Here is a 113668-nt window from a genome sequence, read left to right as displayed (position 1 = left end):
CCACCAAACAGTGACACAGGCCACTTTGCAGACTTCACACTGCATGTAAATGCGCCAGAACGTGTGATGTCGGGCACAAATTATTGTTTACCTCTAGCGCACACCGCGTTCACATGTCATTATTCTCGGGTAGCAAAAACGGCCGGGTGATTAACCGGCCTTTAACTTCGACACACCACGGGGTTAACGGCACGTGAACCGAGGCAGGGCCCAGGGCCCCGACCCGACACCGTGACCGACACAAGCTTGAACGCGGTTCCCTATCGGAACCTCATCTGGTGTGCACTCACGTCCCGCGTTGTACCAACTGTTAAGGAGAATGAATCATGGATTGGCGCCACGAAGCTGTCTGCCGCGACGAAGACCCGGAGCTGTTCTTCCCGGTCGGTAACTCCGGCCCCGCCCTCACCCAGATCGCGAAGGCGAAGGTCGTCTGCAACCGCTGCCCCGTCACCTCCATGTGCCTGAAGTGGGCCCTGGAGACCGGCCAGGACGCCGGCGTCTGGGGCGGCATGTCCGAGGACGAGCGCCGCGCCCTCAAGCGCCGCAACAACCGCGGCCGCAACCGCTCCCGCGTCGCCGCCTAGTCACCCCGGCGAGCAACCCGAATTTTCCGCGGCGCACCCCTGACGCTAGAGTTGGTGGGAGTCGAAGAAGTTCAATCCCACCTAGGAGAATCACATGAGCAAGCGTGGTCGCAAGCGTAAGGACCGCCGCAAGAAGGGCGCCAACCACGGTAAGCGCCCCAACTCCTAAACACTAGGACACGGCGACGAGACCGCCCACCGGCCCAGCAACTGCTGGCCGGTGGGCGGTCTTCTTTGGTAGGGCTGTCGCCCCGCCGGATCAGCTCCGGATCAGCCCCGTCGGGTCACCCGGATCTCCATGGTGATGCGCTGCCGGAGGGTGGCGGGCGCGGACTGCGCGGTGCAGCACTTGCGTACCAGGGCACGGATCTCGCGTTCGGACTGCAGGCGGGCGAAGCAGGCCGGGCACTCGGAGATCTGGCGGATGAGCTCGCGGGCCTGTTCCTCGGTGGTGTCCTCGTCGAAGAGGGCGCAGAGGTTGGCGTGGACCTCGTCGCAGTTTCCGCGGCAGTCGCTGGGGTCCCGGGGGTCCGCGTTCATTTCTCGCCCGCTTTCGTGTCGGTCGCTTCGGTCATGTCAGGGTGGTCGAGGCCGATGCCCTGTTCGTGCGCTACATCCTTCAACGCCTGCCGCAGCTGTTTTCTTCCCCGGTGGAGCCGACTCATGACGGTGCCGAGCGGGGTGCCCATGATCTCGGCGATCTCCTTGTAGGCCAGGCCCTCGACGTCGGCGTAGTAGACGACCATGCGGTAGTCCTCGGACAGTTCGTTCATGGCGTCGGCGATCTTGCCGTCGGGCATGTTCTTCAGGGCCTTGACCTCGGCGGACTCCAGGCCCGTCGAGTCGTGGGAGCTGGTGGTATAGAGCTGGTGGTCGGAGACGTCCTCGGCAGAGGACTGGTGCGGCTGGCGCTGCTTCTTCCGGTAGGTGTTGATGTAGGTGTTGGTCATGATCCGGTAGAGCCACGCCTTGAGGTTGGTGCCCTCCTTGAAGGATCCGAAGGCCTTGTACGCCTTGAGGAACGTCTCCTGGACGAGGTCCTCGGCGTCCGAGGGGTTGCGGGTCATCCGCAGCGCGCCGCCGTAGAGCTGGTCGAGCAGGGGCAGGGCCTCCTCCTCGAAGCGGGTGGTGAGCTCGGTGTCCGTCATGGGGCCCATTCTAGGGCAGGCGGTCATAATGGTTTCCATGGCCAAGAGGAAGTCCCCCGCCGCGCCGACCGCCGCCGTCCGCGTGCTTGTCGACGCCGCCGTCCCCCACCACCTGCACACCTTCACCGCCGGCACGTCCCACTTCGGCGAGCACGCCGCCGCGGCCCTCGACGTGGATCCGGGCCTGATCCTCAAGACCCTGGTGGTCGACCTCGGCTCCGGCCTCGGCGTGTGCTGCGTGCCGGTGACCAGCTCCCTGTCGCTGAAGAAGGCGGCCGCGGCCTTCGGCGTCCCGCGTCTGGGCATGGCCGACCCGGCCCGCGCCCAACGCTCCTCCGGGTACGTCACCGGCGGGATCTCCCCCATCGGGCAGAAGAATCCGCTGCCCACCCTCATCGACTCCTCCGTCGCCGCCGCGGACACCGTCTATGTCTCCGGTGGGCGCCGCGGGCTCGACATCGCCCTGTCCCCTCGTGATCTGGCCGAGGTGACCGGGGCTCAGTTCTCCGCGATCAGCTCCGCGTAGTCGTTGCGCACGTTGCCCACGGCCCGGTCCACTGGGCGCACCGACCACGTCTGCAGGTAGTCCACCGGCGTCGGGTGCAGCAGTTCGGCGGCCTGCTCCGGGGTGCCGGTGGTCCACTGCCCGATCTCCTCGTCCGTGAGGATCCGCGGCAGCCGGTCGTGCAGCCACGCCATCGGCTCGACGGCCGCGGTGGTGACGATCGTCGACGACAACCTCCCCAGCCCCGTCGCCCACAACGCCGCCGCCCACATGATCTCCCCCGAGCTGACGAAGTAGGGCCGCTTGCCCGTGCCGTCGTCGTGCCATTCGTAGTAGCCGTCCATGGGGATGAGCCCGCGCTGGGCCCGGAAGGCGTCCCGGAAACTCGGCTTGGTGGCCACCGTCTCGCCGCGGGCGTTGAACAGCGGCGGGCCGGTCTCGTCCTTCTTCCAGTGCGGGAGCAGACCCCAGCGGGAGGGGGCGACGGTGGCCACGGCGGCGTCGACACGCACGACCGGCACCACCTGCGTCGGCGCCAGGTTGTACCGCGGCCCGGGCGTGCCCTCGGGGGCATGGACCTCGGTGACGCCGGGGAGTTCGCCGGCGCGGGCGAGGAGGGACTCACCAGTGGTGAACAGGACAAAACGACCGCACATGACCCTATTATGGACGACATGACCGACAACTGGCTCGCGCCCACAGCTCACGGACCGATCCGGTGGACCCAGCACATCCCCGGCTCCAAGTCGATCACCAACCGTGCCTACATTCTCGCCGCGCTGGCCGACTACCCCTCCGTCATCGAGGGCGCCCTGCACTCCCGCGACACCGCCCTCATGGCCGGAGCCCTGAGCACCCTCGGCGTGGGCATCCGCGACACCGACGGCGTCGTCCGCATCGACCCCGCACCACTCCACGGCGGCGAGGTGGAGTGCGGCCTCGCCGGCACCGTCATGCGCTTCGTCCCGCCCGTCGCCGCGCTCGCCTCCGGCACCGTCGTCTTCGACGGCGACCCGCAGGCCCGCACCCGCCCGATGTCGACGATTCTCGACGCCCTGCGCACCCTCGGCGTGCGTATCGACGGCGACCGGCTCCCCTTCACCGTCACCGCCGACGGCGCACCCGAAGGCGGCACCGTCGAGATCGACGCCTCCGCCTCCTCCCAGTTCGTCTCCGGCCTCCTGCTCGCCGCCCCCCGCTACACCAAAGGCGTGACCGTCCGGCACGTCGGCGGCAAACTGCCGAGCCTGCCGCACATCGAGATGACCGTCGCCATGCTCCGCCACGCCGGCGTCACTGTCGACCAGTCCGAGAACGAATGGACCGTCCACCCCGGCCCCATCCAGGGCCGGACCTGGCGCGTCGAACCCGACCTGTCCAACGCCACCCCCTTCCTCGCCGCCGCGGCCGTCACCGGCGGCGTGGTTCGCGTCCGCGACTGGCCCCTGGCCACCACCCAGCCCGGAGACGTCATCCGCGACATCCTCGAGCGCATGGGCTGTTCCGTGGAGATCATCTCCGCCACCCAGGGCCCCGGCCACGACCTCGAAGTCACCGGCCCGGAGGGCGGCCGCCTGGCGGGCATCTCGATCGACATGTCCGACATCGGTGAGCTCACCCCCACTGTCGCGGCACTCGCGGCGCTGGCCTCCTCCCCCTCCGAGCTCACCGGCATCGCCCACCTGCGCGGCCACGAGACCGACCGGCTGGCCGCCCTGTGCACCGAGATCAACCGCCTCGGCGGCACCTGCGAGGAGCTTCCCGACGGCCTCGCCATCACCCCCGCCCCGCTCCACGGCGGGTTGTGGCACTCCTACGCTGACCACCGCATGGCCACCGCCGGCGCCATCATCGGCCTGGCCGTCGAGGGCGTCGAGGTGGAGAACATCGCCACCACCGCCAAGACCCTCCCCGGGTTCGAGACCATGTGGGCGGACATGGTCCATGGGTAAGCGGAACTGGGACGAATCCGACGTCCGGGTCCGGCCTCCGAAGGGCACCCGGCCCCGGACCAAGGACCGCCCGGCGCATGACGACGCCGAATTCGGCATGGTCGTGACCAAGGACCGCGGCCGCTGGGGCGTGGTCCTCGACGGCCGGGATGACACCATCGTCACCATGCGCGCCCGCGAACTCGGCCGCACCCCCATCGAGGTCGGTGACCGCGTCGGCATCGTCGGCGACACCTCCGGCAAGAAGGACACCCTCGGGCGGATCGTCAAACTGGCGGAACGCACCTCCGTCCTACGCCGCACCGCCGACGACACCGACCCCTACGAACGCATCGTCGTCGCCAACGCCGACCAGCTGCTCATCGTCACCGCCGTCGCCGATCCCCCACCCCGGGCCGGCTTCGTCGAACGCGCCCTCATCGCCGCCTTCGTGGGCAACCTCCACCCCATCCTCTGCCTCACCAAATCCGACCTCGCCGACCCTACCGAGTTCGCCGCCGAATTCGCGGATCTCGACGTCACCGTCGTCACCGCCGGCATCGACGACCCCCTCGCCGACGTGGAGAAGCTCATCGCCGGCCACATCACCGCCCTCATCGGCCACTCCGGCGTCGGCAAATCCACCCTGGTCAACCGCCTCGTCCCCGACGCCGACCGCGAGACCGGCGAAGTCTCCGGCGTGGGCAAGGGCCGCCACACCTCCACCCAGTCCGTCGCCCTGCCCCTGCCCGCCGGCGGCTGGATCATCGACACCCCCGGCATCCGCTCCTTCGGCCTCGCCCACGTCGACGCCGACACCGTCATCGGCGTCTTCGACGACCTCGCCGACGCCACCGAGGACTGCCCCCGCGGCTGCACCCACCTCGGCCCGCCGGCCGACCCCGAGTGCGCCCTGGACAGCTTCCCCGAGGACTCCGCCGGTGGCCGCCGTGTGGCCGCCGTCCGCAAACTCCTCGAAGCGCTGCGCACCAACAACGACTGGGAGATGTGACGCGCGCGGAACCGCCGGCGCATCCCACCCGCCAGGGCGCCAGTGGCGCTTTCCACGCCAGTTATGCCGGTGAATCCGGGATTTCGGGGGACAACTGGTGCGCAATGAACCGTCCCCGGAAATTGGGGTAGCAGAAACTCCCCGGAATCCGTGATTCCGAGGAGTTCGTGCCACCCGAAGGGACACTCAGGAGGCTAGGCCAGCTGTGCGGCCTCCGCGGCGGCGACCTTCTTTCGCCATTCCGGGGTGCGGCCGGTGAAGTTGAGCAGGCCCTCCTTCAACGTGGGCCGGACCTGCTCGAGCAGCGGCAGGGCGGTGCGCAGACCGGAGCGCTCACCGGTCTCGGAGGCGCCGACCCAGAGCTTCTCGGCGACCTCGGGGTACTTGGTCCACACGGCGTTGGAGCGGACCTCGGGGGCGTTGTCCCGGTCGGCGGCGAGGTACTTGTTGGGCACCGACAGCTTGAGCAGGGTGCGCTGGACCTTGAGCAGCTGGGCGGGGAAGGAGTCGGTGTTGTAGGGCAGGTCGAACTCGCGGCAGATGGCCTCGACACGCGTGCCGATCTCGGCGAGGCGGTTGGACGGCATGTCCGGGTAGATGTGGTGCTCGATCTGGTAGTTGAGGTTGCCGGAGAGGATGGTGAGGATCTTGCCGCCTCGGAAGTTGGCGGAGCCGAGCATCTGGCGGAGGTACCACTCGTCGTGGGTCTCGTTCTTCCACTGTTCCTTGGTGAAGGTCTCGGCCTCGTCGGGGAAGTGACCGCAGAAGATGACGGCGTAGGCCCACACGGAGCGGACGAAGTTGGCGGTGGCGTTGGCGGAGACGGTGCTCATGAAGTTGGGGCCGGACAGGGCCGGGTAGAGCACGTAGTCGCGCAGGCCCTGGGTGCCGGCCTTGCGGACGGTCTCCCAGAACTTCGGGGCGGTCTCCTTCCAGGTGGTACGGCCGGCGGCGAGCTTGCCCAGCTCGACGTCGTAGAAGCCGACGGCCCACTGGAACAGGGACGCGAGGGTGGCGTTGATGAGCGGCTGGAAGGCGTGCATGGCGTTCCATTTGCGGTCGCGGGTGACGCGCAGGACGCCGTAGCCGACGTCGGTGTCCATGCCGAGGATGTTGGTGTACTTGTGGTGGGCGAAGTTGTGGGTGTGCATCCACTGGGAGGAGGGGCAGACGTTGTCCCATTCCCAGGTGGAGGAGTGGATTTCGGGGTCGTTCATCCAGTCCCACTGGCCGTGCATGACGTTGTGTCCGATCTCGAGGTTCTCGAGGATCTTGGACAGGGAGAGCAGGGCGACGCCGGCGATCCAGAAGGGGCGGCGGCCGGAGAAGAGGAGGGCTCCGCGGCCGGCGAACTCGATGTAGCGCTGGGTGCGGATGAGTCCCTTGATGTAGCGGACGTCCTTCTCGCCGAGGTCTGACTCGAACTCCTCCTTGATGGCGTCGAGGCGGCGGCCGATTTCGCGGATGTCCTCGTCGGTGAGGTGGGAGTATGCCTTGATGTTGTCGATTGCCATGGTGATTCTCCTTTGGGCCTTTAGGCGTCGATGACGACGTCGCCGGCGGCCACGCCGACGCAGGTGCGGATGCGGGAGCCGGGTTCCTTGGTGTCGCCGGTGCGCAGGTCGTGGACGTGGCCGTCGACAAGCTCCCGGACGCAGGTCTGGCAGATGCCCATGCGGCAGCCGAAGGGCATCTGGACGCCGGCCTGTTCGCCAGCCTCGAGGATGGTGGTGGCGCCGTCGGCGGTGGTTTCGACGTTGGCGCGGGCGAAGGTGATGGTCCCGCCCTTGGCGTCGGAGGCGCGGTCGAGGGTGAAGCGTTCGACGCGGATCTCCATGTCTTTGTCCTTGGCCCAGGTCTCCAGCTCGTCGAGCATGGTGGCGGGGCCGCAGGCGTAGACGACGCGGTCGGCGTAGTCGGGGACGAGCTCCTCGAGGACGGCGGGTGAGACGCGGCCCTGTTCGGAGGTGACCTGGATGTGGGCGTCGTAGTCGGCGAGGACGTCGCCGAAGATGACGTCGTCGGCGTTGCGGACGGAGTGGACGACCGTGATGTCGGTGCTCTGTCGCTTCTCCTCGAGGGAGCGCAGCATGGCGATGACGGGGGTGACGCCGGAGCCGGCGGTGACGAAGAGGATCTTCTCGGGCAGCGGGTCGGTGAGGTAGAAGTCGCCGGCGGGGGCGGCGAGGCGGACGTTGATGCCCGGCTTCGCGGTGCCGATGAGGTGGTTGGACAGCTTGCCCTTCTCCACGGCGCGGATGGTGATGGAGAACAGCCCGTCGCTGGTGTCGGGGGCGTTGGTGAGGGAATAGCTGCGCCAGGTGAAGCGGCCGTCGACACGCAGGCCGATGCCGATGTACTGGCCGGCCTGGAAGTCGACGGGCACACCCCAGCCGGGCCGGATGGTCAGGTGGATGGTGTCGTCGGGGAAGCGTTCGACGCTGACGATCTTGCCGCGGAGCTCCCGTCGGGACCACAGTGGGTTGACCAGCATGGTGTAGTCGTCGGGCAGCAGTGGCGTGGTGAAGCGCCGGAGTATGCCTCGGACGCTGGCCAGTCCATCGGGTGACGTGGGCATCGACCCCTCCTTTTGAATACAAATGTTACGTTGCCGTAGCCTACGGCAACGTAACTTCGATGTCCACCAACCGGGACGGCGCGTCAGAGCAGTTCGATGAGAAAGGGCAGTTCAGTCGGGTCATAGAAGGCCATGAAATTGTCCTGGGCGTCACCGACGGTCAGCTCAGCCCCCTCGTCGCCGAGATCCGCCTCGTCGACGACCTCGACGGCGGCGCGGGTGGCGGCCTCGGATTCCTCGATGTCGATGTGGATCGCGGCGAGGTCCTCCACCGAGACCTGCGGCGGGGTCAGCCGGACGACGCTCTCCCCCATGTCCGGCTCCGCGCTCACCACGGAGTCGTCCACGTCGACGGAGAGGACCACGCGACGGTGCGGGAAGGTCTCCTCGTCGCCGACGGCGAGCAGCCGCAGGGAGGCCTCGGCGGCGTCGAGGAAGGCGGCGTGGGCGATCTCCTCCTCATCGCCGGCGGTGTAGAACTCCACCAGCGCGGGCGTGACGGCGAAGCCCCAGCCGGAGCGGGCGGTGAGCGTGCCGGTCTCGTTGAGGCCGGCGAGCATGCCGAACGTGGCGGGCAGGTAGACGCGCACCTAGAACTCGCCCTCGATGTCGAAGATGGAGCAGATCTCGATGACCGCGCGGTCGAAGACCTGGTAGAGCACGCCGACGAGGCCGGCCTCGACGGCGGCTCGGACGTTGAGGATCGAGTCGTCGACCATGACGCAGTCGCTCATGGGCAGGTCGATGGCCGCGGCGGCACGCTCGAACGCGGCCTCCTCGGGCTTTTCGGTGCCGATCTCACCGGACAGCAGCACCGCGTCGACGATCCCGTGGTACTCCCACTCGCGGATCCCCTCCGCTCCGGCGCCGCCGGGGTCGTTCGACAGGATGGCGGTGGCCACCCCGTTCGCCCGGGCGGCGGCGAAGAGATCCTTCCACCGTCGCTGGTCTTCCTCGGTGCCGTCGAGGACACCCACATAATCGACAATCAGTCCACGCACTCGTTGCTCCCTCTATCGCCTTTGACGTGTCACAATAGTACCCAGCCCACCCCGCGTCTGCCCTGCCGACACCAGGAGCAGCACATGTTGACCCCTGTCCCCGGACTCACGCACCTCAAGGTGCTGGTTCCCCCGACCCCGCTTATCGACGTCACCCCTCCCCCACCCCGGCACAACACCCCGGCGGTGCAGCACCGCGCGTCCGGACTCGTCCGGATCGCCCTCGAGGTGACGTTCGGGATGCGACCGCCCACGCAACTGACCCGGCGCAGCTTCGCCGACCCGGTGCGCAAACACGTCAGCGCCCGGCTCCGCTCGGGTGCGGGAGCCGGGCGCGGGCCGGTTCGGATCGACACCCTGCACCTGCGCGAGGACGGGGAGATCTTCGGCACGGCCGTGGCCGCCGGCCACGCCCACGCCTTCGCCGCCCGGCTCGACGGGCAGCAGCTGGCCAGCTTCCGGGTGCTCTAGTCCCCTAGACGCTGGTGGTCTCCGGGGCCTCCTGCGGCTGGAACTGCTTGCGCAGCATGAACAGCTGACGGACGGTCTCCTCCTTGATGCCGTCCTTCATGCCGTTGAACATGTCGCCGCCCTCCTTCTGGTACTCCACCAGGGGGTCGCGCTGCGCCATGGCGCGCAGGCCGATGCCCTCCTTGAGGTAGTCCATCTCGTAGAGGTGCTCGCGCCACTTCGTGTCGATCACCGGCAGGATGACCATGCGCTCGATGTTGCGCATCTGGGCCTCGCCGCCGATGGCGGAGACGTTGGTCTCCAGCTCGTCGTACTGGGCCTGCGCGTCGGCGGTCAGGGCCTCGCGGAGCTGCTCGGCGGTGAGTTCGCCCGGGGCGCCGTACTCGGCGCCGTCGACAAGCTCCTGCCAGGTGAAGCTTGGACCGTACAGGGACTCCAGCGCGTTCCACAGCTCGTCGAGGTTCCAGTCCTCCACGAAGCCGACCGCGGTGGCGCCGTCGACGTAGGCGCCGACGGTCTCGTCGATCATGCGGCGGATGTTGTCGGCGATGTCCTTGGACTCGAGGATCTCGCGACGCTCGGCGTAGATGACCTTGCGCTGCTCGTTGAGCACCTCGTCGTACTTGAGCACGTTCTTGCGCATCTCGAAGTTCTGGTTCTCCACCTGGGACTGCGCACCCTTGATGGAGTTGGTGACCATCTTCGCCTCGATCGGCACATCGTCCGGGACGTTGAGACGGTTCATCATGTTCTCCATCGACTGGCCGACGAAGCGGACCATGAGATCATCGCGCATGGAGAGGTAGAACCGCGTGGCGCCCGGATCACCCTGACGGCCGGAACGACCGCGGAGCTGATTGTCGATGCGGCGGGACTCGTGCCGCTCCGTGCCCAGGACGTAGAGGCCACCGGCCTCCCGGACCTCATCACCCAGGCGGGCCGCCTTGTCCTTGACCTTCGGCAGCTCCTCGTCCCACGCGGCCTGGTAGGCCTCCTCGTCCTCGAAGGGGTCGAGGCCACGGGCACGCAGCTTGATGTCACAGATGACGTCCGGGTTGCCGCCGAGCACGATGTCGGTACCACGGCCGGCCATGTTGGTGGAGACGGTGACCGCGGCCGGCAGACCGGCCTGGGCGATGATCTCACCCTCCTGCTCGTGATGCTTGGCGTTGAGCACCTTGTGGGCGATGCCGCGCTTCTGCAGCAACTGCGAAAGGTACTCGGAACGCTCGACGGAGGTGGTGCCCACGAGGACGGGCTGCTTCTTGGCCACCCGCTCGGCGATGTCATCGGCGACGGCGGCGAACTTCGCCTCCTGCGTCTTGTACACGCGGTCGGTGAGGTCCTCGCGCTGGTTGGGACGGTTCGTCGGGATCGGGACGACGTCGAGCTTGTAGATCTGATGCAGCTCGGCGGCCTCGGTCTCGGCGGTACCGGTCATGCCGGCCAGCTTGTCGTAGAGGCGGAAGTAGTTCTGGAGGGTGACGGTGGCCAGGGTCTGGTTCTCGTTCTTGATCTCCACCCCCTCCTTCGCCTCGATGGCCTGGTGCATGCCCTCGTTGTAGCGACGGCCCGCGAGCACACGGCCGGTGAACGCGTCGACGATCATGACCTCACCGTTGCGGACGATGTAGTCCTTGTCCCGGTTGAACAGCTCCTTCGCCTTGAGGGAGTTGTTGAGGTAGCTCACCAGCTGGGAATGCTCCGGGGCGTAGAGGTTGTCGATGCCGAGCTGGTCCTCCACATAGCCCACACCCTCCTCGAGCACACCGATGGTGCGCTTGCGGTGGTCCACCTCGTAGTGGATGCCCTCCTTCATGCGCGGGGCGAGCTGGGCGAAGACGTTGTAGAACTGCGAGGAACCGTCGACCGGGCCGGAGATGATGAGCGGGGTACGGGCCTCGTCGATGAGGATGGAGTCCACCTCATCGACGATGGCGTAGTTGTGGCCACGCTGCACCAGGTCCCCCAGGGAGCGGGCCATGTTGTCGCGCAGGTAGTCGAAGCCCAGCTCGTTGTTCGTGCCGTAGGTGATGTCGGCGTTGTAGGCCGCGCGACGCTGGTCCGGGCGCATCTCGGAGAGGATGACGCCGACCTCGAGACCGAGGAAGCGGTGGACACGACCCATCATCTCGGCGTCACGGCGCGCGAGGTAGTCGTTGACCGTGACGATGTGCACGCCCTTGCCCTCGAGCGCGTTGAGGTAGGCGGCCAGCACGGAGGTCAGGGTCTTGCCCTCACCGGTCTTCATCTCGGCGACGTTGCCGAAGTGGAGCGCGGCGCCGCCCATGACCTGCACGTGGTAGTGCTTCTGCCCCAGCACGCGCCACGACGCCTCCCGCACGGTGGCGAAGGCCTCGAGCAGGATCGAGTCGAGGTCCTCACCGTCGGCCAGCCGGGCCTTGAACTCACCTGTCTTCGCCTTGAGCTCGGCGTCGGTGAGGGAGGTGTACTCGTCCTCCAGGGCAATGACATCGTCGGCGATCTTGCTCAGTCGCTTGACGGTGCGACCTTCGCCGGCCCTGAGCAGCTTGGACAGTCCAAACACGTGCAGTCGTCCTTCATCTGTAGGGGAAAATCTTCCACATCTATCTTCTGCGTCATTCTACGCACACGACGACACCGCCGTCCCCGTCGGCTGTGGGCCAGTCGGGACGGCGGTGATCGGGGGTTTTAACTACGTCGTGACTACTCGGTGTCCTCAGCGGCGAGGGAGATGAGACCGTAGTCGAACGCGTGGCGGCGGTACACCACCGACGGACGCTGGGTCTCCTCGTTGATGAAGAGGTAGAAGTCATGGCCGACCAGCTCCATCTCGGAGAGCGCGTCATCCACCGACATGGGGACGGCGGCGTGCTCCTTGGTGCGGACGACCTGACCCGGGACCTGCTCGTCGATCGAGTCGGCGTAGGGGTCGACGTCGTACTGGCTCTGAGCCTCGCGGGCCTTCTCGGCCTCCTGCACGATCTCGGCCGCCACGACACCGGCGCCCTGCGGCGCACGGTGGCCGGAACGGGCGATGGAACGACGGGCCTTGACCTTGCGCAGGGAGCGCTCCATCTTGGCCAGCGCAGTCTCGAGTGCGGCGTAGAAGCTGTCCTCCTTGGCCTCGGCGCGGGCGATGTGGCCCTTGCCGGTGGCGGTGATCTGGATGCGGTCCGACTCGGACTCGCGGCGCGGGTTCGGCTCGTGCTGAAGCTCCACGTGGAAGAAGGTCAACGTCGGGTCGAGGCGCTCGATCTTGGCGAGCTTGCCGTTGACGCGCTCGGCGAAGTGCTCCGGCACCTCGACGTTTCGACCCGTGATGGTGACCTGTGCTTCGGGGCTCAGGACGTCGGTGTTCTCAGCAGGTGATGTCATCTGCTTCCTCCCTAATTGGTGGGACAACTCGTACTCTCATAGTACATCTGGTCATAACCATCCAGCCACGAACCCCGATTCTTTTATGCGTGAGCGATCACGACTGCCCCGCACACCGTCACCCCCGCAGCGGTGAGGACTTCGGCGGCCGCAGCGAGGGTGGAACCGGTGGTGACGACGTCGTCGACGAGCAGCACCGGGCCCGTGGGCACGTGGCGCAGCTCGACGGAGCCGGCGAGGTTGCGACGCCGCGCCTCCGCGTCGAGGCCCACCTGGTCACGGACGGTGGAACGGTGCCGCAGGGCGGGAGTGACCGGCAGTCCGGCGGCACGGCACAGGTCGGTGACGTGGTCACCGCCGCGCAGGCGCGCGGAGCGCGCTCGGGTGGGGGCGGGGACGAGGGTGAGGGGCACGGGGGCGTCGATACGGTCGGGCAGCTCCCCGCGGGCCTGCAGATGCGTGACGGCGGCGGCGAGCACGGGCCCGATCAGACTGCGGACGGCGAGGTTGCCGCGTTCCTTCATGGCGAGGATGACGCCGCGGTGGGTGCCGGCGTAGGGGCCGAGCGACCACATCGGAACGTGGGTGTCCACGGGGGTGACCACGCGGACCGGCGGGCGGCGCAATCGCTCGCGGCACGGACCGCAGAGGACCTGCCCCGGGTCGCCGCAGCCGGCGCAGCGACGTGGCAGGAGCAGGTCCACGGCGTCAGTTGGCCACGATCGGGGCGGAGCGGACACCCTGCAGGCCGGCGACCTCGCGCCAGAAGACGGTGTCGGATCCGTCGGTGGGCAGCTGGAGGACGGCACGGGCGTCGGTGATGAACACCGTCGACGGGGAGGCCGCGACCGCGACCACCGGAGCGGTGACGTTGCCGCCGGGCAGCGAGGTGACGGCCGAGCCGTCCTGCTCGACCCGCCACACCGGGGTCTCCGGGGTGGAGGTGCCCACGATGATGGAGCCGTCGGGCTGCCAGTCGAGCGAGAGCGCGGTGCCCGCGAGCTGCGGGGCGAGCTCGACGACGTTGTCGATGCGCCGTTCGATGGGCCCGGAGCGGGTGACCACGCCGGTGAATACCCGGCCCTCGATGATCATGGCGACCCGGGTGCCGGTTCGGTGCAGGCGGAGGACGGAGATGTCGCCGCTGAGCCCCTCGAGGGCGGAGATGTCGACGTCGCTGCGGGAGAACTCGTCGGTGGCGCCGGAGTAGACGACGCGGACGACGGTGCGGCCGTCGATGACCACCCACTGGGAGTCCGGGTCGAGCTCGAAGGTGGGCCGGGAGATGGTCTCGGCGGTCAGCGCCTCCTCCATGGGGCCGTCGACGGTACCGGCGAGCAGCGCGAACTCGTCACCCTGCCGGCGCACGGCCGCGGCAGCCCCCTCCTGGGAGATGTCCACCGAGGTGAGATCACCGATGGAACCGAGATCCCCCTCGAGGGGTTCGACGGTGTTGGAGCCGACCCGGTGGACGATGCCGTCGGTGAGTGCGAACAGCGGCACATTCGACGTCGCGGAGACCGTCGGGTTGTACTCGGCGAAATCATCACTGGTCAGCTCACCGAAGCCTGGCGCCACGGGCGCCCCGTCCATCTGGACGGCGTAGGGCTCGGGGATGTTGGCCATGGCGAGAGTCCACACGAGCTGGGCGGCGAAGCGCAGACGGGCGTCCGGGTCGACGCCGGTGAAACCGGTGAAGTTGTAGATGCCGTCCGTCACCCCGGCGAAGGTCGCGTCCGCCGGGACCGGGTTGTTCACCGCCGGGGCGAGGGTCTGGGACGGGCCCTGCATGAGCAGGGAGATCAGCGCGGTGTCCAGGCCCTGGTGGTCGGAATGGATCCACCGGCGGTCACCGACGAGGACGGTGTCGGAGGGGTCGAGGAAGAACACGCGGTGCGGCTGGTACTGGTTACGCAGCTCAGTGCGCTCGAGGACGATGCCCGAGGGCAGCGAGGTGATCCGCCACTCGTCCTCGTCGTTGCGCTCCATGGTGATCGTCGCCTCGTAGGTGCCGTTCTCCGGGACGTAGGACCCGCCGGTGTTGATGCGGCCGATGACCGAGGCGCGGACGTCGAAGGCCCGGCGTTCGGCGGTGGAGCCGACCTGGGTGATCAGGTCGATGCGGTCGACCACCAGGGTCGACTGCCGGGGGTCCCAGCGGTCGGCGGTGCCGGGTGCGAGATAGGACCGCGCGGCGACGTAGTCCTGGGTGGGCCGGGCGGAGGCGGAGTAGAAGTCACGCAGCAGCAGGTCCGGCTCCCGGCCCGGCTGCGGGCCGAGGTTGGTCGGCTGCTCCACCGGCGGCTCGAAGGAGCGGATGGCCTGCGGCTCGGTGTTGGTGGGCAGGGTGGTACAGCCGGCGATGAGGGCGGCGGCCGCGGCTACGGCCGCCAGGGAACGGATCGGACGGAACCTGGTCATCATGTCGCATCGTCCTCGCTGGCAGTGCCGGCAGTGCTTGCAGTGTCGGCCGGCCGGGTCGGGGCGGCGGGAGCCACGAGCGCCAGGGGGCTCTCCTGCCAGGTGACGCCTGGCTCGCGGGGCAGGGTCATGCGGAACTGGGAGCCCACGCCCGGGGTGCCGGCGGCGTCGAGGACACCGCCGTGGAGGACCACGTCCTCGCGGGCGATAGCCAGGCCGAGACCGGTGCCGCCGGAGTGGCGTTTGCGGGAGGCGTCGGCGCGCCAGAAACGGTTGAACACCAGGTCCTCGTGGCCGGGTTTGAGGCCGACGCCATGGTCGGAGACCCGGATGGCCACGGCCTCCTCGGTGGCCGCGAGGTCGACGTCGACGGGGTTGCCCTCGGAGTGGTCGATGGCGTTGGCCAGGAGGTTACGCAGGACGCGTTCGATGCGGCGGGGGTCACCGGTCATGTAGACGGGCTCGTCGGGGGTGTGGAACCGGACCTCGACGTCGAGCTTCTCGGCGAGGTGGTCGACCTGTTCCCAGGCGGCGGTGATGCAGGCGCAGATGTCGATGCGGGCCTCGGCGAGGTCGGCCATGCCGGCGTCGTGGCGGGAGATCTCCAGCAGGTCGGCGAGCAGTTCCTCGAAACGGTCAAGTTCCCGGGTCATGAGCTCGGAGGCGCGGCGGGTGTGCGGTTCCAGGCTGTCGGGGTCGGAGGCGATCATGTCGGCGGCCATGCGCACGGTGGTCAGCGGGGTGCGCAGCTCGTGGGAGACGTCGGAGGTGAACTGGCGTTGGAGGTTGCCGTACTCCTCGAGCTGGTGGATCTGGCGGGAGAGTTTCTCCGCCATGTCGTTGAAGCTCAGCGCCAGTCGGGCCATCTCGTCCTCGCCGTCGACGACCATGCGTTCGCGCAGGTGGCCGGCGGCCAGGCGCTGGGCGATGCGGGAGGCGGAGCGGACGGGCGCGGTGACCTGCTGGGTGGCCAGCCAGGCGATACCGACTAGCAGGACCACGACGACGACGCCGGCGGCCGAGAGCAGGCCGCGGACCAGCGCCAGAGTGGACTCGTCGGACTCCATCGACAGGACCAGGTAGACCTGCAGCCCGGGGATGTCCGCCTCGGTGGGGGTGCCGATGACCAGGGCGTTATAGGTGGAGCCGTCCGCCCGGTCGATGGTGGCGAACTGGTAGGAGACCTGGTCCTCGCTGACGAAGCGGCGCAGCTTCTCCGGGATGCGGTAGCCCTCGGGCGAGGTGGTGAGCACGCCCTCCTGGTCGGCGACGACGAGGACGGGTTCATAGACGGCGGTGGTCTCCCCGGTCTGGACGCTGCGCTGGGTCAGCGCCGCGCGGGCGGAGTTGAGCCGCACCTGCACGGTGCTGGAGGAACCGGTGGCGTCGATCTGCTGCTCGACGGCAGTGCGCGCCCGGTCGATCTCCGAGGTGGCGATGTCGAGTTTGGAGTCGACGAGCCGGGAGGTGACCACCGAGATCAGCGCCATGCCGAGGATGGTCATGACCACGGCGGAGGCGACGAAGATCAGCCCGATGACACGTACCTGCAGGGAGGTCCGCCAGGTCTCGGAAATCCTCTCCCAGATGCGGCGCAGCCGCGTGGCAAGGGTGGACAGGATGGGCTACTCCCCCAGTCCCGTCTTGTAGCCCACGCCACGGACGGTGAGCACGATCTGCGGGTTCTCGGGATCCTTCTCGATCTTCGCGCGCAGGCGCTGCACGTGCACGTTGACCAGGCGGGTGTCGGAGGCGTGGCGGTAACCCCACACGGTCTCCAGGAGTTCCTCGCGGGTGTGCACCTGGCGGGGCTTGCGTGCCAGTTCGAGCAGGAGGTCGAACTCGAGCGGGGTCAGGGAGATCTCCTCGTCGCCGCGCTTGACGGTGTGCTCGGGCACGTCGATGGTGAGGTCACCGACCTCGAGGATCTCGGTGGGCACGTCGTCGGTGCGACGCAGGCGCGCCCGGATGCGGGCGACGAGCTCCTTCGGCTTGAAGGGCTTGGTGATGTAGTCGTCGGCGCCGGTCTCCAGGCCGAGAACGACGTCCACGGTGTCGGTCTTGGCGGTGAGCATGACGATCGGCACGGAGGACTCCTGCCGGATCGCCCGGCAGATGTCCACGCCGTTCATGCCGGGCAGCATGAGGTCGAGGAGGATGAGGTCGGGCTGGTGTTCCCGGAACGCCCCGACGGCCTCGGTGCCGTCCATGACGGGGATCGGTTCGAATCCCTCGGTCTCCAGGACGAGTCCGAGCATGTCGGAGATGGAGGGGTCGTCATCGACGACGAGAATCTTGGCAACCATGGCAGTCCTTAGAGCGTCGTGGAGCGTCGAGAAGTGATTTCTTGCAGGATAACGCCCGCATCGGCCGTGACCAGCCATCGACCCGCCCAGCCCTGCTCCGCCAGGCGCAGATAGGCGTCGTAGGTACGCTGCTGCAGCCCCGCGTCACGCTCGTAGCGGTCACGTTCGCGGGCGCTGTCCCGCTCCGCACGCATCCTCGCGCGTTGCGACGCCGTCTCCGGCGGCGTGTCCAGCAGCACCTGCAGGTCCGGACGGGGCAGACCCAGGCGCCCGAACTCCAGGTCATGGACCCAGTCCATCACCGCGTCATCATTCAGGCGGGCGGCGGAGTAGGCCGCGTTGGAGGCGACGTAGCGGTCGAGCAGGAGAATCTCGTCGGAGTCGACGTAACGTTCCACCTGCTCCTTCGCCCCGTGCCGGTCGAGCGCGAACAGGGTGGCCATGGCGTAGGCCGAGTCCGTCAGGTCCCCCATCCGGCCATGCAGCGCGTCGGCCGCCAGCTGGGCGTGGAGGGAGTCGTCGTAGCGGGGGAAGGAGAGGACGTCGGCCTCGACCTGCTCCCGGATCGCCGTCACGAGCGTGTTCTTGCCGGCACCGTCAATGCCTTCGATGGTGATGATCATGAACGGCTCAGGACAGCGCTTCCGTGAAGGCGTCGACGTCCTCGTCGTCCTCCACGGTCTCGAGCACACCGGCGGCGGCGGCGTTGAGTTCCTCATCGCCCTCGCCGATGAGTTCGCGGACATAAGGGTAGGAATCGGCGACATCACCGGCGGAGTAGGGCGCGCCGGCCCAGATCGCGGCCAGGGTGGCGGCGGCCAGTCCGTTGAGCCGCTCGGTCTCCGAGACCTTGTCCTGCTTGAGTACCAGCAGGCAGGCGTCACGCACGGCCTCGACGACCTCGGCCGAGCTGAGCTCGCCCAGTTCGTCCAGGAAGTCCACGTTGTCGTCTTCGGCGAAGATGGCGACGTCCCATGTGCTCATGGTCATCAGTCCTCTCATGTGTGATTAAGCATTCATATCAGTGGCTGTCAGAGTGTCGCATCGTATTAGCGGTCGTGCCTTACGACGCCGTCTGCTATGTTGTTACCGAGTTGTTACCAGGAAATCCAACGAAGGGACTTATCCGAGGTGAACACCGACAACCGCCGCGTCTACATCTTCATCACCATCGGCCTCATTGCCGCCGTGATCGTGGGTGTAGCCGTCTGGCGTGCGGGCACTCCGGTGACCCCTTCCGCCTCCGATACTGCCACGCAGACACCGGAAGTATCCACCGTCTCCGAGGCGTCGCGGACCAGCACCACCATCCGCCCCACCGAAGAGACCGACACCGAGCAGCAGGCGCAGGCAGTGGTCTCCCCAGAAGTGGACGATCCCTACCTCGCACCCAACGCCGTCGTCCGCGCCGCCCCGCAGACCATCGAGCCGACGGTGGCCTACCGCCCCGAGAACGTCACCCCGTACGTCGGCGGTGACACGCCGGCCACGTCCGAGCCGACCGAGCCCGGCTCCTCCGACGGCCAGCTGCCGCAGCGAGCTCCGGGCACCCCGGAGACCGAGACGGACCAGCCGACCGAGACGACCCCGGCCGAGCCCACCGGCCCGACCGAGCCGTCCGCGCCGTCCGAGCCCTCCGCGCCCACGGATCCGACCACCCCGCTGATCCCGGAGGAGACGGTGCTCCCCGGCCTCACCCCGGAGACCGCCGCCCCCGATGATCAGCCGACGGTGGCCTCCCTGCTCACCACCCCGGACGATGACACCAGTCCGGCCCCGACCCAGGAGGTCGAGGCACCCGCTGATACCCCGGCCGAGGCTGCGACGTCTCAGCCCGCGGAGCCGTCGGAGCCCCAGCGCGCCCAGGCCGGCCCGCTGCGCTTCTGGCCCTTCAGCTCCTGGCTGAGCTGACACCCGGTCTGACCATAGGAATCAGAACATCCCCTGCGCTGCAGCGCAGGGGATGTCCCCGTTTGCAGGGTCCGCCCAGGAACCCGGACGGTCAGGCGCAGGCGATGAACACTTCGGCGCTCTCGGCGGCGGTCGCGGTGACCGGACCGTCGGCGGCCGGGATCCAGGCGGCGTCGCCCGGGTTGAGTTCGATGTCGCCGACCATGACCTTGCCGGCGGTGCACAGGGCGATGGCGGGGCCGTCATGGTCGATGGTCCACGGTGCGGCGTCGGTGACCTCACGGCGGGTGAGACGGAACTCCGGCACGGGGACCGGGTACTCGCCGTCCTCGGGTTCGACGATGAGCTCGGACAGGGATGTGAAGTCGAGGACGCGGACGAGTTCGGGGACGTCGACGTACTTGGAGGTCAGGCCGCCGCGCAGGACGTTGTCGGAGTTGGCCATGACCTCGACACCCAGGCCGCGGACGTAGGCGTGGAGTTGGCCCGCGTCGAGGTAGATCGCCTCGCCGGGCTGGAGGGTGACGTGGTTGAGCAGGAGGGCGCCGAGGACGCCGATGTCCCCCGGGTAGCGGTCCTGGAGTTCGAGGACGGTGCGCAGGACGCCGGAGATCCAGTCGTCGCGGTCGAGGTGGTCGGCGGCGGCGGTGACCACGGCGTCGATGAGTTCGGTGCGGGCGGAGCCGGGGATGGTGATCCAGGTGGTGAACAGCCCGCGGAGGCTGTCGGCCTCGTTGGCCGGGTCGAGGATGGTGAGGTAGCGGTCGAGCTGGGGGCAGGAGAGGACGTCGAAGAGCTCCCGGGTCTGCTCGAGCGGGCGGAAGCCGGCCATGGCGTCGAACTCGGTGAGGGCGACGATGAGTTCGGGCTTGTGGCTGGGGTCCTTGTAGTTACGGTTGCCGGCGCCCAGGGGGATGCCCTGGTGGTCCTCGCGGGCGTAGCCCTCCTCGGCCTGCTCGGCCGACGGATGGGCCTGCAGGGACAGGGGCTCGGCGGCGGCGAGGAGCTTGAGCAGGAAGGGCAGGCCGTCGCCGTGCTCGGCGCGCACGCGGGGACCCAGGGCCGCGTCGGGGTCGGCGGCGATGATGTCGGTCAGGGGCGTGCCGTCGATGGTGGACGGGGCGCCGGGGTGGGCGCCGAACCACAGCTCGGCCTCGGGCCGGTCGGACGGCACCGGCAGGCCGCGCAGCTGCGGGATGAGCGTGCGCGATCCCCACGGGTAGGTCCGGAGCACTCCGGTCAGCTGCTGCATTAGTAGTCCTCCACTGGTGGATCCGGCAGATCGTAGGTCGCCGCGGCGAGTCCGCGGGTGATCAGTTTCAGGGCCCCGGTGGCCGGTCCGACCCCGGGTGTGTCGCAGGTGACGGCCAGGGCGTGCGGAATGGTGTCCGCGGCGTCGGGCCCTTCGGGCTCCTGCGCCCAGACAACGGTCTTCAACGGTAGCAGGGCGCCGGGGCCGTCCAGGAACGGGTCGTGGAAGATGTCGTCACGCGGCGGCGCAGCCGGGGCGGACATGGCGCCGGCGGCCAGCTCGTCCAGGTCGGCGGCGCCGGAGGGGATGCCCTTGAGGGTCCACAGGTCGGCGACGAGTTCGGCGACAGCGAAGCCGAGGCCCGGCCGGCCGGTGTGGGTCAACCGCGCCCCGTCGGCGAATTCGCGGAGCTGGCGGCCGGGGTTGACCATGGAGTCGCGTTCCGGGGAGAGCTGTTCGAGTTCCTCGTCGAGGACCTGGGCGATCTCCTCGAGCCGGGAGGTGACGAACTCGGTGTCCTCCTCCAGCAGGTCGAGGACGGTGCCGATCGAGGTGATGGCGCGCGCCGGTGAGGCGCCGAGGACGGTGGGCAGGGCGGGGATGGTGATGGTGGCGGCGGGGGCGTCGTCAAGAATCGGTCCGCGGGCGGGCCCGACGAGGACGGTGACGGCGCCGCGGCGGTCGGCGGTGATGAGCGCCTGGGAGACGTCGGGCGCGTCGGCCCGGTCGCCGACGACGATGACCACGTCGAGCGGGCCGACGTAGCCGGGGAGGGTGTCGGTGATCACCAGCGGCAGGCGGAGCGGGCTGCGCACGGCGTTGACGAAGCGCGCCGACGCATGCGCGACCTGGTCGGTGGCCAGCACGACGACGCTGCGGGGGTTCATCCCGTACAGCCCCGACAGCGCGTCGACGGCCCCGGCGACGGCGCGGACCTGCGCGCCCTCGTGGGCGACGTCGTAGAAGGCGACCGTCTCCCGGTCGTAGCCGGAACCGTCGTAGTAGCTGTCTGGGTTCATGCCCACAGGATACGTCCCTGGCCGTCAGGCCCGGATGACGCCGAGGATCTCCGCCACGAGTTCATCGACCTCGGCCCGGGTGGGTGCCTCGACGTTGAGGCGCAGCAACGGCTCGGTGTTGGAGGCGCGGACGTTGAACCACGCCTTCGTGTCCTTGAGTTCCACGGTGACGCCGTCGAGGTCGTCGACGGACTCGATGCGGTCGGCGAAGGCGTCGAGCACCGCCTGAGTGCTGGCGGCCTGGTCGGCGACGGTGGAGTTGATCTCGCCGGAGGCCTCGTAGCGGTTGTACTCGGCCATCATCTCGCTCAGCGGGCGGTCCTGGGCGCCGAGGGCGGCGAGGACGTGCATGGCGGCGAGGATGCCGGAGTCGGCGTTGAAGAACTCGGTGAAGTAGTAGTGCGCAGAGTGCTCGCCGCCGAAGACGGCGCCGGTCTCGGCCATGGTGGCCTTGATGAAGGAGTGGCCCACGCGGGTGCGCACGGCGGTGCCGCCGTTCTCCGCGATGACCTCCGGCACAGACTTGGAGGTGATGAGGTTGTGGATGATGGTGGCACCGGGGTGCTCCGCCAGGTACCGCTTGGCGACGATCGCGCAGATCGCCGAGGGGCTCACCGGGTCACCGTTCTCATCGATGACGAAGCAGCGGTCGGCGTCGCCGTCGAAGGCCAGGCCGATGTCCGCGCCCTGCTCCACGGTGAACTGCTGCAGGTCCACGAGGTTCTTCGGGTCCAGCGGGTTGGCCTCGTGGTTGGGGAAGGTGCCGTCGAGCTCGAAGTAGAGCGGGCGGATGTCCAGCGGCAGGCCGCGGAACACCTCGGGCACGGTGTGTCCGCCCATGCCGTTGGCGGCGTCGACGGCGACGACCAGCGGCCGGATGTCGCTCAGGTCGACGAGGTCACGGAGGTAGGCACCGTAGTCGGTGAGCACGTCGCGCTCGGTGACCGAACCCGGCTCGCCCTCGTAGGTGGGGACGCCGTCGACGAGCATGTCGATGATCTCCGCCAGGCCGGTCTGCTGGCCCACCGGGCGGGCCCCGGAGCGGCACAGCTTGATGCCGTTGTACTCGGCCGGGTTGTGGGAGGCGGTGAACATCGCGCCGGCGCAGTTCAGGGTGCCGGAGGCGAAGTAGAGCTCGTCGGTGGAGGTCAGTCCCAGCATGACCACGTCCACACCCTGGGAGATGACGCCCTGAGCGAAGGCGGCGGCCAGCTCAGGTGAGGAGGGGCGCATGTCATAGCCGACGGCCACGAGCGTCTCGCCCTCCCCGCGGAGGAGATGGCCGAAGGCTCCGCCGGTCTCACGGATGAAGTCGGCGTCGATGTCACGGCCGACGACACCACGGACGTCATAGGCCTTGATCACGGAGGTGACGGATTCACGGGTACGCATGAGGGGTCATATTACCCCCACGTCCGCCCCCTGGCGTGCGGCGCAGTGGATTCTCAGTAGTTGTTGGTCTCGTCCTCAGGAACGACGCGCAGGTGGGCGCGGCGGCGGCCCTTCTCCTCGGAGACCCGCTTGGTGCGGTAGACGGGATGGATGGAGGTGTCCGGGTCCGCCGGATCCTTCGCCTCGAGGCGGACCGGGGCGGGGCCGTCGGTGTCGACGAGCCCGCTGGTCACGCGACCGGCCTCGCGGACGGCCTCGGCCAGCGCGGTGAGATCGTCATCGTCGTCGATGTCGATGTGGTTGACCCGCAGCATCTCCCACCCGAGCGGGGCGGTGATCTTCTCGGCGTGATGCTCGCACAGGTCCCAGCTGTGCGGCTCGGCGGCCAGGGCCAGCGGGCCGACGACGGCGGTGGACTCCGCGTAGGCGTAGGTCATGGTGGCGACGGCAGGCTTGCCGCAGCCGGGGCGGGAACAACGTCGCAACTGGCTCACGAGAGGCAAGTCTAAACCCGTCGTTGAGATTTTGGAAGTGCCCCGCGCGTTGCCACCGGGATTCCCCTCCCCCACGCCCTAGGCTGATCCCCATGCACACCAGGACGTTCCGCGATCGCCGCGGCCGGGGAATCCGCGGCCCCGTGCTGCCCATGGCAGCACCCAGGTTCCGCAGTCGCCGGGAGTCCTTCGACGTCGCCGTCCTCGAGGCCTACGCCCCCATCCAGCACGGCTACTCCGAGCAGCTGGCCCACCTGGACCTGGCGGTGGACACCGTGCCGCGGATGCGGCTGCGCCCGGACATGATCCTGCCCGACGAGATCGTCGCCGACGGGCCGGTCCCCCTCGGCCGCGTCATCCCGGCGGGCGTGGACCCACAGGGCCGGCCCACCAGGGCCCGCCTGGTGATCTTCCGCATGCCCATCGAGCAGCGGGCCACGAATGTGAGAGAGCGGGAGGAACTGCTCACGACAGTCCTCACCGCTCTGGTGGCCAACTACCTCAACCTCGATCCACGGGATGTGGACCCGGATTCCAGTGGTGAGGATCTTTCCTTAGGTCAGGTCAGCCGATCTGACGCTTGAGGCGGCGGCGCTCACGATCGGAGAGCCCGCCCCAGATGCCGAAACGCTCATCGTGCTCGAGCGCGTACTCCAGGCAGTCATCGCGTACCGCGCAGGCCTGGCAAATGCGCTTGGCCTCGCGGGTGGAGCCGCCCTTCTCCGGGAAGAACGCCTCGGGATCGGTCTGGGCACACAGTGCCTGGTCCTGCCATTCCTGTTCGACGGCCCCGAAGAGCTCGTCCAGGCTCAACTCCATCGCAGACCCGGCAATCCCGCCCGTTCCGCCACGGAGAATGGCGTTGTTAGCCATGTCTTCCACGCCTCATCCCCTTCTCCGCATTGGATATGTTTCTTACACTGATGTGATTACACACCCAGTCACTAAATGTCGTCAACCTAACGGCGGGGGAATTTTGGCCGGATTCGCGTTTTCCCACGTCGGGAACACCGTGAGTCACACTAGTAACAACTCCGCATCGTTGGGGGTGAGCGACGGGGGCACTACATGTAGTGGTGGCCAGAATCCCTGGCAACAACTGCCAGCGTTACCGGCGTGTCGTCACGCATCCGAGGAGAAACGCACTCCGTTGTCCGGGATGCTCACGCCCGGCCACACACGCATACCGCCGAGCAGCTCACACCGCGCGCCGATGTTCGCGCCCTCACCGACGACACAGCCGGTGATCCGGGCGTTGGCACCGATCCGGGCGCCGGAGGCGATGATGGAGTCCTCGATGATCGCACCCGGCTCGATGGTCACCCCGTCGTGGACGACGGTGTCGTCGAGACGGCAGCCGGCCCCGATCTCGGAACCGCGGCCGATGGACGTACCGCCGACCAGGATGGCACCACCGGCGACGAACGCGGATTCGTCGATAAGCGATTCCCCGGTGCGCCCCTCGAGCAGCGGGGAATGCGCGATGCCGCGGACAAGATCGGAGGAACCGCGGACGAAGTCGTCCGGGCGGCCCATGTCACGCCAGTAGGCGTGGTCGACGTGGCCGTAGACGCGGGCACCGTCGGCGAGCAGGCCCGGGAAGGTCTCGCGCTCGACGGAGACGACGCGGCCGGCGGGGATGGCCTCGATGACCTCGCGGCGGAAGACGTAGCAGCCGGCGTTGATCTGGTCGGTGGGCGGATCCTCGGTCTTCTCCAGGAACTCCAGCACGCGACCGTCGGTGTCGGTGGGCACGCAGCCGAAGGCGCGCGGATCGGCGACGCGCACCAGGTGCATGGTCACGTCCGCGTTCTTCTCGTGGTGGGTGTCCAGGATGGCGGTGAGATCCGTGCCGGCGAGGACGTCGCCGTTGAAGACCATGACGGTGTCGTGCCGCAGCTTGTCGTAGACGTTGCGGATGCCGCCGCCGGTGCCCAGGGCCTCCTCCTCCACGACGTACTCGATTTCCAGGCCCATGTCGGAGCCGTCGCCGAAGTACTCCTCGAAGACCTCCGCACGGTAGGACGTGCCCAGCACGACGTGGGTGATCCCGGCCGCCTTGATGCGGGCGAGCAGGTGCTGTAGGAAGGGGTAGCCGGCCGTGAGCAGCATCGGCTTGGGGGTGTTCACCGTCAGCGGACGCAGGCGGGTGCCTCGGCCGCCGACCAGGATCACTGCATCAGTCTGTGCAGGGTTGGCCGTCATGGTCGGGTGTCCTTTCGTTTGAGTGCCTGCCCCACGGCGACCGCGCCGCGGGCCTTGAGCCCGGCTTTCAGGGCGAGCCGTACGGGAGCCTGCCACCAGCGCGGCAGCCGGTCCGACTGGAACCGGTACGCCGACTCGTGGTGGGCGGGCAGCATCGTCTCCGGGTGTTCGCCGGCGGCGTGGCCCTTGGCGTGGGTGATCACCGCGGCCGGGCAGTAGACGTTGACGTAGCCGGCGCGGTGGAAACGGTCGCCGAGATCGACGTCCTCCATGTACATGAAGTAGCGCTCGTCGAAACCGCCGACGGCGTCGAAGGCATCCCAGCGCACGAGCAGGCACGAACCGGACAGCCAGCCCGCGGTGCGCTCGTTGTCCATGTCCGCGTTGTCGCGGTAGGACCGCGACCACGGGTTGTCCGGGTAGATCGAGCCCAGCAGGGCGTGGCCGATACCGTTACCCAGGGTGGGCACCGAACGGGCGGAGGGGTAGATGGAGCCGTCCGGCTCCTCGATCCGCGGGCCCACGGCCGCCGCCACGGGCCAGCGGCGGGCGCAGGCGATGAGCTCGTCGATGGCCTCCGGCGTGAACACCACGTCCGGGTTGGAGATGAGGAAGAACTCCGGGTCGATCTCCCCGGCGTCCCTCAGCGGCTGCAGGTGGCGGGCGGCGACGTTGACGCCCGAGCCGTAGCCGAGGTTGCCGCCGGTGGGCAGGAACTGCACGTTGCCCCGCTCCGCGGCCGCGGCCTCGGGGACTCCGTCGGTGGATCCGTTGTCGGCGAGCACGACGACAGCACCCCGGCGGGTGGCCGCGGGGATGCTGTCCAGGAAGGCCGCCAGATGCGGTCCCGGGGAATAGGTCACCGTGACAACGGCGATAGGCAGGCTAGTCACAATGGGCACAGCTTACCGACGCCGCCCGCCAACGGCCGGGTACGCCACTCCGATGGCCTAAACTGCAGGGCGTGAACGACAAGTACCGCCACGTCCGCGACATCCAGGCCGCGCCGCCCGCCGCCCCCGCCACCCGTCAGGTGGGGCCGACGCCGGTCAAGGTCATCATCGCGGTGCTCTCGGTACTGGTCCTGGCGATCTCCTCCCTCGGTTACTTCTCCGTCGGCCGTCTCGGTTCCGAGGTCGCCTCCGCCGGCAACCTGGCCCTCGGCGGCGGCCAGGGCATGAAGGGCAAGGCACCGGACGGGGCGACCGACATCCTGCTGGTCGGCTCCGACTCGCGTACCGACGCCCAGGGCAACCGACTCTCCGACGAGGAACTCGAGCGCCTGCGCGCCGGCGTCGACGACGGTGAGGAGAACACCGACACCCTCATGGTCATCCGAGTACCCAACGACGGATCCTCCGCCACGGCCGTCTCCATCCCCCGCGACACCTACATCCATGACCCCGAATTCGGGAACATGAAGATCAACGGCGTCTTCTCCGCCCACAAATCCGCCAAGAAGGAGGAACTCGTCGCCGCCGGCGACGGCTCCGAGAAGGAGATCGAGGAGGAAGCCACCGGCGTCGGCCGACAGGGCCTCATCGAGGCCGTCACCGACCTCACCGGCATCGAGGTCGACCACTTCGCCGAGGTGGGCCTGCTCGGCTTCGTGCTGCTTACCGACGCCGTCGGCGGCGTCGACGTCTGCCTCAACGAGGCCGTCCAGGACGAATTCTCCGGCGCAGACTTCACCGCCGGCCAGCAGACCCTGAGCGGCGCCCAGGCGCTCGCCTTCGTCCGCCAGCGCCACGGCCTGCCCCGCGGCGACCTCGACCGCATCGTCCGCCAGCAGGCCTTCATGGCCTCCCTGGTCAACCAGGTCCTCGCCGCCGGCACCCTGACCAACCCCAACAAGCTCGCCGACATGTCCACCGCCGTCGAACGCTCCGTGGTCATCGACGAGAACTGGGACATCCTCTCCTTCGCCAACCAGCTGGCCAACCTCGCCGGCGGCAACGTCGTCTTCACCACCATCCCCGTCACCTCCATCGACGGCACCGGCGACTACGGAGAATCCATCGTCACCGTCGACCCCGACCAGGTCCACGCCTTCATGGATGACCTGCTCGCCCCGGAGACCACCGAGGCACCGGCCCCCTCTGAGGAGGGTGGCGAGGCCCCAGCCGCCGAAGTCGAAGTGCTGGTCCTCAACGCCGGCTACACCGCCGGCCTGGCCGGCAGCGTCGGCTCCTACCTCGAGGACAACGGCTACACCGTCACCGACGTCACCAACGCCCAGCCCGGCATCTACACCACCTCCCAGATCGTCGCCGCCGACGCCACCGACCCCGCCGCCGTGGCACTTGCCGAGGAACTCGGCGGCCTCCCCGTCACCCCCAACGACACCCTCGAACCCGGCACCATCATCGTGGTCACCCACGACGACTACGCCGGCCCCCAGGGCGACGCCCCCCTCGAGCCCTCCCCCACCGAGCAGGTGGGCACCCCCGGTGCCGACGTCGGAGAGGCAGAAGTCGCACCCGAGATCGATGCTGGCGGCGACGGGCCGCGGTGTGTGAACTAGACGGGCAACCCGGGTTCGGCTAGCCGATAGTCGGAAAATACCGTCCCAGATACTCGCGGAGTTCAGGATTGACCACGTGAATGAATGTTCCTCTAATGCCACGAGTGAGGAGAACCGCGTAAATGCTGGTGATGAACTCAGTCAGCATCTCAGTCGTGGTTTCTCTATTGCGCAGCTTGTTGTTCTGTTTTCCCTGCGTGTCGTGGTAGTTCGACTTATCGATATAAAGAGACTCAGTCAACGGATCAAACCGTAGATCTTCACCGATGATCACGCCTGCGTAGTTGAGGTCGTATCCCTGAACGGTGTGGATCGAACCCGCCTCGTTGATCGCATTCGCCGAAGTAACCCAGTCGACCTTCTTGGAGTTCCACGGCAGGCGTACGCCCTCGCCAAGGTCGATGTCGAAGTCAGGACCGTCGATCTTCCTGCTGACCCATTTCCAGGCGTATCCCGCCACGATTCGGGAAAGACCATGCTCTTCTTCCCTTGCATTGATGAGCTCGACGAGGGTCCTCGGAGAATCAACCAATCCAAGTTCGTATGAATCTCCGAAACTCAGTCGCTCGCGAGGAGGACGGTTGGAAAGAACGTCGTAGACGTACTGGATGTAGTCGTTTCCTCCAAGACTGCGCATTTGCGTGACGAGCGAGTAGGTCCGCGGTTTTTGGCCCCCGGCTCCGTCGAGAATTTCGGCGAACTCCTCTTTTGGGAGATCGTGGGGTCGTACCGACTGCTTTTGGTCGAACATGAGAATTACGTGCTTCGACTTCGTCCGAAGCCAGTCCAGCTGGGATGCGTCGGGTTTCTGACCACCGTACAACCGCGCGTTGATGTCCTTGAACTCTTTATTTCGACTGTGGACCTGAGCCGAGTACTGATTGAGTCGATGGGCCTCGTCAACAATGACGATGTCGAAGTCTTCGTCGCTGTTGGCCACATCCCAGGGAGACATGACCATGTCCGGATGCAGACCCGGGGTGTTCTTGAAGACGTTCCCGATCGACTTTCTCAATGCCTGCTGAGGGACCACCAGCGCGATCTTCAGGCCTTGGAACAGTTTCCTCGTGTCCTCTAGATAGAAGTCAGCGAACATGTTGTCACCGTCAACTTCCTCGACATCACGACCATCTCCAACGTCAGATATGAGCTTCATCAGATAGATGGCGACAACAGTCTTCCCGGTGCCGGGGTCACCGGTTACAAAAATAAGGTCCCCGGCGCCCAACTCGTCCGACAGATCCTGGGTGAGGCCCTCCATGATGTCGACGACTGCAATGCCCTGATCGTGGGTAAGGGCCTTGAACGGTGAAAGCTTGAACAGTTCGGAATTGACGATCTGCGGAATAGTGCGCTGAAAGACGCCTGCTTCCCGTAAATCATTGAAGATGTCGTCGAACATCTCCCGGTAAGAGTCTCGGTCGAAGTAGTCAGCATCAGTGACGCCGGTGTTCCGGTTGAGGACCTCCAGCGAACCGTCACCAGCGGCGTACTGGATGAGCCTGGACTCGAGATCGAGGCACACTGACTTGTTGAACCGTTCGTCGAGAACAACTCGAACCTGCCTCAACCTCTCACGCTTGTCTTCTTTCTCGATGTGCTGACGCATCCGCGAAGTGAAGCTGACCGTCTCTCCGAGATAAACGGCGCCCAGTCTGCCCTTCCCTGCCGGACCGTTGAGGACATACACCACCGGCCAATTGCTCAGCCGAGGAACATCCGGGAGTAGCCCAACTGATTCCCTGTCGAACAGATACTCCTTGATCTCATAGTTCGTCATATTTCTCCGATCGACCGAATGCTTTTTCCACTGGGTACTTGGATCTGGTGATCGCCAGCTTCTCCTGGATAAGATCTGCCGGATTCTCGTCAAGACGATCCGCGAGCAAGTAGGCGTAAGTCAGGACGTCCGCAAGCTCGAGACGAATATCCTCCGAGTTTGAAGGGGCACCCCATTGGAAGCACTCGAGAAGCTCCGCAGCTTCGATGCTGATGCTCTTCGCCAGATTCTCGGGGGTGTGAAACTGCCCCCAGTTACGCTCTCGAACGAATTCTCTGAGATTTTGACAAGCATCATTCTGATTCACCAGACGCCCCTTATTTCCGCTCGTCGTTCGAGCAGCAATGCTCTTCGTCGCATCTCTCACTGACGTGTGCGATGGCATCGATCTCTACTGAAGCCCCGTACGGCAGCTTCGACACTTCCAGGAATGTGCGGGCCGGCCGGGCCTCGGCGAAGTATTCGGAGAACTGCTCGTTGGCTTCCTCCCGCAGGGTGACGTCGGTGACATAGTAGGTGAGTTTTACCAGGTGTTTGAGCTCGCCACCCGCAGAGGCCAACCGCTCGGCCAAGCGTTCCAGCGCCGCTGCGAGTGCCTCCTTGCGGCCTCCCACGGGCTGGAAGTCCCTGTCCACCGACAGGGCTCCGGAGACGAAGATGAAGTCGCCGGCACGCTTCGCCAGCGAGTAGGGGTGGTCGGTGGTCGGCTGCAAATCAGGTCCCTTCAGTAGATTGATCTGACTCCATGATGGCTGAAGGCCGCGGAAACATCTCCCAGATGTCGCAGAAATCTGAGCACAGAGGCCTGGGTTGGGAAATTCGACATCAGATGAACCCCTTGAGGCCGCTGGCGCCCCGGAAATAAGGCCGTCATCTCCCCACTTTGATCAACGTATCCTCGGCGGATTCAACTGGTCGTCGCAACACCTCGATGACATGGAGGTGTGTGATGCTACGTCGTCAGGCGGATGCGGATCGAGCGGTGCGACAACCGATGCGCTCTCCGGGGCGCCCGCCCCCGCGACGGGAGGTCGAGCGGGCATTCTGGGTACAGATCGCTGATGGGCTTACGAGCGAGGATGCCGCGGTTGCTGTTGGTGTGTCAGCACCGGTGGGTACGCGGTGGTTTCGCCATGCTGGAGGTATGCCTCCACTAGATCTTGCTCCAGCTGCTGGCCGTTATCTCTGCTTTGCTGAGCGTGAAGAGATCGCGCTGTTACACGTTCAAAATGTCGGCGTCCGTGAGATCGCCCGACGACTCGGACGCGATCCCGGGACAGTCTCCCGGGAACTGCGGCGAAACGCCGCGACCCGTGCCGGGGAAGTGGAGTACCGGGCTTCCGTTGCGCAGTGGAAGGCCGAGTCTGCGGCCAAGCGGCCCAAACAAGCGAAACTGGTGACCAACACCGCGCTGCGTGACTATGTGCAACAACGCCTTGAGGGCAGCGTCAGTCTGCCGGACGGGACGGTAGTTCAGGGGCCCGATGCACCGCGCTGGAAGGGACGAAACAAGCCACACCGAGAGGACCGTCAATGGGTCACGGGTTGGAGCCCGGAACAAATCTCGCACCGGCTGAAAGTTGATTTCCCTGATGATGGTGCCATGAGGATCAGCCACGAAGCGATTTACCAGTCGCTGTTCATCCAGGGGCGCGGCGCACTCAAGCGCGAGCTCGTCACGTGTCTACGCACTGGTCGAGCGCTGCGGAAACCACGACGGCGTTCACGGAACAAGCCACAAGGCCATGTCACAGACGATGTCGTCATCTCCGAGCGTCCCGCCGAAGCGGCGGACCGCGCGGTGCCTGGACATTGGGAGGGGGATCTGATCATCGGCACACACCAGTCCGCGATCGGAACGCTCGTCGAGCGCAAGAGCCGCTCTGTGCTGCTGGTGCACCTGCCACGACTTGCAGGCTACGGGCAGCAGCCGCGAGTGAAAAACGGGCCGGCCTTGGCCGGCCACGGCGCGACCGCGATGGCTGATGCGCTCACCCGAGCAATCACGGATCTACCGCAGCAACTGCGTAAGACGTTGACCTGGGATCGAGGCAAGGAGTTGGCAGAGCATGCCAGATTCGCGTTCGAGACCGGCACCACGGTGTTTTTCGCTGATCCGCACTCGCCTTGGCAGCGGCCCACGAACGAAAACACCAATGGGCTGCTGCGACAGTACTTCCCCAAGGGCACCGACCTGTCGAGATGGGGTGCTGACGATCTCGCCGCGGTCGCGTACACGTTAAATAACCGGCCGAGGAAAGTGCTCAACTGGAAAACCCCAGCCGAGGTATTCACAGAGCAGCTACCATCGGCCCAAGAACCTGGTGTTGCGACCACCGATTGAATCCGCCCTCGATGCCGACATTGTCGATGCACCAAGCAGTGACTTCACCTTCACTCGGAGGAAGCAACCCGACCAGTTGGTTCCCTGGGGGAAGTTGGACCCATTGCGTAATTCCCCGCTCGGAGAGAGCATCGACACCACGCCCCCACCGCACCGGCTGATCGGTCGAAATGATGAGATCTTCTACGACCTGCCGTGCGGTTCTTGCCAGCCGGCCGGTGGCATTAGCCACGAGAGGAAATCTGGGTGGATTAGTCTGGATCTCTCCCATCTCCTCTGCAAGACGGGCCCGGGTAGCGGCCATCATAGGACTGTGAGCGGGCACGGCGACTTTGAGGCGGGCCACTTTCTGTGCGCCAGAATCCTGCGCATACTGGCTGACCAAGGCGAGGGACTCATCAGATCCTAAGACCGTAATCTGGAGGGGCGAATTGAGATTAGACAACCACGCCTCACCACCAGATTCCCGTACTTTATCAACAATCCGGAGTAGAACGGCCTCGTTGAGACCGGTCACCGCGATCATTCCGTACCCTGCTGGCGCCGCCGCAGCCATGCCACTGGAACGGATATCCACCATACGGACGGCATCGTCGAACCGAAGCACCCCTGCAGCAACTGCAGCGCTCCAAGCTCCTAGGGAGTGACCAGCGGCAAAGTCAGGTTCCACTCCTTTTGCATGCAGCTCTTGAGCAACGCCAGTCTGTAGCACCAGCAACGACAATTGAACGGCGCGTGTTCCTCGCAGAGCTTCCGGCGTATCCCAAGCCCAGCCGTCCTCATCGAGTAACTGTGAGGCTCGATTGATGTTGTGCGTAACCGGTGTTAAATGTTTCCAGCGTGCGAACATTCCAGGTTGCTGACCTCCTTGCCCTCCAAACAACCATGCATTGCTCATTTGGCTATGTCCTTCCACGGATCCTCAACCAGCAGAGGGCCAGATGCAGTCCGGACGACCATCGTTGGCTTGGGATGCATTCCTACCGCTCGACTGAGTTCAGCGAAGGCCACGGACCTGACCCCCTGGTGGTGGACACGCTGAAACCAGCATGTCGCTGGGGAAGTGAGGTACCTTTCCACCATGCCACGCAAGACCTACACCGAGCAGTTCAAGCGTGACGCAGTCTCTTTGTACGAGTCGACTCCCGGAGCAACGATCAACGCGATCGCCTCCGATCTCGGGGTCAACCGCAACTCGCTGCGCAGCTGGCTCGATGCCTTCGGCACCGGCACCAAAACCAACGCCAACGGCGAGAAAGTCGCCAGCCCCATCGCCGCGTCGGACTCCGCCACCGCTGCCTCAGGACTGTCGGACGCCGAGCGCATCCGCGTACTGGAACGCGAAAACGCCAAACTCCGCGAGGAACGAGAAATCCTTCGTAAGGCGGCCAAGTATTTCGCGGAAGAGACGAACTGTTGAACCGCTTCCGGTTCGTTGACGACCATCGAGACCTCTACGAGGTCAAGCGGTTATGTCAGGTCCTGAAAATCAATCGGTCCTCGTACTACGCCTGGAAATCAGCTGCCCCTGCCCGCCGGCAAAGCCTCGTCGATGACGCGGTGCTGGGAGCGCAGATCAAGACCACCTTCAACGCCGAGAACGGCTGCTACGGCGCGAAACGAGTGACTGCGGCGATCAACTCCGATCCCGTCAACGACCGGGGCAAGGGCGGCCGTCTCAATCACAAGCGCACCGCCCGGCTGATGCGACAGATGGGCCTTTTTGGTTTCACCAGGAAACGCCGGGTGAAAACGACGACGTCGAGTAAACGGGCTCTTCACGATTTAGAGTGCGTTGATCCTGGCCTGCAGCTGGCCGGAGTGGATCAGTGACCGCAAGATGTAGTGGTCGAGGTTCCGGAACCCGAGTGCGATGCCGCGTAGGTGCTCAAGCCGTCCGTTGATGGCTTCGACCGGGCCGTTGGATGCACCGATGTCGAAGTACGCCAGGACATCCTCACGCCGGCGCCACAAGGTCCGTCCCAGCTGGGCAAGCTCTTCCAGACCTTCGGGTAGGCCCTTACGAATGCTGTTGATCACCCTGCTCTTGAGCTTCTTGCCCTCCGATGGGCCCGACCCCCGGAAAGTAGACACGGGGGATGTGATCAGGAAGCAGATCTCAGCGTAACAGGACATTGCTCTTCAAACACTGCTGGAGCGAGATACCCGCACCAGGAATGCCGACGCGTGGTGTTGTAGCGGGTACACCAGCGGAAAACATCTCGCCGGCACTGCAACTGATTGGCAAACGTCTTCGCGTCCTGGAGGACCTCACGCTTCAACGCGGCGTTGAAGGACTCCGCCAGGGCATTATCAGCGCTGCTGCCGATCGCGCCCATCGACTGCCGGATCCCCAGCGTTCTGCACGTCTCCTGGAACGCATGGGAAGTGTAGACACTGCCATGGTCCGAGTGAAAAATTGCGTCGTCGAGACTTCCGCGCTGACCCTTGGCCATCACCAGGGCGTCCTGGACCAGGGAAGTACGCATGTGATCGGCGATCGCGAAGCCGGCCAGCCGGCGGGAGAAACAGTCGATGACGGTGGCGAGGTACATATTCGACCCGTCCGCGATCGGCAGGTACGTGATATCGCCGACGTAGACCTGGTTTGGTGCCGGGGCGGTGAATTTCCTCCCCACCAGGTCCGGAAACACCGGCTTCCTCCCATCCGAGACAGTCGTGGTGACCTTGCGCTTCTTCGAGTAGCCAACCAGCTGCAACGAGCGCATGATCCGGGCGACTTTCTTGTGATTGACCGGGCTGCCGGGCGAGTCGTCGTTGAGTTGCGCCGTGATGCGTTTGGAGCCGTAGCAGCCGCGTTCTGCGGCGAACACGGCCTTGACCCGTGCGCCGAGGATCGCGTCGCTGAGCAGGCGTTGTGTCCTGGCGGAGGAGGTGTTTCTCCATTTGTAGTACGAGGACCGGTTGAGTTTCAGAACCTCACATAACCGCTTGACCGAATGGCTGTTCTTGGCGTCGTCAACGAACTGGAAGCGGATCACCAGGTCGTCTCTTCCGCAAAATATTTCGCGGCCTTGCGCAGAATATCGCGTTCCTCCCGGAGTCTGCGTACTTCTCGTTCCAGCTGGCGGATGCGTTCCGCTTCGGTCACCACGGTCGGTGTGTCAGAGCTGGAGGAAGAATCCGAGCTGCTGGTGCGGGCTCCGGTGCCGTATTTGCGGACCCAGATCTGGAGGGTGTTGCGGTTGACGCCGAGTTCGGCGGCGAGGGCGTTGATCGATACGCCGGGGGAATTCTCGTAGAGGGCGACCGCGTCGCGGCGGAACTCCTCGGTGTAGGTCTTGATCGGCATGGTGGCAGGTTACCTTTCCTCCCCGGCAGAAAGCCGGGTTGTCGGGTGTCTACCAAACAGGGGTCAGGTCCGATTTCTTCGGATGCCCGTACGCCTGGATCAGGTCCTGGTAGAACATCCAGGTGACTTCGAGTGCGACGTACTCATCGTCGGTGGCCCACAACAGGTCCAGCCGCCTGTTCTGCCGCTCGGTGAGGTAGTTCGTCCTGGTCAACAGGGTGCGTCGGTACTTGTATAATGGATCATCCTTACGCCCACGCCGCCCCGAGGTTTCACGTTGCAGGCGTTGCCGACAGCAGGTCGAGCTTGTCCGCGGCCAGGTGCACGACATGGAAGGGATCCATGACCTTTCTCGCCTGAGGGAGCGCCTGGTCCACCGCGGTGGCGTAGCCGGCAAAGCCATCCATGGTCACTACCTGCACTTGTCTCCTGAACTCAGGGCTGCGTTCCTGCAACCAGGTTCGCAGGACCTCGGCACTGCGTCCCGGGCGCATGTCCAGCAGTCGGGCAGGGCCACGGCCGTCGACCAGGGCTGTGAGGTCCACCAGGACCGTCACAAACGACGACGGCTGGCCGGGGCGGCGGGTGTGCTTCCACACATGCTCGTCGACCCCGAGGATGCGCACCCCTCCAGGTGGGAGAGGTTGTCGTAGACAAGCTTGCGGCAGGCATCGACGGCGACCTGGTTGACCAGCTCCCAGCCCACCCCGAGTGCTTTCGCCGTGGCAGACACACTCATCCGGTCTATCGCCAGGCGCTGGAGGACCCAGCGGGTGACCCGGTGGGTCAGCTTCGCACCATCATCGGCACACGTCAGGGAGGCCTGGAAGATCTTCCTGCCGCAGGCTGAATAGCTGCAGGTGACCTCGGGACACGGACATGAAGGCGGGTGGGGAACCCCACGACGGGAAGGTCGACCAGGGTCCGGACGATGTGGTCCCGTAGCTTTCCGGGATTTCCGCACTCGGGGCAGAGGCCAGCCACGGTCACAGGTGCGGCGTCGATGATGGTGAGGGTGCCGCCGACGCCGGAAACATCACCGTCATTGACGCCACGCCGGTGGCCGTGAGCAACGCCTGTCCTGAATGTTCCCGACCCGGGAAGCTTCGCGACCACGTCCTTCGCCGTCTCGTCGATCTGCCGGTGGTCGGGTTCCCGACCCGTCTGCACGTCCGCGTGCCCCGCTTCACCTGTACGAATGCCTTCTGTGGCAGGAAGATCTTCCAGGCCACACTCAGCTGCGCCGATGACGGAGCGAAACTCACCCACCGGGTGACCCGCTGGATCCTCCAGCGCCTGGCGATAGACCGGATGAGCGTGTCTGCCACCGCGAAAGCACTCGGCGTGGGTTGGGAGCTGGTCAACCAGGTCGCCCTCGAGGCCTGCCGCAAGCTTGTCTACGACGACTCTCCGCATGGACCTGACCCCTGTTTGGTAGACACCCGACAACCCGGCTTTCTGCCGGGGAGGAAAGGTAACCTGCCACCATGCCGATCAAGACCTACACCGAGGAGTTCCGCCGCGACGCGGTCGCCCTCTACGAGAATTCCCCCGGCGTATCGATCAACGCCCTCGCCGCCGAACTCGGCGTCAACCGCAACACCCTCCAGATCTGGGTCCGCAAATACGGCACCGGAGCCCGCACCAGCAGCTCGGATTCTTCCTCCAGCTCTGACACACCGACCGTGGTGACCGAAGCGGAACGCATCCGCCAGCTGGAACGAGAAGTACGCAGACTCCGGGAGGAACGCGATATTCTGCGCAAGGCCGCGAAATATTTTGCGGAAGAGACGACCTGGTGATCCGCTTCCAGTTCGTTGACGACGCCAAGAACAGCCATTCGGTCAAGCGGTTATGTGAGGTTCTGAAACTCAACCGGTCCTCGTACTACAAATGGAGAAACACCTCCTCCGCCAGGACACAACGCCTGCTCAGCGACGCGATCCTCGGCGCACGGGTCAAGGCCGTGTTCGCCGCAGAACGCGGCTGCTACGGCTCCAAACGCATCACGGCGCAACTCAACGACGACTCGCCCGGCAGCCCGGTCAATCACAAGAAAGTCGCCCGGATCATGCGCTCGTTGCAGCTGGTTGGCTACTCGAAGAAGCGCAAGGTCACCACGACTGTCTCGGATGGGAGGAAGCCGGTGTTTCCGGACCTGGTGGGGAGGAAATTCACCGCCCCGGCACCAAACCAGGTCTACGTCGGCGATATCACGTACCTGCCGATCGCGGACGGGTCGAATATGTACCTCGCCACCGTCATCGACTGTTTCTCCCGCCGGCTGGCCGGCTTCGCGATCGCCGATCACATGCGTACTTCCCTGGTCCAGGACGCCCTGGTGATGGCCAAGGGTCAGCGCGGAAGTCTCGACGACGCAATTTTTCACTCGGACCATGGCAGTGTCTACACTTCCCATGCGTTCCAGGAGACGTGCAGAACGCTGGGGATCCGGCAGTCGATGGGCGCGATCGGCAGCAGCGCTGATAATGCCCTGGCGGAGTCCTTCAACGCCGCGTTGAAGCGTGAGGTCCTCCAGGACGCGAAGACGTTTGCCAATCAGTTGCAGTGCCGGCGAGATGTTTTCCGCTGGTGTACCCGCTACAACACCACGCGTCGGCATTCCTGGTGCGGGTATCTCGCTCCAGCAGTGTTTGAAGAGCAATGTCCTGTTACGCTGAGATCTGCTTCCTGATCACATCCCCCGTGTCTACTTTCCGGGGGTCGGGCCCCATCTGGACGGGGTGCGCATCCTCGGGGTGGATGAGCATGTCTGGAAGCACACCCGAAAGCCAGGTCAGCCATCCAGTCTGGTGACCATCCTCGTCGACCTCACACCCCTGGTCGACGGCCGTGGCCCTGCCCGACTGCTGGACATGCGCCCCGGCCGCAGTGCACAGGTGCTGCGCACCTGGCTGCAGGAACGCGACCCTGGCTTCCGGGAGCAGGTGCAGGTGGTGACCATGGACGGCTTCACCGGTTACGCCACCGCAGTCGATGAGGTGTTGCCGCAGGCGAGGAAGGTCATGGACCCCTTCCACGTGGTGCATCTGGCAGCCGACAAACTCACCCACTGCCGGCAGCGGCTCCAACGGGAGACCTCCGGGCGGCGTGGGCGCAAGGACGATCCGTTGTACAAGCACCGTCGCACGCTGTTGACCAGGACGAACTACCTCACCGAGCGGCAGAAACAACGCCTCGACCTGCTGTGGGCCACCGACGATGAGTACGTGGCACTCGAGGTCACCTGGATGTTCTACCAGGACATGATTGCGGCTTACGGGCATCCGCAGAAGTCGGAGGGCAAGAAGCTCATGAGCAGGGTGATCAACAGCATTCGTAAGGGCCTACCGAAGGGGCTGGAAGAGCTCGCGCAACTGGGTCGGACATTGTGGCGTCGGCGTGAGGATGTCCTGGCGTACTTCGATATCGGGGCGTCCAACGGTCCGGTCGAGGCGATCAACGGCCGGCTCGAGCACCTACGCGGCATCGCCCTGGGTTTCCGGAACCTCGACCACTACATCTTGCGGTCCCTGATTCACTCTGGGCAGCTGCAGGCCAGGATCAACGCACTCTAAATCGTGAAGAGCCCATTTACCTAGGGCGTCAGAGTCCACCCGGTACATTCTGGGTGCTCGGGTGCCGTGTTTGGTGGTGAGATACGCAGCAGCGAAATCACGGCCCCGGCTGCCGTGCAGCACCTTGCGGCCCAGGTGGGCAAGCAGGGCCTCTCGGTCGAGACCACTGGCCGGGGTATCATCCAGGCCACCGTAAAGATCAGTGCTCTGGGTGTGTCTGGTTGTGCCAGGCACGGTGTTATTGACTAGACTCATAGCCATGCTTTCCCCGGCAATTGACGTACCGGTGTAAAGCGCTTAACACTTAGTTGGTAGCTAGGTGCTAAGCGAAACAAGGAATGCCCATCAGTGTCCAGCTGGTGGGCATTCGCCATTTTTCAGTTCTTTTCCCGCACTGTATCAGCACATAATAGTCTCTGATCGCGCGACACGTTCCTACTGCTCAAAACATCTTTTTATTAAAAAATACCTTGCGATTATGAATTAATAACGTTAAAACCTTCTATCAGAATAACGTTTGGGTCTGCTGCACGATCAGGTGACAACCGAGCAGCCTAATCAGATGGTTGGGCTGGAAGGATGTACACCGTGACCAAGCCCTATCCCAAAGAGTTCCGCGATGACGTTGTCCGTGTCGCACGGAATCGTGAGCCCGGTGTCGAGCTCTCCCAGATCGCCAAGGACTTCGGGGTCCACTTCACTACCCTGTACTCGTGGCTGAAGAAGGCTGACCTCGAGGACGGTGAAGTGTTGGGCTCGACTCAGGTTCAGTCGGCTGAACTGCGCGACGCCAGGAAGAGGATCCGTCTCTTGGAGCAGGAGAACGAGGTCCTCCGCCGTGCCGCGGCGTATCTCTCGCAGGCCAATCTGCCGGGAAAATGATGTACCCGCTCGTTCGTGAGTTGGCCGTGGACGGTGTCCCCGTCACGGTGACGTGTCGGGTGCTCAATCTTGCTCGCCAGCCCTACTACCGGTGGCTGGCGGACCCGATCACCGATGCAGAGCTGAATGAGGCTTACCGTGCCAATGCCTTGTTCGACGCCCACCGGGATGATCCCGAGTTCGGCTACCGCTATTTGGTGGATGAGGCCCGCGATCTCGGTCAACCGATGGCAGCGCGCACTGCGTGGCGGATCTGCTCAGACAACCGCTGGTGGTCGGTGTTCGGGAAGAAACGCGGCAAGAACGGTAAGAAGCCCGGCCCACCGGTCCACGATGACCTCTGCGCCGTCACCGATGAGGAGGGCAGAACCCGGCACGAGTTCAAGGCCGATGGCGCGAACGAATTGTGGATCGGCGATATCACCGAGCACTGGACCAATGAGGGCAAGCTCTACCTCTGTGCGTTCAAGGATGTCTACTCCAACCGGATCGTGGGGTACTCGATCGATTCGCGGATGAAGTCCCGCCTAGCCGTGGCTGCCCTCAACAACGCGGTCGCCCGCCGCGGCGACGTGGCCGGCTGCGTGGTCCACACCGACCGCGGGTCTCAGTTCCGTAGCCGGAAATTCGTGCGCGCTCTGGGCATTCACGACATGACCGGATCCATGGGCCGCGTCGGTGCGTGCGGGGACAACGCAGCCATGGAGAGCTTCTTCGCACTCCTGCAGAAGAACGTCCTCGACCGCCGCGCATGGGCCAGCCGAGAAGAGCTCCGGATCGCCATCGTTACCTGGATCGAGAGGACCTACCACCGACGCCGCAGACAGGACCGCCTAGGCCGCTTGACCCCGATCGAGTTCGAGACAATCATGACCACACCAGCCGATCAGGCTGCGTGACTAACCACTGTCACCTGATCGTGCAGCAGACCCAGGTATAGTCAAATTCTGACGAATTTAAATATATCTTTAGGAGTGTCATGTCAACTAATTCTGGCGAGTCACACGTGCCTAACTTCGCGATCTCTGATCACGCGGAAAGGGCAATTTTTGGGCTCGAACCGGCACCCGAGGAACGCACGCTCGTAGATATCCTTACAGCCACTATTAATGCCCATCCAGACATTGCTGCCATTGAGGCTGAAAACGGAATCATTACTTATGGCGAGCTACTTGACGTACTAAATGCTCAGGTTGAACGCCTGCAAGAGCATGGCGTTGGCACTGGCTCGCGTGTGGGTATTCGTGTTCCTTCAGGAACCACGGACCTTTACGTGGCTATTTTGGCCACCATTTATGCGGGTGCCGCTTATGTCCCAGTCGATTGGGATGAACTGGATACCCGCGCGGATACCGTGTGGGAAGAAGCCAATGTGGATGCGGTCTTTGGCAAGGACTTGTCCATTACTCATCCACGTCATATCCCTGAATTTGAAGAGTCCAACAAGGCGCCTTTGTCTTTGGATAATGAGGCTTGGATAATCTTTACTTCCGGTTCCACCGGCAAGCCTAAGGGCGTGGCCATTAGCCACCGCAGTGCGGCGGCGCTGGTTGATTCAGAGCGCTTGACCTATTTGGCCGATAACCCACTACGCCCAAATGATCGTGTGATGGCCGGCTTGTCCGTTGCTTTTGACGCATCTTGTGAAGAGATGTGGCTGGCATGGGCAGGCGGCGCAACCTTGGTTGCGGCATCCCGTGATACCGTGCGTTCCGGTGACGTGCTGGGACGTTGGATTGTGGACCAGCGCATTACTGCCGTGTCCACTGTTCCAACGCTTGCTGCCATGTGGGATGTGAATTCTCTTAATGCCGTGCGTTTGCTGATCTTTGGCGGTGAGGCATGCCCACCGGCGCTGGCTGCACGCCTGCAAAGGCCAGGGCGCGAAGTGTGGAACACCTATGGCCCTACTGAAGCTACGGTTATTGGTTCCGCCGAGTTGATGGATGGTTCTGCCCCCATCCGTATTGGCCGCCCAATCCCAGGCTGGTTGCTTGCTGTTGTTGATGAGAATGAGCAGCCGGTGAAGTGGGGTGAGACCGGCCAGCTGATCATCGCGGGTGTGGGCTTGGGACGCTACCTTGATCCGGAAAAGGACGCAGAGAAGTACGCGCCTTTGGAATCCCTTGGCTTAGACCGTGCTTACCGTACTGGTGACTTGGTGGTTGCGGATAAAAAGGGTCTTATCTTTGAGGGCCGTGCGGATGACCAGGTCAAGATTGGTGGTCGCCGTCTGGAGCTGGGCGAGGTAGATGAGTACCTCAACTCAGCACCCGGTGTGCATGCTGCGGCGGCAGCTGTGCAAAAGACCCAGGGTGGCAACAGCATTCTGGTTGGCTATGTCTCTGGTGATGACACCATTGATTTGGCAGATGTTCGCGCCATTATGAAGAAGAACCTGCCGGATGGCATTGTTCCGCAGTTGACCATTTTGGACACCATGCCGATGAAGACTTCCGGCAAGGTGGACCGTAAGGCTTTGCCGTGGCCATTGGAAGGTGCAGATGAAGAAGCACTGGAGGGTCTGACTGATGCCCAGCAGGAAATGGCGCAGCTGTGGATTGAGCAGATTGGTAGTGTCCCGCTGACGCCGGATTCTTAACTTCTTCGAGATCGGCGGCAGTTCTGTTGCGATTGCACAGCTTGCCGCACGTATCCGTGAGGATTATCCATCGGCAGAAATTGCGGAGCTTTATGCCAATCCGAAGCTCAATGACATGGCCAGATATCTGTCCACCTTGATTCTGCTTCGGAGACCCGCAGTGAGTCGGCGAAGATTCCCAAGATGGCTGGTGTATTCCAGTTCGTATTCGTGTGCCTGCTCTATCTCATTAACACCATTCGTTATGTACTAGGCGCGTTGATTGCGGTCTGGGGTTTGGGCACACTTTTCGATGCCGGATGGGTACCAGGTATTCCAGGTTGGCCGTTGCTGATTGGCTGGATTATCTTCTACTCTCTACCGGGCAAGGCAGTCATTGCCGCCAGTGGCGCACGTTTACTAACCGCCGGTATGAAGCCGGGTATTTACAAGCGCGGTAGTTGGACGCATCTGCGCATGTGGGCAGCGGGACGGCTGTTGACCTTCATGCAAATTGATAATCTCTATGGCTCGCCCATGGCGCCAACGATTCACCGCATGTTTGGCAACAAGGTGGCAAAGACCGCAAATGTGTCCTCTGAGCCGTCGGTTACTGGTTTGGCCACCATTGGTGAACACGCTGTGGTGGAACAAGATGTGGATGTTCAGGGTTACTGGATTGATGGTGACACTGTCTTGATTGGCACCGTCACCATTGATGACCGGGCACGCGTGGGAATGCGTACCTTTATTAATCCAAACAGCCATATTGAACGCACCGCTGAGGTCTTGGCAGGCTCTACTGTTTCTGGCACCATCCCCGCTGGTGAAACCTGGGGCGGCTCGCCTATCACGAAACGCGGCGTTGCTGGTGAATCCTGGCCAAGTTGTACCCCACAGGAAATTGGCGCGGGTACTCTTACAGGATTGGAAAAGCCACTCAACGGCTTGATTGAACGACTGTTGTATAACGGTGGCTTGTTGGTCGTGCGTTTCTTGCAGATTGTCAGCATGAGCCCTGGCTTCGTGCTGGTCTACCCACAGGTAGCATCCATTGAGGTTTATGAAGAAGTCTTCCCACGCCTGCTGTTGTGGATCTCCGGCCTTCACTATCCTTATGGCCGCGACCTGGCTTGCTGGTGTGGCAGTGGTCATCCGCTTGTTGTCTGTAATGATCTCGCCCGGGCTTCTATTCTTCACACAGCGCTGTCGCCGCAGCAGTATGGCTTACCCACGTCATCATGCAGCGCACGTTAATTTCTACATACCCGATCTATGCTTCTGGTTTCACTCCAGCGTGGCTGCGTCTGCTTGGCGCGCGAATTGGCAAGAACGTGGAAATCTCCACTGTTGAAACCATTCCGCACTTGACCTGGATTCGTGACAACAGCTTCCTGGCTGACCACTCCTCAGCATCTACCACCCGCCATAGCTCCCACTGGGTTCATATCGGAACCACCGTTATTGGTGAGCGCAGCTTTGTGGGCAACTCCGGCATTGTCGGGCCAGACCAAGACGTGCCAGATGATTCCCTAATTGCAGTGCTGTCAACCAATCCGGGCCAGGTTGATGCTGGTTCTTCCTGGTTGGGCCAAAATCCACACCAGATTCCGCGTCGTGTGGTGGATAGTGATTCCACGGCAACCTATGAGCCAACCCGCAAGCTCCGAATTCTGCGCGGCATTGTGGAATGCTGCCGCATTATCCCGCAGATGTTTTCCAACCTGCTTGACCTGCTGACCATCTGGGTGTTGACCATCATCTACATGCAGTTCTGGTTCTCCGATCTCTCCCAGGCGGAGGCTCTGGCATGGACTTCCCTGTTGGCGTGGCCAGTTCTGCTGGTCTCCGGCACCATCGCCGCCATCATCCCGATTGTGACCAAGTGGCTGTTGGTAGGACGTTTCCGCGTTCAAGATCGCCCGCTGTTCTCCAGCTTTGTCTGGCGTGGTGAGCTCATTGACGTCTTCGTGGAATCACTCGCCATCCCGGGCATTATCCGAATGAGCCTTGGTTCTCCAATCTTCAACCTGTGGAATCGACTCCTCGGCGTTCGGATTGGCAAGAACGTCTGGTGTGAGACCTGGTGGCTGCCAGAGTTTGACTTAGTAACGCTTGAAAACGGTGCGAGCGTCAACCGCGGCACCGTAGTTCAGACTCACCTGTTCCAGGACCGCGTGATGTCTATGGAGCCAGTGACATTGGAAGACTCCGCCACTCTTGGACCAAACAGCTTCACTCTTCCAGGCAGTTCAATTGGCCAGCGCGCCACCATCGGTCCGGGCTCGCTTATTCAACGCCATGAGATTGTGCCGGCAGATACCTGCTGGCAGGGCAATCCCGCGCAGTACATTCCAGTATCCAGCGCCGGATTCCCACGCGACAGCGTCCACGATGAAAACCACGGTGACGCACAAACCTTAAATCACAATGCCGCTTCCGATTCAGTAGTGGCAGATGAAGCAGACAACACACAGCAGACGCTGGTGTCCGCTTCGAAATCCAAATAGAGCGAGGATGGCATGACACATCGACCCACTACCTCCAAACGTCCTGACCCTGATTTTGCAACTATGGACAGCACGACCTCAACGGATGCTGTTTCTACGAACATCGCTTCAGCCCGTCCGGTGCCGGGGCGTTCCGGAGCCCGTAAAGTCTGGACTGGTCGCTACGATCATGGCGATCCTGTCTACCTTGATCCAAGCTCGCAGGATCCGAAGCCTGGTGATCAAAAGCAGCTCAAGCACTCGCGCATTACTGGCTTAGACGTCGCACGCGGCGTTGCACTCATTGGCATGGTTGCGGTGCACACGCTGCCATCGAAAGATCCCGATGGCACAATGAGCGTCGCTTTTTGGCTCACTGCTGGTAACGCTGCGGCGCTGTTTGCCACCCTCGCAGGCGTCGGACTTGCGTTCATTTCTGGCGGACAAAATCGTGCCTCGGGCCTGAAGCTGCGTATTGCTCGCAAGCGTTTGTTCATCCGCTCGCTGCTGATCTTCTTGCTTGGTGTCACGATCAACCAAGTATTTGGCCCCGTGGTATTCAACATCTTGCCGTTCTACGGCCTGTTGTTCTTAGTTGCAGTCTTCTTCATTGGCATGCGCTTGCGCTGGCTTGTGGTATCCGCTGGTATCACCATCACCGTCATGCCAATTTTCGTCTTTGTGTTCAATCACAACAGTGATCTCTGAGCAGCTGGGTAATGTGACCTTTCAAGACTTGATTCAAACGCCGCTGGAATCCATCAGCACTCTGCTAATTACAGGTGCTTACCCGGTGGCAACGTGGTTCTTCTACATCCTGGTGGGCATGATTATTGGCCGCTTGCAGCTCAAGCTTATGGCTACCCAGGCATACTTGCCGTTCTTCGGATTCGTCACGGCGTTGGGTACGTGGATCATCTCCTACGTTGGTATTTGGTTCGCTGGCGGTTGGGAAGCAATGGTTGCAGCAGAGCCACAGTTGAGCACCGACGAAGTGGAACAGTTCATTGTCTTTGGTGCTGAATTTGATTACCTGCCAACCAACACTTGGGCGTGGGGTCTGCTCATGGCTCCGCACGCGAACACTGCTTTGTCTATACTTCACTCCGCTGGCGTGGCCGTCTTCGTATTGGGCCTGTGTCTATTGCTGTGCCGCTTCATCCCGCACCAGATCTCCCCACTTGCGTTGGTTGGTTCCATGACACTGACCCTTTATGTCGGCCACCAGCTGTATGTGACTTACAACACAACCTCCGAATCATCGATGCTGCATTTCATAACTCAGCTCGCTTTCGGGGTTACCCTCGCTTATGTTTGGACGCGCTTCACGCGCCAGGGACCTTTAGAATGGCTCGTTGCCAAGATTTCTAAGGGAGGTGACGCATTATTAGAATCCAGAGCGTCACGCCGGGAGCTCGTCGAGTCATCGGAGCAGGTCAGCGTAAACGGACCAACCGATTGATCGCACTTCTGGCTATCGTAGTTGTAGTCATTTTTTGCCTGATTGTCATCAGTTTGGTGGCAGTCAGGTTTGCCGGTGCACGGGCGGATTGTTTCGAGTGGCAAGACGCTGCTTTTGAGATGTCATCCGGCCCGGAGACGAAAAAGATTGTCGCACCGGCCTTAGATACCATCACGGAAGACACCTTGATGGATCAGATGTTTAAGGATTCCCGCGGAACCGAATCTTCCTATCACGTGTTCAATCACGGAATTGATGCGGATAAACCCGTCGGCGTGCTCATTCACTTGCATGGTGATGGCGGCGGTGAATATGACTCGCCCCAAGGATTTGCTACGTGCGCGGCAGCGCTGGCTGCTGAGCACAACATGATTACTGTTGTGCCGCGGACTCCGGATACCGAAAATGACACCTGGTGGCAGGACATGAATACCAACCAGCGATGGTTGGATGAACTCACCGCCAAGGTGGTTAATGACTTCAATATTGACCGCAATCGGATCTGGTGGTCTGGCTATTCTGGCGGCGCGGAGTTCTTGAGCTATTCCATGCTTCATAACAGCCCGAATTTGGTCACCGGCGGCGCAGTTATGATGGCCGGTGGCGGCGCCCCGACGTGGGTGAATAAGAAGTTCAATCAAGATTATCTTGCCAATACCCCACTGTATTGGGTGGTTGGTGAACGCGACGATGGATCTACTTCTATTGACGGTTTTGATGCGCTGAGCGCGGCACGTAAGGGCTCCGACTGGTACCGCGATCAGGGCTTTAATCAGGCCACGCTCAATGTCATTCAAAACCATGATCACTACAGCTTGCCCACCATCGACGTCTTGCAGGTGGGGTTACCCGCAAATCGTGGACAGTTAGTTAAGCAACATTTTCCAGGACAGTGACATCTGCCTGATGGTATGCATTCTCGAAATCAACCGGGCTTTGATACCCAATCGATGAGGGGGCTGGGGAAGATCTCTACGGAAATTCACGCTAAGGACGTTCTGGTTTTGATTCCGTCATGGGCGGTGGAATTTTGTGGATCTAAGTGGCGGCCTCACCGGCGCGTTTGATGGCGCGGTAGACGGTGGATCGGGCTACGCCGAAAAGCTCGGCAATTTCAACAGTCGTGTGCGTTCCTGCCTGGTGAACGGAAACCAAATGTGCCTCTTGCTTCTTGGAGAGCTTGGGCTGCTTTCCGCGCAACTTCCCCTTTGCTTTAGCGACAGCCATCCCCTCACGGGTTCGTGCTCGGATCAAGTCTGCCTCGAATTCGGCAACCATGGCCAGAACATTGAACAGGAGCCTGCCCACGGTCGGGTCTGCTGCACGATCAGGTGACAGTGGTTAGTCACGCAGCCTGATCGGCTGGTGTGGTCATGATTGTCTCGAACTCGATCGGGGTCAAGCGGCCTAGGCGGTCCTGTCTGCGGCGTCGGTGGTAGGTCCTCTCGATCCAGGTAACGATGGCGATCCGGAGCTCTTCTCGGCTGGCCCATGCGCGGCGGTCGAGGACGTTCTTCTGCAGGAGTGCGAAGAAGCTCTCCATGGCTGCGTTGTCCCCGCACGCACCGACGCGGCCCATGGATCCGGTCATGTCGTGAATGCCCAGAGCGCGCACGAATTTCCGGCTACGGAACTGAGACCCGCGGTCGGTGTGGACCACGCAGCCGGCCACGTCACCGTGACGGGGACACCGTCCACGGCCAACTCACGAACGAGCGGGTACATCATTTTCCCGGCAGATTGGCCTGCGAGAGATACGCCGCGGCACGGCGGAGGACCTCGTTCTCCTGCTCCAAGAGACGGATCCTCTTCTTGGCGTCGCGCAGTTCAGCCGACTGAACCTGAGTCGAGCCCAACACTTCACCGTCCTCGAGGTCAGCCTTCTTCAGCCACGAGTACAGGGTAGTGAAGTGGACCCCGAAGTCCTTGGCGATCTGGGAGAGCTCGACACCGGGCTCACGATTCCGTGCGACACGGACAACGTCATCGCGGAACTCTTTGGGATAGGGCTTGGTCACGGTGTACATCCTTCCAGCCCAACCATCTGATTAGGCTGCTCGGTTGTCACCTGATCGTGCAGCAGACCCGTATGTGGATGCTACAGACAAGCAATGATGTTCTAACCGGTGATCTGGAGTTGATCGCGGCAACGCTCCTGGAGCAGCTGACTCCACCGGTATCTCCCCAACAGGTGGAGCTACTAGCCGAAGCAATTACCGGTGAAGTATGCGTCTTAACTCATCTCAATCACCAGTAGGCAACCAGTTCTAGAAACCTTGAGATAGGTAACCTTCCTGCCTACCGGCAGGGGAACCGTATATTGCTTATGGCGTTGCACCCTTTTAATCCGAGATGAGCCCGGCTTTTCTAAGCGCAGCCAGATGATAGGCAACGGATCTTTTTGATAGTTCTGTCTCAGCCATGATTTCTTTATGAGTAGGCATCGTTCCTGTTTGAGCGAGCACGTCTGTTACGAACGCAAGAATCCGACCTCGACTCGCGTTTCCTTGTCGCTGCCTGTTCATATTTGCAGCGTGGAGTTTCTTTCGCAGATCATTGGCGTAGTCGCTATTGGGGTCTTTCCAGCGTTCTGCAGCTTTCTTCCCGCCCCGCCTACCCATCGTGGCCAACGCCTTACGCTCCGCACTCGTCGCACGCCCCGTAGCTGTTGAACTGCCATATCCCTCGCCTTTAGACGTCGTGACATAGCCACGTACTCGCCTGGCCATCGTCTGGCGGTCTTTCGGACCTGACCCCTGTTTGGTAGACACCCGACAACCCGGCTTTCTGCCGGGGAGGAAAGGTAACCTGCCACCATGCCGATCAAGACCTACACCGAGGAGTTCCGCCGCGACGCGGTCGCCCTCTACGAGAATTCCCCCGGCGTATCGATCAACGCCCTCGCCGCCGAACTCGGCGTCAACCGCAACACCCTCCAGATCTGGGTCCGCAAATACGGCACCGGAGCCCGCACCAGCAGCTCGGATTCTTCCTCCAGCTCTGACACACCGACCGTGGTGACCGAAGCGGAACGCATCCGCCAGCTGGAACGAGAAGTACGCAGACTCCGGGAGGAACGCGATATTCTGCGCAAGGCCGCGAAATATTTTGCGGAAGAGACGACCTGGTGATCCGCTTCCAGTTCGTTGACGACGCCAAGAACAGCCATTCGGTCAAGCGGTTATGTGAGGTTCTGAAACTCAACCGGTCCTCGTACTACAAATGGAGAAACACCTCCTCCGCCAGGACACAACGCCTGCTCAGCGACGCGATCCTCGGCGCACGGGTCAAGGCCGTGTTCGCCGCAGAACGCGGCTGCTACGGCTCCAAACGCATCACGGCGCAACTCAACGACGACTCGCCCGGCAGCCCGGTCAATCACAAGAAAGTCGCCCGGATCATGCGCTCGTTGCAGCTGGTTGGCTACTCGAAGAAGCGCAAGGTCACCACGACTGTCTCGGATGGGAGGAAGCCGGTGTTTCCGGACCTGGTGGGGAGGAAATTCACCGCCCCGGCACCAAACCAGGTCTACGTCGGCGATATCACGTACCTGCCGATCGCGGACGGGTCGAATATGTACCTCGCCACCGTCATCGACTGTTTCTCCCGCCGGCTGGCCGGCTTCGCGATCGCCGATCACATGCGTACTTCCCTGGTCCAGGACGCCCTGGTGATGGCCAAGGGTCAGCGCGGAAGTCTCGACGACGCAATTTTTCACTCGGACCATGGCAGTGTCTACACTTCCCATGCGTTCCAGGAGACGTGCAGAACGCTGGGGATCCGGCAGTCGATGGGCGCGATCGGCAGCAGCGCTGATAATGCCCTGGCGGAGTCCTTCAACGCCGCGTTGAAGCGTGAGGTCCTCCAGGACGCGAAGACGTTTGCCAATCAGTTGCAGTGCCGGCGAGATGTTTTCCGCTGGTGTACCCGCTACAACACCACGCGTCGGCATTCCTGGTGCGGGTATCTCGCTCCAGCAGTGTTTGAAGAGCAATGTCCTGTTACGCTGAGATCTGCTTCCTGATCACATCCCCCGTGTCTACTTTCCGGGGGTCGGGCCCTTCATCGGCGGCAACTCAGCCTTGCGCCCATCAGCACCAACCTCCTGGGCCACGGTGTAGGCGTGCTCGTAGGCATCGATGATCGCGGCATCGGTCATACGCTGACCAGCCTGACGAAGGCGGTGCCCAGTCTTTAAGGCATGGCGAAACGCGGTCTCATCACGCGCTGCCCGGCCCTCACGGATCCACAACACCCGCACCCCCTGGATCAGCTCCGGGTCGTACTGATCCAAGTGGCCGGCGAGCTCTGCTTCCACATCCTTCGACAGTGCTTTGAAGCGTTCTGCTTCCTCCCGCCTGGCCTTAACCGCCATGATGAGCTCACGGCCGCTGGAAAACTGCTGACGAGGCTTGGCATAGGACTCCTGACCGGTCATCGCACGCACCCCTGATAAGAGATTAGCCAACCGGTACACACGGTGATGCTGGCGATACCACCGATAGGCAGTGGGGGAATCGCCGGTATAAAACGGTGACCGGCTGAAACGATGGGAAAAATGACTGTCATGACCTAACCATTGTCCCAGGTCATGGGTCGCTGCTGCCAGTAGCGTCATCGCCCTAGATTGCCCACTGGCATCGGCATAGACCGGATCAATCAGCCAAATGGCCTGGCATTTACCGTTCACCGGGTTGATCCCTACCCAGGCAGGTCCTAGGTAATGGGCAATGAGCTGGGAGAACTTCTCCTTGACCTGATTATTCAAGCTCACCGGGTGTCCACCGGCATCGCCTGGAAGATCAATATCGACCACCAGGACAGAGGCATATTGCTTGTTGGTTAATTGGACGTATTCGCATTTACCGGCTCTTCACGATTTAGAGTGCGTTGATCCTGGCCTGCAGCTGCCCAGAGTGAATCAGGGACCGCAAGATGTAGTGGTCGAGGTTCCGGAAACCCAGGGCGATGCCGCGTAGGTGCTCGAGCCGGCCGTTGATCGCCTCGACCGGACCGTTGGACGCCCCGATATCGAAGTACGCCAGGACATCCTCACGCCGACGCCACAATGTCCGACCCAGTTGCGCGAGCTCTTCCAGCCCCTTCGGTAGGCCCTTACGAATGCTGTTGATCACCCTGCTCATGAGCTTCTTGCCCTCCGACTTCTGCGGATGCCCGTAAGCCGCAATCATGTCCTGGTAGAACATCCAGGTGACCTCGAGTGCCACGTACTCATCGTCGGTGGCCCACAGCAGGTCGAGGCGTTGTTTCTGCCGCTCGGTGAGGTAGTTCGTCCTGGTCAACAGCGTGCGACGGTGCTTGTACAACGGATCGTCCTTGCGCCCACGCCGCCCGGAGGTCTCCCGTTGGAGCCGCTGCCGGCAGTGGGTGAGTTTGTCGGCTGCCAGATGCACCACGTGGAAGGGGTCCATCACCTTGGTGGCCTGCGGCAACACCTCATCGACTGCGGTGGCGTAACCGGTGAAGCCGTCCATGGTCACCACCTGCACCTGCTTCCGGAAGCCAGGGTCGCGTTCCTGCAGCCAGGTGCGCAGCACCTGTGCACTGCGGCCGGGGCGGATATCCGGGCCCGACCCCCGGAAAGTAGACACGGGGGATGTGATCAGGAAGCAGATCTCAGCGTAACAGGACATTGCTCCTCAAACACTGCTGGAGCGAGATACCCGCACCAGGAATGCCGACGCGTGGTGTTGTAGCGGGTACACCAGCGGAAAACAACTCGCCGGCACTGCAACTGATTGGCAAACGTCTTTGCGTCCTGGAGGACCTCACGCTTCAACGCGGCGTTGAAGGACTCCGCCAGGGCGTTATCAGCGCTGCTGCCGATCGCGCCCATCGACTGCCGGATCCCCAGCTGCGTACACGTGTCCTGGAACGCATGGGAAGTGTAGACACTGCCATGGTCCGAGTGAAAAATTGCGTCGTCGAGACTTCCGCGCTGGCCCTTGGCCATCACCAGGGCGTCCTGGACCAGGGAAGAACGCATGTGATCGGCAATCGCGAAGCCGACCAGCCGGCGGGAGAAACAGTCGATGACCGTGGCCAGGTACATATTCGACCCGTCCGCGATCGGCAGGTACGTGATATCGCCGACGTAGACCTGGTTCGGTGCCGGGGCGGTGAACCTCCGGCCGACGAGATCCGGAAACACCGGCTTCCTCCCATCCGAGACAGTCGTGGTGACCTTGCGTTTCTTGGAGTAGCCAACCAGTTGCAACGAGCGCATGATCCGGGCGACTTTCTTGTGATTGACCGGACTGCCGGGCGAGTCGTCGTTGAGTTGCGCCGTGATGCGTTTGGAGCCGTAGCAGCCGCGTTCTGCGGCGAACACGGCCTTGACCCGTGCGCCGAGGATCGCGTCGCTGAGCAGGCGTTGTGTCCTGGCGGAGGAGGTGTTTCTCCATTTGTAATACGAGGACCGGTTGAGTTTCAGAACCTCACATAACCGCTTGACCGAATGGCTGTTCTTGGCGTCGTCAACGAACTGGAAGCGGATCACCAGGTCGTCTCTTCCGCAAAATATTTCGCGGCCTTGCGCAGGATGTCGCGCTCTTCCTTCAGTCGGGCGTTTTCCCGTTCCAGCTGGCGGATACGTTCGGCATCGGTCACCGATGTCGGGGTCTGCGAGGCGGCCTCGGTGCTGGTGGTGGTGCGGGCGCCGGTGCCGTATTTGCGGACCCAGATCTGGAGGGTGTTGCGGTTGACGCCGAGTTCGGTGGCGAGGGCGTTGATCGATACGCCGGGGGAATTCTCGTAGAGGGCGACCGCGTCGTGGCGGAATTCCTCGGTGTAGGTCTTGCTGGGCATGGTGGCAGGTTACCTTTCTTCCCCGGCAGAAAGCCGGGTTGTCGGGTGTCTACCAAACAGGGGTCAGGTCCTCCAGCAGTCGGGCAGGGCCACGGCCGTCGACCAGGGGTGTGAGGTCGACGAGGATGGTCACCAGACTGGATGGCTGACCTGGCTTTCGGGTGTGCTTCCATACGTGCTCATCCACCCCGAGGATCCGGACGCCGTCCAGGTGGGAGGGGTTGTCGTAGACAAGCTTGCGGCAGGCCTCGAGGGCGACCTGATTGACCAGCTCCCAGCCGATGCCCAGTGCCTTGGCGGTGGCAGACACGCTCATCCGGTCTATCGCCAGGCGCTGGAGGATCCAGCGGGTCACCCGGTGGGTGAGTTTCGCTCCGTCATCGGCGCAGCTGAGTGTGGCCTGGAAGATCTTCCTGCCACAGAAGGCATTCGTACAGGTGAAGCGGGGCACGCGGACGTGCAGACGGGTCGGGAACCCGACCACCGGCAGATCGACGAGACGGCGAAGGACGTGGTCGCGAAGCTTCCCGGGTCGGGAACATTCAGGACAGGCGTTGCTCACGGCCACCGGTGTGGCGTCAATGACGGTGATGTTTCCGGCGTCGGCGGCACCGGTGATCGTCAGGCCGATTTCCGCGGTACGGCAGATGGTGTCGGCAACGAGGTTGCCAGTAGTAGGCTGCACAGTAGGGTCCTGGTTCGGTTGGATGGAAGCGTCGTAACTCTCATCTTGTACCGGCCAGGACCCCTACATGTTGTGCCACCCCGAACCCCACCCCGCGGTCAGCTACGCACTCCGAAACGCGAAGAGCCAGTAATCACATGTCCCCGATACGGGATCGCATTGCTCAATGTACTGTTCCTCGATGAGCCGGTCACCGAAACAACTGGGGCAGCACCGTCTCTTACTTGTCGGCATGGTAAAGTGCCAGAGTTTCGAGATGGTGCTTTATCGACAGCTTTTTAACGTACCCCAAACCCGGAAAATGCCGGCGATCAAAAAGGGCAATAAACTCCTCCACTGCGTCAGTTCTTACTATTGGAGTACCTGACCCCTTTACTTCGGCAACCAACTTGCCCAGGGCCTGCTGGAATTTTCCAGCAGGGTCAACAGGCGTGTCATTGGAATCAGAGACGAAGTGACGCACAAACATCGCATCTTCTTGCTCAGGGTCAATGAAAGTCAAATGAATGGCTACAGCATACGCTGGGCCACCGCCTTCAGAATAGTGATCTCCAATCGTCAAGAAATCCCCATACCCGTCAGCCTCATAGTCTTCGTAAGTGGCATGAATGTCCGAGAACCGGTCGAGCTTGCCGTAATCCGCGTTCTTTTTCCGCTCGAAACCATCGACGACAAGTATGCGGGTTTTGTCCCTAAACGCACGCAAGTAAAGACTGTTCTTTATGTCAAGGAAAACATGCGTAAACTCAATACCATCATACCTATTTGAGGAAAGTTCAGTAGCAATACGGTTTCCCTCCAGGAATCCCGCGTGCACTAAAGTAGCCTTTTCGGCGGCGAGCCCCTTTAGCGCCTCATCCACTAGTTTAGTAGCCTGCTCAAGTGTCATTTCGCTTGAGAGCAGAATCGCAGGGCAGACGAATTCGTTAGCCTTGAAATTATCTACTAGATACTTGAGTACCGAACCCTCCTCATCTCTGTGGTCACCGTGTCGAGGGTTAACTACTACGCTCGCTACAGCTTTCTCCACCACTAGAGCATTTAGTGCTCTTCCCAACCCAGAGAAGTTCTCCCTGACAGGTTCGATGATGGGTTCAAATCCGGCATTTGCAATGGTCTTTGCCGATTCACGTATTGCCAGTAGCTCGAACTGCTTACCCCTAAAAAACGGATGGTACATTTAATCTCCTATCGCCAGTCGAGCACATCAGAGATGCTCACGTTTGAAGTCTCAATTAGCTTCTTCCTAATAGCGGGATTCTTTCCGGCTTCAAGAAAAGCCGCTCTCAGAGGCTTTGGAACATCACGAATCCAATCCTGACTATCTGCGCTAGATCTACTCTCTTTAAGTACTTTAGTAAATGCTTGTTGCACTTCTATCGGGCTCAAGGGTTCGAAGCATTCACGAAGAGTAGCCCACCGTTCGGTGTTTGGCACCTCAGGAAAAGATACCCCCAACTGCTGCAGCACTTCCACAGCTTCAGCTACTCTTAGCGTTGAGAGCATCATCAGAGGAGATGTCCGTTCGGGCACATTCTGGGCCTCTCGAACTACCCGGAGACTAAATCGGGACGAGAGGACGATGACGCCGACATCACTTGGAGCTATCGAGAGGATAGCTTCTGCCTGCTCAGGATTTGTAACAACGTTAACTACAGCAAAGGTCTCTCGGTAATCTTGAAGTTGACTGGGCAGTCTTTTTAGAGAGTCTCTTTCAGACTTAATCTCATACGCGGTAGATACTCCGTTAAGGACGACCAGATCTGCTTTGGACTTCCCGGATCGAACTTCATGCAGAAGAGTACAAGTTTTTAGGCTGTGCTTCCCAAGTACAATCTTCTGAACGATTGCAGACCGATATACATAATCATCTCGGTTGCCCATCTGTTTGAGTAGGGAATAGCTCATGTCGAACGCATCAAACAGGGTCGCGTTCTCGGGAAGTCTGTCTGGGATAGACGACTCACAGAGCAGCCTAGCGAGCAGCGGGGAGCTTCCCCTTTTGCCAAGTTCCTTGACGACCGCAGGCGAGAAGACCCTCGAAAGGGTAGCCAGCTCGCCCCTACTCGTTTCAATCACCTTGGCTCCTCATCTGGCATGTTCTTCGTCAATCTTAGTCCGCCCGTAGCTTGTATTGAGGGATACCACGATCATGCTGGTAATCCGGATCTCTACAGGTAGACCCACACCAGCGAGATGGTCACGATCGCCCCCACCAGGTAGTTCAGCCAGAGGAATACGCGCCATGCGCTGTTGACGTCTTCGCAGGTGTCGTCGGTGATGTTCCAGAAGCGCAGGGTGTTGGCCACATAACCCAGGCCGGCGATGCCGACGATCCAGGCCGGGGAGGGCATGGCGAACATCAGCCCGGCGGCGACGAGGTAGGCACCGGCCGCCAGACGGGTCACCAGGCGCGCGCCCAGGGCCGTCGCGATGGAGCTCAGGCCACCTTCACGGTCGGCCTTGACGTCCTGCACCGCGCCGAGGGCGTGGCTGGCCATGCCCCAGAGGAAGAAGGCTCCGGCGGCGAGCCAGAAGTACACGGGCAGCTCCCCTGCCCGGATCGTGGCGCCGACGAGTGCGGGGGTGACAAAGTGCGCGGATGAGGTGACGGAGTCAAGGACGGGGCGTTCCTTGAAGCGCATGGGCGGGGCCGAGTAGGCGACGACGGCGGCCATCGCCACGGTCAGCCACACCGCGGACTGCCAGGTGCCGGCGGCGTACATCGCCACGAGGAAGGGCACGGTGGTGAGCACGGACGCCCACAGCAGCGGCTTGTGCATGGTCTTCGGCAGGACGGCACCTTCGACGCCACCCTTGCGGGGGTTGCGGATGTCGGACTCGTAGTCGAAGACGTCGTTGATGCCGTACATGGCGATGTTGTACGGGATGAGGAAGAACAGCACGCCGGCCCAGAACAGCCAGTCCAGTCCCCCGCCGGCCAGCAGGTAGGCCAGGCCGTAGGGGAAGGCGGTGTTGACCCAGCTGATGGGTCGGGAGGCGGCGAGGATGCCACGGATCATGCTCATCGCTTCACCCCTCTCCCCCGCCACACGGCGGGAATGATGAGAGCGGCGACCAGGGGGTAGAAGAGGTCCTCGATGGGGACCAGGCCGATGTCGAGCCCCAGGCGCTGTTCGTCGCCGTAGCCGACGAGTTCGGCCCAGATCATGAGGTTGTCGAAGATGATCGTGAGCACGAGCAGGATCACCGCGACGATGGCGGTGACGGCGAGCTGGCGGAGCATGGCGTTGCGGTGCCGGTACGCCAGGAGGGCGGCGAAGAGCAGGAACGGGATGCTGATGAGGGCGTAGGTCATGGGCGCACCGTGCGGGAGGAGGGGGCGCTAATAAGCAGCATTCGTGCCGCCGAGGTGAGGTTGAGGGTGAGGTAGGTGAGGAAGAACAGGAAGATGGGCTCCTCCAGGGGCATCTCGGGGGCGAGTTCGATGCCCGTCATGTAGCCGGAGGCGCCGCGGTAGAAGGAGCCGGTGATGATGCCGAGCGCGTCCCACGCGAGGAAGAGCGCGAGCATGCACACGCTGATGAGTCCGGCGCGGCGGGCGTCGTGGAAGAAGGTGAGTTTCCAGCGCCAGTCACACAGCACCATGCAGCCGATGGTGACCAGGAGGATGGTCAGGTACGCGAAGGTCATGCGCCCACCTCCGGCAGGGCGCCCGGGGAGGTGTCGCCGCGCAGGCGCTTGATCACGTTCTCCGCGGAGATGAGGCACATGGGGACGCCGACGCCGGGGACGGTCGTGGCGCCCGCGTAGTAGAGGTTGTCCACCTTCCCGGAGATGTTCTTGCCCCGGAAGAACGCGGACTGTTTGAGGGTGTGGGCGGGGCCGATGGAGCCGCCGCGCCAGGCGTTGTAGCGCTCGGCGAAGTCGGCGGGGCCGACGGTGTGGCGGGCGACGATGCGCTCGCGAAGATCGGGGATGTCGGCCCAGGTGGCGATCTGGTCGATGGCGGCGTCGGCGATGGACTCGACGGTGGCGGAGCCTTCGCCGCGGAAGAGCGAGCCGTGGCCGAGCGTCTCGGCCGCCGGGACGGGCACGAGGACGAAGATGTTCTCATGCTCCGGTGGGGCGACACCGTCCTCGGTGGCAGACGGCATGGACACGTAGATCGACTGGGAGGCACCCAGGGGGCGCTCGTCGTGCGGGCCGTCGAAGACGGCGGCGAAGTCGGTGGACCAGTCCTCGCTGAACAGGAGGTTGTGGTGGGCCAGCTGCGGCAGCTGTCCCTTCACGCCGAGCATGACCAGGACGGTGCCGATGCCGGGGTCACGCCTGGCGAAGTACTTCTCCGGGTAGGTCCGCTGCTCGGCGGGCAGGAGGTGGTTCTCGGTGTGGTGGAGGTCCGCGCCGGAGACGACGATGTCGGCCGCGATGTCCTCGACCGCCCCTTCCGGGGTGCGCACACGCACGCCGGTGGCTTTCCCGTTATCGGTGGTGATGGCGGTGACCTCGGTGTCCAGGCGGAACTCCACGCCCTGCTCGAGGGCCAGGCGGTGGAAGGCCTGCACCACGGAAGTGAAGCCGCCGACGGGGTACTTCACGCCCTGGACCAGGTCGGTGTGGCTCATGAGGTGGTACAGCGCCGGGGTGGTCTCCGGGCGGGAGGAGAGGAACACCGCAGGGTAGGTGAGGATCTGGCGCAGGCGGGTGTCGCGGAAGCGTTTGTTCACGAAGTCCTGCAGCGAGCCCGTGAGCAGGCCGGCCAGGCGGCGGGCGCGGGTGCGCACGTCGTGGTGCACGAGGGGCTTCACCGAGGAGAACGTGGTGTAGAGGAAACGGTCGAGGGCGATGTCGTAGGCGTCGGAGGCGCTGTCGAGGTAGTCCTCGAGGGCCTGGCCGGCGCCGGGTTCGATCGACTCGAAGAACGCAACGGCCTCGGCGCGCCCACTGGGAACGTCGACCGGCGCGTGCTTCTCGGGGAACACCCGGTAGGCCGGGGTGAGGTCCACCAGGTCGAGCTGCTCCTCCGAGGATGTGCCCAGCAGGCGGAAGAAGTGGTCGAAGGCCTCGGGCATGAGGTACCACGACGGGCCGGTGTCCCAGCGGAAGCCGGGAAAGTCCTCGACGGTGAGGTCCCCGGCGCGGCCGCCGACGGTGTCGATGCGCTCGATCACCGTCACCCGGTAACCTTCCTTCGCCAGCAGCGCGGAGGTGGCCAGGCCGGCGACGCCTGCGCCGATGACGATGGCCCGCTGGCCGGTCGCGTGCTCATGGGTGGTTCGGCTCATGTCAGTCCAGCTTTCATTCGCGGTGCGGTGGTCACGGCCCGGGCGAGGATGGCGGCCTTGGTGCGGCGCGGCACGCTGACCCGCCGGGTGGTCAGCTCGGCGGCCGGGGTCGCCTCGAGGCGGTCGGTAAGTTCGGCGAAGAGGTAGGTGGCGGCGAGCACGCCGGCCCGGGCGGTCAGGGGCAGAGCACCCATGACAGCTTCGGCGTCGGCGAGATCGACGCGGATGTCGGCGATGAGTCCGGCCTTCTCCTCCTCGGTGAAGGCGGTCGGCTCGACGCCGGGGAAGTAACTGCGGCCGAGGACATCGGAGTCCTCGGCAAGATCACGGAGGAAGTTGATCTTCTGGAACGCCGCTCCCAGGGAGCGGGCGCCGTGGTCCAGGCGGGCCCGTTCGGCATCGGTGACGGGGTGATCGACGAGGAACGCCGACAGGCACATCAGGCCGATGACCTCGGCCGAGCCGTAGACGTAGGTGTCGAAGGAGCTCGGGTCGTAGGTGGACTGCTGCAGGTCGCGGCGCATGGAGGTGAAGAACGCCCGGACGTGCTCGGGGTCGAAGCCGCAGCGCCGGGCCGATCCGGCGTAGGCGTGGAGGACGGGGTCGACGTGGAAGCGGGTGTCGGGGGCGGCGAGGACGGCGTGCTCGTAGGCGTCGAGAAGCTCCCCGCACTCGGCGGTGCTCAGGCCGGCGGCCGCGGCGGTGCCGTCGACGATCTCGTCGGCGATGCGCACCATCGCGTACAGGTTGCGGATGTCCGCCCGCACCCTCGGTGCGAGCAGCCGGGTGGCCAGGGTGAAGCTGGTGGAATAGGAGGTGATGACCTTGTTCGTGGCGGTCACGGACATGTCGTCGAAGCGGCGGAGATAACCGTGGGTGTCAGGCATAGGTGCGCAGCATCCCTTCGATCCGGTCGGTCATGGCCAGCAGCCCGGCGCGGATACCGTCGTCGAGGACGGCATCGGTGATGAGGGTACGCGCCAGGTCGAGATGGGCCTGGCCTTCCCGGACCACGTCGTCGATGATCTCGGTCAGACGCAGCGGGTCAGTCTCCTCACCGTCCATCCGCATGGTCATCAGCGTGGCACGCCCGTGGAGGACGTCCCCACCGGCGAGCTTGCCGGTCTGGTCGGACTCACCGACGGTGCCGGCGATGTCGTCGGCCGCCTGGTAGGCGCGCCCCAGCTCCACGGCGATCGGCCCCATCGGCTCCGGGTCGCGGCCCGCGGCCAGGGCGCCGAGCTTGAGCGGGGCGCCGAAGCTGTAGTCGGAGGTCTTGAGGTCGTTGCTCAGCCGCACGAGCTCGGGCGCGGGATCACCGTCGACGGCGTGCGCGATGTCGAGGATCTCACCGATGATGGTCTGCTGCGCAGCCTCGGTGAGGATGCGCAGGGCGGCACGCAGGGTGGCGTCGTCAAGCGTGGAGTCCACGAGGATCTGCACCGCACCGTTGAGCCCCAGGTCCCCCGCCGTGATGCCTATCGACGCCCCGAGATGCCCGTCACCGTAGGCGTCCCGCACCGCCGCATGGATGGTGGGGTGACCCCGGCGGATGTCATCGCGGTCGATGATGTCGTCGTGGATGAGAAACGCGCCGTGCAGCAGGTCCACGCACGCACCGAACACGGTCGCCGCGTGGAGCGCATCACCGTCGACGTCACCGGCGGAGATGTGCACCAGCGTCGAGCGCAGGTGCTTGCCGCCGAGCGCGAACGTGGCGATGCCCTCGTGCGCGTGATCCACCAGCGGGGAGTTCACCGGGGCGAGTCGCCGCGTGCCGGTGAGGTAGTCGTTGAGCAGGGCGAGCGAGGCGTCCACCCGCGCCTGGAGGTTCCCGGTCATGGTGCCAGTGCTTTCTGCACGCGCGGGCCGAGCACGCCGCGGGCCGCCAGGCGACGGTGCGGCGGGTGATGCCGCCACCCGCGGAGGATGGTGTGCATGCCGCGGCGGAACCGGGTGATCATCTGACGGGCCCCGGACAGCGGCCGGGCGTCCATGTCGAGGGTGAGGTCGGGCTGGAACCACACCGTCTCATCGGCGCGCACCTGGAAGGAGATCTGCATGTCCTCGTGGGAGAAGGTGTCGGCGGAGTCAACATCATCCCGGACGGAGCGCCACCAGTCGGCGCGCAGCGAGTAGTTCGTGCCGAACAACGGATGATGCCCCAGCGCCGATCCCACCGAACGGCGGTAGGCGCCCAGGTAGGCGGCGCTGGCCAGGTCACCGCGGCGACCGGGGACCTCGAAACGCGCGACACCGGTGACTCCGACGACCCGGCGGCCGGGCGAGGCGTCCGCGGCGTTCCAGGCCGCGTGGAGCTTCGCGATGTAGTCGTTGGGGGCGTGCACGTCGGCGTCGATACGCGTGAGAACGTCACCCTTCGCGGCGTCGAACCCCGCGCGGGTGGCCCACGTGATCCCCCGGCGCGGTTCCGTCACCAGCCGGACGCCGTGCTTCTCGGCGACCTCGGCGGTGTGATCGGTCGACCCGTTGTCGACGACGATGACCTCATCCGGCAGGACGGTCTGGGCTGCGAGGGATGTGAGGCACCGGTCGAGCAGGTCGGCGTCATCGAGACAGGGGATGACGATGCTGATCAGGCGGCGTGGGACGGACTCGGGGTCGGGCACGGGCGGAACTTTCTCGTCGGGGACGTGGTTCGGTGCAGGGTTATGTGCGGAGCCTAATGTTTACAATCTACGCGAACACGGCCTATGAACGAGATCGCATGTCCCCCCTGGTGTGCCCCCTGCCGGTGCTCTGCTGGTAGCCGGGTTTCTGCCTACGATGGGCGGACATGGAGCTACTCGCACACCTGCTCACCGCCGATCCCGCCAGCCCGAGGTTGACGGTGTACAACGAAACCACCGGCGCCCGCCTCGACTTCTCCGCCCAGACGCTGGACAACTGGGCGTCCAAGGTCGGCAACATGCTGCTCGAGGAACTCGATCTGGAGGAGGGTTCGACCATCCTCATTGACCTGCCCGTCAGCTGGCAGGCAGCCACCATCGTCCTCGGAGCGCTCGCCGCGGGCGTGGACTGGCGGGTCGGTGGAGCCGCGGACGGAACAGATGTGGTGTTCACCTCACCCGCCCAGTTCACCGACTATCAGAGCCTTGAGGGGGTCGACGTCGTACTGGTCACCGACGACCCCTTCGGCCGCGGCGTCGTCGAATCCGGTGACGAACTCCCCGCCGGAGCCATCGACTTCGGCCCCACCGTCCGCTTCTACGGCGACCAGTTCTTCCACCCCGCCCCCGCCCCCGCCCTCCCCGACGTCGTCGCCGCCACCGGTGGCCCCGACCGCGTCCTGTCGACCGGCTGGCACGACGCCGCCTCCCTCCAGTCGGCCGTCCTCGAGCCCCTGGCCGCCGGTGGCTCCGCGGTCATCGTCGCCGGGATGTTCGACGCCGCCCGCCTCGACGAGATCGCCGCCGCAGAGAAGGTGACGGGGAGGTTGTAGGTCGGAGGCCTGATCCCCCACCAGCGTGACCAGCGATGGTGTTATCGTTCTCACATGGCAACGGTCACATTTGATTCCGTCTCGATCCGCTACCCGGGGGCTGAGCGCCCGACCGTCAAGGAGCTGGATCTGGAGATCGCGGACGGGGAGTTCCTCGTCCTGGTCGGCCCGTCGGGCTGCGGCAAGTCCACCACTCTCCGAGCGTTGGCCGGGCTGGAGGCGGTGGATTCGGGGACGATCAGCATTGACGGCAAGGACGTCACGGGTATCGAACCGGGTGACCGGGACATCGCGATGGTGTTCCAGAACTACGCACTGTACCCGCATCTGTCGGTGGCCAAGAACATGGGCTTCGCGCTGAAGCTGGCGAAGTTGCCGGCGGCGGAGATCGATGAGCGCGTCAACCGCGCCGCGGAGATGCTGGGTCTGACGGAGTTTCTCGACCGTAAGCCGAAGGACCTGTCGGGTGGTCAGCGTCAGCGCGTGGCCATGGGGCGGGCGATCGTGCGGGATCCGAAGGTCTTCCTCATGGATGAGCCGCTGTCGAACCTGGACGCGAAGCTGCGTGTGCAGACGCGTGCGGAGCTGGCGGCGCTGCAGCGTCGCCTGGGCACCACGACGGTCTACGTCACGCACGACCAGGTGGAGGCGATGACAATGGGCGACCGCGTCGCGGTGCTCAAGGACGGCATTCTCCAGCAGGTCGCTCCCCCACGCGAGCTCTACAGCGCCCCGGTCAACGAGTTCGTCGCCGGCTTCATCGGCTCCCCGGCCATGAACCTGTTCCCCGGCCCCGACGGCCGCGAGACCCTCGGCGTCCGCCCCGAGGCGATGCGGCTTATCGACGCCGCCGACACCCCGCCCGGCTGGGTCCGCAAGGAGGGCACCGTCGACCTCATCGAGGAGCTCGGCTCGGAGTCCTATGTCTACGCCACCTCCGAGGGCGTGCGCCTGGTGGCCCGCCTGGAGAGCACGGACATCCCCGCCCACGGCGACACGGTGCGCCTGGCATTCAACCCGGACCTGGCCCACCGTTTCCACCCGGAGACGGGCGAGCGGATCGGTGTCGCACCGCGGGTGTGAACCGGTTCGGTCTCCAACTGGTGAAGCTTTGCGAAGTTTCACCCCCGCAAGGGGTTAATATGCGGTGGCGAAGATCGATTTTCCCCCGCGGGTATAACGCAGGTCACTAGATTGAAGACACCTCACACTTCCGAAAGGTGTACCGAAGATGAAGATCTCCCTCACCCGCAAGTCCGGTCGCACGCTGGCCGCCACCGCGCTCATCAGCACCGTGGCCCTCGCCGGTTGTACCGCTGATTCCAACGGCGACGGCGACGGCGCAGACACCACCGACACCGCCACGGCGACCGCCACCGAGACCGAGACTGAAGCGGCCGGCGACGGCGAAGAGGGCCGCGGCCCCATCACCTTCGCCATGGGCAAGAACGACACCGACAAGATCATCCCGATCATCGAGGCCTGGAACGCCGAGCACCCGGACGAGGAGGTCACCCTCTCCGAGCTCGCCGGTGAGGCCGACGCCCAGCGCGAGACCCTCGTCCAGTCGCTGCAGGCCGGCAACTCCGACTACGACGTCATGGCCCTCGACGTCATCTGGACCGCGGACTTCGCCGCCAACCAGTGGCTGGCCCCGCTGACAGGTGAGCTCGAGGTCGACACCTCCGGCCTGCTGGAGTCCACCGTGGAGTCCGCCACCTACAACGACACCCTCTACGCGCTGCCGCAGAACACCAACGGCCAGCTGCTGTTCCGCAACACCGAGATCATCCCGGAGGCCCCAACCAACTGGGCCGAGCTCGAGGCTTCCTGTGCTGACGCAGAAGCCGCTGACGTGGACTGCCTGACCCTGCAGCTCAAGCAGTACGAGGGCCTGACCGTCAACACCGTGGGCTTCATGGAGGGCTGGGGCGGCAACGTCCTCGACGACGACGGCAACGTGACCGTCGACTCCGACGAGTCCAAGGCCGGCCTGCAGGCCCTGGTCGACGGCTACGAGAACGGCACCATCGCCCAGGCCTCCACCTCCGCCACGGAGGAGGAGACCAACCTCGCCTTCGTCGCCGGTGACACCGCGTACGCCGTCAACTGGCCGTACATGTTCACCAACGCCGAAGAGGAGAACTCCGAGGTCGCGGGCAAGTTCGAGGTCCAGCCGCTCGTCGGCCAGGACGGTGTCGGTGTCTCCACCCTCGGTGGCTACAACAACGGCATCAACGTGAACTCCGAGAACAAGGCCACCGCGCGTGACTTCATCGAGTTCATCATCAGCGAGGAGAACCAGACCTCCTTCGCCGAGTCCTCCTTCCCGCCGGTGCTCGCCTCCATCTACGACGACGAGTCCCTGGTCGAGCAGTTCCCGTACCTGCCGGCCCTGAAGGAGTCCCTGGAGAACGCCGCCCCGCGTCCGGTCTCCCCCTTCTACACCGAGATCTCCAAGGCCGTCCAGGACAACGCCTACGCTGCCCTGACCTCCGGCAAGTCCGTCGATGACGCGACCGCCGACATGAAGGCCGCGATCGAGAACGCCACCGGCTAGCACCAGTCGCCATGTGAAACCTGCCCCTCCACCGGGCAGGTTTTCGTGCTTTCCACTCCCAGAGCAAAAAGGAGTCTCGTGATGCTCACACGAGCCAGACAGACCCGCACCGCGGCCTGGCTGATCGCCCCGGCATTGGGTGTCCTCGCCGTCGTCATCGGCTACCCGATCATCCGGGCCATCTACCTGTCGTTCCAGGCCGACCGGCGACTCGACCCGGACACCGGCGTGTTCGTCGAAGGCGGGTTCGCGGGCCTGGACCACTACCTCTACTGGCTGACCAACCGGTGCATGTCACCCAGCGGCAACGTCACCGTCTGTCCCCCCGGTGTCCTGGCCACCGACTTCTGGCCGGCCGTGCGCATCACCCTGTTCTTCACCGTGGTCACCGTCCTCCTGGAGACCATCCTCGGCATGATCATGGCCCTGATCATGAACGGCGAGTACAAGGGCCGCGGTCTCGTCCGCGCCGCCGTGCTCATCCCGTGGGCCATCCCCACCGCCGTGACGGCGAAGCTGTGGCAGTTCATCTTCGCCGACCGCGGCATCATCAACGAGTTGTTCGGGCTCGACGTCAGCTGGACGACAGACCCCTGGGCGGCGCGGTCGGCGGTCATCATCGCGGACGTGTGGAAGACCGCCCCGTTCATGGCGCTGCTCATCCTCGCCGGCCTGCAGATGATCCCCAAGGACGTCTACGAGGCCGCGCGTGTCGACGGCGCCAACCGCTGGCAGCAGTTCATCCAGATCACCATGCCCCTGGTCAAACCCGCGCTCATGGTGGCGGTCCTGTTCCGTACCCTCGACGCCCTGCGCATGTACGACCTGCCGGTCATCATGATCTCCTCCTCCTCCAACTCCCCCACCGCCACCATCTCGCAGCTGGTCGTCGAGGACATGCGCCAGAACAACTTCAACTCGGCCTCCGCCCTGTCCACCCTCATCTTCCTGCTCATCTTCGCGGTCGCGTTCATCATGATCCGCTTCCTGGGCGCCGACATCTCCGGGCAGCGGGGCCTGAAGAAACGGAAGGTGCCGGGGATGGGGCGGCGTCGTAAAGCAGCAGCGGAAGAAGAAAAGCAGGAGGTCCCCGCATGAGCAAGGCAACGCGGTCCATGATCGGCCACTACCTGGGCGTCATCTTCATCATGTTCTGGGGCCTGGCCCCGTTCTACTGGATGGTCGTCGTCGCGCTGCGCGACCAGCGCTACACCTTCGACACCACCCCGTGGCCCACCCACATCACGCTGCAGAACTTCCGCGACGCGCTGGCCACCGACAAGGGCAACGACTTCCTCGGCGCCATCGGCAACTCGCTCATCATCAGCGTGACCACCACCGCCCTCGCCGTCGCGGTCGGCGTCTTCACCGCCTACGCGCTGGCCCGGCTGGAGTTCCCCGGCAAGGGCATCGTCACCGGCATCATCCTCGCCGCCTCCATGTTCCCCGGCATCGCCCTGGTCACCCCGCTGTTCCAGCTGTTCGGCGACCTCAACTGGATCGGCACCTACCAGGCGATGATCATCCCCAACATCTCCTTCGCCCTGCCGCTGACCATCTACACCCTGGTGTCCTTCTTCCGACAGCTGCCCTGGGAACTCGAGGAGGCCGCGCGTGTCGACGGCGCCTCCCGCGGCCAGGCCTTCCGTCTCGTCCTCCTCCCCCTGGCGGCCCCGGCGCTGTTCACCACAGCGATCCTCGCGTTCATCGCCACGTGGAACGAGTTCATGCTCGCCCGCCAGCTGTCCACCACCGCCACCGAACCCGTCACCGTCGCCATCGCCCGCTTCTCCGGACCCAGCGCGTTCGAGTACCCGTACGCCTCCATCATGGCCGCCGGCGCCCTGGTGACCATCCCGCTGATCATCATGGTGCTCATCTTCCAGCGCCGCATCGTCTCCGGCCTCACCGCGGGCGGTGTCAAGGCCTAGATGACACCCGACAACTCCCGACCGCAGCGGCGGAAACTGCAGCACGAGACCCTGCTCGGATTCGTCGGCTTCTTCGCCTTCCTCGCCGTCCTCCAGGCCGTGGTCAACGTGTTCTCCCCGGAACCCGCCGTGTGGCCTGCACTGCTCGCGGCATTCTTCCTCGGCCTCACCTGGTGGGTGTGGCGCCGCTAGGCTGGCCCCATGCCGGTCATCTACAACGCCGCAGCCACCCTCAACGGGTACCTCGCCGACGACCACGACTCCCTGCAATGGCTTTTCGACGTCCCCGGCTCCGACGCCGCAGCCACCGACATCCAGTCCTTCCTCACCGACATCGACGCCCTGGTCATGGGCTCCACCACCTACCAGTGGCTCCTCGACGCCCTCGACTCCCCACAGGACCTGACCACCCAGTACGGCGACCCCCATCTGGGTGTTCACCACCCGCGACCTGCCCGTCCCACCGGACACCCACGTCCGCCTGCTCAACGGGCCGGTGACCGAAAACCTTCCCCTCATCCGGGACACCGCCGAGACCATCTGGGTCATGGGCGGCGGCGACCTCGTCGGCCAGTTCTTCGACGCCGGCGCCCTCGACCGGATCATCCTCACCATGGCGCCGGTCTTCCTCCCCGCCGGCCGGCCGACCCTCCCCCGCCTGATCGACAGCTCCCGCCTGACGCTTGCCGGCCACCGGGAACTCAGCCAGTTCATGGAACTGACCTACGACGTGAAATGACAACGATGTAGTTTATGTCCATTATCGAACACATGAACCATATTTCCGGAGGTCATGTCGGGGCCGGCTCGTAGCTTCAGGGGTGTCACCAACTCGGGTGGCCAGCCAGGCAAGGAGCCTCCATTCATGAACACCACTCAGCATTCCGGCCAGAACCCCTACGGCGCAGGCCAGCCGTTCCAGGCGGGTCAGCCCGGTCAGCCCGGCCAGTACCAGGCCGTGCCGGTCGAGCAGCCGAAGAAAAAGAAGAAGTGGCCGTGGATCGTCGGTATCCTCGCGGTTCTCGTCGTCGGCGGCATGATCACCGGCGGCGACTCCGACGAGACCACCACCGCGGAGATCGACCACATCCGAGGCTGCCCCGGTCGACACTGTCGCTCCCGTCGCCGAACAGGAGGAGGCCCCGGTTGAGGAGGCTCCGGCAGAAGAGACCGATCCCGCCACCGATGTCCCCGTCGGAGAGACCGCCCGATCCGGCGACGTGGCCGTGACCGTCTCCAACCTCCGCTTCGCCAGCGACGTCCTCGGCCAGTACATCTGCTCGGACGTCGCCTACCTCAACGAAGGTGACTCGTCGAAGCATTTCTCGCAGTTCGACTTCAAGCTGCACAAGCCCAACGGTGTCATCGCCGACACCACCTTCACCGGCCTGGACATCAAGAACCTCGAATCCGCGGAGCTCGCCCCCGGCGGTGCGACCGACGGCACCGTCTGCTTCGACACCGACGGCACCCCGGGTGAGTACCAGGTCGAATACTCCGGCGGTTTCTTCTCCAGCCCGCTGACCTGGACGACGACGCTGTAGGCGAAGGGGCATTCGGGAAAGGGCATCAATCGAGAGGCGGACTCCCAGGACCCCTCGAATGCCCCTGCTCACATACCCCAATTCGACTTCACCAATCAATCGAGTAGCCCGGTCAGCTCTCTCGATTGATTGGTCAAGTCGAATTGGGGTTTTTGGGATGTCAGGGCTCAGGACTGGCACTACCGGACCTGAAATGGCGACCTGTTCAGCACGAAGCCACAAGGGCCACCGGCCTCGACAGACAGGGGCCAAGCCAATGCGGATTGGCCGCATGGCTGCATCACCCGTTACGCCGAAAAGGCCATCTATCCCGGCCCGCACAGTTTCGCACAGGCTTGTGAAACAATTGAATCGCATGGTGGAGCACACGATAGGATGGCGAACATGCGGACCATACAGGGCCATCTCTACGCCTACATCGATGAGACCGGTGACCGGGGAATGTCTCCCCAGTCCAGTCCCATTTTCGGCATGGCTGCGGTTCTCGTGAGCCAGACCCACGCGCCTCACCTCCGCCAGGCGGTTTCTCTGCTTCGAAAAGATTTTCACGTTCCAGATGATCGGCCGATGTCGTGGAAAGAGGCCGGGAAAACGCATGACCGCCGACGTCATGCCGCAGAGGTCCTGGGGGCGGTGGACAACGTACGCGTCCTCTACGTTTACGCAGACAAGAAGCAGTTGCAACACGCCGGTTTCGCCAACGATCTAACGCTCTTCTATAACTACGTTGCCGGAAAGATGTTCAAGTCCATCCTCTGGGCGGCGCAGAATTGGCAGGGTCACCCCACCCCGGTACACATCCGCTACGGTCATGTGCGCAGACACGACCACAGAACAACAGAAGCATACCTGCGTGGGAGCACGTTCGAAGACGACCCGAAGATCCCCACCTATTTGTTGGCAGGTTTGGAATGGGTTTCGGCAACACAGTACCTGGAGAGTCAGGCAGCTGACATGTACGGCGGATTCCTTCGGGCGGCAGTGTGGCCCAAACGGACTGAATGGGGAGACGAATACACTTATCCGGAATTTCTGCACGCAGTGTGGCATCAGATACGGCACTCCGAAGACTGTGCCATCCCACTGGGCATCTTCGTCATGCCTCACCACTCAGCTTTCACCGACAGCGGGGCGTTCCCCTGCACGTCCTGCCCGAAAAAACGGCCAGATAGGGACCTCCGGGGGCCGATCCACTAAAGGAGGGCGGTGGCAGCACCGCTGGCGATCCCCGGCAGGTTCCGTACCTGGCCGTTGCGCTGATCGTAACCGAGTTTCCATGCCTTGAACAGGTCAGATTCTCGCACTTCACCCCCAAAATTGGGGACCCTATGGGGCCGTAATGACCGGGCCGACCCCAATTCGACTTCACCAATCAATCGAGTAGCACGGACGGCCCTCTCGATTGATTGGTGAAGCCGAATTGGGGTTTCACGTCTGTCAGCGCCCCAGGCGTCGCAGCAGCCTCCGCCACGCGATCCGGAGCGCCGAGTGGGGCAGGGCGACGGATTCCCGCAGCAGCATGAGCGGTCGGTCACGCACCGGGGTCCGGGCGGTGGCCACCTCGATCGGGATGCCCAGGTGCCAGGCCCACAGACGGGTGCGCCAGAGGTGAAATTCGCTGGTCACCACGGTCCACACCACGGTGTCCGGGAGCAGGGCCTGAGCGTTCTCCAGGTTCTCGTTCGTGCTGGTGGCGTCGGGTTCCTCGAGCACCAGATCAGCAGGGACACCCTGGGCCACCAGCCACCTGGCCATGAGCCCTGCTTCGCCGCGGCCGGAGACGACGGTGAGGGAGGGGGCGTCGATAAGCGGGAGCGCCCGGACCAGGCGGGATTCGAGGATGGGGCCGGGGCGGGACCCGAGGATGAGGATGGGCATGGTGCTCCCAGTCTAGGGATCGGTGGCACAGTGGAAGGCATGAACTTCGATGCACTCTTTGTCAACGGTCGATTCCACACGCAGGACCCGGCTCGACCGGAGGCCACGGCCATCGGCGTGCACCAGGGGCGGATCATCAGCCTCGATGATGAGCTGCCCCGGGAGATGTTCGCCGAGGTCCACGATCTAGGCGGTGCCACCGTCGTGCCCGGTTTCCATGACGCGCACCTACACCTGAGTCTGCTCGGGCAGGCGGCGCTGCAGGTGGATCTGCGGCCCGCCGTGGTGGAGACGATGGAGGATCTGCTCGCGGCGGTCGACGAGTACGCGCAGGACGCCGACGAGGGCACGTGGGTCATCGGGCAGGGCTACGACCAGAACTACCTCGGCGCGCACCCGACGGCGGAGGAGCTGGACAAGGTCAGCCACGGGCATCCCGTCTACCTGGTGCACAACTCCCGACAGATGGGTGTGGCCAACACGAAGGCATTCGAGATCGCGGGCTACCGGAGCGCCGGGACGTCCCCTCCCCCGAGGGCGGCGACGTGCCCACCGACGGTGACGGCCGGGCGCAGGGCCTGCTGCAGGAGACGGCGAAGTCGATCGTCACCGACCATATTCCGGTGCCCACCGCCGATGATGTGGCGGACATCATCGCCACCGGCTCGCAGCAGGTCCTCGACCTGGGAATCACCTCGATCACCGAACCGGGCATCGGCGCACCCGACCACATCGGCATCTCGCGTTTCGATCTCGCCGGCTACCAGATCGCCCGCGACTCCGGCCGTCTCGGCGTCCGCGCCACCGTCATGCCGTACCTGACCACCCTCCACGAACTCGGCGAGACGGAGGTCGACGGCCACCGGCTGTTCACCCTCGACCTCGGCCTGCGCACCGGCATGGGCGACGACCAGCTGCGCATCGGCCCGACGAAGGTCCTCTCCGACGGCTCCCTCATCGGCCGCTCCGCGTTCATGTGCTGCGACTACGCCGCCGACCTCGCTGAGGGCACCGAAAACCGCGCTACCTGCAGTTCCCCGACACCATGCTGCGCGAGCGCCTCATCGGCGCCCACCTCGCCGGCTGGCAGCTCGCCGTCCACGCGATTGGCGACGCCGCGGTGGACACCATCCTGGACATCATCGCGGAGGCACAGAGCATTCCCCCCGTGACGACGCCCGCCACCGCCTCGAGCACGTCTCCGTCGTCAGCGACGAGCAGATCGCCCGCATCCGGGAACTCGGCCTCACGGTCGTACCGCAGGGCCGGTTCATCCCCGAACTCGGTGACGGCGTCATTGAGGCCGTCGGTGAGAAGCGACTGCCCCTGGTGTACCGGGCGAAGGGCTTCCTCGACCAGGGGGTCGAGATGGCCGGCAGCACTGATGCCCCCGTTGTCGCCGCCGACCCGATCCTCAACATCGCCGCCCTGGTCAACCGGACGACGGCCAAGGGGCGCGACTTCGTGCCCGAGGAACGCATCACCGTCGAGCAGGCCGTCCGTGCCTACACCGTCGGAAGCGCGAAAGCCGTGCACCAGGAGAACGACAAGGGTTCCCTGGCACACGGCAAGCTCGCCGACTTCACGGTGCTGTCCGAGGACATCTTCACCGTGGCGCCCGAGGCGATCGAGGAGGTCTCGGTCACCGCGACGGTCGTCGGCGGCCGGGTGATGGCCGGCGGGTTCTAGCGGGGGTCGCTGACGCGGAAGAGGTGGTCGTTGACGAACTCGCCGACGCCCCACTCCGCCAGCTCCCGGCCGTAGCCCGAGCGGCCGATGCCGCCGAAGGGCAGGCCGGGCAGGGTGGTGCCCGGCTCGTTGATGTAGGTCATGCCGGCCTCCATCCGCGAGGCGACCTCCTGTGCCTGGTCCAGGTCATGGCCGAAGACGTAGCTGCCCAGGCCGTAGTCGGTGTCGTTGGCGATCCGCACCGCGTCCTCCACGTCCTTGGCCCGGTAGAGGATGGCGACGGGCCCGAAGACCTCGTTGCAACCCACGTCTGAGGTGGGGTCGACGTCGGTGAGCAGGGTCGGCTCGTAGAAGGCGCCGTCTCGGTCGACCTTCTTGCCACCCACGGCGATGGTGATCTCGCCGGCATCAGAAGCCTTGGCCAGGCGCTCGGCGACCTCGTCCCGCGCGTCGATGGAGGACAGCGGCCCCACGTCGGCGTTGGCGTCGTCGTAACCACCGACGGTCAGGGCACCGATCTTCTCGACGAGGATCTCCCTCGCCCGGTCGTAGAACTCGTCGAGGACGATGAGCCGCTTCGGGGCGTTGCAGGCCTGGCCGGTGTTGGCCATCCGGGCGCCGACGTAGAGGGAGAGCACGCCGTCGAGATTCTCGTCGTCGAGGACGACGAACGGGTCATTGCCGCCGAGCTCCAGCAGGGACTTCTTGTAGTGCTCGCCGGCGGTCTTGGCCACCGCGGCACCGGCCTGCTCGGAACCGGTCAGGGAGACACCCGCGACCCGCGGGTCCGCGACGAACGCGTCCATCTGCGAACCGGAGGCGTAGACGTTGATGAACACGTCCTCCGGCAGCCCGGCCTCCACGAGGATGTCCTCGCAGGCCTGGGACGACAGCGGGCAGATCGACGCGTGCTTGAGCACCAGCGCGTTGCCCAGCAGCAGGTTCGGCGCCGCCCAGCGGGCCACCTGGTAGTAGGGGAAGTTCCACGGCATGATGCCCAGGATCGTGCCTAGGGGATCCTTGCGGACGAAGCTGCGGGTCGCGCCCTGGGGCTCGAGCTCCTTGTCGGCGAGCAGCTCGTGGGCGTGGTCGGCGTACCACTCGTAGATGGCGGCGACGACGTCCACCTCGCCCTCGCCCTGCGGGAGCAGCTTGCCCATCTCGCGCCCGATGTGGTCGGCGAGATCGGACTTCTTCTCCCGGTACAGTTCGGCGGTGCGGCGGAGAATGGCCGCCCGCTCATCGATGGAGGTCTTTCTCCACTCCTGGAACGCCGCGGTGGAGCGGTCGAGGAGGGCGTCGCGCTCGGAGTCGTCGAAACGGTCGAAGGTGTCCTCCGACGTGCCGGTGTTGGGGTTCTCAATGGCGAATGTAGACATGCCCCCTGCATACCCTCGCCGGGACGCATCGGCAACGATTTATGCTTTTCGCGGGCTACTCCCCCAGCAGCGTGCGGCGCAGGTTCTCGTCCTTGCGCTCCACCTCGGCGGCCATGCGCTCCTGGTAGTCGGCCATCTTCTGCACGAGGGTGTCGTCGCCCGCGGATAGGATGCGCACCGCCAGCAGGCCGGCGTTCTTGGCGCCGCCGATGGAGACCGTGGCCACCGGGACGCCGCCCGGCATCTGGACGATCGACAGGAGGGAATCCAGGCCGTCGAGGTCCTTCAGGGCGCGTGGCACGCCGATGACCGGCAGCGGGGTGGCCGCGGCGACCATGCCGGGCAGGTGGGCGGCGCCGCCGGCGCAGGCGATGATGGTCTTCAGTCCGCGCTCGTGGGCGGACGTGGCGTAGGCGAGCATCTTCTCGGGGGTGCGGTGCGCGGAGACGACGCCGACCTCGAAGGGCACGCCGAACTCGGCGAGCACCTCGGCGGCGGGTTCGACGGTGGGCCAGTCCGAGTCGGAGCCCATGATCAGGCCGACGAGAGGGTTCATTACTGCTCCTTGGTGGTGGATGAGGTCAGGCCCAGCGGCCGTGGACGAGGTAGTGGGCGGCGGCGCGGGCGTCGATACGCGTCTGTTCGACGTCGTCGCCGGAGAGGTTGACGTGCCCGATCTTGCGCCCCGGGCGGTGGGTCTTGCCGTAGAGGTGGATCTTGGCCTGGGGGAATCGTTGCCACACCTGCGCCATGCGTCGGCCCATCGGCTCGGCCGGGTCGGTGTCGCCGCCGAGGACGTTGGCCATGACGGTCACCGGCGCGGTCGTGTCCACAGACCCGAGCGGGTAGTCCAGCACGGCGCGCAGGTGCTGCTCGAACTGGCTGGTCACGCAGCCGTCCTGGGTCCAGTGGCCGGTGTTGTGCGGGCGCATCGCCAGCTCGTTGACGGCGATGTCGGCCTGGCCGTTGGCGTCCTCGAACTCGAAGAGCTCCACGGCCAGCACGCCGGTGACGCCCAGTTCCTCGGCGATGGTGACGGCCAGCTGCCGGGCGCGTTGTGCCAGCTGCTCCGACAGTCCGGGCGCCGGCGCGACGGCCTCGGTGCAGATGCCGTCGGTCTGCACCGACTCCACCACCGGCCACGGGGCGACCTCACCGGACGGCGTGCGCGCCACCATCGCGGACAGCTCGCGGACCAGCGTGACCTTCTTCTCCGCCATGAGCGGGGTCCCCGCCTCCAGCAGCTTTGCGACGAGCGCGCCCACCTCACCGCGGTCCTTCGGGAACCACACCCCGTGCCCGTCGTAGCCGCCACGCCGGGCCTTGAGGCAGACGGCGCCGTCGACGGCGTCGAAAAACGCCTCCGCGTCCTCGACCGATTCGATAGCCGCGAACGGCGGGACCGGCGCCCCGATCTCCCGCAGCCGCTTGCGCATGACCAGTTTGTCCTGCGCGTTGACCAGTGCGTCTGGGCCGGGCTGGACGTTGACTCCCTCACTGATGAGCGTGCGCAGGTGTTCGGTGGGCACGTGCTCGTGGTCGAAGGTGACGGCGTCCGCACCGTCGACGGCCCGGCGCAGGTCCTCGAGGTCGGTGTAGTCACCGATGATGACGTCGGCGGCGACCTGGGCAGCCGAGGAGTCGGTCGCCCCGGCGAGCAGGCGTATCGACTGACCGACTTCAATCGCCTCGGTCTGCATCATCCTGGCCAGCTGGCCGGCACCGATGACGGCGACGACGGGCATGCCGGGGACATGGGCGTGGGGATTACCTGCGGGTTCAGTCACGTGCCCAACTATATCGTTGTGGAGCCCCGCCCGATTGCACACGCCTGGTGCCACATCGGCGCGGTCTCGGGGTCACGTCGTGTGCATTTCGGAAATGCAGGCGCTTCAAGAAGCTTCCGGACCGGATTCCGCCGCAGGCGTGCTGCATGTCCGGACACGCCGTGAATCACCAGTACCGGACCGGAGTCGGCGGCAGGGAGGACTCGATCATGGCGGTGACCTTCTTGGCCCGGGGCACGTCCGGGAAGTAGAGGGGCCGCTCGTGGCCGAGGATCGCCAGGGAGATGGCGTTGCGTCGGCGTTGGATGGCGCGGATGTCGCGGAGCGGGATGGAGTCGACGCGGGAGGTGAAGGTTCCGGCGCGGACGATGATGCGGCGGTCGGTGAGCATGAAGCGTCGGCGGCGGGCCCGCAGCAGCGGGAGGACGAAACGCCAGAGGACGAGCAGTGCCCAGAGGAGGACAACGCCATTGCGCAGCTGGATGTCGATGACCTGGCCGGGCTGGTCGAGCCAGCCGATGCCCATCCAGCACAGGCCGGTGATGAGGATCAGTTCGAGGACGGGGAAGGTGAGGGTGTGCAGCGGCGCGGTGAGGTCGGCGCGCACCACTTCTCCTCTACCCGGCCGGAACAGTCCCATGCCCCGGAATCCTAGTAGGTGGTGTCGGTGCGGCGGAGATGGGTGACGTCGCCGGCGGCGATGAGGTGGCGGCGGCCGTCGGTGTCGACTAGGTCGAGGCGGCCGTCGGTGGCCACGCCCTCGACGGTGCCGTGGAGGTCTCCGGTTGCGGCCTCGACACGCACGGACTTGCCGATGGTGATGCATGCGCGCCGGTAGTCCGCCATGAGGCTGCGGTCGCCGGTGGCCCACTGGGTCAGGCGGCGGTGCAGGGCCTCGAGGACGCGGACGGTGAGGTCGTCGACGGTGACGTCGACACCCTCGAGGGCCAGGGAGGTGGCGTGCTCGACGGGCAGCTGCTCGCGGGTGAGCGAGACGTTGAGGCCGAGGCCGACGACAATGCGGGGGTCCTCGGGCAGGCCGGCGGCCTCGGCGAGGATGCCGCACAGTTTCTTGCCGCGGAAGAGGACGTCGTTGGGCCATTTGAGTTCGGTGCCGTCGCCGGCGACGGAGCGGACGGCGTCGAGGACGGCGAGGCCGGTGGCCAGGGGGATGGTGCCCACGTGGTCGAGGTCGGCGACGGTGGGGCGCAGCAGGACGGAGAGGATGACCTGGGTGCCGGCGGGTGAGGCCCAGGGTCGGCCGAGGCGGCCGCGGCCGGCGGTCTGCTGCGCGGCGATGAGTGCGGTCCAGGCGGGGGCGGCGGCGTCGGCAAGCAGGTCCGCATTGGTGGAGCCGGTGGAGGCGACGCGGTCGATGCGGGCGTACTGCGGGAGGGAGATCACGCGGGTGAGTCTAGCTCCTGGATGAGGTGGCGGACGCGGGTGTCGATGTCGTCGCGGACCAGGCGCATGCGCTCCATGCCCTCGATGCCGCGTTCGGAGGGCTCGTCGGTCACCCAGCGTTCGAGGGTGCCGGTGGCGTCGGCGGGCAGGTCGAGCTGGGCGTCGGCGCCGAGGATGATCACGCGGTCGACGGTGCGCAGCAGCTCGGGGTCGACGGCCTTGGGGCGGCCGGCGGACATGTCGGCGCCGACCTCGGCGATCGCCTCGACCGACGTGGAGTTCAGCGATGTGCCGGGCTTCGTGCCGGCGGAGTGGACGACCAGGCGGTCGCCGGCGTGTGTCGTGGCCAGGGCGGCGGCCATCTGGGACTTGCCGCCGTTGCCGACGCACACGAAGAGAACGGAAGGAACGGTCATGAGGGCTCCTGACGGGGCAGAGTGGGGTCGTTCGGGAAGAGGCGGGGGCCCAACCACAGCATGGCGTAGACGAGGGCGACGAGCACGGGGATCTCGATGAGCGGACCGATGGTGCCGGCGAGTGCCTGGGCGGAGGTGGCGCCGAAGGTGCCGATGGCCACCGCGATGGCCAGCTCGAAGTTGTTGCCGGCGGCAGTGAAGGACACCGACGCGGACTGGGCGTAGCCCATGCCCGAGAGCCGGGAGATCGCCAGCGCGAGGAAGAACATGCCCACGAAGTAGATCAGCAGGGGCACGGCCAGGCGGGCGACGGTCCACGGCTGGGTGGTGATCTGCTCGCCCTGGAGGGAGAACAGCAGCACGATCGTGTACAGCAGGCCGACGAGCGCGAGCGGGGAGACGGCGGGCAGGTAGACGTTCTCGTACCAGGCCCGGCCGCGGGTGCGTTCGCCGATGATGCGGGAGGCCACGCCGGCGAGCAGCGGGATGCCCAGGAATACCAGCACCGAGGTGACGATGGACCAGAAGGAGAACTCGGCGGAGGTGGTCGCCAGGCCCAGCCAGGACGGCAGGACCTGGAGGTAGAACCAGCCGAGCACACCGAACATGAGGACCTGGAACACGGAGTTGACGGCCACGAGGACGGCGGTTGCTTCGCGGTCGCCGCAGGACAGGTCCGACCAGACGAGCACCATGGCGATACAGCGGGCCAGGCCGACGATGATGAGGCCGGTGCGCAGTTCGGGCTGGTCGGGCAGGAAGATCCAGGCGAGGGTGAACATGAGCGCCGGACCGAGGATCCAGTTGAGGAACAGGGAGACACCCATGAGGCGGCGGTCGGCGGCGATCTCACCGGCTTTGTCGTAGCGCACCTTGGCCAGCGGCGGGTACATCATCACGAGCAGGCCGAGGGCGATGGGCAGGGAGATGCCGCCGACCTCGAGGGCACCGAGTGCGTCGTCGATGCCGGGGACGGTGCGGCCGATGAGCAGGCCGGTGGCCATCGCCAGGATGATCCACAGGGGCAGACCGCGGTCGAGGAAGCTCATGGCGCTGAAGCTACGCCCGATATCGATGCTCGTCAATATGAGCCGGCACGCTTCGCGACGCCCCGCCGCCCGCCGCACTGCGGTGCGGTGCGCTACGGCATGCCCCGGGACGTCGATACGCCACATCTGCCACAGCAGACACGCCGATCCTTTGCGCACAAAACGGCCACCACCTGCATGGACAGGCCATGTGACGTTCATCACGTAGGTTTCGTTGTGGAAACTACGGAGCCGAGGGTCTACTATTCCCAAACATGACCATTTCCTCACCTTTGACGGACCTGTCCGATCTCTCCGACGTCACCACCACCGCCGGCAAGATCGCCGATCTGAAGCGTCGTCGCGCCGAGGCCACCTACCCCATGGGCGAGAAGGCCGTGGAGCGGGTGCACTCGCAGAACCGGCTGACGGCCCGCGAGCGTCTGGACTACCTCCTCGACGAGGGCTCCTTCGTCGAGACCGACATGCTGGCCAAGCACCGCACCACCGACTTCGGCATGGGCAAGAAGCACCCCACCACCGACGGCATCGTCACCGGCTGGGGCACCATCGACGGCCGCGAGGTCTGCATCTTCTCCCAGGACGGCACCGTCTTCGGCGGTGCACTCGGTGAGGTGTACGGCGAGAAGATGATCAAGATCATGGATCTCGCCGTCACCACCGGCCGCCCGCTCATCGGCCTGTACGAGGGCGCCGGTGCCCGCATCCAGGACGGCGCGGTCTCCCTCGACCAGATCGCCCGCACCTTCTACCAGAACATCCACGCCTCCGGCGTCGTCCCGCAGATCTCCGTGATCATGGGCGCCTCCGCCGGCGGCAACGCCTACTCCCCCGCCCTCACCGACTTCGTGGTCATGGTGGACAAGACCTCCAAGATGTTCGTCACCGGCCCCGACGTGATCAAGACCGTCACCGGCGAGGAGATCACCCAGGAGGAGCTCGGCGGCGCACAGACCCACATGGCCACCGCCGGCAACTCCCACTTCACCGCCCAGTCCGACGAGGAGGCCCTCGACTGGGTCTCCGACCTGGTCAGCTTCCTGCCGTCGAACAACCGCACCGTCGCCCCCTACGAGCCCTTCACCGCCGACGAGGGTGCCGTGGGCGACAACATCACCGCCGACGACCTCAAGCTCGACGGCATGATCCCGGACTCCCCCACCCAGCCGTATGACGTCCGCGAGGTCATCGAGTGCCTCACCGACGACGGCGAGTACCTGGAGATCCAGGCCGAGCGCGCCGAGAACGTCGTCATCGCCTTCGGCCGCGTCGAGGGCCAGTCCGTCGGCTTCGTGGCCAACCAGCCGTCCGTCTACGCCGGTTGCCTGGACATCGACTCCTCCGAGAAGGCCGCCCGCTTCATCCGCACCTGCGACGCCTTCAACATCCCCATCGTCATGCTCGTCGACGTCCCCGGCTTCCTCCCGGGTGCCGGCCAGGAGTACGGCGGCATCCTCCGTCGCGGCGCGAAGCTGCTCTACGCCTACGGCGAGGCCACCGTCCCGAAGATCACCGTCACCATGCGCAAGGCCTACGGCGGCGCGTACTGCGTCATGGGTTCCAAGGGCCTGGGCGCGGACGTCAACCTCGCGTGGCCGACCGCCCAGATCGCCGTCATGGGTGCCGCCGGCGCCGTCGGATTCATCTACCGCAAGGAGCTCAAGGCCGCCGCGGAAAAGGGCCTCGACGTCGCCGAGCTGGCCAAGTCCTTCGAGCGCGAGTACGAGGACCACATGCTCAACCCGTACAAGGCAGCCGAGCGCGGCCTCATCGACGCGGTCATCCTCCCGAGCGAGACCCGCGGCATGATCGCCCGCAATCTGCGCCTGTACAAGGACAAGAACGTCTCCCGCCCGGCCCGCAAGCACGGCAACATCCCGCTGTAGGCCGACCGGCAGGACTCCCCACACCCGGGCTTCCCGGGAGTCGCTGGGGAGTCCTTTTCGTCTGCCCCCGCCGACGACCTAGACTAGAGGACCATGACGACCACCTCCCCTGATCTCACCACCACCGCCGGAAGGCTCGCCGACCTGCGCGCCCGCCTGGCGGAGGCGGAGGCCCCGGTGGGCACCGACGCCGTCGAGGCCACCCACGCCTCCGGTAACCAGACCGCCCGTGAACGCGTCCTGCACCTGCTGGACAAGGACTCCTTCGTGGAGACCGACGCCCTGGCGCGTCACCGTTCCTCCGAGTTCGGCCGGGAGACCGACCGGCCGCTCACCGACGGCGTGGTCACCGGTTACGGCACCGTCGACGGCCGGAAGGTGTGCGTGTTCTCCCAGGACTCCACCGTCTTCGACGGTGAGCTCGGCGAGGTCTACGGCGAGAAGATCATCAAGATCTACGACCTGGCCATCAAGACCGGCGTGCCCGTCATCAGCATCCACGAGGGTGCCGGCCCGCGGGTGGCGGAGGGCATCGTCACCCTGGCCATGTACTCGCGCATCCTCTCCCGGGCGACCACCGCCTCCGGCCTGATCCCGCAGATCGCCGTGGTCACCGGTCACACCGAGGGGGTGCACGCCCTGGCCCCGGTGTTCGCGGACATCCTCGTCATGGTCGACGGGCAGGCGAGCCTGCACCTGGCCGCGACGGACGTGGTGGAGAAGGTCACCGGCACCGCCGCCACCCCGGCCGACCTCGGTGGCGCCGACATCCACGCCACCACCTCCGGCACCGCACACGCGACCGCCGCCTCCGACACCGCGGCACTCGACCTGGTCAAGGAGCTCGTGGGCTACCTGCCGGCGAACAACCGCGCCGAGGCCCCGCGCACCGACCGCACCGAGCCGAACAGTGCCGCCGACGCCGAGCTCGACACGCTGATCCCCGACTCCGGCGCCCAGCCCTACGACGTGCGCGAGATCATCCGCCGGGTCGTGGACAACGGCGAGTTCTGCGAGCTGCAGCCGACCTACGCGGGCAACATCGTCACCGGTTTCGCCCGGGTGGAGGGCCGTTCGGTCGGCGTCGTGGCCAACCAGCCGACCGAGGTCGCCGGCTGCCTGGACTCCGCGGCCGCCGAGAAGGCCGCCCGGTTCATCCGCACCTGCGACGGCTTCAACATCCCGGTCGTCGAGTTCGTCGACTCCCCCGGCTTCCTGCCCGGCAAGGACCAGGAGCACGGCGGGGTGCTGCGTCGCGGGGCGAAGCTGGCCTACGCCTACGCGGAGGCCTCGGTGGGCAAGATCACCGTCATCACCCGGAAGGCGATCGGCGCCGCCTACGTCCTCATGGGGTCGAAGGACCTCGGCGCGGACCTCGTGTTCGCGTGGCCCACCGCCCAGATCGCGGTGGCGGACGCCCCGGCGGGTGCGGACAAGCTCCCCATCGACGAGGACGCCTACGCCGAGAAGTACCTCAACCCCTACCTCGCCGCGGAGCGCAGTCTGGTCGACGCGGTCATCGAGCCGTCGACCACCCGCCAGCGGATCACCGAGGGCCTGCGCCTGCTGGACCGGAAGGTCATCATGACCCCGGCGAAGAAGCACGGAAACATCCCCCTCTAAGGAGAACGCATCGTGACCACCACCGAACGTCCCCTGTTCCGCGTGCTCAAGGGCAACCCGGACGCCACCGAGCTGGCCGCGCTGACCGCCGTGCTCACCACCCTGGCCAAGCAGCGCCCCGCCGAGGAGTCCACCGAGCGCAACCTGTGGGGTCGCCCGGAGGAGCGCCTGCAGCGCACCACGCTGTACAACCCGAGCGCGTTCCGCAACGTCTCCTTCTACTGACATGCGGCTCGTCCTCGCGTCCGCGTCCCCGTCGCGGCGGATGATCCTCACCTCCGCCGGGGTGGATCCGGTCATCGATCCCGCGGACGTTGACGAGGACGCCATCCAGGCCTCGCTTGTCGACGCCCCTCCCGCCCACGTCGTCGCCGCCCTCGCCGAGGCGAAGGCCGACGCCGTCGCGCCCCGTCACCCCGGTGACGTGGTCATCGGCGGGGACTCCATGCTCCTGCTCGACGGCGTCCTGCAGGGCAAACCCCACACGCCCGAGCGCACCGTGGAGCGCTGGCGGGCCCAGGCCGGAAAAACCGCCGAACTGCTCACCGGCCACTGCATCATCCACGGCGACCGCCGCGTCGTCGAGACCGCCCGGACCACCGTCACCTTCGCCGCCGCCTCCGAGGCGGACATCGCCGCCTACGCAGCCTCCGGTGAGCCGCTGGCCTGTGCCGGGGCATTCACCCTGGAGGCCCTCGGCGGCTGGTTCATCGACCGGATCGAGGGGGATCCGTCGTCGGTCATCGGCCTGTCACTGCCGCTCGTGCGGCGGGCGCTCTACGACTTCGGGCTCGACGTCAGCACCTTCTGGCGCTGAACGAAGTCACACGAACTCGCGGATCTCCCGCCACAGCAGCGGCGCGAGCGTCTCGCCGTAGGCGTTGGAGAAGTGGTTGCCGTCCCGGTAGACGTACAGGTTGCCGATCACCCCGGGGCAGATGTCACCGGGGCAGAACCAGTCCGCGGTGTCCACGGCCTTCATGTCGGGGCGTGAGTTGAGGCTGCGTGCCGAGGGATCCACCGGCGCATACGCGTGCTCCCGCAGCATCCCGCAGCCCTCGTTGTCCCCGGTCTCCGCGACACACCACGACACCATGAAGCCGGAGCCGTCCGACTCGAGGAACCACGGGTTGTCACGCAGGCCGACGAAGGGGATGCTGCGCTCCTCGAGGAAGTCCCACAGCGTGGGGTAGCTGCGCGGCACCTCGTCGATGAAGCGGTCGAGTTCGAGCATGGGGCGCGTCGAGTTGGAGATGACCAGGTCGGGACGGACCTCGTCGAGACGCTCCATGACCTGCTCGTTGAACTCCTGGCACTCCTCGGAGAACACCCCGTCGCGCTCCTCCGCGAACGCCGGGCAGGACTGGCGCACCAGCGGGACGATCCGGAAACCGTGCTCCTGCCCGAGGATGTCCAGCGGCGTCATCCACTGCTCCGCATGGGAACCGCCGATGAGGTAGACCTCGGTCTCGGCCGCCGGGTCGCCGAAGATGCAGCCCTCCCCGACCTCGTCGACCGGCAGGACCGAGGGGTCATCCCCGAACACCGACATGCAGCCGTTCGCCCACGCCGGCGGGTACAACTCCGGCAGGACGGAGGCATCGGGCTGGTAGTCGGCGACGACGGGGACACGCTCGCCGAGCAGGGCGCGGGCGCCGGGGTACAGGCGGGCGTCGAGAAGCTCGTCGCCGAGGTCGTCGATGCGGGCCTGCCAGATCGCCGGCACCGCCAGCAGCGTCGCGACGACCGCCGCCACCAGCACCGCACCCACCGCCCGCACGCGCGGGGCCACGTGATCCGCCAACCCGGCCTTCGCCTCCGCGAGCCGGTTCTCCCCCGCCAGCGGCCGCTTCGCCTGCTGCCGCAGCGGACGCTCCACCAGGCGGTGCGTCAGATCCGCCAGCACCAGCGACACCGCCACCACCCCGACCCCGACGAGCACGGTCGGAGTCTGCTGACTCAGGTACGCCGTGGTGATGATGAGCAACGGCCAGTGCCACAGATACAACGGATAGGCGATGTCCCCCAGCCAGCGCATGAACCCGCTCGACAACACCACCGACAGTCGACTGTGCCCGCCACCGAGAATGACCAGCACCGCACCACCAATCGGGTACAACGCCGCCACACCCGGGAACTGCAGCGCACCGTCGAAGAGGAAACCCGTGGACAGCACCATCGCCAGGCCCACCCACGTCGCCGTCACCCGCAGCCACGGCGGCAACTGCAGCTTCCCACCGTGCAGGGCCAGCAACCCACCGAGCGTGAGCTGCCACATCCGCGACCACGTGGAGTAGTAGTTGAGCGGCTGATCGATCTGCTGCAGCCACAACGCGTAACCGAAGGACGCGACCGTGGCCAGCACGAGGAACGGCGTCACCGCCCGCCGCAGATCCACCCCCGCCCGACGCGCCCAGATGATCAGCATGGCCAGCGCAATGGCCAGGAGATAGAACTGTCCCTGCACCGCCATCGACCACAGATGCTGCAACGGACTGACCAACGCCGACGCCGTGTCATAGGCCGCCGACTGCGCCGCCAGCTCCCAGTTCTGGAAATACCCCAGGCTGGCCACGAACTGCCACGCCAGATCCATCCGCTGCAACTCCGGCGTGAGCAGCCGGATGGCCAGGGCCGTCGACCCCAACACCAGAACCAGGGCCGGCAACAGGCGCCTGATCGTGCGCCAGATCGGCCACCACGGACTCGGCGCCGCATTGTCCCGCGCCGCGTACCGCAGCTGCGAACCCAGGAAGAAATAACCCGACAGCATCAGGAACACGTCCACGCCACCGGACACCCGGCCGACGAAGACGTGGAAGAGGACGACGAACGCGATCGCGATACCCCGCAGACCATCCAGGTCATAGCGGTAGGAGACGCTTCTCGGAATGGGGGTCGCCCCCGTCATCGTCACTTCCGTCGCCGCGGCGCGCACCCAGGTCCTCTTTCCAGCCGAATGATCCGCTAACAGAGTACAGCTAGGGTGTGGAGACATGGAACTCAACGACATGCTCGCCCCGCCGCCGGTGACCCTGCCCGCCGACCCGGCCGCCACCCTCGACCCCGCCGCCGCCGACACCGCCTTCGCCCACCCCGACAGCCCGCTCGTCTGGGCCACCCGCGCGGAGGCCGCCCTCGAATCGGCGTCCTCGGATGACGAGAAGCTCATCGCCTACGCCTTCGCCCGCACCGGCTACCACCGCTCCCTCGACCGCCTGCGTGCCAACAAGTGGAAGGGCTGGGGACCCATCCCCTGGAGCCACGAGGCCAACCAGCCCGTCCTGCGCGCCATCGCCGCCCTCGCCCGCGCCGCCGCCCTCATCGGCGAGGACGCCGAATACGACCGCTGCCGCCAGATGCTCTCCGACGCCGACCCGGAGTCCGTCGAGCGACTGCTGGGGTAGGTCATGTCGTTCCTCGGTGTCGCTTGGTGGCGCTTTGCGTGCCAGAAGAGACCCGGAATCGCCGATTTTTCGGTGAAACTGGCATGGAAAGCGCCACCTGTGGCCTTTCGGATGGCATGAATTCGGGTGGATCCTGGATTTCAGGGAGTTGCTGCCACGCGATAGGACCCGGGGTCCGGTTCGCCCTCCCGGTCCGGCAATGGACCTTGGAGGAAGAATTCACCATGTACATCGGCGGAACCAGATCCGGTGCACTGCTGGAGATTGGCGTGGTGCGGGGAGATCTGTCCCTCGTCATCGTCCACGCCATGCCCGCCCGACCGACATTCATCAGGCGATCATCATGCCCCGAAGCATCCAGGACATCTTCGAGCATGCGGACGAACTTGCCCGCCGATTCGAAAACTACACCCCCCGACCCGGTGACGACGTCGATCTCGTCGCGGAACACACCCTCCAGCAGGCCGTCCTGCAGCAGATCAGCGCGGAGAAGACCGTGGACAAGGCCGTCCGATCCGCCCGGAACGCCGGGCTGAGCTGGACCACCATCGGTTCCGTTCTCGGCACCTCCGGGGAGGCGGCCCGACAGAAGTACGGCCCGCGGGTGGGGTGACCGGTCACCTCCGCCAACGACGTTGAGCCGGCACCCCGTGAGGGATGCCGGCTCAACGTCGTTCAGCTATGCGGGGCTACTAACCCTGGGCAGCCTCCACGCGCCCGATGGCTTCCTTGGCCACCTGCTCCTGGATGCCCATGTCCAGTTCGGAGGTGAAGCCGACGCAGGAGCAGTTGATCTCACCGAGGACGTAGGTGTCGGAGCCGTCCTCGCCGTCGGCGAGCATGAAGTCGGCGGTCCAGATCAGCGGGATGTTGTCGCCGCCGAGCTTCTCGGCGATGACGGGGCGGGCGTCGGCGAACATGTCGACGAGCTCCTGCCAGGCCTCCGGCTTGTCGTAGGTGTACTTCGCGCCGGAGAACAGGGTGGCGGAGAAGTTGTCGCCGCCCTCGGCCGGCTTCTTGTGCACGACGAACACGGGGTGCGGGCCGACGAGGAGGATGCGGATCTCACCTTCGACGATGCGCGGCATGAAGCGCATGTCCACGAGCATGCCGTTGTCGCCGATGATGTACTGGTGACAGAAGTCCATGAACTCACCGAGCTCGCGGACCTCGGTGTGGTTGTCCACGGCCTCGGTGGCCTTGAGCTTGGTGTCCAGCGGCAGGGCGGTGCCCGGATCGACGGAGGCGGCCAGTTCCTTGTCCTCGAGCTGGACGCGCCAGATGCCGGAGCCGGTGGAGCCGCGGTTCTGCTTGAGCACGCGCTCGCCGTAGGACAAAGAAGTGGGGAAGGTGCTGTGGAAGCTCTCGACGTCGTAGTACGCGGCGGTGTCGTCGGGCACGAGGTCGGTGTCGTTGAGCTTGACCAGGGCATCCTTGGCGCCGTAGGCCATCATCTCGGCCGGGGTGGACATGCCGACGAGGCCGGTGTCGGACAGGCGGGTGAGCAAGTCGAAGTAGCCCTTCTCACCGCCGGGGATGTTGCCCGGGTTGACGCGGGAGATGTAGCCGCCGAAGTTCTCGGAGACGTAGGTGAACAGGTCGTCGGCCCATTCGGGGCGGTAGTAGACGACCTCGGAGTGCCAGCCGGCGTCCTTGATGGCGTTAACGATGGGCATGGTGTCGCGGCGGTGGCCGTCGATGTACTTGTCTGATCCGCCCTCAACCTCGAAGACGACGATTGCCTTGTTCATCTGGCGTTCCCTTTCATGAGGAATAGTCGACGTCGTCCCACGCTCATGAAAAGCACGGTCCAACTGCGATTTTAGTGCAGCGCAGTGGCCTACGTCGGCTGAGCGGAAAGGTAGTTACTAACGCCACAATGCCGGGCTGCGGGTGATCGCCCCCGCGGGAGCAACTACTCTTGGAACAGTCTCAGTAACCTGCTCAACCTCCCGTCTGACATGAAAGGAGTGCCCGCTGTGGCTGCTCCGTTTGATCCGCTCCCCCAGTTCCAGGACTACGCCCGACCGGAGCGTCTGGTCTCCGCGTCCTGGCTCTCGGCCCGGCTGGGTTCTCCCGGACTTCGCGTCGTCGAGTCCGACGAGGACACCCTGCTCTATGACATCGGCCATCTGCCCGGCGCGGTGCGGATCGACTGGCGGCATGACCTGACCGACGATGTCACGCGTGACGTCATCGACGGGGAGGCCTTCGCGGAGCTCATGCGGTCCAAGGGCATCAACCGCGATGACACGGTGGTCATCTACGGTGACCAGTCCAACTGGTGGGCCTCCTACACCCTGTGGGTCTTCGAGCTGTTCGGCCATGAGGATGTCCGCCTGCTCGACGGTGGGCGTGACGCGTGGATGGCGGAGGAGAGGGACACCTCCTTCATGGTCCCGGATTTCCCGCGGTCGGATTACCCGGTGGTGGAGCGCAATGACTCGGAGCACCGGATCCTGGTGCAGGAGGTGCTCGGCACGATCGGGAAGGACACGATCATCGATGTCCGTTCGCCGGAGGAGTTCGCCGGCACCAACGATGATTCCTCGCATCCGGCGACGGCGCCGGCGCTGCGCAACGGTCACATCCCCACGGCCCGGAACTATCCGTGGGCGGAGTCGGTGCACGCGAACTCGCGGTTCCGTTCCCGCGCCGAGCTCGACGAGATCTACGGTGCCCTGAAGGCGTCGGAGGAGACGGTGATCTACTGCCATCTCGGCGATCAGTCGGCTCACACGTGGTTCGTGCTCAAGCATCTGCTGGGGTTCGATAAGACCCGCAATTACGACGGTTCGTGGGTCGAATGGGGCAACATGGTCCGGATGCCGATCGAGCGCGGGGAGTAATTTCTTCCGCCCACCTGGGAAAACCTTCGCCTCTGGCACATTAATTCAGGCAAAACCCGAGACCTGACGGAATGCTCACGTTTTTGTGTGCAAGAATAGTCTGCATGCGTTGCGCAGCCGCCTCAGTTGTGGCGGTCCGGCGCGGCACACATTCGTAGCACATGAAAGGGAACACCGAAGTGGCAGTTGAGACCAAGAAGATCACGAAGGTCCTCGTGGCCAACCGCGGCGAGATCGCCGTACGAGTGATCCGGGCCGCCAAGGATGCGGGCATCGCCAGTGTCGCCGTCTATGCGGAGCCCGACGCGGACGCCCCGTTCGTCGCCCTGGCCGATGAGGCCTTCGCTCTCGGTGGCCAGAGTTCCGCTGAGTCCTACCTCGTGATCGAGAAGATCATCGACGCCGCCGCCAAGTCCGGCGCGGACGCCGTCCACCCCGGCTACGGCTTCCTCGCCGAGAACGCCGACTTCGCGCAAGCCGTCATCGACTCGGGTCTCATCTGGATCGGCCCGCCACCGTCGGCGATCTCCGATCTGGGTGACAAGGTCACCGCCCGCCACATCGCGGAGCGGGCGAACGCCCCGATGGCACCGGGCACGAAGGATCCGGTGGCCGGTGCGGACGAGGTCGTCGCCTTCGCCGAGGAGCACGGTCTGCCCATCGCCATCAAGGCCGCCTTCGGTGGCGGTGGCCGTGGCATGAAGGTCGCCTACGAGATGGGCGAGGTGGCGGAGTTGTTCGAGTCCGCCACCCGTGAGGCCGTCTCCGCCTTCGGTCGCGGCGAGTGCTTCGTCGAGCGTTACCTGGACAAGGCCCGCCACGTCGAGGCGCAGGTCCTCGCGGACCAGCACGGCAACGTCGTGGTCATGGGTACCCGTGACTGCTCGCTGCAGCGTCGTTTCCAGAAGCTGGTGGAGGAGGCTCCGGCCCCCTTCCTCACCGATGAGCAGCGCACCCAGATCCACGAGTCCGCGAAGGCCATCTGCCGCGAGGCCGGATACTACGGTGCCGGCACGGTGGAGTACCTCGTCGGCGCGGACGGCCTGATCTCCTTCCTGGAGGTCAACACCCGCCTGCAGGTGGAGCACCCGGTCACTGAGGAGACCACGGGCGTTGACCTGGTCCTCGAGCAGTTCCGGATCGCCGAGGGCGAGCAGCTGCGTTTCACCGAGGATCCGGCCCCTCGCGGCCACTCCTTCGAGTTCCGCATCAACGGCGAGGACGCGGGCGCCAACTTCATGCCGGCCCCGGGCACCGTCGCGGTGTACCAGCAGCCGGACGGCCCGGGTGTGCGCGTCGACTCGGGTGTGCGTGCCGGTTCCGTCATCGGCGGCCAGTTCGACTCCATGCTGGCCAAGCTCATCGTCACCGGTGAGAACCGTGACCAGGCGCTGGCCCGCGCCCGGCGCGCGCTCGACGAGTACGTGGTCGAGGGCATGCCGACGGTGCTGCCGTTCCACCGCCACATCGTCTCCAACCCGGCGTTCATCGGTGACGGCGAGTCCTTCGACATCTACACCAAGTGGATCGAGGAGGAGTGGGACAACCCGATCAAACCCTACGTGGACGCCGCTGAGGCGGACGAGGACGAGGCCACCCCGGCCCACAAGGTCGTCGTCGAGGTCGACGGTCGTCGGGTGGAGATCGCCCTGCCGGGTGATCTCGCGCTCGGTGGCGGTGCGGCCCCGAAGAAGAAGGCGAAGAAGCGTCGTTCCGCCGGTGGTGCCGGCGGTGCCTCCGGTGATGCGGTGTCCGCGCCGATGCAGGGCACCGTCATCAAGGTCAACGTCTCCGAGGGGGCGGAGGTGACCGAGGGTGAGGTCATCGTCGTCCTCGAGGCCATGAAGATGGAGAACCCGGTCAAGGCACACAAGTCGGGTGTGGTCACGGGCCTGGCCGTGGAGGCCGGCGCAGGCGTGACCAAGGGTCAGCTGCTGCTCGAGATCAAGTAGCCCCCGCAACGACGACGGCTCCCACCTCCCCGGTCACGGGGCGGCGGGAGCCGTTCTGTCATGTCAGAGCCCGGCAATCTCCTCTTCGGCGCGACGCAGGATGGCCACGACCCGGTCGGTGTGCGCGTCGTCGCTACGCTTGACGGTCTCCCGCAGGCGGCGCATGGCGGCGCGACGTTCGTGGTGCGGGCCGGCGGCCTCGTCCCGGTAGGTGTCGAGTATCCCGGACCAGTCGGCGCGGTGCTCGGTGACCAGCTCGCGGCCGACGTCGGTGAGCGAGGCGAGTTTGCGGCCGTCGGACACCGCGATGGTGATCAGGCCCTCGTCCTCGAGCATGCTCAGCCGCGGGTAGATCGCGCCCGGGCTGGGTGCCCAGTTCTCGCCGGTGGCCTCGCTGATGGTGGTGATGATCTGGTAGCCGTGCATGGGCTGGTCGGCGAGCAGCAGGAGGATGACGTTGCGCAGATCGCCGCGCCCGGCCCGGCCTCCCCCTGCCCCGACCGTGGCCGTGACCGTGGCCGTGACCGGGCCGGTGGTCCCGGCGTCGGCCCCGGCTGCGGCGGCCACAGTGGCCACAGTGCCCACGGTTGCCATGGTGGTCGTGCTGGTCGTCGTGGATGTGAATGGTGTAGCTCATGGTGTGAGCCCCTCTCTGGAAGGTGTGCGGTGGTCCGGTTCCCCCGGGGACCACCCTGACGCCGTTAACGATATATCTCTATCCCGTTCCTGTCAACGATATATCGCAAACTTCTTCCGTACACTGTCCCCCATGACCGACTTCACCCTCCGTCCCGCCACCGAATCCGACCGCACCTACCTCGAGCGACTCTTCTACCTCACCGACGTCTGGGGCGATGACACCCGTCCCCCGAGCGCCGGCTTCGTCGATGATCTCGGCGTCTTCGTCGACGCGTGGAGCGAGGACCAGGGCGGGGTCATCGCGGTGAGCGACCAGCGCGTGCCCGCCGGCGGCGTGTGGCTGCGCTCCGGCTCCGACCGCCGTCCCCCGTACGGTTTCGTCGCCGAGGACGTCCCCGAGCTCGCCATCGCCGTGGAGTCTGCTTTCGGTGGGCACGGCCTCGGCCGCTCGCTTATCGACGCCGCCCTGACCCTCGCCCGCCGGCAGGGTCGCCGTGGGCTCTCCCTGGCCGTCGATGACGGCAACGACCGGGCCCGTCACCTCTACAAGAAGGTCGGCTTCGAGGTCGTCGAGGCACGCCCGGAGCTCAAGGTGACCGCGATGGTCTACTGGTTCTGAACCAGCCGCGGGATGAGGCGGACGTAGATCACCATGCCGATGAGTTCGACGAGCGTCTGCGCCACCACCACGACGGCCGCCCCGGGCACCGTCAGCGCCAGGGGCAGGACGACCAGCGAGTTGCGCGTGGCACCGGAGAACACCACCGCCCGCCGGCCCGGGACGTCCTGCCGGAGGATCCGGGAGACCAGCAGGCCGGCCGGGGCCGTCACCACGAGGAAGGCGATGTAGAGGGGGATCACCCGCAGGAGGGACGGGAGGTCGGCGCGGACCGCGTCGATCTGGGAGGCCACCACGACCAGGAGGGTGGCCATCATCAGCGGCACCATGAGCGACTCCATGACCGCCATGAGCCGGCTCGCCCCCAGCCACTGCGTGACGGCGGCCGCCGCGAGGGGGACGACGATGAACAGCAGCAGGGCCTGGACAAACGGCCCCGGCTCGATGAGGTCGGCGACCCCGGGGCCGAGGAACACCCCCAGGTAGACGGGGATGAGCAGCATCTGCACGACCATGAGCACGGGCGCGGCCGCCAGCAACCGGTCGGCGGCTCCCCCGGCCAACCCGGTGAACACGATGACGTAGTCGATGCACGGGGCGAGCAGGACCAGGAGGACACCGAAGACAAGGACCCCGTCATCGGCGACGAACCGGGACAGGCCGTAGGCCAGCACCGGGACCACCACGAAGTTGAGGGTGAGGACGGCGGTGAGGAAGGGGGCGTCGATACGCGTGGCGCGCAGCGGGATGCCCAGGAAGGTGGCGTAGAGCAGTGCCATGAGCACCGGGGTGACACTCACCTCGAACGCGGGGGCTGCGGCGGGGGCGGCCAGTCCGATGCCGGCGCCGAGGGCCAGGGCCAGGAGATACAGCGGGATCTGGCGACGTTCGAGGAAGGTGGACACGCCAGGCAGCATAGCGAAGCGCCGCCCCGCCGGGTGTCGGGACGGCGCTCAGCGGCTGCTAGGAGATGACGACGATGAGGTCGCCGCCCTCCACCTTCGTGGCCTTCGCCAGGGCGAGGCGCTCGATGGTGCCGTCGACCGGGGCGGTGATGGTGGCCTCCATCTTCATCGCCTCGATCACCGCGACCGGATCACCGGCCTTGACCTCGTCGCCGACCTGGACGTTGATGGACACCACGCCGGCGAACGGCGCCGCGACGTGGCCCGGGTTCGTGGCGTCGGCCTTCTCCGCGGAGGCGGTGACGGACTCGACGGAACGGTCGCGGACCTTCATCGGGCGGATCTGGCCATTGACGTTGGCCACCACCTGGCGCATGCCCTTGTCGTCGGGCTCACCGACGGCGTCGAGGCGCACGACCATCGGCGGGGAGCCCGCGTCGGAGGCGAAGCGGATGATGTTCTCCTCGCCCTCCTCCAGGCCGTAGAAGAACACGCGGTCCTCCAGCGCCTCGGTGTTGCCGTACTGGCGGCGGTGCTCGAAGAACTCGGCGGCCTGCTTCGGGAACAGCAGCCGGTTGAGGGTGATGCGACGCTCGTCGCGGTCGGAGCTGGTGAGCTTCTTCTCATCCTCCGGCTCGACCTCCACCACGGCGTTCTTCGCCTCACCACGACCGGCCAGGGCCTTCTCCCGCAGCAGCGGCCACCCGCCGGGCGGGTTACCCAGCTCACCGCGCAGGAAGCCGATGACCGAGTCCGGGATGTCGTACTTCTGCGGGTCGTTGGCGAAGTCGTGCGGGTCCACGCCCGCACCGACCAGGTGCAGGGCGAGGTCGCCGACGACCTTGGAGGACGGGGTCACCTTCGTGGGGCGACCGAGCATCTCGTTGACGGCGGCGTAGTTGTCCTCGATGAGCTCGAAACGGTCCTCCAGGCCCAGGGCCTTGGCCTGCGTGCGCAGGTTGGACAGCTGGCCGCCGGGGATCTCGTGGCGGTACACCCGACCGGTCGGGCCGGGCACGCCCGCCTCGAAGGGGGCGTAGAGCTGGCGCACGGCCTCCCAGTAGGGCTCGAGGTCGGAGACGGCGTCGAGCGAGATGCCGGTGTCGCGGTGGGTGTGGGCGAAGGCCGCGACGATAGCGGACAGCGACGGCTGCGAGGTCGTGCCGGCCAGCGGGGCGGAGGCACCGTCGACGGCGTCCGCACCCGCCTGGGCGGCGGCGAGGTAGGTGGCCAGCTGGCCGCCCGCGGTGTCGTGGGTGTGGACGTGGACCGGCAGGTCGAACTCGCGGCGCAGCGCGGTGACCAGCTTCGAGGCCGCCGCCGGGCGCAGCAGGCCCGCCATGTCCTTGATGGCCAGGACGTGCGCGCCGGTGCCCACGATCTCCTCGGCCAGCTTCAGGTAGTAGTCGAGGGTGTAGAGGTCCTCGGCCGGGTCGAGCAGGTTGCCCGAGTAGGCCATGGCCACCTCGGCGACGGTGCTGCCGGTCTCCAGGACCGCGTCGATCGCCGGGCGCATCTGGTCGACATCGTTGAGGGCGTCGAAGATGCGGAAGATGTCGATGCCCGAGGAGGCGGCCTCGGTGACGAACGCGCGGCACACCGAATCCGGGTACGGGGTGTAGCCGACGGTGTTGCGGCCACGCAGCAGCATCTGGATGTTGACGTTGGGCATCGCCTCGCGGAGCTTGTCCAGGCGCTGCCACGGATCCTCGAACAGGAAGCGCATGGCCACGTCGTAGGTGGCACCGCCCCACGCCTCCACGGACAGCAGCTGCGGGGTCAGCCGGCCGACGTGCTCGGCGGCGGCGACCAGTGCGGAGGATCGGATGCGGGTGGCCAGCAGTGACTGGTGGGCGTCACGGAAGGTGGTGTCGGTGACCGCCAGGGCGTCCTGCTCGCGCAGGTGCTTCGCGAACTTCTCCGGGCCCAGGTCCCGCAGCAGGTCCCGGGAACCACGCGGCATCGGGGCATCCGACTTCGCGGGCAGCTTCTTCGCCGGCCGGACCTCGGTGGGGCGTTTGCCGTGCGGGCGGTTGACGGTGACGTCCGCGAGGTAGTTGAGGATACGGCCCGGCTCATCATCGGCCGGCGGGGCGGCCAGCAGGTGGATGTGGTCGTTGATGAAGTTGGTGGAGATGCGCTTGTGCTGGAAGTCCTCCTCGCGCAGCAGGGCGCGGAGGAAGCCGATGTTGGTGGCCACACCGGAGACGGTGAACTCGTTGAGCGCACGCTGGGCACGGGCCACGGCGATGTCGAAGGTGGCGCCACGGCAGGTCATCTTCACCAGCATGGAGTCGAAGTTCGGGGAGATCTCGCCGCCGAGGGAGGCCGCGCCGTCGAGACGCACACCCGCACCACCCGGGGAACGGTACGCGGTGATGGTGCCGGTGTCGGGGCGGAAGTTGTTGGACGGGTCCTCGGTGGTGATACGGCACTGCAGGGCCGCGCCGTGGAGCTTGATCTTGTCCTGGGTCAGGCCCAGTTCCTTCAGCGTCGCGCCGGCGGCCAGGTTCATCTGCGCCTTGACCAGGTCAATGGAGGTGACCTCCTCGGTGACCGTGTGCTCGACCTGGATGCGCGGGTTCATCTCGATGAAGACGTGGTTGCCCTTCTCGTCCACGAGGAACTCCACCGTGCCGGCGCACTGGTAGCCGATGGACTCACAGAACTTCACCGCGTCCTGGCAGATCCGGTCCCGCAGCTCCGGGTCGAGGTGCTGGGCGGGGGCGATCTCCACGACCTTCTGGTGGCGGCGCTGCAGCGAGCAGTCACGCTCGTAGAGATGGATGACGTCACCGGTGTGGTCGGCGAGGATCTGCACCTCGATGTGCTGCGGGTTGATCACCGCACGCTCGAGGTAGACGTGGCCGTCACCGAACGCGGCTTCCGCCTCGCGGGAGGCCTCGGCGGCGAGCTGGGCGACATCCTCCGGCTTCTCCACGAAGCGCATGCCACGACCACCGCCACCGGCGACGGCCTTGACGAAGATGGGGAAGGTGAAGTCCTTCGACATCGCCACCAGCTCGTCGATGTCGGTGGACGGCTCCGAGTCCTGCAGCACCGGCAGGCCCGCCTTCTTCGCCGCCTCCACGGCAGCGGACTTGTCGCCGGTCAGGTCGAGGACCTCCGGCGGCGGGCCGATGAAGGTGAGGCCGTTCTCCGCGCACTCGCGGGCCAGCTGGGCGTTCTCGGAGAGGAAACCGTAGCCGGGGTACACCGCGTCAGCGTGGGTCTTCTTCGCCGCCCGGATGATCTCGTCGATGTCGAGGTACGCCTTGACCGGGGAGCCCTCGGTGCCGATGCGCACGGCCTCGGACGCGAAGGAACGGTGGAAGGAGTTCCGGTCCTCCAGCGGATACACGGCGACGGTGGCGGAACCGGTCTCGAATGCGGCGCGGAACGCGCGGACCGCGATCTCGCCTCGGTTGGCGACGATTACCTTCTTGAAAGCTGGCGGGGTGTATGTGTCCACGGAGGGGGTCCTTTCCGAACGACATGCGTGTGTGGCATGCGGAAAATAAGCGGGGTGCAGTAGCGGAGATCACTGCCTCTACTCCACGTTAATAGCAGGTGCCCGTCCGGAGATTCGGGGTGATTCCGGACAGCGAAACGGGGGTGGTCGGTGGGGTGGTCCGACCAGGCGGGGTACACCGACGGCGCAGGGCCCATGGCGGGCGGTCCCCGGCCATGGGCCCTGGTGGCGGCAGTGGTGTCAGCAGTGGTGTCAGCGCTCGGCGAGCGGGGTGACCTCGCGCTGCTCCGGGCCGTTGTACTCGGACAGCGGACGGATCAGGGAGTTGTTCTCGTACTGCTCGACGATGTGCGCGGTCCAGCCGGCGACGCGGGCGATGACGAACAGCGGGGTGAAGAAGTCCACCGGGAACCCGAGCAGGTGGTAGGCGGGGCCGGCCGGGAAGTCGAGGTTCGGCTTGATGCCGGTGCGCTCGTCCATGGCGGCGGCCATCTTCTCGTACATCTCGACCCACTTGGCGCCGTCGTGGCGCTCGGCGAGCTCGCGGAAGGACTTCTCCATCGACGGGACGCGGGAGTCGCCCTTCTTGTACACGCGGTGGCCGAAGCCCATGATGAGGTCCTTGTTGTCCAGCGCGTTGTTGACCCAGTCGGTCGCCTTCGCGGGATCCTCGATCGAGAGCATGGTGTGCATGACGAACTCGTTGGCGCCGCCGTGGAGCGGGCCCTTGAGGGCGCCGATGGCGCCGGTGATGGCGGAGTAGACGTCGGAGCGGGTGGAGGTGATCACCCGCCCGGTGAAGGTGGAGGCGTTGAAGGAGTGCTCAGCGTAGAGGATGAGGGACTTCTCGAAGTCGCGGACGTCATCCGGGCTGGACGCCGGGGAGTCCTCACCGGTGCCGAAGACCATGGCGAGGAGGTTCTCGGCGACGGACTTGTCGGCGTCGGGGGCGACGATGTCCTTGCCGGAGCGGCGGCGGATGTCCATGGCCAGGACCATGGGCAGCTGGGCGAGGAGGGTGTGGCCGACGTGGGTGATGTGCTCGGAGTCGGGGGTGAAGTGCTCCGGGTCCTTGGTGCCCAGGTAGGACACGGCGGTGCGCATGACGTCCATGGGGTGGCAGTCGGTGGGCAGGGAGTGGATGAGGGAGATCAGGCCGGGGTCGAGGCTGCGGTAGGAACGGCCCCGCTTGTTGAACTCGGTGAGCTGCTCCTCGGTGGGCAGCTCGCCGTTCCACAGGAGGTAGGCCACCTCCTCGAAGGAGCAGTGCTCGACCAGGTCCTGGACGGCGTAGCCGCGGTAGGTCAGGGAGTTGGTCTCCGGCATGACCTTGGAGACGCCGGTGTAGTCGGCGATGACGCCGTAGAGGCCCTTGCGGACGTCGGGATTGGTGTTCTCGTTCTTGGCGGACATGGTGCTCATCCCCTTTCAGGAGTGAAGGCTGGGAGGTCAGGGCTGGGTGAAGGTGGGCTGGTAGTTGTCGGCGGAGTAGGTGAACACCTGCTGGTCGAAGGCGTTGTACTCGTTGTAGCGGAGCAGTTCGTAGAGGCGGGAGCGGTGCTGCATGCGGTCGAGCCAGCCGGTCTGGGTGCCGGTCTCGGCGATCTCGGCCAGTGCTTGCTCGACCTGGCCCATGGCGATGCGCAGGGTGGTCACGGGGTAGATGACGGCGTTGAAGCCGAGGTCCTCGAGCTGCTGGGCCGACAGCAGGTCGGATTTGCCGAACTCGGTCATGTTGGCCAGCAGCGGCACGTCGACGGCGGCGCGGAACTTCTCGAAATCCGCCGGGGTGTGCAGCGCTTCGGTGAAGATGAGGTCGGCGCCGGCGTCGGCGTAGGCCTTGGCGCGTTCGATGGCGGAGTCGATGCCCTCGACACCGGCGGCGTCGGTCCGCGCGCAGATTATGAACTGGTCGTCGCGGCGTTCGTTGACGGCGGCGGTGATGCGGCGGAGCATGAGCTCGGTGGGCACGACCTCCTTGCCGTCGAGATGGCCGCAGCGCTTGGGGTTGACCTGGTCCTCGAGGTGGCAGCCGGCGACGCCGGCGTCCTCGAACTCGGAGATGGTGCGGGCGGCGGACATGGGCTCGCCGAAGCCGGTGTCGGCGTCGACAAGCACGGGCAGGTCGGTGACCCGGGCGATCTGCCGCGAGCGGTGCGCGACCTCCGTCAGGGTGGTCAGGCCGATGTCCGGCAGGGCGAGGTCGGCGGCGACGACGGCGCCGGAGACGTACACGCCGTCGAAGCCGGCCTCCTGGATGGCACGCGCCACCAGCGGGGAGAACGCACCGGGGAAGCGCTGGATGTTCCCGGAGGTCAGTCCGTCACGGAATGCTTTCCGACGCTCCGTCGGCGTCACCGTGGTGCTGTACAGTCCGGCCATCTCAGAACAGCCCCTTGCCCACGGTCGGGGCCTTGGCGATGACGTCCTCGGCGAGTTCGATGTTGAGCTCGGAGAGGTCCGTGAGGTTCTCCAGGTTCTCGGCGGCGGCGATGAAGCGGTCCTGCTCCTCGGTGGAGACGACGCCGTCGGCGAGGGTGCGGAACTTCTCGATGTACTGCTCGCGGGCGAAGGGGCGGGCGCCGAGCGGGTGGGCGTCGGCGACGGCCAGCTCATCCTCCACGATCGAGCCGTCGGCGAAGGTGATGACGGCGCGGGCACCGAAGGCCTTCTCGTCCGGGTCGGTGGAGTGGTAGCGGCGGGTCCACTCCGGGTCCTCGACGGTGGTGATCTTGTTCCACAGCTCGATGGCCTCCGGGCGGTTGGCCCGCTCCGGGGCGTAGGAACGCTCGTGGTGCCAGGCGCGGTCCTCGAGGGCGACGGCGAAGATGTACATGATCGAGTGGTCGAGGGTCTCGCGGGAGGCCTGCGGGTCGAACTTCTGCGGGTCGTTCGAGCCGGTGCCGATGACGTAGTGGGTGTGGTGCGAGGTGTGCAGGACGATCGACTCGATGTCGCGCAGGTCCCTGCCCTCGCTGACCAGCTGCTCGCCCATGCGGCGGGCGAGGTCAATCGGGGCCTGGGACTGGTACTCCGCGGAGTGCTCCTTGGTGTAGGTGTCCAGGATGCCGCGCTTGGCCTCACCCTCGCCGGGCAGCGGGACGGTGTACTCGTGGCCGGGTCCGGACAGCAGCCAGGCGATGACGCCGTCCTCGCCCTCCCAGATCGGGGCGGGGGCTCCTTCGCCGCGCATGGCGCGGTCGACGGCCTCGATGGCCATCTTGCCGGCGAAGGCCGGGGCGAACGCCTTCCAGGAGGAGATCTCGCCCTTGCGGGACTGGCGGGTGGCGGTGGTGGTGTGGAGTGCCTGGCCGATGGCCTGGTAGATGGTGTCCACGTCGAGGTCGAGCATGGTGCCGATGCCGGCGGCGGCCGAGGGGCCGAGGTGCGCGACGTGGTCGATCTTGTGCTCGTGGAGGCAGATGCCGCGGACCAGGTCGACCTGGATCTCGTAGCCGGTGGCCAGGCCGCGGATGAGCTCGCGGCCGCCCTTGCCGGCCTGCTGGGCGGCGGCGAGGATCGGCGGGATGTTGTCGCCCGGGTGGGAGTACTCGGCGGCGAGGAAGGTGTCGTGGAAGTCCAGCTCGCGGACGGCGGTGCCGTTGGCCAGGGCGGCCCATTCGGCGGCGTACTTACCGGGGAGGCCGAAGACGGAGGCGCCGCGGTCGGTGGTGGGGCGGGCGGCGGCCATGGCGCGGGCGGAGGTGACGGGGCGACGGAGGACGGAGGCCGCGGAGACGGAGGCGTTGTCGATGATCCGGTTGATGATCATCTCCTTCGTGTCCTCGGGCACCTCGACGGGGTCGGCGGCGACGCGGGCGATCTTGTAGGCCAGGTGCTCCTCGTAGGGGAAGTCCTCGGCGGAACGGTAGGTACGCACGGTGTGGTTGATCATGTGGTGCTCAAGCTCCTTCTCGGGGCGGCTGCCCGCCCGCTGCGTGATGAGTTGACCATCACACTAATGCGAAGTGTGTGTTGGCAGTCACAGTGAAGTCTGCGTAAAGTAGCCGTATCAGACCGCGTTTTCTGCGAACATTGTGGAATCAGCAGGTGAGAACCGTTTTCGCGCCGGAAGGACACACATGGCGAAGCACTTCGCGGGGGCACGGATCCGAACACTCCGCCGCGGCCGCAACCTCACCCAGCAGGAGATGGCCCGCCGCCTCAACCTGTCCACCAGCTACCTCAACCAGCTGGAGAACGATCAGCGCCCCCTGACGGTCACCGTCCTCATGGCCCTGTCCGCCAACTTCGACGTCGACCCCGCGTTCTTCTCCGCCGACCATGACGCCCGCACCGTCAACGAGCTGCGTGACACCTTCCCCACCGTCCCCACCGACCAGCTCGCCGACATCGCCGCCCGCTACCCCGACCTGGTCACCCGCGTCCTCGACCTCGCCGAACGCGCCCCCGCCGAGAAGCAGAAGGGCCCCTACGGGCTGGTCCGCGACTTCTTCTATGAACACCACAACTACATCCACGACCTCGACGTCCTCGGCGAGGACCTCGCCCGCCGCCTCGGCGAACCCCAGCTGCGCCTGACCCGCCTGTCCACCGCACTGGACCGCGACCTCGGGGTCATCGTCCGTTTCCGCAAGATCACCACCGGCCCGCGCCGCGTCTTCCACCCGGAGACCCGCGAACTCCACCTCCGCACGGGGCTGAGCGAGGCGCAGCTGTGCTTCGAGCTCGCACTCCAGTACGGCCTGCTGGCCCACACCGAGCTTCTCGACGCCCTCGCGTCCCCCCTGCCCACCGACGAGTCCCGCGGCATCGCCCACCTGGCTCTCGCCCAGTACTTCGCCGCCTCCGTGGTCATGCCCTACCAGGTCATGCTCGAGACCGCCGAGTCCACCGGCTACGACATCGACCGGCTGGCCGCCCACTTCGGCACCGGCTTCGAGACCACCTGCCACCGCCTGTCCACCCTGCAGCGACCCGGCGCACGGGGGTGCCGTTCTTCTTCGTCCGCACCGACCGGGCGGGCAACATCTCCAAGCGCCAGTCCGCCACCGGCTTCCACTTCTCCCGCACCGGCGGCTCCTGCCCGCTGTGGGTCATCCACCGCGCGTTCGAGACCCCGGGCCGGGTGACCCGCCAGGTCGCCGGCATGCCCGACGGGCGCCACTACCTGTGGATCGCCCGCACCGTCCGCGGCCAGATCCGGGGCTTTGGCCAACCCCGCAAGGAGTTCGCCGTCGGACTGGGCTGCGACCTCGACCAGGCCGAGCGGCTGGTCTACGCCACCGGCCTCGACCTCTCCCCCGCCTCGGCTACCCCGATCGGCCCGGGCTGCCGGGCCTGCCCTCGGGAACGCTGCCCCCAGCGCGCCTTCCCCCAGGAAGGCAGAAAGGTGGCGGTGGACCTCGACGCCACCGCCGACGAGTCCTACGCCACCTACTGACTGCGCGCGACCGCTACTCCAGGTCGTCGTGCGCGACGAGACGACGGGCCGCCTCGGTGATGGAACCGGACAGCGACGGGTACACCGCGAAGGTCTCCGCCAGTTGCTTGACCGTGAGGTTGTTCGACACCGCCACGGCGATCGGCAGGATGAGCTCGGACGCGGTCGGGGCGACGATGACGCCGCCGATGACCAGGCCGGAGTTGCGGCGGCAGAACAGCTTGACGAAGCCGTGCTTGAGCGAGCGCATCTTCGCCCGCGGGTTGGACTGCAGCGGGAGCACCACTGCGCGGGCGGAGACCTCGCCGGCCTCGATCTGCGCGTGGGTGATGCCCACGGCGGCGATCTCGGGGCGGGTGAACACGGCGGTGGCCACCGTCTTCAGCCGGATCGGGGAGACTCCCTCGCCGAGGGCGTGGTAGATGGCCAGGCGGCCCTGCATCGCGGCGACCGACGCGAGCGGGAACAGGTCGGTGCAGTCACCGGCGGCGTAGACGCCCGTGACGTTGGTGCGCGAGACCCGGTCGACGTGGATGTGCCCGGACGTGGTCATCTCCACCCCGATGTGCTCCAGTCCCAGGCCGTCGGTGGCGGGCACGGAACCGATGGACATGAGGGCGTGGGAGCCGAAGATCTCCCGACCGTCGGTGGTCTTCACACAGACCCCACCGTCCTCGGTCCGGGTGACGGACTCGACGCGGGCGTGCTTCTCCAGAGACACACCACGCTGGGCGAGGACGTGCTCGAGGACGTCCGCCGCGTCGGCGTCGTCATGCGGGAGGATGCGGTCACGGGAGGCGACCATGGTCACCTTGACGCCGAGCTCCGCGAAGGCGGAGACGAACTCGGCGCCGGTGACACCGGAACCGACGACGATGAGGTGCTCAGGCTGCTCCGTGAGGTCATAGACCTGCTGCCAGGTGAGGATCCGCTCCCCGTCCGGCTGGGCACCGGGCAGGATGCGCGGCGTCGCACCGGTGGCCAGGAGCACCAGCTCGGAGGACAGGTTCTCCTCCGTGCCGTCGGCGTGGGTGGCGATGATGTTGTGGGTGACCATGTCCCGTTCCTGGGACTCGTCGAACCGGGCGCGACCGTTGATGATGCGGACCCCGGCGCGCTCGAGCTGCATCCGGATGTCCTCCGACTGCTCCCCCGCCAGGTTGAGCACACGCTCGTTGAGGGCGTTGATGTGGATGCGTGCCCGGCCGAGGAGACTGTTGAGTCCCATGTCGTCCGCCCGACGCAGGTCGGTCTTGATGCCGGTGCCGGCGATGAAGGACTTGGACGGGACGCAGTCCAGCAGGACCGAGGAACCGCCGAGGCCCTGATCCTCGACGATCGTGACCTCCGCGCCGTACTTCGCTCCGGCGAGTGCTGCTTCGTAGCCGGCCGGACCACCTCCGATGATGACGATCCGCTTGTTCACGGGAACTTCCTCCAGGCTGGGCTCAGGGGTCAGGGACAGTGCGTCAGATTCGCACACGACTGGCACCCGAGTCTAATCGCTAGGACAGGAACCCGTCAGGCTGACCGACCTCGCCCGTGGCCCCGCCGAACTGCTCCGCGACGGACGCGAAGAGCCGGACCCCGACCCCGATGGCCCGCTCGTCGACGACGAGGTCACCCTGGTGCAGATCATGCGCCGGCCCCTCACCGGAACCGCAGCCCAGGCGGGCCATGGACCCGGGGACGTGCTCGAGATACCAGGAGAAGTCCTCCCCGCCGGAGGACTGCGGCGCATTGACCACGCCCTGCGGGTCGATGGCGCGGGCGGCGTCGGCAAGCAGTGCGGTGGCGAGGTCATCGTTGATGACCGGCGGCACCCCGCGCTGATACCCCAGCTCATAGGTGCAGCCGGTGGGGGCGAGCACCTGGCCGATGAGCTCCTCCATGAGCTCCTGCAGCTCCCGCCACGTGCCGATGTCGGCGGTGCGGATCGTGCCCGTCAGGGTGCCCGACTCGGGGATCGCGTTGGCGGCGTACCCGGAGTTGACCGACCCGAACACCAGGACCGTGCCGGTGCGCGGATCCACCCGGCGGGTGAGCAGACCGGGCACCTCGGTGATGACCTTGCCCAGGGCGTAGACCACATCCGAGGTCAGGTGCGGGCGGGAGGAATGCCCACCGGGACCGAAGACCTTGAGATTGATCACATCGGCCGCCGAGGTGATCGCCCCCGTGCGCAGACCGACACGACCGACCTTGAGCTTCGGCTCGACATGCAGCGCGAAGATCGATCCGACGCCCTCGAGCCCACCCCAGGAGATGACCTGGACGGCACCGCCGTCCATGACCTCCTCCGCCGGCTGGAAGATGACGCGGATGCCGTGGGTGAGCAGCTCGGCGTTGTCCGCCAGCGCACACGCCAATGCGAGGGAGACGGTGGTGTGGACGTCGTGGCCGCAGGCGTGCGAGACACCCGGCACCGCGGAGGCGAACTCCAGACGGGTCAGCTCGGAGACCGGGAGGGCGTCGATGTCCGCCCGGAAGGCCAGCCGGTCGCCGGTGTCGGGGCCGATGTCCACCCTCAGGCCGGTCCCCGGGAAACGGACGGGGTCAAGCCCGTGGGCCCGCAGCTTCTCCTCGATGAAGTCCGTGGTCTGGTACTCCATGTGGGACAGTTCCGGGTTGGCGTGGATGTGGCGCCGCCACCTGATGACCTCGTCGTGGTGCTCGACCAGCCATGCGTCGACACGGGCGGCAATTCCCTTCACGGAACACATCCTTTCGGCCTCGGCTTGTCAGCCTCTCACTCTACGCTTCCCCCGTGGGCCCTCCCCCATCCGTCTCACGCGCCACCACCGGCCGGGGCGATGCCGGCCCATCCGGGTCCAGGTAAGCCCACTGAGCAGCGGCGATGAACGGTTGCGTGTCCTCCTCGGAGGCCGGCCACTCGAGCTGGATGCCCAGGCCCGTGGCGACACAGATGTCCGCGACCCGCCGGTCACCGGCCGGCAGCAGCACCGCCGGCGGGACGTCGAGAGCCGCCGCCAGACGGTAGATGGTGGACAACCGCGGATCGGCCGGCGAGCCGTTGTTGTTCTCGTTGCGTTCGATGTTGGAGATGGTGTTGCGGGCCATGCCGACCATCTCCGCCAGCTGCTCCTGCGTCAGCCCCCGCATCTCCCGCAGGTCACGCAGGTTCGCGCCGAGCCGATGGCCGTAACTCGGCCAGGACCCCGACTCGTTCCCACGTCTCATGCCCCCACGGTGCCCACTGCAGTAGGCAATCACCGCCCACTACAGTGGGCAGGCTCGCGGCACGGGACACCTAGAGGTGAATGTTGCGCGGACCGTACAGGCGGTCACCCGCGTCACCGAGGCCGGGGACGATGTAGGCGTCGGCGTTGAGCTCCGGGTCGATGCAGGCGGTGACCAGGCGGAGCGGCAGGCCCGAGTCCGCGAGGGCGTCCACGCCCGGCTGCGCGGAGACCATGCAGACGGCGGTGATGTCGGTGGCACCACGGTCGGCGAGCAGGCGGATGGCGTGGAGCAGGGAGCCGCCGGTGGCGAGCATAGGGTCGACGACGAAGACGGGCTGGCCGGACAGGTCCTCCGGCAGGGCCTCGAGGTACGGGACGGGCTCGTGGGTCTCCTCATCACGCGCGAGGCCGATGAAGCCGACCTGGGCGTCGGGGATCATCGACAGGGCCGGGTCGATCATGCCCAGGCCGGCGCGGATGACGGGGACGATGATCGGCGGGTTCTCCAGCCGGATGCCTTCGGCGACGGCGACGGGGGTCCGGCAGTCGAACTTCTCGACGGGCAGGTCCCGGGAGGCCTCGTAGACGAGCATGGTGCCCAGGTCGGCGAGGGCGGCGCGGAAAGCGGCGTTGTCGCTGCGCTCATCACGCATGATGGTCAGTCGGGAGGCGGCCAGCGGGTGGGTGACGACGGTGATGTCCATGCCCACCATGCTAGACGGGGAACCGAACGGCCTGTTTCACAGTCCAATAGGACATGAGGACCTTCGACTTCGACCCCGACCACGCCCGGGCGCTCGCCGGCGATCTGCTCGGCGCCGCCCTGACCACACCGACGACCCCGACCCTCCACGTTCCCGATTCGCCCGCCCTCGCCCGCTTCTCTGACGCGCTCCACCGGGCCCTGACCGGGGTGGATGCACAGACCCGTGCCGTGCATGACCGGGCGCGGCAGCTGGCGGAGGATTCCGCCTCCGCCGTCACCGCGGCCGTGGACACCGACCGGGCCTTCGCTGCTGAGCTGGGGAGGCGGGCATGAGGGAGATCGTGGACACGCTGGCCCGCATCGCCGAACTGGAGCCGCCGGAGCTGCCGGCCATCTCGCTGGGCCCGCTGCCGGACTTCCAGGCCGCCCGCCCGCTGGCGGACATGATCGCCCAGGACTCCGACGGCGGGGCGCGTCTCATCGAGGTGGCCACCGCGGTGACGGCGGACCGGGGAAGGATCGACGACCTGGTGGGGACGGCGTCATCGCTCGTGGGAGCGGCCCGCGAGTCCTTGCTCGACCTCGCCGGTGAGCTCGTCCGTCAGGCCCTGCCACTGCTGCCCGGTCTCATCTCACCGGTCCCCGGCGCCCGGGCGGCGAGCATCACCCAGCTCACGCACCTGGGGCAGACGTTCCTGCAGGCGGCGATCGACAGGATCACCGGCTTGACCTCCGAGCTGGAACCGCTCACCGCCGACCTCGAGCAGATCAGTCAGACCTCCCACAGCGAGCAGCTGCGGGCGGCGGACATGACTGCCCCACCGCAGGAGACTCCCACACCGGAGACACCTGAGACGCAGGACGAGCCCGGGGACGCCCCGTCCGGGGCGGGTGAGGCGGCGGTCGCCGCCGCCTTGAGCGTGCAGGGGACGCCGTACGTGTGGGGCGGGACGTCGACAAGCGGTTTCGACTGCAGCGGGCTGACGCAGTGGGCGTACCGGCAGGCCGGGGTGGAGATACCGCGGCTGGCGGAGGACCAGACCGTCGGCCGCCAGGTCAGCGCCGATGAGCTGCAGCCGGGTGATCTGGCGGTGTGGGACGGGCACGTGGCCATGTACGCCGGCGACGGGAAGATGGTGGAGGCCGGGGACCCGGTGCAGACGAATCCGGTGCGCACCTCGAACATGGGGATGGCGTTCAAGGGTTTCTGGCGTCCAACAGGATAAACGCGCGGGCACTTCGGTAGGATCGTGGCCCATGAGCACCCGTGAAATCGTCCCCGTCCGTCTGTCTCTCACCGAGGGGGACTTCTACACCCTCTGGGCGCCGACGTGGAAGGAACACGGCTCCGAATGGCAGGCGTTCCTGGGCGACGATGACCACGTACTGGTCTTCCGCTCCCCCGCCGACCTGCTCACCTTCATCGAGTCCGGCAAGCAGCACGACCTCACCTCGCACCCGAAGTGGAAGGCGTTCCAGACCCGCCCGGCGGACCGCGTCGTGCCGCGCCCGAAGGACGAGATCGACATCATCGGCGCCCCCGCCTACCTCGCGGGCCGCCCGTCGCACGAGAACGTCTCCTCCCTCGACCGTGTCTTCTCCGTCGCCCGCAGCCTCGGCGAGGTCACGGCCGCCGATGACGCGGTGCTGTTCTTCGCCTCCCACTCCGTCCTGGGCAACGTCGCCCGCGGTTCCGAGCACTACTCCGGCGAGCACGGCCCCGGCGAGTGGTCGGCCGTCGGCCGCGCCGTCCTGAGCAACTGGCCAAAGGTGGTCACCGCACTCGACGAGCAGGTCCGGGTCGTGGACATCGACACCGATGCGTCGGCTGACGCCTCCTCGCGTATCGACGCCGCCGTGGCCGCCGCCACCGAAGCCCGCGAGAAGGAGGAGCTCGCCGCCAAGGAGGCCAAGGAACAGGCCGACCCCTACGACTCCACCCCGTGGGCCGCGGCCGGCATCGACCCGGTGAAGATCGCCATCCAGGGCAAGTCCGTCTACACCCTGCGCACCTACCTCGACGGCAACCCCGTCTTCCTCGGCCGCTACGGCGAGCTGTACACCTTCCCCACCACCCGCCAGCTGGTGCGCTGGATGGTGGAGAACGACGAGCATGACCTCGCCCCCACCGCCACCTGGCCCGACCTGCAGCTGGCCGCCAACGCCGGTGAGCTTGAGGTGGAGGTCCACCCGATCAACTCGTACTCCTACTCAGGGCTGGTCAGCGACATCGAGAAGGGTCCCGAGGCCGTGGACACCGAGCAGATGTCCCGCGGCTACGAACTGTTCGCCGACGCCGCCGACTGGGCCGACGACGACTCGCTCAACTCCTACTTCCTGGCAAACCCGCGGATGCAGGACTACATCTCCTACATGCTCGGCTCCACCGAGACCTCCGGCTACGTCCCCTCCAAGCCCTACACCGACCACGCCGAGGGCTGGAAGGAGCTGGAGGAGATGCTGGTCAAGCGTTTCTCCAAGTTCTGATCCCGTCCCTGTCCCCGATCCGCGCATCCGGGGCTGAGAAACGCCGGTTCCGGTGTGTGTCAGCCTCAGATGCGCGGGTCTGTGTCAGGTGGCGCCCACCCGACCCGGCGCCGGTCCCGGTAGTCGCCGGTGTGCACGATCAGCTCTCGTCCTCCTCGTCCGGATCACCGACGAGACCGGCCTCCGGATCCGCGAGTTCCTCGTAGGCCGGGAGGATGACCGTCTCCAGCAGGCGCTGGCGCTCCTCCTGGCTGATGAATGCGTTGTTCACGGCCGCGACGGTGACCTCGAAGAACTCCTCCAGCCCGTAGCCGAACGTGTCCGCCAGTGCCAGGAACTGGTCCGTCATCGTGCCCGCCGCGGCGTTGCCGGTGGTCACGGCACAGGTGAAGCCGAGTTGCTGGAACAGGGGCAGCGGGTGGTCGCCGAGTTCGTCGGCGGCACCGAGCTCCACCTCGAGCAGCGGGGCGGATTCGACCACGATGTGGCGGTCGCGGACCCAGGCGGAGACCCGGCCGGGGACGATGCCCTCGATGTCGACGCTGAAGTCATCGACCATGTGTGTGGCGTGCGACAGTCGGGTCGCCCCGTCCTGGACAGCATCGGCCACGGCGTCGATCCCGCCGTGCAGGCCGGCGTGGACCGTCACGGGCACGTAGTTCTTCCGCAGCGAGGCGAACGCCTCGGCGTACCCGGTGAGCGGGTCCTGTTCCTCCTCGGGCCCGGCCACGTCGAATCCGACGACCACGTCGCCGTGGGTGGCGACGGTGAGCTCGGCGACGTCGGCAAGCAGCCCCGTGCCGCGCATCGCGGTGAGGATGAGGCGGGCGTCCATGGTCGGGGCCTGCGCGCGGGCGGCCTCGATGCCGCTGACCGCACAGTCGACGACCTCCCGGAGTGTGAGGCCGCCGGCGGTGTAGAACTCCGGCGACAGACGCAGCTCGACATAAACGACGTTGTCCTCCGCCAGGGCGACGACCGCGCGGGTGACCGCTGACGTCAGCGCGTCCGGGGTCTGGAGCTCAGCCGGATCGACACCGTCGGTGCCCTCCAGATGATGGTGGAGATCCACCTTGGGCAGGCGCGCGATGATGTCGCGGGCGGCATTCTTGTGTTCCGGGCTGATGACGGGAGAGTCGTACATGCGGTCCATGGTAACCACAGGCTTAGGATGGGCTGGCCATGAAAGCTGCCCTCACACGTCCCCTCTGCGCGGTCCTCGCCGCGACCCTCCTGACCACCGGGATCGGAGTCGGTCCCGTTCTCGCACAGGAGACGCCCCCGGAATCGGCGACCGGGACGGAGTTGTCGGAGCCGACCACCAGCCGGGAGCACGCCCCGGACACCGACGAATGCCCTCAGCAGGTCTCCCCGCCCGAGGCGAAGTCCACCTCCGAGGTCCCCGTGCCCGGGCAGGCGGTACCCACTCCCCTGCCTGTCGCGGTGGCCGGCAATTGCGGGGTCACCGCGCCCGACGGTTTCGACGTGCCCGAGGAGGTCCTGGCCAGCGCGTGGCTGGTCGCGGACATGGACACCGGGGAGATCGTCGCCGCGAAGGACCCGCACGGCCGCTACCGGCCGGCGAGCATCATCAAGGTGCTGCTGGCACTGCTGGCCCTGGACAATCTCACCCTCACCGACGAGGTGACCGTCTCCGAGGAATCCGCCGGGCAGATCGGCTCCGCCGTGGGCATCGGTGCCGGTGGCCGCTACACCGTGGACCAGCTGCTCCACGGCCTGCTGCTGGTCTCCGGCAATGACGCCGCCCACGCCCTGGCCCAGGAACTCGGCGGCGACGAGGTCGTCCTCCGGGAGATCAACGAACTCGCCCGCGACCTGGGCACCACCGACACCCGCGCCGCCAGCTACTCCGGCCTCGACTCCCCCGGCATGTCCACCTCCGCCTACGACATGGGCCTGATCTACCGGGAGGCGTACTCCCGGCCCGGCTTCTTCCGGATCGTCGACACCGACCACATCCCCTTCCCCGGATACGACGACCTGCCCGGCTACGAGGTGTGGAACGACAACGGCCTGTTCCTCAACGACCCCGACGGCATCGGCGGTAAGACCGGCTACACCGACGACGCGAACCACACCTTCGTCGGCGCCATGAACCGAGACGACCGTCGCCTGTTCACTGTCATCCTCGACACCACCACCGACAAGGCCCGCCCCTGGGAGCAGGCCCAGCTGCTGCTCAACCAGGCCTACGAGATCCCCGAGGGTGAGGGTGTCGGCCTCCTCGAGCCCGTGGCCGTCGACGGTCCGTCAGCGACCCCGACGCCCGCACCGGAACTCGACGGCGAGGCCGTGGACGAACCCGGCGTCCACGCCCAGGATTCAGCACGCTCCCAGTGGCTGGTCCCCGGCATCATCGCCGTGGTCGCCGTGGCCGTCCTCGCCGCCCTGGCGCTGGTGATCACCCGGCGGTTGAACCGGCAGTCGGGTAGGCACGCGCAGCGGTAGCGCGCCGTTCTCCGCTGCCGGCTACGCCCGGTTGCGCTTGCGCACGACCTCGACACCGGCCCAGCGGTCGTGGACGCCGATGAACTGGTTCGCCGAGTTGATGGACGAACCGATGACGATCATGCCGACAAAAGCCACGATGGTGCCCAGGACCGGCAGGTAGCCGACGATGCGCCACCAGTAGCGCTTGGCGGACTGCTCCAGGGAGGGCTTGGCACCGGTCTGCAGGTCGCGGACCTGGTAGCCGAACAGGTGCTTGACCGGGGTGGCACCGGTGTAGGCCTCGAGGCCGATGAAGTAGGCCAGGGAGACGACGGCGGCGGCGATCCCGGCGAGGGTGTCGTTGAAGGAGAACATCAGGCTCGCCACACCGGCGACGGAGACGGCCGCGAGCGAGTCCAGGAGCGTCATGCCCAGGCGCAGACCAGCGGACGGCCGGTCCGGGTAGGGGTGAACGCCGTACTGCTGGGCGGGCACCTGGGAGGAGTAGTCGACCGGGCCGGTCGGGTACCCGAAAGAGGAGGCGGCGGTGGAGCCGACGGCACCGGGCCCGCCCGGGTATGAACCCGGGTAGGCGGCGGTCGGCGGCGACGGGGTGCCCATCGGATAGCCGAACGGGGACTGAGACTGTGGCTGCCCCGGTGACTGTCCCGGTGATTGCGCAGACCCCGGGAAGAGGTTCGCGTCGGGCAGCTCACCGAAGCTACCCAGGTGCTCCAGTTCGGGCCACGTCAGTTGCAGGCGGGCGCCGAGGGCATCGTCGTAGGTGCGTCGGGTGGCCTCCTCGGAGAGAACCCCGTAGGCGGTCTCGAGCTGGCGGCGCCGATGGTCGGTGGCGGGCACACCCTTGTTCTCCAGGTCGGCGTCCCGGGCCAGGACGAGCAGGCCCAGTTCTCGGCTGGTGGCCTCGCGGTCGAGGTTGAACAGTGCGTAGAGATCGATGGTCTGGTCGTTCACGGTGGGGCCTTCCTGTGGTTCGTTGTGGACACCAGCCTACGAACCCGGGTGGACGCTGACCATCGGGATTCGCCCTGATTCAACCCCGAGCCCGAGGCCCCGCCTACTTGCGGGTCAGCAGTGCGATGAGGCCGGCACCGGCGGCACCGAGGGCGGCGCCGACGCCGACGGCGGCGCCGGTGGTGCGGGCGTCGGGGGCGTGGTTGATCTCCTGGCGCACGCGGATGATGGCGGGCTCCGGGGAGGGTGCCTGTGCCATGCGGAGGGACTCCTCGTCGGTGGCGGCCCAGGCGGAGATGTACATGACCACGCGCCACACGAGGTAGAACACGACCATGAGGCCGATGATGGGGCCGAAGGTGGCGCCGGCGGGGTTGGACAGCGCGTTGGAGAAGAACAGGGAGCCGAGCTGCTTGATCACCTCGAAGGCCATGGCGCCGATGAACGCGGCCTGGAGGCCGGGGCGGCGGGGGACCTTGGTGCGCGGCAGGTAGAACACCATCCACGCCATGACGAGGAAGTTGGCCAGCACGCCGACGAGGATGGCGATGATGGCGGTGATGAAGCGGATGCCGGGGACGTCACCGAGGCCGATCAGGTCGAGGAGGGAGGTGGTGAGGCCGGAGTTGCCGATTGCGGTGACGCTGAAGGCGATGATGAAGGCGATGATGAGGCCGATGAGGCCGAGCAGGTCGGCGGCCTTGTTCTTGACGAAGTTGCCCACGGCCGTGGGGTCGACCTTCCACATCTTGGACACGCCGTAGCGGAGGTTGTTCATCCAGCCCAGGCCGGACCACAGGGTGGTCAGGGCGCCGATGCCGGCGACGGCGCCGCGCTGTTCGATGGCGGTGGCGAGGATGTCGTTGATGAGGGTGCCCATCTCACCGCTGACGGACTCGGCGATCTGTTCCTGCAGCTGGGTGAGCAGTTCGGGCCGGTTGGCCAGCACCGCGGCGGCGGCCGCGACGACGAGCATGAGGATGGGGAAGATCGCCAGGACGGAGAAGTAGGTGATGCCGGCGGAGTACTGGTTGCCGCCCATGGAGGTGTAGCGGTCCTGCATCCGCATGAGGTGGTCGACGAACTCGGACTTGTCGCGGACCTTGTCGACGGCGCCCGGCTCGTCGTCCCGGTCCCGCTCAATGCCGTACTCGTCGGTATACCGCTCGTCCGCGTGGGTGGTGGTGGCCACGAGCCGTCCTTCCCTTGCCGTGAAAAATCCCTATGGTTGACACACCAACGGTAGGGAAATCCGGGCGGGTTTGCACCCTCAGCACGTACCGTGGGGGTGAATCGAAGCCCTGAACAGCCGATTCACCCGATCGGTGGGGCCTAGCGACGCGGAGCGAGGAAGCCGACCTTGTCGTAGACGTCCTGGACCAGCGGCTCGGCGACTTCCCGGGCGCGTTCGGCACCGACAGCGAGGATGCGCTCGATCTCGGCGGGGTCGGCCATGAGTTCGTCGAAACGCGCGCGCAGCGGGGTGGTGAACGCCTCGAGGGCGTCGGCGGTGTCGGTCTTGAGGGCACCGTAGCCCTGTCCCTCGTAGCCGGCGACGAGGTCGTCGATCGACGTGCCGGTGAGCGCGGACTGGATGACCAGCAGGTTGGACACGCCCGGCTTGTTCTCCTTGTCATAGGCGATGACCCCGTCGTTGTCGGTGACGGCCGACTTGATGCGCTTGGCGGAGGTCTTCGGGTCGTCGAGCAGGTTGATGCAGCCCTTGGGGTTGTCCGCGGACTTGGACATCTTGGCGGTGGGGTTCTGCAGGTCCTGGATCTTGGACGCGCCCTCGGGGATGAAACCCTCGGGGACGACGAAGGTCTCGCCGTAGCGGGAGTTGAAGCGCTCCGCCAGGGTGCGGGTGAGCTCGAGGTGCTGACGCTGGTCCTCGCCGACGGGCACGAGCTGCGGCTTGTACAGGAGGATGTCGGCGGCCATGAGCACGGGGTAGGTGAACAGGCCGACGGTGGTGCGGTCCTGGCCCTGCTTGGCGGACTTGTCCTTGAACTGGGTCATGCGGCCGGCCTCGCCGAAGCCGGTGAGGCAGTTGAGCACCCAGGTCAGTTCGGCGTGCTGCGGCACGTGGGACTGGACGAAGAGGGTGGACTTGGCCGGGTCGATGCCGAGGGCAATGAGCTGGGCGACGCCGGCGATGGTGCGATGGCGCAGTTCATCCGGGTTCTGGTCGACGGTGATGGCGTGCAGGTCAGGGATGAAGTAGAACGCGTCGTAGGTGTCCTGCAGGTTGATCCACTGCTTCAGCGCACCGAGGTAGTTGCCCAGGTGGTAGGAGTCCGCGGTCGGCTGGATGCCGGAGAGGACGCGCTGGCGGGTGTCGGTCGACGGGTTCTGGTCGCTCATGGGCACTGAGTCTAGCCCCCGCACAGGAAAGCGACACCGCAAGGTCGTGGTGATCCTCGCGGTGTCGCTTATCGACGCCTGCTTCTCCCGGGCGTTACTTGCCCAGCTTGCGGGAGGTGGGGCTGTGCTTGTCCAGGCCGATGGCGATGGCGGAGACGATCAGCGCGCCACCGGCACCCATCACCAGCGCCGCCACCATGGCCAGGACGGAGAAACCGATGGACGCGTACCAGAACCAGCCGGCCGCGACGAGGATGGCACCGAGGATGAGGATGATGAGTGCGCGCATGTTCTTTCCACTTCTCTTCTGTTGGTCAC

At 65.7% G+C, this 113668-nt stretch carries 105 protein-coding genes and 12 pseudogenes; 47 read left to right on the top strand and 70 right to left on the bottom strand.

Translation table 11 applies throughout. The features are described 5' to 3' along the window. Positions 1–326 precede the first annotated feature (326 nt). Positions 327–587 carry a WhiB family transcriptional regulator gene (locus QP029_RS07160; RefSeq protein WP_284876097.1) on the top strand — a complete coding sequence of 87 codons (261 nt, stop codon included), beginning with the start codon at positions 327–329 and terminating at the stop codon, positions 585–587. A 94-nt stretch (positions 588–681) separates the two neighbouring features. After that, positions 682–756 (top strand): 50S ribosomal protein bL37, encoded by a 75-nt coding sequence (locus tag QP029_RS14285; protein ID WP_096877815.1) that lies wholly within the window; start codon positions 682–684, stop codon positions 754–756. A gap of 101 nt (positions 757–857) precedes the next feature. Here the strand turns inward: QP029_RS14285 and rsrA are convergent, their stop codons facing one another. After that, complete coding sequence (rsrA, locus tag QP029_RS07155; RefSeq protein ID WP_284876096.1) at positions 858–1127, bottom strand: mycothiol system anti-sigma-R factor; 270 nt, start codon at positions 1125–1127, stop codon at positions 858–860. Further along, positions 1124–1735, bottom strand: coding sequence for a sigma-70 family RNA polymerase sigma factor (locus QP029_RS07150; RefSeq protein WP_284876095.1), 612 nt, complete (start codon positions 1733–1735; stop codon positions 1124–1126). The genes rsrA and QP029_RS07150 overlap by 4 nt, the downstream gene beginning before the upstream one ends. A 37-nt stretch (positions 1736–1772) precedes the next feature. Between QP029_RS07150 and QP029_RS07145 the strand changes: the two genes are divergently transcribed. Continuing rightward, complete coding sequence (locus tag QP029_RS07145) at positions 1773–2261, top strand: aminoacyl-tRNA deacylase (protein ID WP_284876094.1); 489 nt, start codon at positions 1773–1775, stop codon at positions 2259–2261. Here the strand turns inward: QP029_RS07145 and QP029_RS07140 are convergent. After that, on the bottom strand, positions 2234–2896 hold the full coding sequence (locus QP029_RS07140) for an SOS response-associated peptidase (protein ID WP_284876093.1): 663 nt from the start codon (positions 2894–2896) through the stop codon (positions 2234–2236). The genes QP029_RS07145 and QP029_RS07140 overlap by 28 nt on opposite strands. Before the next feature lie 9 nt (positions 2897–2905). Between QP029_RS07140 and aroA the strand changes: the two genes are divergently transcribed. Continuing rightward, positions 2906–4192 (top strand): 3-phosphoshikimate 1-carboxyvinyltransferase, encoded by a 1287-nt coding sequence (aroA, locus tag QP029_RS07135; protein WP_432418710.1) that lies wholly within the window; start codon positions 2906–2908, stop codon positions 4190–4192. After that, positions 4185–5183, top strand: coding sequence for a ribosome small subunit-dependent GTPase A (gene rsgA / locus QP029_RS07130; protein ID WP_284876091.1), 999 nt, complete (start codon positions 4185–4187; stop codon positions 5181–5183). The genes aroA and rsgA overlap by 8 nt, the downstream gene beginning before the upstream one ends. A gap of 194 nt (positions 5184–5377) precedes the next feature. Here rsgA and QP029_RS07125 read toward each other — a convergent pair whose 3' ends face one another. The 4 genes from QP029_RS07125 to QP029_RS07110 form a co-directional block, all read right to left on the bottom strand. Further along, the gene (locus QP029_RS07125) at positions 5378–6697 is read right to left on the bottom strand and encodes a fatty acid desaturase family protein (RefSeq protein WP_284876090.1); all 1320 of its coding nucleotides are present in this window, start codon (positions 6695–6697) and stop codon (positions 5378–5380) included. Between the two features lie 20 nt (positions 6698–6717). Then, the gene (locus tag QP029_RS07120; protein WP_284876089.1) at positions 6718–7761 is read right to left on the bottom strand and encodes a ferredoxin reductase; all 1044 of its coding nucleotides are present in this window, start codon (positions 7759–7761) and stop codon (positions 6718–6720) included. 83 nt (positions 7762–7844) lie between these two features. Continuing rightward, positions 7845–8351: a DUF6912 family protein gene (locus QP029_RS07115; protein ID WP_284876088.1), complete on the bottom strand. Its 507-nt coding sequence runs from the start codon at positions 8349–8351 to the stop codon at positions 7845–7847. Continuing rightward, positions 8352–8762: an HAD-IA family hydrolase gene (locus QP029_RS07110; protein WP_284876087.1), complete on the bottom strand. Its 411-nt coding sequence runs from the start codon at positions 8760–8762 to the stop codon at positions 8352–8354. It lies immediately after the preceding gene. A gap of 84 nt (positions 8763–8846) precedes the next feature. Here QP029_RS07110 and QP029_RS07105 point away from each other — a divergent pair, with 84 nt between their 5' ends. Continuing rightward, positions 8847–9233 carry a hypothetical protein gene (locus tag QP029_RS07105; RefSeq protein ID WP_284876086.1) on the top strand — a complete coding sequence of 129 codons (387 nt, stop codon included), beginning with the start codon at positions 8847–8849 and terminating at the stop codon, positions 9231–9233. A gap of 4 nt (positions 9234–9237) precedes the next feature. On the opposite strand, the gene secA is transcribed toward QP029_RS07105, so the two are convergent. The 8 genes from secA to QP029_RS07065 all read right to left on the bottom strand — a co-directional run bounded on the left by secA (position 9238) and on the right by QP029_RS07065 (position 18304). Then, positions 9238–11781 (bottom strand): preprotein translocase subunit SecA, encoded by a 2544-nt coding sequence (gene secA, locus QP029_RS07100; RefSeq protein WP_284876085.1) that lies wholly within the window; start codon positions 11779–11781, stop codon positions 9238–9240. Positions 11782–11921: 140 nt separating this feature from the next. Further along, a complete protein-coding gene (gene hpf / locus QP029_RS07095) occupies positions 11922–12593 on the bottom strand; it encodes a ribosome hibernation-promoting factor, HPF/YfiA family (RefSeq protein WP_284876084.1) in 672 nt (223 codons plus the stop codon). Between the two features lie 83 nt (positions 12594–12676). After that, positions 12677–13297, bottom strand: coding sequence for a ComF family protein (locus QP029_RS07090; RefSeq protein ID WP_284876083.1), 621 nt, complete (start codon positions 13295–13297; stop codon positions 12677–12679). Between the two features lie 4 nt (positions 13298–13301). Then, a complete protein-coding gene (gene lpqB / locus QP029_RS07085; protein WP_284876182.1) occupies positions 13302–15014 on the bottom strand; it encodes an MtrAB system accessory lipoprotein LpqB in 1713 nt (570 codons plus the stop codon). Continuing rightward, on the bottom strand, positions 15014–16519 hold the full coding sequence (mtrB, locus tag QP029_RS07080) for an MtrAB system histidine kinase MtrB (RefSeq protein ID WP_284876082.1): 1506 nt from the start codon (positions 16517–16519) through the stop codon (positions 15014–15016). The genes lpqB and mtrB overlap by 1 nt, the downstream gene beginning before the upstream one ends. Positions 16520–16639: 120 nt before the next feature. Then, entirely contained in the window at positions 16640–17320 is a 681-nt protein-coding gene (gene mtrA / locus QP029_RS07075) for an MtrAB system response regulator MtrA (RefSeq protein ID WP_284876081.1), read from the bottom strand. A gap of 8 nt (positions 17321–17328) precedes the next feature. Continuing rightward, a complete protein-coding gene (locus QP029_RS07070) occupies positions 17329–17943 on the bottom strand; it encodes a dTMP kinase (protein ID WP_284876080.1) in 615 nt (204 codons plus the stop codon). A gap of 7 nt (positions 17944–17950) precedes the next feature. Beyond that, the gene (locus QP029_RS07065; protein WP_284876079.1) at positions 17951–18304 is read right to left on the bottom strand and encodes a DUF4259 domain-containing protein; all 354 of its coding nucleotides are present in this window, start codon (positions 18302–18304) and stop codon (positions 17951–17953) included. Positions 18305–18451: 147 nt separating this feature from the next. On the opposite strand from QP029_RS07065, the gene QP029_RS07060 reads away from it, so the two are divergent. Further along, on the top strand, positions 18452–19231 hold the full coding sequence (locus QP029_RS07060) for a hypothetical protein (RefSeq protein ID WP_284876078.1): 780 nt from the start codon (positions 18452–18454) through the stop codon (positions 19229–19231). Positions 19232–19322: 91 nt separating this feature from the next. On the opposite strand, the gene manA is transcribed toward QP029_RS07060, so the two are convergent. The 4 genes from manA to QP029_RS07040 are packed head-to-tail and all read right to left on the bottom strand — an operon-like array spanning position 19323 to position 23388. Further along, the gene (gene manA, locus QP029_RS07055) at positions 19323–20483 is read right to left on the bottom strand and encodes a mannose-6-phosphate isomerase, class I (RefSeq protein WP_284876077.1); all 1161 of its coding nucleotides are present in this window, start codon (positions 20481–20483) and stop codon (positions 19323–19325) included. Next, positions 20483–21502 (bottom strand): hypothetical protein, encoded by a 1020-nt coding sequence (locus tag QP029_RS07050; RefSeq protein WP_284876076.1) that lies wholly within the window; start codon positions 21500–21502, stop codon positions 20483–20485. The genes manA and QP029_RS07050 overlap by 1 nt, the downstream gene beginning before the upstream one ends. Positions 21503–21526: 24 nt before the next feature. Further along, entirely contained in the window at positions 21527–22894 is a 1368-nt protein-coding gene (locus QP029_RS07045) for a phosphomannomutase/phosphoglucomutase (RefSeq protein ID WP_284876075.1), read from the bottom strand. Between the two features lie 53 nt (positions 22895–22947). Beyond that, complete coding sequence (locus tag QP029_RS07040) at positions 22948–23388, bottom strand: DUF3499 domain-containing protein (RefSeq protein ID WP_284876074.1); 441 nt, start codon at positions 23386–23388, stop codon at positions 22948–22950. Between the two features lie 92 nt (positions 23389–23480). On the opposite strand from QP029_RS07040, the gene QP029_RS07035 reads away from it, so the two are divergent. After that, on the top strand, positions 23481–23972 hold the full coding sequence (locus QP029_RS07035; protein WP_284876073.1) for a metallopeptidase family protein: 492 nt from the start codon (positions 23481–23483) through the stop codon (positions 23970–23972). Here QP029_RS07035 and QP029_RS07030 read toward each other — a convergent pair. From QP029_RS07030 to QP029_RS07020, 3 genes are all read right to left on the bottom strand, one after another. Continuing rightward, complete coding sequence (locus tag QP029_RS07030; RefSeq protein WP_432418709.1) at positions 23953–24270, bottom strand: WhiB family transcriptional regulator; 318 nt, start codon at positions 24268–24270, stop codon at positions 23953–23955. The genes QP029_RS07035 and QP029_RS07030 overlap by 20 nt on opposite strands. Positions 24271–24510: 240 nt before the next feature. Then, complete coding sequence (gene manB, locus QP029_RS07025; RefSeq protein ID WP_284876072.1) at positions 24511–25593, bottom strand: mannose-1-phosphate guanylyltransferase; 1083 nt, start codon at positions 25591–25593, stop codon at positions 24511–24513. Then, a complete protein-coding gene (locus tag QP029_RS07020) occupies positions 25590–26489 on the bottom strand; it encodes a glycosyltransferase family 2 protein (protein WP_432418724.1) in 900 nt (299 codons plus the stop codon). The genes manB and QP029_RS07020 overlap by 4 nt, the downstream gene beginning before the upstream one ends. A gap of 68 nt (positions 26490–26557) precedes the next feature. On the opposite strand from QP029_RS07020, the gene QP029_RS07015 reads away from it, so the two are divergent. Next, the gene (locus QP029_RS07015; RefSeq protein ID WP_284876070.1) at positions 26558–28117 is read left to right on the top strand and encodes an LCP family protein; all 1560 of its coding nucleotides are present in this window, start codon (positions 26558–26560) and stop codon (positions 28115–28117) included. A gap of 19 nt (positions 28118–28136) precedes the next feature. Here QP029_RS07015 and QP029_RS07010 read toward each other — a convergent pair whose 3' ends face one another. Genes QP029_RS07010 through QP029_RS07000 form a run of 3 tightly spaced genes read right to left on the bottom strand, consistent with a single transcriptional unit; the run spans position 28137 to position 30610 of the window. Next, entirely contained in the window at positions 28137–29897 is a 1761-nt protein-coding gene (locus QP029_RS07010) for a DUF2075 domain-containing protein (RefSeq protein WP_284876069.1), read from the bottom strand. Next, the gene (locus tag QP029_RS07005; protein ID WP_284876180.1) at positions 29884–30207 is read right to left on the bottom strand and encodes a nucleotide pyrophosphohydrolase; all 324 of its coding nucleotides are present in this window, start codon (positions 30205–30207) and stop codon (positions 29884–29886) included. The genes QP029_RS07010 and QP029_RS07005 overlap by 14 nt, the downstream gene beginning before the upstream one ends. Positions 30208–30214: 7 nt before the next feature. After that, positions 30215–30610 carry a RidA family protein gene (locus QP029_RS07000; RefSeq protein WP_284876068.1) on the bottom strand — a complete coding sequence of 132 codons (396 nt, stop codon included), beginning with the start codon at positions 30608–30610 and terminating at the stop codon, positions 30215–30217. 236 nt (positions 30611–30846) lie between these two features. Here QP029_RS07000 and QP029_RS06995 point away from each other — a divergent pair, with 236 nt between their 5' ends. Beyond that, a complete protein-coding gene (locus tag QP029_RS06995; RefSeq protein ID WP_284873803.1) occupies positions 30847–32241 on the top strand; it encodes an IS30 family transposase in 1395 nt (464 codons plus the stop codon). Here QP029_RS06995 and QP029_RS06990 read toward each other — a convergent pair. Beyond that, positions 32189–33139: an ACP S-malonyltransferase gene (locus QP029_RS06990; protein WP_284876067.1), complete on the bottom strand. Its 951-nt coding sequence runs from the start codon at positions 33137–33139 to the stop codon at positions 32189–32191. The genes QP029_RS06995 and QP029_RS06990 overlap by 53 nt on opposite strands. Positions 33140–33322: 183 nt before the next feature. On the opposite strand from QP029_RS06990, the pseudogene QP029_RS06985 reads away from it, so the two are divergent. Next, a pseudogene (locus QP029_RS06985) lies at positions 33323–34011 on the top strand (transposase); the annotation flags it as partial. Between the two features lie 15 nt (positions 34012–34026). On the opposite strand, the pseudogene QP029_RS06980 reads toward QP029_RS06985, so the two are convergent. The 3 genes and pseudogenes from QP029_RS06980 to QP029_RS06970 form a co-directional block, all read right to left on the bottom strand. After that, positions 34027–34254 (bottom strand): annotated as a pseudogene (locus QP029_RS06980) (transposase); the annotation flags it as partial. Positions 34255–34346: 92 nt separating this feature from the next. Continuing rightward, positions 34347–35554 (bottom strand): IS3 family transposase gene (locus QP029_RS06975; protein WP_284874951.1). Its coding sequence is split into 2 segments (ribosomal slippage): positions 34347–35254 and positions 35254–35554, totalling 1209 coding nucleotides; the frame shifts between segments, so codons are not numbered across the junction. A gap of 70 nt (positions 35555–35624) precedes the next feature. After that, a pseudogene (locus QP029_RS06970) lies at positions 35625–36574 on the bottom strand (ISL3 family transposase); the annotation flags it as partial. Here QP029_RS06970 and QP029_RS06965 point away from each other — a divergent pair. The 8 genes and pseudogenes from QP029_RS06965 to QP029_RS06915 form a co-directional block, all read left to right on the top strand. Then, positions 36569–36970 (top strand): annotated as a pseudogene (locus QP029_RS06965) (transposase family protein); the annotation flags it as partial. The pseudogenes QP029_RS06970 and QP029_RS06965 sit on opposite strands and share 6 nt — an antisense overlap. Before the next feature lie 71 nt (positions 36971–37041). Then, positions 37042–38249 (top strand): IS3 family transposase gene (locus QP029_RS06960; protein ID WP_284874951.1). Its coding sequence is split into 2 segments (ribosomal slippage): positions 37042–37342 and positions 37342–38249, totalling 1209 coding nucleotides; the frame shifts between segments, so codons are not numbered across the junction. 37 nt (positions 38250–38286) lie between these two features. Continuing rightward, positions 38287–39132, top strand: a pseudogene (locus tag QP029_RS06955) (ISL3 family transposase); the annotation flags it as partial. A 588-nt stretch (positions 39133–39720) separates the two neighbouring features. Then, positions 39721–40913 (top strand): IS3 family transposase gene (locus QP029_RS06950; RefSeq protein ID WP_432418662.1). Its coding sequence is split into 2 segments (ribosomal slippage): positions 39721–40005 and positions 40008–40913, totalling 1191 coding nucleotides; the frame shifts between segments, so codons are not numbered across the junction. Positions 40914–40993: 80 nt separating this feature from the next. Beyond that, a pseudogene (locus tag QP029_RS14280) lies at positions 40994–44439 on the top strand (non-ribosomal peptide synthetase); the annotation flags it as partial. 729 nt (positions 44440–45168) lie between these two features. Further along, a complete protein-coding gene (locus tag QP029_RS06925; protein WP_284876063.1) occupies positions 45169–45792 on the top strand; it encodes a heparan-alpha-glucosaminide N-acetyltransferase domain-containing protein in 624 nt (207 codons plus the stop codon). Beyond that, positions 45782–46546 (top strand): DUF418 domain-containing protein, encoded by a 765-nt coding sequence (locus QP029_RS06920; protein WP_284876062.1) that lies wholly within the window; start codon positions 45782–45784, stop codon positions 46544–46546. Before QP029_RS06925 ends, QP029_RS06920 begins: the two co-directional genes overlap by 11 nt. Then, the gene (locus QP029_RS06915; RefSeq protein ID WP_284876061.1) at positions 46543–47442 is read left to right on the top strand and encodes an alpha/beta hydrolase family protein; all 900 of its coding nucleotides are present in this window, start codon (positions 46543–46545) and stop codon (positions 47440–47442) included. Before QP029_RS06920 ends, QP029_RS06915 begins: the two co-directional genes overlap by 4 nt. A gap of 142 nt (positions 47443–47584) precedes the next feature. On the opposite strand, the pseudogene QP029_RS06910 reads toward QP029_RS06915, so the two are convergent. The 3 genes and pseudogenes from QP029_RS06910 to QP029_RS06900 form a co-directional block, all read right to left on the bottom strand. Next, a pseudogene (locus tag QP029_RS06910) lies at positions 47585–47863 on the bottom strand (recombinase family protein); the annotation flags it as partial. A gap of 28 nt (positions 47864–47891) precedes the next feature. Next, positions 47892–48564, bottom strand: a pseudogene (locus QP029_RS06905) (transposase). 324 nt (positions 48565–48888) lie between these two features. Then, positions 48889–48990, bottom strand: coding sequence for an ArsR family transcriptional regulator (locus QP029_RS06900; protein ID WP_284876178.1), 102 nt, complete (start codon positions 48988–48990; stop codon positions 48889–48891). A gap of 372 nt (positions 48991–49362) precedes the next feature. Here QP029_RS06900 and QP029_RS06895 point away from each other — a divergent pair. Next, positions 49363–50570 (top strand): IS3 family transposase gene (locus tag QP029_RS06895; protein ID WP_284874951.1). Its coding sequence is split into 2 segments (ribosomal slippage): positions 49363–49663 and positions 49663–50570, totalling 1209 coding nucleotides; the frame shifts between segments, so codons are not numbered across the junction. A 15-nt stretch (positions 50571–50585) separates the two neighbouring features. Here the strand turns inward: QP029_RS06895 and QP029_RS06890 are convergent. The 13 genes and pseudogenes from QP029_RS06890 to QP029_RS06830 form a co-directional block, all read right to left on the bottom strand. Continuing rightward, complete coding sequence (locus QP029_RS06890; RefSeq protein WP_284876060.1) at positions 50586–51362, bottom strand: replication initiation protein; 777 nt, start codon at positions 51360–51362, stop codon at positions 50586–50588. Positions 51363–51426: 64 nt separating this feature from the next. Continuing rightward, positions 51427–52131: pseudogene (locus QP029_RS06885) on the bottom strand (ISL3 family transposase); the annotation flags it as partial. Positions 52132–52169: 38 nt separating this feature from the next. Further along, positions 52170–53374 (bottom strand): IS3 family transposase gene (locus QP029_RS06880; protein ID WP_284874050.1). Its coding sequence is split into 2 segments (ribosomal slippage): positions 52170–53077 and positions 53077–53374, totalling 1206 coding nucleotides; the frame shifts between segments, so codons are not numbered across the junction. Positions 53375–53444: 70 nt separating this feature from the next. Beyond that, positions 53445–54059 (bottom strand): annotated as a pseudogene (locus QP029_RS06875) (transposase family protein); the annotation flags it as partial. A gap of 220 nt (positions 54060–54279) precedes the next feature. Continuing rightward, a complete protein-coding gene (locus QP029_RS06870) occupies positions 54280–55239 on the bottom strand; it encodes a sce7725 family protein (protein WP_284876059.1) in 960 nt (319 codons plus the stop codon). A gap of 8 nt (positions 55240–55247) precedes the next feature. After that, positions 55248–56138: a sce7726 family protein gene (locus QP029_RS06865; RefSeq protein WP_284876058.1), complete on the bottom strand. Its 891-nt coding sequence runs from the start codon at positions 56136–56138 to the stop codon at positions 55248–55250. A 92-nt stretch (positions 56139–56230) separates the two neighbouring features. Beyond that, on the bottom strand, positions 56231–57088 hold the full coding sequence (locus QP029_RS06860) for a prenyltransferase (RefSeq protein ID WP_284876057.1): 858 nt from the start codon (positions 57086–57088) through the stop codon (positions 56231–56233). Next, positions 57085–57378: a lycopene cyclase domain-containing protein gene (locus tag QP029_RS06855; RefSeq protein ID WP_284876056.1), complete on the bottom strand. Its 294-nt coding sequence runs from the start codon at positions 57376–57378 to the stop codon at positions 57085–57087. Before QP029_RS06855 ends, QP029_RS06860 begins: the two co-directional genes overlap by 4 nt. Continuing rightward, the gene (locus QP029_RS06850; protein WP_284876055.1) at positions 57375–57713 is read right to left on the bottom strand and encodes a lycopene cyclase domain-containing protein; all 339 of its coding nucleotides are present in this window, start codon (positions 57711–57713) and stop codon (positions 57375–57377) included. Before QP029_RS06850 ends, QP029_RS06855 begins: the two co-directional genes overlap by 4 nt. Continuing rightward, the gene (locus QP029_RS06845) at positions 57710–59308 is read right to left on the bottom strand and encodes a phytoene desaturase (RefSeq protein ID WP_284876054.1); all 1599 of its coding nucleotides are present in this window, start codon (positions 59306–59308) and stop codon (positions 57710–57712) included. The genes QP029_RS06850 and QP029_RS06845 overlap by 4 nt, the downstream gene beginning before the upstream one ends. Then, positions 59305–60195, bottom strand: a complete 891-nt coding sequence (locus tag QP029_RS06840) for a phytoene/squalene synthase family protein (protein WP_284876053.1) — start codon at positions 60193–60195, stop codon at positions 59305–59307. The genes QP029_RS06845 and QP029_RS06840 overlap by 4 nt, the downstream gene beginning before the upstream one ends. Beyond that, positions 60188–61150: a polyprenyl synthetase family protein gene (locus QP029_RS06835; RefSeq protein WP_284876052.1), complete on the bottom strand. Its 963-nt coding sequence runs from the start codon at positions 61148–61150 to the stop codon at positions 60188–60190. The genes QP029_RS06840 and QP029_RS06835 overlap by 8 nt, the downstream gene beginning before the upstream one ends. Continuing rightward, the gene (locus tag QP029_RS06830) at positions 61147–61938 is read right to left on the bottom strand and encodes a glycosyltransferase family 2 protein (protein ID WP_284876051.1); all 792 of its coding nucleotides are present in this window, start codon (positions 61936–61938) and stop codon (positions 61147–61149) included. Before QP029_RS06830 ends, QP029_RS06835 begins: the two co-directional genes overlap by 4 nt. Before the next feature lie 167 nt (positions 61939–62105). On the opposite strand from QP029_RS06830, the gene QP029_RS06825 reads away from it, so the two are divergent. The 10 genes from QP029_RS06825 (at position 62106) to QP029_RS06780 (ending at position 70003) form a co-directional block, all read left to right on the top strand. Continuing rightward, entirely contained in the window at positions 62106–62771 is a 666-nt protein-coding gene (locus tag QP029_RS06825; protein ID WP_284876050.1) for a TIGR03089 family protein, read from the top strand. A 54-nt stretch (positions 62772–62825) separates the two neighbouring features. Then, positions 62826–63854, top strand: a complete 1029-nt coding sequence (locus tag QP029_RS06820; protein ID WP_284876049.1) for an ABC transporter ATP-binding protein — start codon at positions 62826–62828, stop codon at positions 63852–63854. Between the two features lie 148 nt (positions 63855–64002). Beyond that, on the top strand, positions 64003–65331 hold the full coding sequence (locus tag QP029_RS06815) for an ABC transporter substrate-binding protein (protein WP_284876048.1): 1329 nt from the start codon (positions 64003–64005) through the stop codon (positions 65329–65331). 81 nt (positions 65332–65412) lie between these two features. Next, the gene (locus QP029_RS06810) at positions 65413–66429 is read left to right on the top strand and encodes a carbohydrate ABC transporter permease (RefSeq protein WP_284876047.1); all 1017 of its coding nucleotides are present in this window, start codon (positions 65413–65415) and stop codon (positions 66427–66429) included. Next, a complete protein-coding gene (locus QP029_RS06805; protein ID WP_284876046.1) occupies positions 66426–67262 on the top strand; it encodes a carbohydrate ABC transporter permease in 837 nt (278 codons plus the stop codon). Before QP029_RS06810 ends, QP029_RS06805 begins: the two co-directional genes overlap by 4 nt. Then, entirely contained in the window at positions 67263–67454 is a 192-nt protein-coding gene (locus QP029_RS06800) for a hypothetical protein (RefSeq protein ID WP_284876045.1), read from the top strand. A gap of 241 nt (positions 67455–67695) precedes the next feature. Then, positions 67696–68001 (top strand): dihydrofolate reductase family protein, encoded by a 306-nt coding sequence (locus QP029_RS14210; protein WP_349293720.1) that lies wholly within the window; start codon positions 67696–67698, stop codon positions 67999–68001. 126 nt (positions 68002–68127) lie between these two features. Beyond that, positions 68128–68412: a hypothetical protein gene (locus QP029_RS06790; protein ID WP_284876044.1), complete on the top strand. Its 285-nt coding sequence runs from the start codon at positions 68128–68130 to the stop codon at positions 68410–68412. Positions 68413–68488: 76 nt separating this feature from the next. After that, complete coding sequence (locus QP029_RS06785; protein WP_284876043.1) at positions 68489–68806, top strand: DUF4352 domain-containing protein; 318 nt, start codon at positions 68489–68491, stop codon at positions 68804–68806. A gap of 384 nt (positions 68807–69190) precedes the next feature. Further along, positions 69191–70003 (top strand): DUF3800 domain-containing protein, encoded by an 813-nt coding sequence (locus QP029_RS06780; protein WP_284876042.1) that lies wholly within the window; start codon positions 69191–69193, stop codon positions 70001–70003. A 240-nt stretch (positions 70004–70243) separates the two neighbouring features. Here QP029_RS06780 and QP029_RS06775 read toward each other — a convergent pair whose 3' ends face one another. Next, positions 70244–70684, bottom strand: coding sequence for a YdcF family protein (locus tag QP029_RS06775; protein ID WP_284876041.1), 441 nt, complete (start codon positions 70682–70684; stop codon positions 70244–70246). Between the two features lie 39 nt (positions 70685–70723). Here QP029_RS06775 and QP029_RS14275 point away from each other — a divergent pair. From QP029_RS14275 to QP029_RS06760, 3 genes and pseudogenes are all read left to right on the top strand, one after another. Next, positions 70724–71152: pseudogene (locus QP029_RS14275) on the top strand (amidohydrolase family protein); the annotation flags it as partial. Positions 71153–71229: 77 nt separating this feature from the next. Then, entirely contained in the window at positions 71230–71856 is a 627-nt protein-coding gene (locus QP029_RS06765; protein WP_284876039.1) for an amidohydrolase family protein, read from the top strand. Continuing rightward, a complete protein-coding gene (locus QP029_RS06760; RefSeq protein ID WP_349293725.1) occupies positions 71768–72373 on the top strand; it encodes an amidohydrolase family protein in 606 nt (201 codons plus the stop codon). Before QP029_RS06765 ends, QP029_RS06760 begins: the two co-directional genes overlap by 89 nt. Here the strand turns inward: QP029_RS06760 and QP029_RS06755 are convergent. The 7 genes from QP029_RS06755 to arsB form a co-directional block, all read right to left on the bottom strand. Beyond that, positions 72370–73752, bottom strand: coding sequence for an NAD-dependent succinate-semialdehyde dehydrogenase (locus tag QP029_RS06755; protein WP_284876038.1), 1383 nt, complete (start codon positions 73750–73752; stop codon positions 72370–72372). The two genes, QP029_RS06760 and QP029_RS06755, sit on opposite strands and share 4 nt — an antisense overlap. Positions 73753–73807: 55 nt before the next feature. Further along, positions 73808–74308, bottom strand: a complete 501-nt coding sequence (purE, locus tag QP029_RS06750; protein ID WP_284876037.1) for a 5-(carboxyamino)imidazole ribonucleotide mutase — start codon at positions 74306–74308, stop codon at positions 73808–73810. A 25-nt stretch (positions 74309–74333) separates the two neighbouring features. Then, positions 74334–75497, bottom strand: a complete 1164-nt coding sequence (locus QP029_RS06745) for a 5-(carboxyamino)imidazole ribonucleotide synthase (protein WP_284876176.1) — start codon at positions 75495–75497, stop codon at positions 74334–74336. Positions 75498–75705: 208 nt separating this feature from the next. Next, positions 75706–76179 carry a PH domain-containing protein gene (locus tag QP029_RS06740; protein ID WP_284876036.1) on the bottom strand — a complete coding sequence of 158 codons (474 nt, stop codon included), beginning with the start codon at positions 76177–76179 and terminating at the stop codon, positions 75706–75708. 11 nt (positions 76180–76190) lie between these two features. After that, on the bottom strand, positions 76191–76943 hold the full coding sequence (locus QP029_RS06735; protein WP_284876035.1) for a biotin--[acetyl-CoA-carboxylase] ligase: 753 nt from the start codon (positions 76941–76943) through the stop codon (positions 76191–76193). Further along, positions 76940–77359 carry an arsenate-mycothiol transferase ArsC gene (locus QP029_RS06730; RefSeq protein ID WP_284876034.1) on the bottom strand — a complete coding sequence of 140 codons (420 nt, stop codon included), beginning with the start codon at positions 77357–77359 and terminating at the stop codon, positions 76940–76942. The genes QP029_RS06735 and QP029_RS06730 overlap by 4 nt, the downstream gene beginning before the upstream one ends. Further along, the gene (gene arsB / locus QP029_RS06725; protein WP_284876033.1) at positions 77356–78408 is read right to left on the bottom strand and encodes an ACR3 family arsenite efflux transporter; all 1053 of its coding nucleotides are present in this window, start codon (positions 78406–78408) and stop codon (positions 77356–77358) included. Before arsB ends, QP029_RS06730 begins: the two co-directional genes overlap by 4 nt. Before the next feature lie 254 nt (positions 78409–78662). Between arsB and QP029_RS06720 the strand changes: the two genes are divergently transcribed. The 4 genes from QP029_RS06720 (at position 78663) to QP029_RS06705 (ending at position 82734) form a co-directional block, all read left to right on the top strand. After that, positions 78663–80294 carry an acyl-CoA carboxylase subunit beta gene (locus QP029_RS06720; protein ID WP_284876032.1) on the top strand — a complete coding sequence of 544 codons (1632 nt, stop codon included), beginning with the start codon at positions 78663–78665 and terminating at the stop codon, positions 80292–80294. Between the two features lie 93 nt (positions 80295–80387). Next, complete coding sequence (locus QP029_RS06715) at positions 80388–81917, top strand: acyl-CoA carboxylase subunit beta (RefSeq protein WP_284876031.1); 1530 nt, start codon at positions 80388–80390, stop codon at positions 81915–81917. 9 nt (positions 81918–81926) lie between these two features. Continuing rightward, positions 81927–82142 (top strand): acyl-CoA carboxylase subunit epsilon, encoded by a 216-nt coding sequence (locus tag QP029_RS06710; RefSeq protein ID WP_284876175.1) that lies wholly within the window; start codon positions 81927–81929, stop codon positions 82140–82142. 1 nt (position 82143) lies between these two features. Next, a complete protein-coding gene (locus QP029_RS06705; RefSeq protein WP_284876030.1) occupies positions 82144–82734 on the top strand; it encodes a Maf family protein in 591 nt (196 codons plus the stop codon). Positions 82735–82740: 6 nt separating this feature from the next. On the opposite strand, the gene QP029_RS06700 is transcribed toward QP029_RS06705, so the two are convergent. Then, positions 82741–84828: an acyltransferase family protein gene (locus tag QP029_RS06700; protein ID WP_284876029.1), complete on the bottom strand. Its 2088-nt coding sequence runs from the start codon at positions 84826–84828 to the stop codon at positions 82741–82743. A gap of 85 nt (positions 84829–84913) precedes the next feature. On the opposite strand from QP029_RS06700, the gene QP029_RS06695 reads away from it, so the two are divergent. Further along, positions 84914–85324, top strand: a complete 411-nt coding sequence (locus QP029_RS06695) for a DUF3151 domain-containing protein (RefSeq protein WP_284876028.1) — start codon at positions 84914–84916, stop codon at positions 85322–85324. Between the two features lie 343 nt (positions 85325–85667). Next, the gene (locus QP029_RS06690) at positions 85668–85937 is read left to right on the top strand and encodes a hypothetical protein (RefSeq protein WP_284876027.1); all 270 of its coding nucleotides are present in this window, start codon (positions 85668–85670) and stop codon (positions 85935–85937) included. A 79-nt stretch (positions 85938–86016) separates the two neighbouring features. On the opposite strand, the gene QP029_RS06685 is transcribed toward QP029_RS06690, so the two are convergent. Further along, the gene (locus QP029_RS06685; protein ID WP_284876026.1) at positions 86017–87075 is read right to left on the bottom strand and encodes a Cj0069 family protein; all 1059 of its coding nucleotides are present in this window, start codon (positions 87073–87075) and stop codon (positions 86017–86019) included. A 228-nt stretch (positions 87076–87303) separates the two neighbouring features. On the opposite strand from QP029_RS06685, the gene QP029_RS06680 reads away from it, so the two are divergent. Both QP029_RS06680 and QP029_RS06675 read left to right on the top strand, forming a co-directional pair. After that, positions 87304–88173 (top strand): sulfurtransferase, encoded by an 870-nt coding sequence (locus QP029_RS06680; protein WP_284876025.1) that lies wholly within the window; start codon positions 87304–87306, stop codon positions 88171–88173. A gap of 179 nt (positions 88174–88352) precedes the next feature. Next, complete coding sequence (locus QP029_RS06675) at positions 88353–90125, top strand: acetyl/propionyl/methylcrotonyl-CoA carboxylase subunit alpha (RefSeq protein ID WP_284876024.1); 1773 nt, start codon at positions 88353–88355, stop codon at positions 90123–90125. Between the two features lie 63 nt (positions 90126–90188). On the opposite strand, the gene QP029_RS06670 is transcribed toward QP029_RS06675, so the two are convergent. Further along, positions 90189–90710, bottom strand: a complete 522-nt coding sequence (locus tag QP029_RS06670; RefSeq protein ID WP_284876023.1) for a PadR family transcriptional regulator — start codon at positions 90708–90710, stop codon at positions 90189–90191. 184 nt (positions 90711–90894) lie between these two features. Between QP029_RS06670 and QP029_RS06665 the strand changes: the two genes are divergently transcribed. Continuing rightward, positions 90895–91383 carry a GNAT family N-acetyltransferase gene (locus QP029_RS06665; protein ID WP_284876022.1) on the top strand — a complete coding sequence of 163 codons (489 nt, stop codon included), beginning with the start codon at positions 90895–90897 and terminating at the stop codon, positions 91381–91383. Here the strand turns inward: QP029_RS06665 and QP029_RS06660 are convergent. From QP029_RS06660 to prpD, 5 genes are all read right to left on the bottom strand, one after another. After that, on the bottom strand, positions 91371–92300 hold the full coding sequence (locus QP029_RS06660; protein ID WP_284876021.1) for an arsenic resistance protein: 930 nt from the start codon (positions 92298–92300) through the stop codon (positions 91371–91373). The two genes, QP029_RS06665 and QP029_RS06660, sit on opposite strands and share 13 nt — an antisense overlap. A gap of 46 nt (positions 92301–92346) precedes the next feature. Further along, the gene (locus tag QP029_RS06655; protein ID WP_284876020.1) at positions 92347–95760 is read right to left on the bottom strand and encodes a pyruvate carboxylase; all 3414 of its coding nucleotides are present in this window, start codon (positions 95758–95760) and stop codon (positions 92347–92349) included. Positions 95761–96012: 252 nt separating this feature from the next. Continuing rightward, entirely contained in the window at positions 96013–97173 is a 1161-nt protein-coding gene (locus tag QP029_RS06650; protein ID WP_284876019.1) for a bifunctional 2-methylcitrate synthase/citrate synthase, read from the bottom strand. 36 nt (positions 97174–97209) lie between these two features. Then, positions 97210–98142, bottom strand: a complete 933-nt coding sequence (prpB, locus tag QP029_RS06645; protein ID WP_284876018.1) for a methylisocitrate lyase — start codon at positions 98140–98142, stop codon at positions 97210–97212. Between the two features lies 1 nt (position 98143). Beyond that, a complete protein-coding gene (prpD, locus tag QP029_RS06640) occupies positions 98144–99655 on the bottom strand; it encodes a 2-methylcitrate dehydratase PrpD (RefSeq protein ID WP_284876017.1) in 1512 nt (503 codons plus the stop codon). Positions 99656–99842: 187 nt separating this feature from the next. On the opposite strand from prpD, the pseudogene QP029_RS06635 reads away from it, so the two are divergent. Then, a pseudogene (locus QP029_RS06635) lies at positions 99843–101164 on the top strand (short-chain fatty acyl-CoA regulator family protein). Between the two features lie 13 nt (positions 101165–101177). Here QP029_RS06635 and QP029_RS06630 read toward each other — a convergent pair. From QP029_RS06630 to upp, 4 genes are all read right to left on the bottom strand, one after another. Then, entirely contained in the window at positions 101178–102590 is a 1413-nt protein-coding gene (locus QP029_RS06630) for an NAD(P)H-quinone dehydrogenase (RefSeq protein WP_284876016.1), read from the bottom strand. 79 nt (positions 102591–102669) lie between these two features. Beyond that, positions 102670–103878: an amidohydrolase gene (locus tag QP029_RS06625; protein ID WP_284876015.1), complete on the bottom strand. Its 1209-nt coding sequence runs from the start codon at positions 103876–103878 to the stop codon at positions 102670–102672. 40 nt (positions 103879–103918) lie between these two features. Then, positions 103919–104365, bottom strand: a complete 447-nt coding sequence (locus QP029_RS06620; protein ID WP_284876014.1) for a helix-turn-helix domain-containing protein — start codon at positions 104363–104365, stop codon at positions 103919–103921. 70 nt (positions 104366–104435) lie between these two features. Continuing rightward, positions 104436–105071 carry a uracil phosphoribosyltransferase gene (gene upp, locus QP029_RS06615; RefSeq protein ID WP_284876013.1) on the bottom strand — a complete coding sequence of 212 codons (636 nt, stop codon included), beginning with the start codon at positions 105069–105071 and terminating at the stop codon, positions 104436–104438. Positions 105072–105124: 53 nt separating this feature from the next. Between upp and QP029_RS06610 the strand changes: the two genes are divergently transcribed. The 3 genes from QP029_RS06610 to QP029_RS06600 are packed head-to-tail and all read left to right on the top strand — an operon-like array spanning position 105125 to position 107560. Continuing rightward, positions 105125–105406 carry a hypothetical protein gene (locus QP029_RS06610; protein ID WP_284876012.1) on the top strand — a complete coding sequence of 94 codons (282 nt, stop codon included), beginning with the start codon at positions 105125–105127 and terminating at the stop codon, positions 105404–105406. Further along, positions 105403–106299 carry a C40 family peptidase gene (locus QP029_RS06605; protein WP_284876011.1) on the top strand — a complete coding sequence of 299 codons (897 nt, stop codon included), beginning with the start codon at positions 105403–105405 and terminating at the stop codon, positions 106297–106299. The genes QP029_RS06610 and QP029_RS06605 overlap by 4 nt, the downstream gene beginning before the upstream one ends. Before the next feature lie 31 nt (positions 106300–106330). Further along, on the top strand, positions 106331–107560 hold the full coding sequence (locus QP029_RS06600) for a hypothetical protein (RefSeq protein ID WP_284876010.1): 1230 nt from the start codon (positions 106331–106333) through the stop codon (positions 107558–107560). A gap of 139 nt (positions 107561–107699) precedes the next feature. On the opposite strand, the gene QP029_RS06595 is transcribed toward QP029_RS06600, so the two are convergent. Next, entirely contained in the window at positions 107700–108704 is a 1005-nt protein-coding gene (locus tag QP029_RS06595; protein WP_284876009.1) for an adenosine deaminase family protein, read from the bottom strand. Between the two features lie 38 nt (positions 108705–108742). Here QP029_RS06595 and QP029_RS06590 point away from each other — a divergent pair, with 38 nt between their 5' ends. Continuing rightward, positions 108743–110029 carry a D-alanyl-D-alanine carboxypeptidase family protein gene (locus QP029_RS06590; RefSeq protein WP_284876008.1) on the top strand — a complete coding sequence of 429 codons (1287 nt, stop codon included), beginning with the start codon at positions 108743–108745 and terminating at the stop codon, positions 110027–110029. A 21-nt stretch (positions 110030–110050) separates the two neighbouring features. Here QP029_RS06590 and QP029_RS06585 read toward each other — a convergent pair whose 3' ends face one another. The 4 genes from QP029_RS06585 to QP029_RS06570 form a co-directional block, all read right to left on the bottom strand. After that, positions 110051–110986: an RDD family protein gene (locus QP029_RS06585; protein WP_284876007.1), complete on the bottom strand. Its 936-nt coding sequence runs from the start codon at positions 110984–110986 to the stop codon at positions 110051–110053. Between the two features lie 103 nt (positions 110987–111089). After that, positions 111090–112178: a YhjD/YihY/BrkB family envelope integrity protein gene (locus tag QP029_RS06580; protein ID WP_284876006.1), complete on the bottom strand. Its 1089-nt coding sequence runs from the start codon at positions 112176–112178 to the stop codon at positions 111090–111092. Positions 112179–112318: 140 nt separating this feature from the next. Then, positions 112319–113350, bottom strand: a complete 1032-nt coding sequence (trpS, locus tag QP029_RS06575) for a tryptophan--tRNA ligase (protein ID WP_284876005.1) — start codon at positions 113348–113350, stop codon at positions 112319–112321. Positions 113351–113444: 94 nt separating this feature from the next. Further along, on the bottom strand, positions 113445–113639 hold the full coding sequence (locus QP029_RS06570; RefSeq protein ID WP_284876004.1) for a hypothetical protein: 195 nt from the start codon (positions 113637–113639) through the stop codon (positions 113445–113447). Positions 113640–113668 lie beyond the last annotated feature (29 nt).

Source organism: Corynebacterium suedekumii, from assembly GCF_030252185.1.
Lineage (GTDB): Bacteria > Actinomycetota > Actinomycetes > Mycobacteriales > Mycobacteriaceae > Corynebacterium > Corynebacterium suedekumii.
This window is presented reverse-complemented; position numbering and strand designations above follow the sequence as displayed.

What these genes read in the sequence shown, in the direction of transcription:
- QP029_RS07160 (WP_284876097.1), top strand. Translation starts at nt 327, where the DNA reads ATGGATTGGCGCCACGAAGCTGTCTGCCGCGACGAAGACCCGGAGCTG.
- rsrA (WP_284876096.1), bottom strand. Translation starts at nt 1,127, where the DNA reads ATGAACGCGGACCCCCGGGACCCCAGCGACTGCCGCGGAAACTGCGAC.
- QP029_RS07150 (WP_284876095.1), bottom strand. Translation starts at nt 1,735, where the DNA reads ATGACGGACACCGAGCTCACCACCCGCTTCGAGGAGGAGGCCCTGCCC.
- QP029_RS07145 (WP_284876094.1), top strand. Translation starts at nt 1,773, where the DNA reads ATGGCCAAGAGGAAGTCCCCCGCCGCGCCGACCGCCGCCGTCCGCGTG.
- QP029_RS07140 (WP_284876093.1), bottom strand. Translation starts at nt 2,896, where the DNA reads ATGTGCGGTCGTTTTGTCCTGTTCACCACTGGTGAGTCCCTCCTCGCC.
- aroA (WP_432418710.1), top strand. Translation starts at nt 2,906, where the DNA reads ATGGACGACATGACCGACAACTGGCTCGCGCCCACAGCTCACGGACCG.
- rsgA (WP_284876091.1), top strand. Translation starts at nt 4,185, where the DNA reads ATGGGTAAGCGGAACTGGGACGAATCCGACGTCCGGGTCCGGCCTCCG.
- QP029_RS07125 (WP_284876090.1), bottom strand. Translation starts at nt 6,697, where the DNA reads ATGGCAATCGACAACATCAAGGCATACTCCCACCTCACCGACGAGGAC.
- QP029_RS07120 (WP_284876089.1), bottom strand. Translation starts at nt 7,761, where the DNA reads ATGCCCACGTCACCCGATGGACTGGCCAGCGTCCGAGGCATACTCCGG.
- QP029_RS07105 (WP_284876086.1), top strand. Translation starts at nt 8,847, where the DNA reads ATGTTGACCCCTGTCCCCGGACTCACGCACCTCAAGGTGCTGGTTCCC.
- hpf (WP_284876084.1), bottom strand. Translation starts at nt 12,593, where the DNA reads ATGACATCACCTGCTGAGAACACCGACGTCCTGAGCCCCGAAGCACAG.
- lpqB (WP_284876182.1), bottom strand. Translation starts at nt 15,014, where the DNA reads ATGACCAGGTTCCGTCCGATCCGTTCCCTGGCGGCCGTAGCCGCGGCC.
- mtrB (WP_284876082.1), bottom strand. Translation starts at nt 16,519, where the DNA reads ATGACCATCCTCGGCATGGCGCTGATCTCGGTGGTCACCTCCCGGCTC.
- mtrA (WP_284876081.1), bottom strand. Translation starts at nt 17,320, where the DNA reads ATGGTTGCCAAGATTCTCGTCGTCGATGACGACCCCTCCATCTCCGAC.
- QP029_RS07070 (WP_284876080.1), bottom strand. Translation starts at nt 17,943, where the DNA reads ATGATCATCACCATCGAAGGCATTGACGGTGCCGGCAAGAACACGCTC.
- QP029_RS07065 (WP_284876079.1), bottom strand. Translation starts at nt 18,304, where the DNA reads ATGAGCACATGGGACGTCGCCATCTTCGCCGAAGACGACAACGTGGAC.
- manA (WP_284876077.1), bottom strand. Translation starts at nt 20,483, where the DNA reads ATGCAGCAGCTGACCGGAGTGCTCCGGACCTACCCGTGGGGATCGCGC.
- QP029_RS07050 (WP_284876076.1), bottom strand. Translation starts at nt 21,502, where the DNA reads ATGAACCCAGACAGCTACTACGACGGTTCCGGCTACGACCGGGAGACG.
- QP029_RS07045 (WP_284876075.1), bottom strand. Translation starts at nt 22,894, where the DNA reads ATGCGTACCCGTGAATCCGTCACCTCCGTGATCAAGGCCTATGACGTC.
- QP029_RS07035 (WP_284876073.1), top strand. Translation starts at nt 23,481, where the DNA reads ATGCACACCAGGACGTTCCGCGATCGCCGCGGCCGGGGAATCCGCGGC.
- manB (WP_284876072.1), bottom strand. Translation starts at nt 25,593, where the DNA reads ATGACGGCCAACCCTGCACAGACTGATGCAGTGATCCTGGTCGGCGGC.
- QP029_RS07010 (WP_284876069.1), bottom strand. Translation starts at nt 29,897, where the DNA reads ATGACGAACTATGAGATCAAGGAGTATCTGTTCGACAGGGAATCAGTT.
- QP029_RS06995 (WP_284873803.1), top strand. Translation starts at nt 30,847, where the DNA reads ATGCTACGTCGTCAGGCGGATGCGGATCGAGCGGTGCGACAACCGATG.
- QP029_RS06990 (WP_284876067.1), bottom strand. Translation starts at nt 33,139, where the DNA reads ATGAGCAATGCATGGTTGTTTGGAGGGCAAGGAGGTCAGCAACCTGGA.
- QP029_RS06925 (WP_284876063.1), top strand. Translation starts at nt 45,169, where the DNA reads ATGGACAGCACGACCTCAACGGATGCTGTTTCTACGAACATCGCTTCA.
- QP029_RS06900 (WP_284876178.1), bottom strand. Translation starts at nt 48,990, where the DNA reads ATGCCTACTCATAAAGAAATCATGGCTGAGACAGAACTATCAAAAAGA.
- QP029_RS06870 (WP_284876059.1), bottom strand. Translation starts at nt 55,239, where the DNA reads ATGTACCATCCGTTTTTTAGGGGTAAGCAGTTCGAGCTACTGGCAATA.
- QP029_RS06860 (WP_284876057.1), bottom strand. Translation starts at nt 57,088, where the DNA reads ATGAGCATGATCCGTGGCATCCTCGCCGCCTCCCGACCCATCAGCTGG.
- QP029_RS06855 (WP_284876056.1), bottom strand. Translation starts at nt 57,378, where the DNA reads ATGACCTACGCCCTCATCAGCATCCCGTTCCTGCTCTTCGCCGCCCTC.
- QP029_RS06850 (WP_284876055.1), bottom strand. Translation starts at nt 57,713, where the DNA reads ATGACCTTCGCGTACCTGACCATCCTCCTGGTCACCATCGGCTGCATG.
- QP029_RS06845 (WP_284876054.1), bottom strand. Translation starts at nt 59,308, where the DNA reads ATGAGCCGAACCACCCATGAGCACGCGACCGGCCAGCGGGCCATCGTC.
- QP029_RS06840 (WP_284876053.1), bottom strand. Translation starts at nt 60,195, where the DNA reads ATGCCTGACACCCACGGTTATCTCCGCCGCTTCGACGACATGTCCGTG.
- QP029_RS06835 (WP_284876052.1), bottom strand. Translation starts at nt 61,150, where the DNA reads ATGACCGGGAACCTCCAGGCGCGGGTGGACGCCTCGCTCGCCCTGCTC.
- QP029_RS06825 (WP_284876050.1), top strand. Translation starts at nt 62,106, where the DNA reads ATGGAGCTACTCGCACACCTGCTCACCGCCGATCCCGCCAGCCCGAGG.
- QP029_RS06820 (WP_284876049.1), top strand. Translation starts at nt 62,826, where the DNA reads ATGGCAACGGTCACATTTGATTCCGTCTCGATCCGCTACCCGGGGGCT.
- QP029_RS06815 (WP_284876048.1), top strand. Translation starts at nt 64,003, where the DNA reads ATGAAGATCTCCCTCACCCGCAAGTCCGGTCGCACGCTGGCCGCCACC.
- QP029_RS06810 (WP_284876047.1), top strand. Translation starts at nt 65,413, where the DNA reads ATGCTCACACGAGCCAGACAGACCCGCACCGCGGCCTGGCTGATCGCC.
- QP029_RS06805 (WP_284876046.1), top strand. Translation starts at nt 66,426, where the DNA reads ATGAGCAAGGCAACGCGGTCCATGATCGGCCACTACCTGGGCGTCATC.
- QP029_RS06800 (WP_284876045.1), top strand. Translation starts at nt 67,263, where the DNA reads ATGACACCCGACAACTCCCGACCGCAGCGGCGGAAACTGCAGCACGAG.
- QP029_RS06790 (WP_284876044.1), top strand. Translation starts at nt 68,128, where the DNA reads ATGAACACCACTCAGCATTCCGGCCAGAACCCCTACGGCGCAGGCCAG.
- QP029_RS06780 (WP_284876042.1), top strand. Translation starts at nt 69,191, where the DNA reads ATGCGGACCATACAGGGCCATCTCTACGCCTACATCGATGAGACCGGT.
- QP029_RS06775 (WP_284876041.1), bottom strand. Translation starts at nt 70,684, where the DNA reads ATGCCCATCCTCATCCTCGGGTCCCGCCCCGGCCCCATCCTCGAATCC.
- QP029_RS06755 (WP_284876038.1), bottom strand. Translation starts at nt 73,752, where the DNA reads ATGTCTACATTCGCCATTGAGAACCCCAACACCGGCACGTCGGAGGAC.
- purE (WP_284876037.1), bottom strand. Translation starts at nt 74,308, where the DNA reads ATGAACCCTCTCGTCGGCCTGATCATGGGCTCCGACTCGGACTGGCCC.
- QP029_RS06745 (WP_284876176.1), bottom strand. Translation starts at nt 75,497, where the DNA reads ATGCCCGTCGTCGCCGTCATCGGTGCCGGCCAGCTGGCCAGGATGATG.
- QP029_RS06740 (WP_284876036.1), bottom strand. Translation starts at nt 76,179, where the DNA reads ATGGGACTGTTCCGGCCGGGTAGAGGAGAAGTGGTGCGCGCCGACCTC.
- QP029_RS06730 (WP_284876034.1), bottom strand. Translation starts at nt 77,359, where the DNA reads ATGACCGTTCCTTCCGTTCTCTTCGTGTGCGTCGGCAACGGCGGCAAG.
- arsB (WP_284876033.1), bottom strand. Translation starts at nt 78,408, where the DNA reads ATGAGCTTCCTCGACCGCGGTCTGCCCCTGTGGATCATCCTGGCGATG.
- QP029_RS06720 (WP_284876032.1), top strand. Translation starts at nt 78,663, where the DNA reads ATGACCATTTCCTCACCTTTGACGGACCTGTCCGATCTCTCCGACGTC.
- QP029_RS06715 (WP_284876031.1), top strand. Translation starts at nt 80,388, where the DNA reads ATGACGACCACCTCCCCTGATCTCACCACCACCGCCGGAAGGCTCGCC.
- QP029_RS06705 (WP_284876030.1), top strand. Translation starts at nt 82,144, where the DNA reads ATGCGGCTCGTCCTCGCGTCCGCGTCCCCGTCGCGGCGGATGATCCTC.
- QP029_RS06700 (WP_284876029.1), bottom strand. Translation starts at nt 84,828, where the DNA reads ATGACGGGGGCGACCCCCATTCCGAGAAGCGTCTCCTACCGCTATGAC.
- QP029_RS06695 (WP_284876028.1), top strand. Translation starts at nt 84,914, where the DNA reads ATGGAACTCAACGACATGCTCGCCCCGCCGCCGGTGACCCTGCCCGCC.
- QP029_RS06690 (WP_284876027.1), top strand. Translation starts at nt 85,668, where the DNA reads ATGCCCCGAAGCATCCAGGACATCTTCGAGCATGCGGACGAACTTGCC.
- QP029_RS06685 (WP_284876026.1), bottom strand. Translation starts at nt 87,075, where the DNA reads ATGAACAAGGCAATCGTCGTCTTCGAGGTTGAGGGCGGATCAGACAAG.
- QP029_RS06665 (WP_284876022.1), top strand. Translation starts at nt 90,895, where the DNA reads ATGACCGACTTCACCCTCCGTCCCGCCACCGAATCCGACCGCACCTAC.
- QP029_RS06660 (WP_284876021.1), bottom strand. Translation starts at nt 92,300, where the DNA reads ATGCTGCCTGGCGTGTCCACCTTCCTCGAACGTCGCCAGATCCCGCTG.
- QP029_RS06650 (WP_284876019.1), bottom strand. Translation starts at nt 97,173, where the DNA reads ATGTCCGCCAAGAACGAGAACACCAATCCCGACGTCCGCAAGGGCCTC.
- prpB (WP_284876018.1), bottom strand. Translation starts at nt 98,142, where the DNA reads ATGGCCGGACTGTACAGCACCACGGTGACGCCGACGGAGCGTCGGAAA.
- prpD (WP_284876017.1), bottom strand. Translation starts at nt 99,655, where the DNA reads ATGATCAACCACACCGTGCGTACCTACCGTTCCGCCGAGGACTTCCCC.
- QP029_RS06620 (WP_284876014.1), bottom strand. Translation starts at nt 104,365, where the DNA reads ATGAGACGTGGGAACGAGTCGGGGTCCTGGCCGAGTTACGGCCATCGG.
- upp (WP_284876013.1), bottom strand. Translation starts at nt 105,071, where the DNA reads ATGGACATCACCGTCGTCACCCACCCGCTGGCCGCCTCCCGACTGACC.
- QP029_RS06610 (WP_284876012.1), top strand. Translation starts at nt 105,125, where the DNA reads ATGAGGACCTTCGACTTCGACCCCGACCACGCCCGGGCGCTCGCCGGC.
- QP029_RS06605 (WP_284876011.1), top strand. Translation starts at nt 105,403, where the DNA reads ATGAGGGAGATCGTGGACACGCTGGCCCGCATCGCCGAACTGGAGCCG.
- QP029_RS06600 (WP_284876010.1), top strand. Translation starts at nt 106,331, where the DNA reads ATGAGCACCCGTGAAATCGTCCCCGTCCGTCTGTCTCTCACCGAGGGG.
- QP029_RS06595 (WP_284876009.1), bottom strand. Translation starts at nt 108,704, where the DNA reads ATGTACGACTCTCCCGTCATCAGCCCGGAACACAAGAATGCCGCCCGC.
- QP029_RS06590 (WP_284876008.1), top strand. Translation starts at nt 108,743, where the DNA reads ATGAAAGCTGCCCTCACACGTCCCCTCTGCGCGGTCCTCGCCGCGACC.
- trpS (WP_284876005.1), bottom strand. Translation starts at nt 113,350, where the DNA reads ATGAGCGACCAGAACCCGTCGACCGACACCCGCCAGCGCGTCCTCTCC.
- QP029_RS06570 (WP_284876004.1), bottom strand. Translation starts at nt 113,639, where the DNA reads ATGCGCGCACTCATCATCCTCATCCTCGGTGCCATCCTCGTCGCGGCC.